The 115,343-nt window shown below is 58.3% G+C and carries 97 protein-coding genes and 4 tRNA genes (1 of these 101 only partly in view); 27 read left to right on the forward strand and 74 right to left on the reverse strand.

What is annotated here, in order from left to right; translation table 11 throughout:
* From flgH to flgB, 8 genes are all read right to left on the reverse strand, one after another.
* Window positions 1–326, reverse strand: partial view of a flagellar basal body L-ring protein FlgH gene (gene flgH, locus SIAM614_RS11455; RefSeq protein WP_040439910.1) — the beginning only. It extends 379 nt beyond the left edge of the window; only the first 326 of its 705 coding nucleotides appear in the window; it begins with the start codon at window positions 324–326; its stop codon lies beyond the left edge, outside the window.
* Window positions 326–868, reverse strand: coding sequence for a MotE family protein (locus tag SIAM614_RS11460; RefSeq protein ID WP_050789368.1), 543 nt, complete (start codon window positions 866–868; stop codon window positions 326–328). The genes flgH and SIAM614_RS11460 overlap by 1 nt, the downstream gene beginning before the upstream one ends.
* A gap of 190 nt (window positions 869–1,058) precedes the next feature.
* Complete coding sequence (flgI, locus tag SIAM614_RS11465) at window positions 1,059–2,165, reverse strand: flagellar basal body P-ring protein FlgI (protein ID WP_006934650.1); 1,107 nt, start codon at window positions 2,163–2,165, stop codon at window positions 1,059–1,061.
* A gap of 4 nt (window positions 2,166–2,169) precedes the next feature.
* On the reverse strand, window positions 2,170–2,625 hold the full coding sequence (gene flgA / locus SIAM614_RS11470) for a flagellar basal body P-ring formation chaperone FlgA (RefSeq protein WP_006934652.1): 456 nt from the start codon (window positions 2,623–2,625) through the stop codon (window positions 2,170–2,172).
* A 14-nt stretch (window positions 2,626–2,639) separates the two neighbouring features.
* Window positions 2,640–3,428 carry a flagellar basal-body rod protein FlgG gene (gene flgG / locus SIAM614_RS11475; RefSeq protein WP_006934654.1) on the reverse strand — a complete coding sequence of 263 codons (789 nt, stop codon included), beginning with the start codon at window positions 3,426–3,428 and terminating at the stop codon, window positions 2,640–2,642.
* A 48-nt stretch (window positions 3,429–3,476) separates the two neighbouring features.
* Window positions 3,477–3,809: a flagellar hook-basal body complex protein FliE gene (locus SIAM614_RS11480; RefSeq protein WP_006934656.1), complete on the reverse strand. Its 333-nt coding sequence runs from the start codon at window positions 3,807–3,809 to the stop codon at window positions 3,477–3,479.
* A 2-nt stretch (window positions 3,810–3,811) separates the two neighbouring features.
* On the reverse strand, window positions 3,812–4,228 hold the full coding sequence (gene flgC, locus SIAM614_RS11485) for a flagellar basal body rod protein FlgC (RefSeq protein WP_006934658.1): 417 nt from the start codon (window positions 4,226–4,228) through the stop codon (window positions 3,812–3,814).
* A 12-nt stretch (window positions 4,229–4,240) separates the two neighbouring features.
* On the reverse strand, window positions 4,241–4,621 hold the full coding sequence (flgB, locus tag SIAM614_RS11490; RefSeq protein ID WP_006934660.1) for a flagellar basal body rod protein FlgB: 381 nt from the start codon (window positions 4,619–4,621) through the stop codon (window positions 4,241–4,243).
* A 334-nt stretch (window positions 4,622–4,955) separates the two neighbouring features.
* Between flgB and SIAM614_RS31975 the strand changes: the two genes are divergently transcribed.
* The 4 genes from SIAM614_RS31975 to SIAM614_RS11505 all read left to right on the forward strand — a co-directional run bounded on the left by SIAM614_RS31975 (window position 4,956) and on the right by SIAM614_RS11505 (window position 8,036).
* On the forward strand, window positions 4,956–5,372 hold the full coding sequence (locus SIAM614_RS31975; protein ID WP_157139803.1) for a hypothetical protein: 417 nt from the start codon (window positions 4,956–4,958) through the stop codon (window positions 5,370–5,372).
* A 9-nt stretch (window positions 5,373–5,381) separates the two neighbouring features.
* Window positions 5,382–5,750 carry a PilZ domain-containing protein gene (locus SIAM614_RS11495; protein ID WP_006934664.1) on the forward strand — a complete coding sequence of 123 codons (369 nt, stop codon included), beginning with the start codon at window positions 5,382–5,384 and terminating at the stop codon, window positions 5,748–5,750.
* Between the two features lie 242 nt (window positions 5,751–5,992).
* Window positions 5,993–6,751 carry a FadR/GntR family transcriptional regulator gene (locus SIAM614_RS11500; RefSeq protein ID WP_006934666.1) on the forward strand — a complete coding sequence of 253 codons (759 nt, stop codon included), beginning with the start codon at window positions 5,993–5,995 and terminating at the stop codon, window positions 6,749–6,751.
* A 133-nt stretch (window positions 6,752–6,884) separates the two neighbouring features.
* Window positions 6,885–8,036 carry a fumarylacetoacetate hydrolase family protein gene (locus SIAM614_RS11505; RefSeq protein WP_006934668.1) on the forward strand — a complete coding sequence of 384 codons (1,152 nt, stop codon included), beginning with the start codon at window positions 6,885–6,887 and terminating at the stop codon, window positions 8,034–8,036.
* Between the two features lie 59 nt (window positions 8,037–8,095).
* On the opposite strand, the gene fumC is transcribed toward SIAM614_RS11505, so the two are convergent.
* Window positions 8,096–9,481, reverse strand: a complete 1,386-nt coding sequence (gene fumC, locus SIAM614_RS11510) for a class II fumarate hydratase (protein WP_006934669.1) — start codon at window positions 9,479–9,481, stop codon at window positions 8,096–8,098.
* A 22-nt stretch (window positions 9,482–9,503) separates the two neighbouring features.
* Window positions 9,504–10,313: an alpha/beta hydrolase gene (locus tag SIAM614_RS11515; RefSeq protein ID WP_006934670.1), complete on the reverse strand. Its 810-nt coding sequence runs from the start codon at window positions 10,311–10,313 to the stop codon at window positions 9,504–9,506.
* A gap of 153 nt (window positions 10,314–10,466) precedes the next feature.
* Between SIAM614_RS11515 and SIAM614_RS11520 the strand changes: the two genes are divergently transcribed.
* The 3 genes from SIAM614_RS11520 (at window position 10,467) to lexA (ending at window position 13,775) form a co-directional block, all read left to right on the forward strand.
* On the forward strand, window positions 10,467–12,047 hold the full coding sequence (locus tag SIAM614_RS11520) for an acyl-CoA synthetase (RefSeq protein ID WP_006934671.1): 1,581 nt from the start codon (window positions 10,467–10,469) through the stop codon (window positions 12,045–12,047).
* A gap of 131 nt (window positions 12,048–12,178) precedes the next feature.
* Window positions 12,179–12,943 carry a hypothetical protein gene (locus SIAM614_RS11525; protein ID WP_229597964.1) on the forward strand — a complete coding sequence of 255 codons (765 nt, stop codon included), beginning with the start codon at window positions 12,179–12,181 and terminating at the stop codon, window positions 12,941–12,943.
* A gap of 121 nt (window positions 12,944–13,064) precedes the next feature.
* The gene (lexA, locus tag SIAM614_RS11530; RefSeq protein ID WP_006934673.1) at window positions 13,065–13,775 is read left to right on the forward strand and encodes a transcriptional repressor LexA; all 711 of its coding nucleotides are present in this window, start codon (window positions 13,065–13,067) and stop codon (window positions 13,773–13,775) included.
* A gap of 4 nt (window positions 13,776–13,779) precedes the next feature.
* On the opposite strand, the gene SIAM614_RS11535 is transcribed toward lexA, so the two are convergent.
* Window positions 13,780–16,116, reverse strand: a complete 2,337-nt coding sequence (locus SIAM614_RS11535; RefSeq protein WP_198137305.1) for a ComEC/Rec2 family competence protein — start codon at window positions 16,114–16,116, stop codon at window positions 13,780–13,782.
* A gap of 208 nt (window positions 16,117–16,324) precedes the next feature.
* Between SIAM614_RS11535 and gltX the strand changes: the two genes are divergently transcribed.
* From gltX to SIAM614_RS11550, 3 genes are all read left to right on the forward strand, one after another.
* On the forward strand, window positions 16,325–17,749 hold the full coding sequence (gene gltX, locus SIAM614_RS11540) for a glutamate--tRNA ligase (protein ID WP_006934675.1): 1,425 nt from the start codon (window positions 16,325–16,327) through the stop codon (window positions 17,747–17,749).
* A 236-nt stretch (window positions 17,750–17,985) separates the two neighbouring features.
* Window positions 17,986–19,278: a citrate synthase gene (gltA, locus tag SIAM614_RS11545; protein WP_006934676.1), complete on the forward strand. Its 1,293-nt coding sequence runs from the start codon at window positions 17,986–17,988 to the stop codon at window positions 19,276–19,278.
* A gap of 427 nt (window positions 19,279–19,705) precedes the next feature.
* Window positions 19,706–22,132 (forward strand): methyl-accepting chemotaxis protein, encoded by a 2,427-nt coding sequence (locus SIAM614_RS11550; protein WP_006934677.1) that lies wholly within the window; start codon window positions 19,706–19,708, stop codon window positions 22,130–22,132.
* Window positions 22,133–22,281: 149 nt separating this feature from the next.
* Here the strand turns inward: SIAM614_RS11550 and lpxB are convergent, their stop codons facing one another.
* The 15 genes from lpxB to SIAM614_RS32435 all read right to left on the reverse strand — a co-directional run bounded on the left by lpxB (window position 22,282) and on the right by SIAM614_RS32435 (window position 37,245).
* Window positions 22,282–23,466, reverse strand: a complete 1,185-nt coding sequence (gene lpxB, locus SIAM614_RS11555; protein WP_006934678.1) for a lipid-A-disaccharide synthase — start codon at window positions 23,464–23,466, stop codon at window positions 22,282–22,284.
* Window positions 23,466–24,371, reverse strand: a complete 906-nt coding sequence (locus SIAM614_RS11560) for an LpxI family protein (protein WP_006934679.1) — start codon at window positions 24,369–24,371, stop codon at window positions 23,466–23,468. Before SIAM614_RS11560 ends, lpxB begins: the two co-directional genes overlap by 1 nt.
* A gap of 5 nt (window positions 24,372–24,376) precedes the next feature.
* Window positions 24,377–25,174, reverse strand: coding sequence for an acyl-ACP--UDP-N-acetylglucosamine O-acyltransferase (gene lpxA / locus SIAM614_RS11565; protein ID WP_006934680.1), 798 nt, complete (start codon window positions 25,172–25,174; stop codon window positions 24,377–24,379).
* 6 nt (window positions 25,175–25,180) lie between these two features.
* Window positions 25,181–25,645 carry a 3-hydroxyacyl-ACP dehydratase FabZ gene (fabZ, locus tag SIAM614_RS11570; protein WP_006934681.1) on the reverse strand — a complete coding sequence of 155 codons (465 nt, stop codon included), beginning with the start codon at window positions 25,643–25,645 and terminating at the stop codon, window positions 25,181–25,183.
* A gap of 49 nt (window positions 25,646–25,694) precedes the next feature.
* Window positions 25,695–26,732 carry a UDP-3-O-(3-hydroxymyristoyl)glucosamine N-acyltransferase gene (gene lpxD, locus SIAM614_RS11575; RefSeq protein WP_006934682.1) on the reverse strand — a complete coding sequence of 346 codons (1,038 nt, stop codon included), beginning with the start codon at window positions 26,730–26,732 and terminating at the stop codon, window positions 25,695–25,697.
* 79 nt (window positions 26,733–26,811) lie between these two features.
* The gene (bamA, locus tag SIAM614_RS11580) at window positions 26,812–29,055 is read right to left on the reverse strand and encodes an outer membrane protein assembly factor BamA (RefSeq protein ID WP_324293998.1); all 2,244 of its coding nucleotides are present in this window, start codon (window positions 29,053–29,055) and stop codon (window positions 26,812–26,814) included.
* Window positions 29,056–29,357: 302 nt separating this feature from the next.
* Window positions 29,358–30,500, reverse strand: a complete 1,143-nt coding sequence (gene rseP / locus SIAM614_RS11585; protein ID WP_006934684.1) for an RIP metalloprotease RseP — start codon at window positions 30,498–30,500, stop codon at window positions 29,358–29,360.
* Between the two features lie 100 nt (window positions 30,501–30,600).
* On the reverse strand, window positions 30,601–31,812 hold the full coding sequence (locus SIAM614_RS11590; RefSeq protein WP_006934685.1) for a 1-deoxy-D-xylulose-5-phosphate reductoisomerase: 1,212 nt from the start codon (window positions 31,810–31,812) through the stop codon (window positions 30,601–30,603).
* A 16-nt stretch (window positions 31,813–31,828) separates the two neighbouring features.
* Window positions 31,829–32,671 carry a phosphatidate cytidylyltransferase gene (locus SIAM614_RS11595; protein ID WP_006934686.1) on the reverse strand — a complete coding sequence of 281 codons (843 nt, stop codon included), beginning with the start codon at window positions 32,669–32,671 and terminating at the stop codon, window positions 31,829–31,831.
* Between the two features lie 15 nt (window positions 32,672–32,686).
* Entirely contained in the window at window positions 32,687–33,454 is a 768-nt protein-coding gene (locus SIAM614_RS11600) for an isoprenyl transferase (protein WP_006934687.1), read from the reverse strand.
* Between the two features lie 31 nt (window positions 33,455–33,485).
* A complete protein-coding gene (gene frr / locus SIAM614_RS11605; protein ID WP_006934688.1) occupies window positions 33,486–34,049 on the reverse strand; it encodes a ribosome recycling factor in 564 nt (187 codons plus the stop codon).
* A 111-nt stretch (window positions 34,050–34,160) separates the two neighbouring features.
* Window positions 34,161–34,880, reverse strand: a complete 720-nt coding sequence (gene pyrH / locus SIAM614_RS11610) for a UMP kinase (RefSeq protein ID WP_006934689.1) — start codon at window positions 34,878–34,880, stop codon at window positions 34,161–34,163.
* A 68-nt stretch (window positions 34,881–34,948) separates the two neighbouring features.
* Complete coding sequence (gene tsf / locus SIAM614_RS11615) at window positions 34,949–35,866, reverse strand: translation elongation factor Ts (protein WP_006934690.1); 918 nt, start codon at window positions 35,864–35,866, stop codon at window positions 34,949–34,951.
* Between the two features lie 144 nt (window positions 35,867–36,010).
* Window positions 36,011–36,811: a 30S ribosomal protein S2 gene (gene rpsB, locus SIAM614_RS11620; RefSeq protein ID WP_040439916.1), complete on the reverse strand. Its 801-nt coding sequence runs from the start codon at window positions 36,809–36,811 to the stop codon at window positions 36,011–36,013.
* 239 nt (window positions 36,812–37,050) lie between these two features.
* Complete coding sequence (locus SIAM614_RS32435) at window positions 37,051–37,245, reverse strand: hypothetical protein (protein WP_006934692.1); 195 nt, start codon at window positions 37,243–37,245, stop codon at window positions 37,051–37,053.
* 78 nt (window positions 37,246–37,323) lie between these two features.
* Here SIAM614_RS32435 and SIAM614_RS11630 point away from each other — a divergent pair, with 78 nt between their 5' ends.
* Both SIAM614_RS11630 and SIAM614_RS11635 read left to right on the forward strand, forming a co-directional pair.
* Entirely contained in the window at window positions 37,324–37,725 is a 402-nt protein-coding gene (locus SIAM614_RS11630; RefSeq protein ID WP_006934693.1) for a VOC family protein, read from the forward strand.
* Between the two features lie 149 nt (window positions 37,726–37,874).
* The gene (locus tag SIAM614_RS11635) at window positions 37,875–39,053 is read left to right on the forward strand and encodes an MFS transporter (protein ID WP_040439918.1); all 1,179 of its coding nucleotides are present in this window, start codon (window positions 37,875–37,877) and stop codon (window positions 39,051–39,053) included.
* A 73-nt stretch (window positions 39,054–39,126) separates the two neighbouring features.
* On the opposite strand, the gene dnaE is transcribed toward SIAM614_RS11635, so the two are convergent.
* The 27 genes from dnaE to SIAM614_RS11780 form a co-directional block, all read right to left on the reverse strand.
* Window positions 39,127–42,630 carry a DNA polymerase III subunit alpha gene (gene dnaE / locus SIAM614_RS11640; protein WP_081455234.1) on the reverse strand — a complete coding sequence of 1,168 codons (3,504 nt, stop codon included), beginning with the start codon at window positions 42,628–42,630 and terminating at the stop codon, window positions 39,127–39,129.
* 508 nt (window positions 42,631–43,138) lie between these two features.
* Entirely contained in the window at window positions 43,139–43,855 is a 717-nt protein-coding gene (locus SIAM614_RS11650) for an ABC transporter ATP-binding protein (protein WP_006934697.1), read from the reverse strand.
* A gap of 11 nt (window positions 43,856–43,866) precedes the next feature.
* Window positions 43,867–45,171, reverse strand: coding sequence for a lipoprotein-releasing ABC transporter permease subunit (locus tag SIAM614_RS11655; RefSeq protein ID WP_006934698.1), 1,305 nt, complete (start codon window positions 45,169–45,171; stop codon window positions 43,867–43,869).
* A gap of 124 nt (window positions 45,172–45,295) precedes the next feature.
* Window positions 45,296–46,624 carry a proline--tRNA ligase gene (gene proS, locus SIAM614_RS11660; RefSeq protein WP_006934699.1) on the reverse strand — a complete coding sequence of 443 codons (1,329 nt, stop codon included), beginning with the start codon at window positions 46,622–46,624 and terminating at the stop codon, window positions 45,296–45,298.
* Window positions 46,625–47,186: 562 nt separating this feature from the next.
* The gene (locus SIAM614_RS11665; protein ID WP_006934700.1) at window positions 47,187–47,477 is read right to left on the reverse strand and encodes a DUF1467 family protein; all 291 of its coding nucleotides are present in this window, start codon (window positions 47,475–47,477) and stop codon (window positions 47,187–47,189) included.
* A gap of 3 nt (window positions 47,478–47,480) precedes the next feature.
* Complete coding sequence (mce, locus tag SIAM614_RS11670) at window positions 47,481–47,885, reverse strand: methylmalonyl-CoA epimerase (protein ID WP_006934701.1); 405 nt, start codon at window positions 47,883–47,885, stop codon at window positions 47,481–47,483.
* A 45-nt stretch (window positions 47,886–47,930) separates the two neighbouring features.
* Window positions 47,931–49,616 carry a ribonuclease J gene (locus tag SIAM614_RS11675; RefSeq protein WP_006934702.1) on the reverse strand — a complete coding sequence of 562 codons (1,686 nt, stop codon included), beginning with the start codon at window positions 49,614–49,616 and terminating at the stop codon, window positions 47,931–47,933.
* Between the two features lie 42 nt (window positions 49,617–49,658).
* Entirely contained in the window at window positions 49,659–50,378 is a 720-nt protein-coding gene (locus tag SIAM614_RS11680; RefSeq protein WP_208983962.1) for a biotin--[acetyl-CoA-carboxylase] ligase, read from the reverse strand.
* A 62-nt stretch (window positions 50,379–50,440) separates the two neighbouring features.
* Complete coding sequence (nuoN, locus tag SIAM614_RS11685) at window positions 50,441–51,880, reverse strand: NADH-quinone oxidoreductase subunit NuoN (protein WP_040439924.1); 1,440 nt, start codon at window positions 51,878–51,880, stop codon at window positions 50,441–50,443.
* A gap of 22 nt (window positions 51,881–51,902) precedes the next feature.
* A complete protein-coding gene (locus SIAM614_RS11690) occupies window positions 51,903–53,429 on the reverse strand; it encodes an NADH-quinone oxidoreductase subunit M (RefSeq protein WP_006934705.1) in 1,527 nt (508 codons plus the stop codon).
* Entirely contained in the window at window positions 53,429–55,432 is a 2,004-nt protein-coding gene (gene nuoL / locus SIAM614_RS11695; RefSeq protein ID WP_006934706.1) for an NADH-quinone oxidoreductase subunit L, read from the reverse strand. Before nuoL ends, SIAM614_RS11690 begins: the two co-directional genes overlap by 1 nt.
* A gap of 6 nt (window positions 55,433–55,438) precedes the next feature.
* On the reverse strand, window positions 55,439–55,747 hold the full coding sequence (nuoK, locus tag SIAM614_RS11700) for an NADH-quinone oxidoreductase subunit NuoK (protein ID WP_006934707.1): 309 nt from the start codon (window positions 55,745–55,747) through the stop codon (window positions 55,439–55,441).
* 97 nt (window positions 55,748–55,844) lie between these two features.
* Complete coding sequence (locus SIAM614_RS11705) at window positions 55,845–56,459, reverse strand: NADH-quinone oxidoreductase subunit J (protein WP_040440003.1); 615 nt, start codon at window positions 56,457–56,459, stop codon at window positions 55,845–55,847.
* A gap of 89 nt (window positions 56,460–56,548) precedes the next feature.
* Window positions 56,549–57,037 (reverse strand): NADH-quinone oxidoreductase subunit NuoI, encoded by a 489-nt coding sequence (nuoI, locus tag SIAM614_RS11710; RefSeq protein ID WP_006934709.1) that lies wholly within the window; start codon window positions 57,035–57,037, stop codon window positions 56,549–56,551.
* A gap of 20 nt (window positions 57,038–57,057) precedes the next feature.
* Window positions 57,058–57,294, reverse strand: a complete 237-nt coding sequence (locus tag SIAM614_RS11715; protein WP_006934710.1) for a hypothetical protein — start codon at window positions 57,292–57,294, stop codon at window positions 57,058–57,060.
* A complete protein-coding gene (nuoH, locus tag SIAM614_RS11720) occupies window positions 57,291–58,349 on the reverse strand; it encodes an NADH-quinone oxidoreductase subunit NuoH (protein ID WP_040439927.1) in 1,059 nt (352 codons plus the stop codon). The genes SIAM614_RS11715 and nuoH overlap by 4 nt, the downstream gene beginning before the upstream one ends.
* Before the next feature lie 16 nt (window positions 58,350–58,365).
* Window positions 58,366–60,429, reverse strand: a complete 2,064-nt coding sequence (nuoG, locus tag SIAM614_RS11725; protein WP_006934712.1) for an NADH-quinone oxidoreductase subunit NuoG — start codon at window positions 60,427–60,429, stop codon at window positions 58,366–58,368.
* Window positions 60,430–60,455: 26 nt separating this feature from the next.
* Entirely contained in the window at window positions 60,456–61,757 is a 1,302-nt protein-coding gene (nuoF, locus tag SIAM614_RS11730) for an NADH-quinone oxidoreductase subunit NuoF (RefSeq protein WP_006934713.1), read from the reverse strand.
* Between the two features lie 9 nt (window positions 61,758–61,766).
* On the reverse strand, window positions 61,767–63,080 hold the full coding sequence (gene nuoE, locus SIAM614_RS11735) for an NADH-quinone oxidoreductase subunit NuoE (protein ID WP_006934714.1): 1,314 nt from the start codon (window positions 63,078–63,080) through the stop codon (window positions 61,767–61,769).
* 81 nt (window positions 63,081–63,161) lie between these two features.
* Complete coding sequence (locus tag SIAM614_RS11740; RefSeq protein ID WP_006934715.1) at window positions 63,162–64,346, reverse strand: NADH-quinone oxidoreductase subunit D; 1,185 nt, start codon at window positions 64,344–64,346, stop codon at window positions 63,162–63,164.
* Entirely contained in the window at window positions 64,339–64,788 is a 450-nt protein-coding gene (locus SIAM614_RS11745) for a GFA family protein (protein WP_006934716.1), read from the reverse strand. Before SIAM614_RS11745 ends, SIAM614_RS11740 begins: the two co-directional genes overlap by 8 nt.
* Window positions 64,789–64,981: 193 nt before the next feature.
* Window positions 64,982–65,587, reverse strand: a complete 606-nt coding sequence (locus SIAM614_RS11755) for an NADH-quinone oxidoreductase subunit C (RefSeq protein WP_006934717.1) — start codon at window positions 65,585–65,587, stop codon at window positions 64,982–64,984.
* A 180-nt stretch (window positions 65,588–65,767) separates the two neighbouring features.
* On the reverse strand, window positions 65,768–66,346 hold the full coding sequence (locus tag SIAM614_RS11760) for a NuoB/complex I 20 kDa subunit family protein (RefSeq protein WP_006934718.1): 579 nt from the start codon (window positions 66,344–66,346) through the stop codon (window positions 65,768–65,770).
* Window positions 66,337–66,702, reverse strand: coding sequence for an NADH-quinone oxidoreductase subunit A (locus SIAM614_RS11765; RefSeq protein WP_006934719.1), 366 nt, complete (start codon window positions 66,700–66,702; stop codon window positions 66,337–66,339). Before SIAM614_RS11765 ends, SIAM614_RS11760 begins: the two co-directional genes overlap by 10 nt.
* 508 nt (window positions 66,703–67,210) lie before the next feature.
* A tRNA-Asp gene (locus SIAM614_RS11770) sits at window positions 67,211–67,287 on the reverse strand.
* Between the two features lie 55 nt (window positions 67,288–67,342).
* A tRNA-Asp gene (locus SIAM614_RS11775) sits at window positions 67,343–67,419 on the reverse strand.
* Window positions 67,420–67,705: 286 nt separating this feature from the next.
* A complete protein-coding gene (locus tag SIAM614_RS11780; RefSeq protein ID WP_198137307.1) occupies window positions 67,706–69,325 on the reverse strand; it encodes a Na/Pi cotransporter family protein in 1,620 nt (539 codons plus the stop codon).
* Here SIAM614_RS11780 and SIAM614_RS32440 point away from each other — a divergent pair.
* On the forward strand, window positions 69,324–69,548 hold the full coding sequence (locus tag SIAM614_RS32440; protein ID WP_198137308.1) for a hypothetical protein: 225 nt from the start codon (window positions 69,324–69,326) through the stop codon (window positions 69,546–69,548). The genes SIAM614_RS11780 and SIAM614_RS32440 overlap by 2 nt on opposite strands.
* An 82-nt stretch (window positions 69,549–69,630) precedes the next feature.
* On the opposite strand, the gene SIAM614_RS11785 is transcribed toward SIAM614_RS32440, so the two are convergent.
* Window positions 69,631–69,706, reverse strand: a tRNA-Val gene (locus SIAM614_RS11785).
* A gap of 251 nt (window positions 69,707–69,957) precedes the next feature.
* On the opposite strand from SIAM614_RS11785, the gene SIAM614_RS11790 reads away from it, so the two are divergent.
* The gene (locus tag SIAM614_RS11790; RefSeq protein WP_157139805.1) at window positions 69,958–71,217 is read left to right on the forward strand and encodes a flavin monoamine oxidase family protein; all 1,260 of its coding nucleotides are present in this window, start codon (window positions 69,958–69,960) and stop codon (window positions 71,215–71,217) included.
* A 2-nt stretch (window positions 71,218–71,219) separates the two neighbouring features.
* On the opposite strand, the gene SIAM614_RS11795 is transcribed toward SIAM614_RS11790, so the two are convergent.
* The 10 genes from SIAM614_RS11795 to SIAM614_RS11840 all read right to left on the reverse strand — a co-directional run bounded on the left by SIAM614_RS11795 (window position 71,220) and on the right by SIAM614_RS11840 (window position 84,197).
* Window positions 71,220–71,876 carry a hypothetical protein gene (locus SIAM614_RS11795; RefSeq protein ID WP_006934726.1) on the reverse strand — a complete coding sequence of 219 codons (657 nt, stop codon included), beginning with the start codon at window positions 71,874–71,876 and terminating at the stop codon, window positions 71,220–71,222.
* A 163-nt stretch (window positions 71,877–72,039) separates the two neighbouring features.
* Window positions 72,040–72,315 carry an HU family DNA-binding protein gene (locus SIAM614_RS11800; RefSeq protein WP_006934728.1) on the reverse strand — a complete coding sequence of 92 codons (276 nt, stop codon included), beginning with the start codon at window positions 72,313–72,315 and terminating at the stop codon, window positions 72,040–72,042.
* A 187-nt stretch (window positions 72,316–72,502) separates the two neighbouring features.
* A complete protein-coding gene (gene lon, locus SIAM614_RS11805; protein WP_006934730.1) occupies window positions 72,503–74,932 on the reverse strand; it encodes an endopeptidase La in 2,430 nt (809 codons plus the stop codon).
* 334 nt (window positions 74,933–75,266) lie between these two features.
* Window positions 75,267–76,532 carry an ATP-dependent Clp protease ATP-binding subunit ClpX gene (gene clpX / locus SIAM614_RS11810; protein WP_006934735.1) on the reverse strand — a complete coding sequence of 422 codons (1,266 nt, stop codon included), beginning with the start codon at window positions 76,530–76,532 and terminating at the stop codon, window positions 75,267–75,269.
* Between the two features lie 236 nt (window positions 76,533–76,768).
* A complete protein-coding gene (locus SIAM614_RS11815; protein ID WP_006934737.1) occupies window positions 76,769–77,404 on the reverse strand; it encodes an ATP-dependent Clp protease proteolytic subunit in 636 nt (211 codons plus the stop codon).
* 252 nt (window positions 77,405–77,656) lie between these two features.
* On the reverse strand, window positions 77,657–79,006 hold the full coding sequence (gene tig, locus SIAM614_RS11820) for a trigger factor (protein WP_006934738.1): 1,350 nt from the start codon (window positions 79,004–79,006) through the stop codon (window positions 77,657–77,659).
* 502 nt (window positions 79,007–79,508) lie between these two features.
* Window positions 79,509–79,593: transfer RNA gene (locus SIAM614_RS11825), tRNA-Leu, on the reverse strand.
* A 92-nt stretch (window positions 79,594–79,685) separates the two neighbouring features.
* Window positions 79,686–81,221 carry a bifunctional ADP-dependent NAD(P)H-hydrate dehydratase/NAD(P)H-hydrate epimerase gene (locus SIAM614_RS11830; RefSeq protein ID WP_006934739.1) on the reverse strand — a complete coding sequence of 512 codons (1,536 nt, stop codon included), beginning with the start codon at window positions 81,219–81,221 and terminating at the stop codon, window positions 79,686–79,688.
* A 75-nt stretch (window positions 81,222–81,296) separates the two neighbouring features.
* Window positions 81,297–82,916 carry a CHASE domain-containing protein gene (locus tag SIAM614_RS11835; RefSeq protein WP_006934740.1) on the reverse strand — a complete coding sequence of 540 codons (1,620 nt, stop codon included), beginning with the start codon at window positions 82,914–82,916 and terminating at the stop codon, window positions 81,297–81,299.
* A gap of 234 nt (window positions 82,917–83,150) precedes the next feature.
* Complete coding sequence (locus SIAM614_RS11840; protein WP_006934741.1) at window positions 83,151–84,197, reverse strand: HWE histidine kinase domain-containing protein; 1,047 nt, start codon at window positions 84,195–84,197, stop codon at window positions 83,151–83,153.
* Between the two features lie 690 nt (window positions 84,198–84,887).
* On the opposite strand from SIAM614_RS11840, the gene SIAM614_RS11850 reads away from it, so the two are divergent.
* Together SIAM614_RS11850 and glnA are read left to right on the forward strand one after the other, a co-directional pair.
* On the forward strand, window positions 84,888–85,226 hold the full coding sequence (locus SIAM614_RS11850) for a P-II family nitrogen regulator (RefSeq protein WP_006934743.1): 339 nt from the start codon (window positions 84,888–84,890) through the stop codon (window positions 85,224–85,226).
* Window positions 85,227–85,353: 127 nt separating this feature from the next.
* The gene (gene glnA / locus SIAM614_RS11855; RefSeq protein WP_006934744.1) at window positions 85,354–86,763 is read left to right on the forward strand and encodes a type I glutamate--ammonia ligase; all 1,410 of its coding nucleotides are present in this window, start codon (window positions 85,354–85,356) and stop codon (window positions 86,761–86,763) included.
* A 161-nt stretch (window positions 86,764–86,924) separates the two neighbouring features.
* Here glnA and SIAM614_RS11860 read toward each other — a convergent pair whose 3' ends face one another.
* Entirely contained in the window at window positions 86,925–87,971 is a 1,047-nt protein-coding gene (locus SIAM614_RS11860; RefSeq protein ID WP_006934745.1) for a DmpA family aminopeptidase, read from the reverse strand.
* A 109-nt stretch (window positions 87,972–88,080) separates the two neighbouring features.
* The gene (locus tag SIAM614_RS11865; RefSeq protein ID WP_006934746.1) at window positions 88,081–88,350 is read right to left on the reverse strand and encodes a hypothetical protein; all 270 of its coding nucleotides are present in this window, start codon (window positions 88,348–88,350) and stop codon (window positions 88,081–88,083) included.
* Window positions 88,351–88,521: 171 nt separating this feature from the next.
* On the opposite strand from SIAM614_RS11865, the gene SIAM614_RS11870 reads away from it, so the two are divergent.
* Both SIAM614_RS11870 and tyrS read left to right on the forward strand, forming a co-directional pair.
* Window positions 88,522–88,740, forward strand: a complete 219-nt coding sequence (locus SIAM614_RS11870) for a hypothetical protein (protein ID WP_006934747.1) — start codon at window positions 88,522–88,524, stop codon at window positions 88,738–88,740.
* A gap of 123 nt (window positions 88,741–88,863) precedes the next feature.
* On the forward strand, window positions 88,864–90,117 hold the full coding sequence (gene tyrS / locus SIAM614_RS11875; RefSeq protein WP_006934748.1) for a tyrosine--tRNA ligase: 1,254 nt from the start codon (window positions 88,864–88,866) through the stop codon (window positions 90,115–90,117).
* A gap of 155 nt (window positions 90,118–90,272) precedes the next feature.
* Here tyrS and SIAM614_RS11880 read toward each other — a convergent pair whose 3' ends face one another.
* A complete protein-coding gene (locus SIAM614_RS11880; protein WP_157139806.1) occupies window positions 90,273–93,563 on the reverse strand; it encodes an AsmA-like C-terminal domain-containing protein in 3,291 nt (1,096 codons plus the stop codon).
* A gap of 200 nt (window positions 93,564–93,763) precedes the next feature.
* Between SIAM614_RS11880 and bcp the strand changes: the two genes are divergently transcribed.
* The 3 genes from bcp to SIAM614_RS33440 all read left to right on the forward strand — a co-directional run bounded on the left by bcp (window position 93,764) and on the right by SIAM614_RS33440 (window position 96,542).
* Window positions 93,764–94,231 (forward strand): thioredoxin-dependent thiol peroxidase, encoded by a 468-nt coding sequence (bcp, locus tag SIAM614_RS11885; RefSeq protein ID WP_040439933.1) that lies wholly within the window; start codon window positions 93,764–93,766, stop codon window positions 94,229–94,231.
* Window positions 94,232–94,277: 46 nt separating this feature from the next.
* Window positions 94,278–95,099, forward strand: a complete 822-nt coding sequence (locus tag SIAM614_RS11890; protein WP_006934751.1) for a ferritin-like domain-containing protein — start codon at window positions 94,278–94,280, stop codon at window positions 95,097–95,099.
* Between the two features lie 90 nt (window positions 95,100–95,189).
* On the forward strand, window positions 95,190–96,542 hold the full coding sequence (locus SIAM614_RS33440; RefSeq protein ID WP_006934752.1) for a M23 family metallopeptidase: 1,353 nt from the start codon (window positions 95,190–95,192) through the stop codon (window positions 96,540–96,542).
* A gap of 73 nt (window positions 96,543–96,615) precedes the next feature.
* On the opposite strand, the gene prfB is transcribed toward SIAM614_RS33440, so the two are convergent.
* The 3 genes from prfB to SIAM614_RS11910 form a co-directional block, all read right to left on the reverse strand.
* A protein-coding gene (gene prfB / locus SIAM614_RS11900; RefSeq protein WP_198137309.1) for a peptide chain release factor 2 occupies window positions 96,616–97,747 on the reverse strand; the annotation gives its coding sequence in 2 pieces (ribosomal slippage) (window positions 96,616–97,677 and window positions 97,679–97,747; 1,131 coding nt in all).
* A 159-nt stretch (window positions 97,748–97,906) separates the two neighbouring features.
* Window positions 97,907–100,378 carry a penicillin-binding protein 1A gene (locus tag SIAM614_RS11905; RefSeq protein ID WP_040440009.1) on the reverse strand — a complete coding sequence of 824 codons (2,472 nt, stop codon included), beginning with the start codon at window positions 100,376–100,378 and terminating at the stop codon, window positions 97,907–97,909.
* A gap of 188 nt (window positions 100,379–100,566) precedes the next feature.
* Window positions 100,567–101,796: an N-acetylmuramoyl-L-alanine amidase gene (locus SIAM614_RS11910; RefSeq protein ID WP_006934756.1), complete on the reverse strand. Its 1,230-nt coding sequence runs from the start codon at window positions 101,794–101,796 to the stop codon at window positions 100,567–100,569.
* Between the two features lie 737 nt (window positions 101,797–102,533).
* Between SIAM614_RS11910 and SIAM614_RS11915 the strand changes: the two genes are divergently transcribed.
* The gene (locus SIAM614_RS11915; protein ID WP_006934757.1) at window positions 102,534–105,323 is read left to right on the forward strand and encodes an Rne/Rng family ribonuclease; all 2,790 of its coding nucleotides are present in this window, start codon (window positions 102,534–102,536) and stop codon (window positions 105,321–105,323) included.
* A gap of 76 nt (window positions 105,324–105,399) precedes the next feature.
* Here the strand turns inward: SIAM614_RS11915 and SIAM614_RS11920 are convergent, their stop codons facing one another.
* Window positions 105,400–106,572, reverse strand: coding sequence for a pyridoxal phosphate-dependent aminotransferase (locus tag SIAM614_RS11920; RefSeq protein ID WP_006934758.1), 1,173 nt, complete (start codon window positions 106,570–106,572; stop codon window positions 105,400–105,402).
* Window positions 106,573–106,873: 301 nt separating this feature from the next.
* Between SIAM614_RS11920 and SIAM614_RS11925 the strand changes: the two genes are divergently transcribed.
* From SIAM614_RS11925 to aat, 5 genes are all read left to right on the forward strand, one after another.
* Complete coding sequence (locus SIAM614_RS11925) at window positions 106,874–108,250, forward strand: M48 family metalloprotease (protein ID WP_229597963.1); 1,377 nt, start codon at window positions 106,874–106,876, stop codon at window positions 108,248–108,250.
* Window positions 108,251–108,311: 61 nt separating this feature from the next.
* Window positions 108,312–109,115 (forward strand): DsbA family protein, encoded by an 804-nt coding sequence (locus SIAM614_RS11930; RefSeq protein WP_006934760.1) that lies wholly within the window; start codon window positions 108,312–108,314, stop codon window positions 109,113–109,115.
* Between the two features lie 323 nt (window positions 109,116–109,438).
* The gene (gene accB, locus SIAM614_RS11935) at window positions 109,439–109,909 is read left to right on the forward strand and encodes an acetyl-CoA carboxylase biotin carboxyl carrier protein (protein ID WP_040440012.1); all 471 of its coding nucleotides are present in this window, start codon (window positions 109,439–109,441) and stop codon (window positions 109,907–109,909) included.
* A 15-nt stretch (window positions 109,910–109,924) separates the two neighbouring features.
* Complete coding sequence (gene accC / locus SIAM614_RS11940) at window positions 109,925–111,271, forward strand: acetyl-CoA carboxylase biotin carboxylase subunit (RefSeq protein WP_006934762.1); 1,347 nt, start codon at window positions 109,925–109,927, stop codon at window positions 111,269–111,271.
* A gap of 146 nt (window positions 111,272–111,417) precedes the next feature.
* A complete protein-coding gene (gene aat, locus SIAM614_RS11945; protein ID WP_006934763.1) occupies window positions 111,418–112,098 on the forward strand; it encodes a leucyl/phenylalanyl-tRNA--protein transferase in 681 nt (226 codons plus the stop codon).
* 174 nt (window positions 112,099–112,272) lie between these two features.
* On the opposite strand, the gene SIAM614_RS11950 is transcribed toward aat, so the two are convergent.
* The 3 genes from SIAM614_RS11950 to SIAM614_RS11960 form a co-directional block, all read right to left on the reverse strand.
* Window positions 112,273–113,280, reverse strand: coding sequence for a hypothetical protein (locus SIAM614_RS11950; RefSeq protein WP_006934764.1), 1,008 nt, complete (start codon window positions 113,278–113,280; stop codon window positions 112,273–112,275).
* Between the two features lie 317 nt (window positions 113,281–113,597).
* Window positions 113,598–113,984 carry an NADH:ubiquinone oxidoreductase subunit NDUFA12 gene (locus SIAM614_RS11955; RefSeq protein ID WP_006934765.1) on the reverse strand — a complete coding sequence of 129 codons (387 nt, stop codon included), beginning with the start codon at window positions 113,982–113,984 and terminating at the stop codon, window positions 113,598–113,600.
* 205 nt (window positions 113,985–114,189) lie between these two features.
* Window positions 114,190–114,900 carry a response regulator gene (locus SIAM614_RS11960; protein WP_157139809.1) on the reverse strand — a complete coding sequence of 237 codons (711 nt, stop codon included), beginning with the start codon at window positions 114,898–114,900 and terminating at the stop codon, window positions 114,190–114,192.
* Between the last annotated feature and the right edge of the window lie 443 nt (window positions 114,901–115,343).

Consider the following 115,343-nt stretch of genomic DNA (forward strand, 5'->3'; position numbering starts at 1 on the left):
CCGCCCCAGCCGATATCGGAAGTGCGCCGGCGATCCGACTTGTTGTCCATGTTGGCGCGGTCGTTGATCTGGATGGTGACTGTCAGCACATCACCGACTTTCTTCGCCCGTGGATCTGCAAAGAAGTTGTCGCGGCCACTGGCCCACAAGGAGTTGTAGTCCTTGACGGTGCCCTGTCCGAAAGTGCTGAGCGGATAAGCGGCGGGCTGCTGAACGGCAAGACCATACCCGACCGGTGTCATCTCCGGTGCGCGACCAACATCTTCCAACTGTCCGGCACAACCGGTCAGCATCGCAGCTCCGAAGGAGAACATAATAGCGCGCATCAGAAACTCCGTTGTATTTCGGGATGGGTCAGCCCCATCATCGACTGGGTTAGCTGGGCAGCGCGGGAAGGCTCCATCTCATCGAGAATGCTGCTGGCAACGCGGGCTTTCAGTTTCAGAAGAACGCCAACAGCGGCTTCCTCATCGGTTGTCTGAAGCTGTGCCGCAGCGGCCTCCGGGCGCATGCGTCCAATGATGGACACAACCTGATCCTCGACTTCATTGAGCAGGTCTTCCCGCCGCTCGACCCATTTTTCGAATTCGCGTTCCTTGCGCTGCAGCTCCTCAATTCTGTCCCGCAGGCTCGCCTCGAGGCTGATCAGCTTCCAGGTCTGCCACTTGATGCGCGCATCCGAGGCCGCTTCGGCGATGTTCTTGCAATAGAGTTCGCTGTCCTGTGGCGGTACGGGCGCAAGTGCGCTTTCACGCGCTTGCGGCTTCTGGCGCGGCGCCTGGGCAACGGCCGGGCCACCGAGTGTGATCGAAACTGCCGCAACCACCAGAAGCGTGAATGTGCGGCCGCGGTCCAAATGTCGTGGCATAAGGCCTTCCCTTTGCAGAACCTCTTTGGACGCACAATCGGAGATCGAGCTTGCGTGAGGCTGTCGCAAGAAAAACGCCGCTTCGAAAAGCGGCGTTTTTGGAATTGCACTCCCGGAGGAGACGGATTGGGATCATCACGATTTCAGAAGACGGGAACGGCTCCCTTTTCCGGACAGAACCGGCCCTGAGTTATTGCACCACGAGTTCCGCCTGCAGCGCCCCGGCCGTCTTGATCGCCTGGAGGATCGCTATGATGCCGGTTGGACGCAGACCGATCCGGTTGAGACCGCGCACCAGCGTTGGCAGATCCGTTCCACCAACAACGGCAAGCTGGCCACCGCTTTCCTGCGCATCGACATAGGTTCTCGGGACGACGACAGTCTGACCGTTCTGCGAGAACGGAGACGGCTGCGAAACCTCGGGCGCTTCCGAAATTCGGACCGTCAGATTGCCATGTGTAATGGCCACGGTCGAAATCTGCACATCCTTGCCGATAACCACAGTTCCGGTCCGCTCATCGATAACGACTTTCGCTGTCTGATCGGGCGTCACCCGAATGGCTTCGATTTCGGCAATAAACCGTGTAACGCTGATGTTCTGCGGCGGCGTGAGCACGACCGTCCGGTAGTCCCGTTCCTTGGCCACCTTGATCCCGTATCGTTCCCTGGTGAACTGATTGATCGCGTCGGCAATGCGCACCGCCGTCCGGAAATCCGGGTTTGAAAGCTCGAGCACCAGATTGGGAATTTGCGAAAACTTAGCCGGCAAATCTCTTTCGATGAGACCACCATTTGGAACCCGTCCAACGGTCGGAATGCCCTGTGTCAGACTCTCCGCCTGGCCCAGTTCAGCAAAACCGGACACTGCGACCGGGCCCTGCGCAACCGCATAAATCTGCCCATCCGCTCCCAGCAAAGGGGTGGCGATAAGTGTCCCGCCAGCAAGCGACGTGGCATCGCCGAGCGAAGACACACTCACATCGATCGTCGATCCCTGGCCAATAAAGGATGGCATTTCGGCGGTTACGACCACGGCCGCAACGTTCCGCGTCCTCAGCCGCGCATCGCGCACGTTTACCCCCAGGCTGTCGAGCATCGATTGCAGCGACTGTTCCGTGAATGGGGAATTCCGCAACGTGTCGCCAGACCCCTTCAGACCGATGACGAGGCCGTAGCCGACGAGCTGGTTGTCGCGCACCCCTTGCAGACTGGCGATGTCCTTGATCCGGACCATGGACATTGCCGACACCGGCAAGGCCAACAGTGCAGCCAGAACAAAAACGAGTACCCGGATCATAAATTCAGTTCTCCACACGTATGGTGCCGTCTTCTTGAACCCGTCCGGAAACCACCAGACCGCTGTCGACATTGCGCACGCGCACGAAATTGCCGGCTCCGCCGTTTTGAAGCGCTTCCACCTGCATGATGATCATCAGGCCCTGTTCCCGGAAGACCAGCCGCGCCGGTTCACCACGACGAACAAGGACCGGCTTTTCGACAGAGCTGATCGGCACAGGCTGTCCCGGCAGCAACGTGCGCCGTGCAACCATTCCAACCAGTTGGCCCCTGTTGGTTGAAACAGCGAATTGCTGCGCTGTCCGGGTCGGAAACGATCGTTCGATCAGATCCTGATGTGAGATTTCAGTTCCAGCCTGAATTGTCTGGCGCGGCACCGGCAGATCTATGCCGCCGGCAGCACGAGCTGCCGCAGTGCTGAAAACCAGGACCAGCGCCAGGAACAAGGATCGGATCAACATCGCATCAACTCCTGTTAGCGAATACCGTTGGTGACAGTACCTGCCATCTCGTCAGCGGCCTTCATGACCTTGGAGTTCATTTCATACCCGCGCTGGGCGCTGATCAGGGCCGTGATTTCCTTCACGGGATCGACGTTCGAGCTTTCAAGGTAACCCTGACGGATAACGCCGAACCCCGGATCGCCGGCAACACCGGAAACGGGTGAGCCTGAGGCTTCCGTTTCGCGGAACAGGTTACCGCCAACAGGTTCCAGACCGACATCATTGGCGAAGTTGGAAAGCGTCAACTGGCCCAGTTCGCGCGGTGCCATTTCGCCGTCAACCTTGGCGAAAACCTGGCCGGATTCGTTGACAACCACCTCGATGGTTTCCTGCGGAACGATGATTGCAGGTTCAACCGGGTAACCATCGATAGTCACCAGTCTGCCGTCAGCGTTCTTGTTGAAAGAGCCCGCCCGGGTAAACAGCGTTTCGTCGTCCGGCCCGGTGATTTCGAACCAACCCCGGCCGTCAAGCGCGACATCGAACTGGTTACCGGTGTTGGTCAGCGAGCCTTGCGCATGAAGCTTGCGGATGCCGGCAGTACGAACGCCGAGACCAAGCTGCGCGCCCTCCGGCACGGGATCCTCACCGCCCCGGTTTGGCACCCCTTGCAGACGCTCGGCCTGATACAGAAGGTCGGAGAATTCCGCCTGGGATCGTTTGAAGGACGTCGTATTCATATTGGCGATGTTGTTGGCGACAACTTCGACATTCATCTGCTGCGCGCTCATGCCAGTCGCGGCGATAGCAAGGGCTTTCATGGATTTTCTCCTGGTAATTACAATCGCTTATCAAGACCTACGGCTCGATCAGATCGACATGCGGCTGATTTCCTGATAGGCGCTCACGACCTTGTCGCGGATGGCAATCGCGGTCTGGAGGGTGGATTCTGCAGCCATGACCGCCTCGACCACCTGCTGAACTGAAGCCTGGCCGTCGACACCTGCAATGGACGCCGCTTCACCCTGCTTGATCTTGTCGATCGCATCCGTCGAAACTTTCGCCATCGCGTCGGAGAAACTGATTTCTCCCACAGAGCCGGTGCCGCCCAGATCTGGCGTGCTCGCCGTGTACCTCGTGGTGGAGGCAGCCTTCAGGACGCCGTCGGTCGACGAGGTTAGTGCGGAGATTTCATTGATCATGATCAGTTCCTCAACAGGTCGATGTTGCGCATGACCATTTCGCGGGCCTGCGTCATGACTTTCAGATTGGCTTCGTAAGAACGGTTGGTTTCGCGCATGTCGGCCAGCTCAAGCAGCGTGTTGACGTTCGGCATCTTCACGTAGCCGTTCTCGTCCGCCGCCGGATGTCCGGGGTCATATTCCACCGCAAACTCGGCCTTGTCCTCGCCGATGCCCTTCACGGACACCAGGTTGGCCTGAACGGCACGGCTGAACTCGCTTTCGAAAGTGATGGTCTTGCGACGGTAAGGGTCGTCCCCGGCAGCTTCCCCGGTCGAGCGGGCGTTGGCGAGGTTTTCGGACACAACTCTCAAGCGTTCCGACTGCGCCCTCAGGCCGGCGCCAGAAATCTGCAAGGTTGCGGAAAGCGGATCGGACATGATTGTTTTCCTTTAGGATTTCACTGCGGACAGGTACATGCGATGGAAAGACTTCGCGATACTGGCGTTCAACGAATGATCGCGCGCGACCTCTCCTGCCTTCATGAGTTCCTGTTCCAGGCTGACGGAGTTTCCGGAATGGGTAACGGTCCAGCTGTCTGCCTTTTCGACATCGGACTTGCGCGCGGCTTCCATCGTCTGGCCCAGATGGCCGTCATGGGTTGCCGTCATGGCGAGCTGGGTTCTGCTGATCACCGTGGTGAACGGCTCCAGGTCCTTGGACCGGAAGCCCGGCGTATTGGCGTTGGCAATGTTCTCGGCAATGGTCGCCTGGCGGACGGAAAGCCAGTCATTGCTGTTCGAAACGAGTTTGGTCAGGAACACGGGTTCCATGGAAGACCTCCTATCGGCTCAGGTTGCCCCAAGGGATAGTCAGCCAAGCTTGCCCGAAACTGTTCGGCCGAACGTGTTCATCAGTCAGGCCGACAGAGAGCCCTCCAGAACCTTTGCGGCATAAGGTTCGCGCAATCTTCAGTGTGCATACATTGATTGCGCGGGCGCCCCTGCCCGTTCTGAACCCCCTATCTGGGAGAAGCGTATGAAACGGCTGTTGCCGCAGACCTGCGCACAGAAAGCAGACGGACATTCAACCCGCCCAATTGCGCGATGCGCGGCTCTTTCGTCTCGCGTCTTACATGTGCGAAACGGAGTTTTTCCGGCCGCGTTTATGCTCTCCGCTGTCTGCCATTCACCACCGGCATTGGCCCAGTTCACGGACTGCGACGCCTATGCAAAAGCGTATGCAGATGCACATATCAACCCCGATCAGTCAGACCTGCCGATCGTCGATGGAGCAATGGAAGGTGCCGTTGCTGGCGGTGCCTGGCGAGGCCCGGGCGGTGCCCGCAGAGGCGCTTTGACCGGTGGTGCTTTGGCGGTTCTGGACAACCTCGGCAGCACACCTGCCGGCTGGCGAGGCCTTTACGACCTTGCCTATCGCCTGTGCCGAAACGCTCAGTCTCCCGTCACGCACCGGCCCTCAACACTGGGAGATCCCAGCTACCGCCCTGCACTTCCCGGTTCCAGCAGACCAGAGCCTCTAAGGCCAATGGAACCGCTTGCCCCATCAAGACCCAACAACTGAGGTTGTGACATGTTTTCGTTTCTCACCGCAAAACGGGACTCCATTGCCGCTGCCATTCAGCGCCGCCTGCACCCGCGTCAACGCACAAGATTGCGTCCGGCGAAACTCGCGAGCCTGGATAATGAATTTATTTGCGATTGCACGATCCGGGACATCTCTGACGGTGGCATCCGCCTCGTTCTGAACGAGGTTACCGACTTGCCAGAGGAGTTCTATGTATTCGACGCGGTCCCGAAAACTGTCGCCGAAGTTCAGCTCCGCTGGCGAGACGGTCTGTCAGCAGGGGTCGTTTATCTGGTGCCACCGGCAAGTATACGCCACTTCCGCAACACTGGAGTGAGGAAACTTGCGCAAAGACTATACGCCCTCGATGGATAGATCCTCAGTAATTGTCCTACAAATTTGAAAATATCGGCTCCATTTCCTTGCCGATTGGTCAATTATTTAAACGACAGCGACACAGACCGACTACAGAATCGACAGATCAGCTTTTCAAAACGTAGTTCAAGGTTATTAATTCTAGTATTTTAAAAAATTGGCTTGTAAAACATGCTCAGGACGCAACGCCGGTCTCGCCGAACACGATCAGTGTGCGAGACCCGACTGCCCGAGTCTGTTGAATGGATAATAAGAAACGAAATTTCTTCGAACTACCGGACAAAGTCCTCACATCTCTGCCAACCGGGGCAGTCAAGGATACAGTCGAACATCTCGGTAAAAAGATCGCGCATGGTGATTATCCTACCGGCGCGGTTCTTCCGCGCGAGGATGAACTCGTTGACAGTCTCGGGGTTTCACGGACGGTTGTTCGGGAAGCGATCAAGGTTTTGTGCGGCAAGGGATTGATACGAACTGCCCGCAGGTACGGCTCCCGCGTCTGCCCGTTTGACGACTGGAATCTTCTAGATCCGGACGTCATTCGCTGGCATGACCCGAAAAGTCCGCAAACGGCAAGAATTTATGCCGAAGCAACAGATCTCAGATTGATATTCGAGCCGGAAGCGGCCGCACTCGCCGCCGTCAATGCAAGCCGTAGTCAACGCGACACCATTCTGGCAGCCGCGCGGGCCATTCACCCGCTGGACGGTCAATCCAGCATGATTGGCGCCGACTACATGTTCCATGCCACGATCCTTCAGGCCAGTGGCAATCAGATGCTATCCCAGCTCCAGAACTTGATTTACGCAGTCATGCTGTTTTCCTACGCGGCGTCACAGCGAACGCCTCCGGAAGAAAAAGTCGCCCGCCGCAATCATGTAGGCGTGGCTGAAGCCATCGATTCAGGCGATGCCGAACTGGCACGTGGGCGCATGAGAGACATGCTGGTGCTGAACAAGGCGATGGCAGACAAACTGGTTGCATCTACGCTTCAGGAATGATCCTGGCGCCGGAAGCACCGGTTTGAGAGTGCATAAACCCGCGTTTCCACATTTGTTGGACAAGTGAGAATTTTCCCAGCAGATTAGGGAAAACCAACAATGGGCCACACCCCAAGGCCAATCAGGAAACGCCATGAGCTTTTATTCAGAAACCGAAATGTCTTCCGGCACTTATCTGGGCCGTGTCTGGCGGCCCGGCGCCAACGGACCTGCCGTCGTTACACTGCGCGGCAATCGCGTCATCGACATCACCTCGAAGACCGCCCCCACAGTGAGGGACATCTGCGAATTGCAGGATCCGGCAAGTTACGTTGCCAAGGCAGAAGGTGAAGATCTCGGCTCACTCGACACGATTGCTGCAGCTTCCGCCAATAATCCTGCCAATCTGCATTTTCTTGCACCGTGCGATCTGCAGGCGGTGAAAGCCTGTGGCGTGACCTTCGCCAATTCGATGGTGGAACGCGTTATCGAGGAAAAAGCGGCGGGTGACCCTCAAAAGGCGGAAGCAATCCGAGCACGGGTGGGCGCCACCATCGGCGACAGCCTGCGTAATCTGCGCGCCGGATCTGAGGAAGCTGCCAGGGTAAAACAGGCGCTGATTTCCGAAGGGCTGTGGAGCCAGTATCTGGAAGTCGGCATCGGCCCGGATGCCGAAGTCTTTTCCAAAGCTCAGGTTCTTTCCTCGGTCGGGCCCGGTGCTGACGTCGGTCTGCATCCCGTGTCGAGCTGGAACAACCCGGAGCCGGAAGTGGTTCTGACAGTCTCTTCCAAAGGAGTGATTGTCGGCGCGACGCTTGGAAACGATGTCAACCTGCGCGACGTCGAAGGCCGCTCGGCGCTGCTTCTGTCCAAAGCCAAGGACAACAATGCATCCTGCGCCATCGGGCCCATGATTCGACTGTTCGACGACACGTTTTCGCTGGATGACGTACGCCAGGCAGAGCTGGATCTGACCGTCGAGGGAGCGGACGGATTCGTTCTCGAGGGACGGTCTTCGATGAAGGAGATAAGCCGGGATCCTCAGGATCTTGTTCGGCAGACCCTAGGCCGGCACCACCAGTACCCCGACGGGATCATGCTGTTTCTCGGCACGCTCTTTGCCCCTACCCAGGACAGGGATGTCGCCGGTGAGGGCTTTACGCACAAACTGGGTGACGTCGTCACGATCGAGAGCCCGGGCCTGGGCCGCTTGAGCAACACAGTCCGGCTTTCGACGGAATGTCCCGAATGGACTTTCGGCATAAGCTCCCTGATGCGCAATCTTGCAGAGCGCGGCCTTCTCTAGGCGGCGGCTGGTCAGCCCAGCGCTCGGCGCAGACCCACATCAGGAAGCATCCGAGCTCGTCAAAGCGACGGCTGGACCATTTTCGCGGGATCGACAACCCGGTCGAATTCCTCCGCGCTGACAAAGCCAAGGTCAAGGCATGCCTGTTTCAAGGTCAGATCATGCTCAAAAGCATGATGTGCGGCATGACTGGCCTTGTCGTATCCGATAAGCGGACTGAGCGCGGTGACCAGCATCAAGGACTGATCGAGGAACTCCTTGATGCGCTTTTCGTTCGGCTCCATGCCTTCGACCAGGAAACGCGAGAAATTCGTGCAGCCGTCGCCCATGATCTTTACCGATTGCAGAATCGCATTGATCATCAGCGGCTTGTAGACATTCATCTCGAGATAACCGCTGGCACCACCGATCCCGACCACGACGTCATTGCCCATGACCTGCGCCGCGATCATCGCAAGTGCCTCGCACTGTGTCGGATTGACCTTGCCCGGCATGATCGAGGACCCGGGTTCATTGGACGGTATTATCAGTTCGAAAAATCCGCAGCGGGGTCCGCATGATAAAAGACGAATGTCGTTTGAGATCTTGAACAAGGAGACAGCAAGCGTCTTCAAGGCCCCGCTCAGCATGACAAGCGCATCGTGCGCGCCCTGGACAGCGAATTTGTTAGGGGCGGTATAAAACGGCAAACCGGTCAGTTCGGCGATCTTTTTGGCTGACAACTCCGCAAAGCGGGGATGCGCGTTGATCCCCGTCCCCACCGCGGTTCCGCCCAGCGCCAGTCCATAGACGTCGTTGAGCACGAAACCGATACGCTCCATGTCCTGGCGCAGCATCTCGGCATAGCCGGAAAATTCCTGCCCAAGTGTCAGAGGCGTAGCGTCCTGCATGTGGGTTCTGCCGATCTTGATGATACTGTCCCAGGCATCGGCTTTCTCCTTAAGGCTTTTGTGGAGTGTCTGAACCCCAGGCAGCAGGCGGTGCGTCACCTGGAGCGCGGCCGCCATATGCATGGCAGCGGGAAAGCTGTCATTGGACGACTGAGACAGGTTCACGTGATCGTTGGGGTGAACCGGATCCTTTGAACCCAGTACGCCACCTGCAAGCGCGATGGCGCGATTGGAGATCACCTCATTCACGTTCATGTTGGTTTGGGTGCCGCTACCGGTCATCCAGACGTGCAGAGGAAAATGGTCGTCCAGTTTTCCTTCGCTCACTTCGTCCGCTGCCCGGACAATCAGGCTCGCAAGATCTTCAGGCAACAGGCCCAACTCTTCGTTTGAAAGGGCGGCTGCCTTTTTCAGGATGCCATAGGCGTGGACAAGCTCAATCGGCATCAAGTCACTGCCGATTGAAAAATACTTGAGGGAACGCTGTGTCTGCGCGCCCCAGTATTTGTCCTCCGGTACATCTATCTCACCGATGCTGTCGCTTTCAGTACGCATAAGCGTCTCCCTGTGGGTTGGTTCAAGAGGCCAGCAAGGTTTCGATCAACTCGCTATCCGGTTTTTTCAGCCCGTCGATGACGTCGAAATGATGCCGATCCGGATCTTCCCGATAGGTTGCCGTTGGCCAGGCATCGGCAAGGAGTTTCGACTGGCGGAGGAACTCCGGACGCTCCGCCCCTCCAACCCAGGCGACGACCGGGCAGTCAATTGCGGGCTTCATAAGTGCCGCACTCTCGGCAACGGCCTCTTCTTCGCTCAACTGGAGGGACTTGTTCATCACGGTATTTCTGAGCGGGCGAAGGTCGTGCAGACCGCTAATGGATGCGACCCGTTCGATCCGAGCCAGAACGTCTTCTGACAGGCGCGTGTCTTCACATATCATCCGCGTGACAAGATGGCCTCCGGCGGAATGTCCGGCGAGCCGGATCGGCCCGGCAACACGAGCCGCTGCCTTGGTGACCGCTACACTGATCTGCCGTGTGATGTCTGTGATCCTGGCATCTGGAGCCAGCTCATAGGATGGCAAGCACACTGTCCAGCCTTTTGCCAGACATCCGCTTGAGAAATGCGACCAGGAACTCTTGTCGAATCTCAGCCAGTAGCCCCCATGAACAAAGACAACGAGCCCTTTGGATTTTCGCTCCGGCCGGAAAACATCGAACCGTTGACGATCCCCTTCCCCGTAAACGACATCCAGATCCTTTTCGACCCAGCTTTTCCGGAAGGCTTCGGCGTCTTGCGCCCAGCGCACAATAAAATCGTCTGCGCCTGGAATATATGCTGCATTTGAATAGGCATCGTCCCAATCAGTAATCGTCATCTCGCTCATTCGAAATCCTCTAACAACCTTCGAAATCGATCGGCGGCATCCTTGCACGATTTGCCTTCAAAGCGGAACGGCCTGAATGCCAATCGCAACTTGTCAAATAGGTGGCGGTCAACCTAACGTCAGAAAAAACTAGGAACCGGGAGGCAAACTCAGATGGTGGAGCGCTGTTCCAATCGCGTGTCCAATCTTGCACATTTTCTGTCCAGAAACGCCGCACGATGGCCAACTCGGCCGGCAGTTGTCCAGGACGGCTGTACCTGGACATGGTCGCAAATCGATTCGCGTGTCTCGGCTCTTGCGACAGGCCTCAAGTCGGAGTTTGGCGTTTCCAAGGGTGACAGTCTTCTGGTTCAGGCAGAAAACTCGGTTCAGATGATCGAGATCATGCTGGCGGCTTTTCGTCTGGGGGCCGTCTGGGTCCCCTGCAATTTCCGTCAAGCGCCCGGCGAGACAGCCTATGCGGCGGAAAAAGCGAAGGCGAAGGTTTTCCTGTGTGACGCAAATTTCGGCGCTCAAGCCGAAGCTGTGCAGAACGCAAGAGCGCAGCTTAGTGGCTGCGTGACGATCGGTACGAGCGACTTTGGCACCAGCTACGAGGATCTCGTCTCCCGCCACACGGGACAAGCCTTTGCGAATGAGAGCGTAGATTACAACGACCCCTGCTGGTTGTTCTTCACGTCCGGCTCCACAGGACGCCCGAAGGCGGTCGTCCTCAGCCACGGGCAAATCGGCTTCGTCTGCGCCAACTACATGGCGGATCTATTGCCTGGAACCACGGAACAGGATGCGTCGCTGGTGATAGCCCCGCTGTCACACGGCGCAGGGCTTCAACTGGTCGCTCAGCTTGTCGCCGGATCAGCGCATGTGCTTCTGCCACGAGGCGGCTTCAATCCAGCCACCGCTTTCGAGCTGATCGAAAAACACAAGGTCAGCAATCTTTTCACCGTCCCCACAATCGTCAAACGCCTGGTGGAAGATCCCGCGGTCGACCGATTCGATCACTCCAGCCTTCGACACGTCATCTATGCGGGGGCTCCCATGTACCGTGAGGACCAGAAACTGGCGCTCCAGAAACTGGGACACGTTCTCGTTCAATACTACGGACTTGGCGAGGTCACCGGAAACATCACGGTGTTGCGGCCACAGGATCATTTTCTGGAGGACGGTCCGCAGACACGCAGTGGCACCTGCGGCACGGAACGTACCGGCATCGAAGTCTCGATCCAGGACGAAGACGGCAATCTCCTGCCGCCCAACGAAACAGGTGAAGTCTGCGTTATCGGTGCGGCCGTCTGCGCGGGATACCTGGATGACGATGACGCCAACAAAAAATCATTCAGAAATGGCTGGTTCCGGACCGGCGACATTGGCCACATGGATGAACAGCGCTACCTGTTCCTGACCGGCCGTGCCTCGGACATGTATATTTCGGGTGGCTCCAACGTCTATCCGAAGGAAGTCGAGGAAGTCCTTCTTACACATCCGGATATCTCCGAGGTCGCAATTCTCGGCATTCCCGACAGGCAGTGGGGCGAAGTCGGACTTGCCGTTTGCGTGGCGGCCCCGGGCAAGTCCCCCGACCCACAGGCTTTGACGGACTATCTCAACGGCAAGATCGCACGTTACAAGTTGCCGGCACGCTACCTCTTTATTCCGGCGATGCCGACCAGCGCCTATGGCAAGATCACGAAAAAACTGGTGCGTGAGCATCTGACCGAGCAGGGCTTGCTGTGAGACGGCCGCCGCCAAGGACACTTGTCGACATACGGCATCCAGGCCCTCCCGCCGTCAATCGGTTGCCCTATGCCAGATGCCGGGCGGAACCTCTGGAGATAGACTTCACGGTTGAAGCCCCCCTTTTGGACGTGCTGGGTCGCTTTGCAGAGCGGCATGAGTTGACTTCGGCCGTGCTGGATCTTTCCGGTCTGACACTTGGGGCGTTCGACTTCGTAATGCCGGCCTGCGCGATCGATGACCGCCACGCGGCCTGGTACAGCGACACGCATTCCTCCAGGGGTGCCACTCTTGAAACAGCGGTCGCTATTCTTGGCAGGAAGGACGGTGACTGGTTCGCGCATATACACGCCTATTGGCACGAGGGCGGCAGAGAGCATCTCGGTCACCTGCTGCCTCATACGCTTCGGATAGCGCAGGCAGGCGCCATCAGGGGGTACGGTCTGCAAGGCGCCGCGTTTGTGGCTTCGCTGGACCCTGAGACTGAATTCACGCTGTTTCGTGTACATCAGACCGAACCCCACTCCAGGCCCATCAAAAATAACGCACTCATCACGACGCTGGCTCCGTTTGCCGACCTGACAAACAGCATCCGCGAACTTGCTCTTCTCTTGGATGCTTCGACCTACGAAGTCCACGGTCTTGGCAGCCTTGCCGGTGCGGCGTTTCGCGATGCCGACGCAATGACAGGTCTGATTTCCGAAATACTGCTTTCTCCGAACGCCGGTGCAACAGCAAATCAGGAGCTCTGCGTGCCCATACGGGCGATCGACCTGGATTGCGAATTGCATGAAGGCATTCTCACGGCAGGCGGCGCCCCCACACTTGTCACCTGCGAATTGCTGATAAGGGCCCGCTCAACACACGAAGATGAACCCAGACCAGTGACCGATTGATCGCGGGGGTCTGCAAGACGCCAAGAACAGTAAGAGAACATTTACCCTTGCAGAACACAATGAGAACAGGTACCATGTTCTTGATTTGTACCAGATGTTTTCTCGGTCAGGGGACGCCTTCATGCTGACGCGCAAGCAGTACGAACTGCTCATGTTCATTCACGAAAGACTGAAAGAAACCGGTGTGCCGCCGTCTTTCGACGAAATGAAGGATGCGCTCGATCTGCGCTCCAAGTCCGGTATTCACCGCCTGATCACCGCCCTCGAAGAACGCGGCTTCATCCGGCGCTTGCCGAACCGGGCTCGAGCCATGGAGGTTGTTCGCCTTCCGGATTCCATCGCACCGGGCCTGGGTACTCCTCGGCCAAGGGGCAGCTTCTCGCCCGAAGTCATCGAAGGATCACTCGGCAAACCGGAACCGGCGAAAGCAGCGCCAGAACCTGTTATCGGTGTCACGGAAGTTCCTGTCATGGGCCGAATTGCCGCCGGCGTTCCGATCGAGGCCATTCAGACACACAGCCACTCCATCACCGTGCCGCAGGACTTGATTGGTCGCGGAGAACATTACGCACTGGAAGTGCGCGGCGATTCCATGATCGAAGCTGGCATCCTGGATGGTGACACCGTTCTTATCCGCCGGACCGACAGCGCCGACAGCGGCGATATCGTCGTCGCTCTTGTCGATGACGAGGAAGCCACCTTGAAGCGCCTGCGCAAGAAAGGTGCCTCAATCGCGCTTGAGGCAGCCAACCCGGCCTATGAGACCCGGATCTTCGGACCGGGCCGTGTCCGTGTTCAGGGCCGCCTCGTAGCTCTGTTTCGACAGTACTGATCCCTCAGTCGTCAACGGACCCTTTTGCGCCTGAAGCGCGGTCTGCTTGACGCAACCCGTCCCTTGTCACCGTTCCTGGCAGATGCCAGGGACGCGGCGGGTCTGGGATGGCAAACACCAGCTTGTCGATTTTCAGCTTTCCATCAGGCGGATGTCCCTGTGCGCCGGCAAGTCCGTTGGCATCAGCAGCCTTCTGACTGGAGGCGCTTGCCGACAACCAGATCGAAACTGCGCCACGTGCGGAGCGCGTTTCCTGGTCAAGAACAAGCCTTGAGCTGCAGATTTCCGAAGCGATTAGATCGGTCACGATCAAATCGGCGTATCTGCAGTCCATCTGAAATGCTTCGAACGTTTTGGGCTGGGCTATTGCCAAATACGGCAACGACTGCTGCTGCGAGTCTGATCCTTCTCCTATTCTGTATGCTCTGACGACACATCCATCATCATCACACTTTCTCTGAGGCGATTTCATCTTGCGCGATAAAATCGCATCGTCAGGCACACCTTCCGACTGGAGCCAAAGGTCTGTAGCAAAGGACCTGCCTCGAGCAGCCCACCGCAAGGATCCAGTTTCGTCCCGAGCGGCGATGCGAGAGCCGCTCGCGGCGATCTGGATATCCGGAGGTCGGTCGGTGAAGACAATCAGGAGCCCGGCAAGCAGCGGAAATCCGGCAAGCAGACGCTTTCTACCGGGCAACAACAGGCCTGCAAAGAGTGCAGACAGCAGCAGACTTGCAGCCGCTCCGTCGAGCCTGCCCGATGCGCCGCCGCCGGCATCCAGCGCAGCAGTGAAAGAAGCCACCTTCAAAAGCAGCGAAACGCCGAAAGACATTACCGCCAGAGGGAGCGCAGCCAGTCCAAAGGGCATCAGAACGAAAGCCAACACCCCCATTGGCATGACAAGCAGCGAGAACACGGGCATGCCCAGAAGGTTGCCAACAACGCCATAAGGCGCAATCCGGCTGAAATGATGTGCTCCGATGATGCCGGTTGCCAATCCGGCGACCAGCGCCGTAACAAGCAATCCTGCTACCCATTTGCCGAGGAAAACGCACGTCGCCATGCCCCATCCGGATACCCTGTCACCGGGAGACCCAAAGCGATCCCGTTGCCGCCACAAATCATAGACGGCAACCAGACAGATCACGGCTGCGAATGACATCTGAAAGCCCGGGAAAAACAGGCGTTCGGGCGCTATCACGAGAAGCACGAGGCCTGCCAGTGCCACACTGCGCAAAGTCAGACCGCGCCGACCGACCAGAATTCCGATAAAGACGATGGCAATCATCAGAAAAGAACGCTGTGTGGCAACCGCACCGCCGGACAGAAGCAGATAGACGACTGCGGCGCCAAGAGCTGAAAGAGCTGCCCACTTGTGCACGGGCCATCTCAACGTCAAAACCGGCACGAGTGACAAAATCAGCAATACAGCGCCGTAGGCGCCGCCCGCGAAAAGCGCCATATGCAATCCTGAAATTGCCAGGATGTGAGCCAGCCCGGCCGAACGCAAAACCTCTTCCTGCTGTTCAGCAATGCCGCTTCTGTCACCAACCAGCAAAGCGACGATCAATGCGGTTTCGGGCCCATCGGCAAGACTGGCTTTGATCCGCTCTGCGATATTGCTTCGGAGTTTGGCAACGGCGACTGCAGGGCGGAACCCAAGCTCGCTATCTGGAACCTTGATGACTGTAGGCGAACCGAAACTGAAGCCTGTCGCACCTATCTGCTGATAAAAGGCCCGGAAGGAATAGTCATACCCTCCCGGAAAAACGGGACCTGCCGGAGGAAACAGGCGCGCACTGGCCTGAACGGTTTCCCCCACCTCCACCCCGCTGTCAGCAGGAACCCGCAAGCGCACCTTTGCCGGAAACGCCAGCGCCTCGACCGGGTGCCCATTAACGGCTGTTACAGCAAGCACGAGCCGAACACCGGCCGCCCCGGTCTCCATCTCTTCAACAACACCGGTTACATCAGCGTTGATCGGCTCGGCGAGGCGCGGCGTCGATACATAAGCTGTACGAAGGCTGGAGGTCGCCAGTCCGGCAAAAAAAGCCAGGCAGAGAATGGCGGGAACCGCTACTTTGCCGCCTTGCCCGACGCGCCAGACTGCGAGGGCTGCAAGCACCGCCAGACCCGTCATCAGAATCCAGGACGGCTCTTCAGGCAACCAGACGTAAACGCCAATTCCCGCAGCAAACGAGAAGGCGAACCACAAGAGCCCTTGCGCATCCCAAAGACGATCTGCCGCCGAACTGGTCATCGAACCGGCATAGGGATTGCCACCTGATAATCCGAACCGCCGCTTCCAACGTTCATCGAACCCAGACGCAGCAGTGGACAAACTTTGCCCCCGATCATCATCAGGTGCCGTTTGCGACCGGCTGTCAGTCATATCCTGCGGATCGGTCAGTGACGTCACCCCAGCTCCCCGTTTGGTCCAAGAAAGGGCAGAGGCCCCTATTTAGCCTCGCCAAAGCCTGTGGTAAGACCGCGCCACCAATTCGGCGCGCTCCGCGCCGTCATACTGACAGAGACTTTTATAAAGCACCATGGCACAGAACATCGTCACGCGCTTCGCCCCGTCTCCGACCGGGTTCCTGCATATCGGCGGCGCCCGCACCGCGCTCTTCAACTGGCTTTTCGCCCACCATCATGGCGGCAAGATGCTGCTGCGGATCGAAGATACGGATCGGGCCCGCTCCACACAGGAAGCAGTGGACGCGCTGATCGACGGCCTGTCCTGGCTGGGGCTGGACTGGGACGGAGAGCCGATCTCCCAGTTTTCCCGCGTAGAGCGCCACAAGGAAGTGGTCGAACAGATGCTGGCCAACGGCACTGCCTATCGCTGCTATTGTACGCCGGAAGAACTCGACACCATGCGCGAGAAAGCTCGCGCCGAAGGTAAACCGCCTCGCTATGACGGAACATGGCGCGAACGCGACGCCTCCGAAGCCCCTGCCGGCGTCGATCCCGTCATCCGTATCAAGGCCCCGCAGGACGGCGAGACCGTTGTCGACGATCTCGTTCAGGGCCGCGTCGTGATCCCGAACAAGGATCTCGACGACTTCGTTCTGATGCGGTCCGACGGCACTCCGACCTACATGCACGCCGTTGTGGTGGATGATCACGACATGGGCATCACCCACATCATCCGCGGTGTCGATCACCTGACGAACGCCGCCCGCCAGACGCTTATCTTCCAGGCACTTGGCTGGGACGTACCGGCAATGGCGCATATTCCGCTCATTCACGGACCGGACGGTGCAAAGCTGTCGAAGCGGCATGGCGCAACCGGTGCGGAAGCCTATCGCGAGATGGGCTATCTGCCGCAGGCCATGAGAAACTATCTGGCCCGGCTCGGCTGGAGCCATGGCGACGAGGAAATCATCTCTCTCGAAGACATGATCAAGTGGTTTGATTTCGATGCAGTCGGCCAGTCGGCTGCCCGCTTCGATTTCAAGAAACTGGAAAACCTTAACGGGCATTACATGCGTGCCACCGAGGACGCCGAATTGCTGCGCCATTGGAAGGTCTATCTCGCACATGCCGAAGGCGGCGATAAGGTTCTTTCCTGGCTTGCCGACAGCGACAACGAAGCAATTGCTCTCTCTGCTCTTCCCGGTCTGAAGGAACGGGCGAAGACCCTGGTCGAACTGACGGAAAGCGCCTCTTATCTGTGGCGCCAACGCCCGCTCGACACGGACGAAAAGGCCCAGAAGATACTGGACGACGATGCCAGAGCTATCCTGAGAGATCTGCACGGTGTCGTGGCAGGCGTCTCTGACTGGACTGCAGAACCGCTGGAAACAGCGGTCAAAGCATACGCAGAGAGCAAGGAATTGAAACTTGGCAAGGTGGCCCAGCCGTTAAGGGCCGCGCTGACGGGCCGCGGCACGTCGCCCGGCATCTATGACGTTCTGATTGCTCTCGGCCGGGAAGAATCCCTGGCCAGAATTCAGGATCAGGCTGTCTGAGATAAAGCATCGCCGGATGCAATTCTTCGCAAAAACCAAGCTTCCGGCGGCTGCGCTCGCGGGCGAAATACGTCTTTGACCAAAGCGTTATATCGGCCAGCTTGCGGCAGTGCAGTAAATGGGCTACGCAAGACGCGAAAAATTCTCTAGTGCTGGTCCGGCAACCGGAAACGGGACCCATCGCCAGAAGGGTCAAACCAGGACGGCACATCCGTTTAACGTAAAGGGGTTTCTGAATGGCCGACAACAACGCCAAGCTCAGTGTCGGTGGTAACGACCACGCATTCGACGTTCTTGACGGATCCATCGGACCGTCGGTTGTGAACATCTCGTCCTTGTACAAGGACACGGGCATGTTCACCTACGACCCGGGCTTCACCTCCACCGCCTCCTGCGAATCCAAGATCACCTATATCGATGGTGACGAAGGCACCCTGCTCTATCGCGGTTATCCGATCGAGCAGCTTGCCGACCATGGTGACTTCCTGGAGTCCTGCTATCTTCTGCTTTACGGCGAACTGCCGACCAAGTCCCAGAAGGACGACTTCGTCAATCGTGTGACCTACCACACGATGATCCACGAACAGATGAATCGGTTCTTCTCCGGCTTCCGCCGCGACGCCCACCCGATGGCCGTCATGGTCGGCACGGTCGGGGCGCTATCCGCCTTCTATCACGACTCGACTGACATCACCGACCCGCATCAGCGCATGGTCGCGTCGCTGCGCATGATCGCCAAGATGCCGACCATTGCTGCAATGGCCTACAAGTACCATGTCGGTCAGCCGTTCGTTTATCCGCGCAACGACCTGAGCTACGCGGCAAACTTCCTGCACATGTGCTTTGCCGTGCCTTGCGAGGAATACAAGGTGAACCCGGTTCTGGCCCGCGCCATGGACCGCATCTTCATTCTTCATGCCGACCATGAGCAGAACGCTTCGACCTCTACGGTGCGCCTGGCAGGCTCCTCCGGTGCAAATCCGTTTGCCTGCATCGCGGCCGGCATTGCCTGCCTCTGGGGCCCGGCACACGGCGGCGCCAACGAAGCTGCCCTCAACATGCTGTCCGAAATCGGCTCCGTCGACCGCATCCCGGAATATGTCGCTCGCGCCAAGGACAAGAACGATCCGTTCCGCCTGATGGGCTTCGGCCACCGCGTTTACAAGAACTACGACCCGCGTGCCCGCATCATGCAGAAGACCACGCACGAAGTTCTCGGCGAACTCGGCATCAAGGACGATCCGCTTCTGGACGTTGCCATGGAGCTGGAAAAGATCGCGCTGAACGACGAGTATTTCGTCGAGAAGAAACTCTACCCGAATATCGACTTCTATTCCGGTATCACGCTGCGCGCGCTCGGCTTCCCGACCACTATGTTCACCGTTCTGTTCGCTCTGGCCCGTACCGTCGGCTGGATCGCTCAGTGGAAAGAAATGGTGGAAGATCCGTCCCAGCGCATCGGTCGCCCGCGTCAGCTCTACACGGGTGAGAAGCTGCGCGATTACACGCCGATCGACCAGCGCCGCTAAGGCGCACGCAGGCAATCGCCTGCAATAGTCCGCGGTTTCGTCTGCGTGCATTTCAAACAAGAAGACGCCCTGCTTAACTGCCGGGCGTCTTTTTTATTCCCCAGCGGAACCAAAGCAAAGATAAGAAATAATTTTCCTAATAATACGACCGAAACAAAAAAGGCTTTCGCGCAGGATACTTCCATTACTCGTTCGAAAGAGAACTGCTAACACAAAACAAAAGAAGTCAATAAAACAGGTAAAAAGTTAAAAATATTCGAAATAAGTTTTTTCAGTAGAAAATATTAGGCGTCAAATAAAGTAATAACTTCACAAAAATCTTCAAATCCCACGTAAGATTGGAAAATTTACTAATAATAAGGAAACATTGCTTACCTTTCACACCAAAGAGTGCGCATGGAACATGCTGGGGTTTCGAGGGGTTAAGATGGATTTCCTGAAGTTCGCTTCTGACTTGAAGTTTGGGGTAAAAGTGGGCGGCAGCTTTGCCGCTGTGGTTGCCCTTACCGGGATCGTGGGGGCTGTTGGCGCCTACAGCGTCATGACCTTGTCGGAACGCATGGAGATTGCAAAGCAATCGACTTCCGCAATGGCCCAGTTGCAAAGCCTGGCCAGCAAGAAGGAAAGCTTCCTGTCTTCACAGAACCCTCAAGAAGCAGTGGCCACTCTCTCGGATATCGGTGAATTGACCGCCGAGTTGGAGAAACTCCAGAACGAACTTAACGCCGATCCTCAAGCCCAGATACCCGTCGCCGAAGCGGCCGCTGCCGTGAAGGATTTCCGTGCAGCCTTCGAAAAGGTCGTTGGTCTGACGAAGCTACAAGCCCAAAAACAACAGCAGCTCGACAGCGCTGTGCAAGAACTTGAAAAGATATCTTCGGATATTCTTGGCAAGGCGCTGATGGCGCGAGACGGCGTCAGTCAGGACGAGACCAACGCACGCAAAACGCTTGTGCTCGCCAATAAGGTTGGTCAGGCCGCCGCGGGTTTCCAGGAGGAGGCCCTCACCCTTCAGAACCTGTTCAACGCCGCCGCCAACAACGCCAAACAGCTTGCAGATATAAGGGACCGCGTGACCCTGCTTGCGCCATCCGCCAAGCAGATGGCAGCAAACAGTTTTGACGGTGTTGATCCGGGCAAGTTCCAGAAGCTCGCGGCTGAAACGGCTGAACTCGAGCAGACACTTGGCAAGCTCATCGAAACCAAGGACTATATCGCTATTTTCGACCTCACTGATGCCGCAAAGGCCGGGTTCGAACAACTTGTTTCCGACGTCAAGGATATCCGGTCGCAGGCAAATGTCGCCATCGACAATGTCTATGCGCAGGCAGACCAGATCAACCAGCGCTTCTATGTGGTCGACAGCGTCGCGGATACGGTCATGCAGGTCGAAGCTGACGCCAACGCGGTAAAGGCTGCCGCCTTCCACTTCATGCTGTCTCCCAGCGAAGCTTCTCAGCAAGCCGTTACAGGCGGAATTGACGGTCTGAACAAACTGGCTTCCCGGCTTGAATCAAGCGCAAAGGACTTCCCCGCTATCTCGGGCCTCGTTCCGGAGGTTAAAAGCTCCATTGGCAGTTTCGCAGACAGTTTCTCTGAGCTCGCGACAAATCAGTTCCAGCTCGCCGGACAGATCGGTACCATGACGGATTTGTCGCAGACAGTTCAGACTCAGATTTCCACCATCTCCTCCACGCAAAGCGAAGCTGCACAGGCCTCTTCCTCCAGCGCGCTTGGTGTGATCAGCCTCGCGCTTCTGACTGCCGTCCTGGCAGGCGTCGGCATGGCGATTGCGCTCAATTTTGCGGTGACACGCCCCCTGCGCCGGACCACCGAAACCATGTCCCGCCTTGCAGAAGGCGATACAGATGTCCAGATCGATGGCACTGGACGTGGTGACGAAATTGGTGACATGAGCCGCACCATGCAGGTCTTCCGCGATAACGCAGTTGAAAGGTTACGCCTGCAGAGCGAGACGGAACACGATCAGCAGATGCGCGCAGAACGGCAAGCCCGTATTGAAGCGCTGATCGCCGGTTTCCGCGAGAAAGCAACCGAAGTGCTCGGATCGGTTGCAGAAACAGCGCAAACACTCGATGGCACCGCCCAGGACCTCAGCGCGATCGCCAGCCAGAACTCCAGCCTGGCAGACAGCACTTATGGCGTCACCGACGAAGCCACCCAAAACGTTCAGACGGTCGCGAGCGCTGCCGAGGAGCTTGCCGCCTCAATCCAGGAAATTTCACGTCAGGTGAGCCAGACAACGCAGGTCGTTGACCGCGCAACCCAGGGGACGCAGGTCACAAACGAGAAGGTTCAAAGCCTGTCGACAGCGGCCACAAAAATCGGTGAAGTCGTCAGCCTCATTCAGGCAATTGCCGAGCAGACCAACCTCCTGGCCCTTAACGCGACCATCGAAGCCGCTCGCGCCGGTGAAGCCGGCAAGGGCTTCGCGGTCGTGGCTGCAGAAGTGAAGGAACTGGCGACCCAGACCTCCAAGGCCACCGAGGAAATCAGCTCGCAGATTTCCGAAATTCAAAACGCAACCAAGGACGCCGTTGTCGCCATCGAAGCGATCACGCGCACCATGGAAGAGGTCAACGAATACACCTCTACCATTGCAACCGCGGTTGAACAGCAGGGCGCCGCCACCAGCGAAATCTCAGTCAACGTTCAGCGCGCAGCAGAAGGCACCGGCTCGGTCAAAACCAACATGTCCGATCTGTCGCAGGCCGTTGCCCAGACCAGCCAGAACGCCAATCAGGTTCTCGGCGCCTCCAGTGAATTGTCCCAGAAGACCGATATCCTGAAGAATGAAGTCGGGCACTTCCTGGACAACGTGGCCAACGCCTGATCCAAAGGCTTTGCTTGCCTAGTCTTAGTGAGAAACCGGGTGCGGAACGCACCCGGTTTTTTCGCGTCTGTAAGGCAAAGGTAAGGAACGCAGCGCCGGAGAAACGTGTCGTCATTCCACCCGGTTTTCAAACGTGCCTGGAAAACCTGTCAGGCTCCAGCCTTCATTGCGTCAAGCACCACATCTGCTGCAGCGCCTCGTTGGCTATGGCCATCCGGCAACCGCATGACGTCGTCAAGTCTCTGCAGATGCTCGATCTGCTTCTGACGCTCGGGACTGTTCTTCAGCAACTCGACAAGATGGCTGGCCAACACGTCCGGTTGCACTTCCTCGTCGAGGAACTCCGGAATCGCTTTTGTTCCGAGGATGATGTTCGGCAGCACGAAGGAATCGACGCTGGAAAATTTGAAGATCCGGTTGAGGTCCTTGATCCGCCTGAAGAACCAGTCGACCTTATAGGCAACGACCATCGGAACACCGGAAAGGGCAAGTTCAAGCGAGACAGTACCCGACGCAGCCAGTGCTGCATGCGCTTTCCTGAATGCTGCCCGCTTTGCCTCCAGTCCCGTGACGATCTCGACCGGAACAGACCAGCCGGCTGTTTCCCGGCGGATTTTGTCTTCCAGATGCGCAACAGCGGGCAAGACCACCTTGAGGCCAGGCAGCTTCTTTTCAACGAGAGCAACTGTCGCCCCGAAGTCGCCTAAGAGCCTGTCGATCTCGCTTCGCCGGCTGCCCGGAAGCACGAGCAAGACTTTCTCTTCTGCATCCACCGAGGATCTTTCACCCGCCGCCGGGCGCAGCTCGGTTGCATTTTCGCTTAAGGGGTGGCCAACGTAATGCGTGCGCGGTCCACCCAGCTTGCGATGCACATCAGGTTCAAACGGCAACAAAGCCAGGAGCTCGTCTACATAGACGCTCATTTTGCGGGCGCGGCCAGGCCGCCAGGCCCAGACAGACGGCGAAACGTACCCGATGATGGGAATATGCGGTGCCCGTTTGCGCACGCGCTTTGCGACATTGTGGGTGAAATCCGGACTGTCGACGATCACCAGCACATCCGGATTGGCCGCAACAACCGCATCCACGGTCTGGTAAACGCGCTTGATGATCAACGGCAGTCTGGCGAGCACTGCAGTCAGTCCCATGACAGAAACATCCGACATGTCGAAGAAGCTCTTGAGGCCCAGAGACGTCATCCGTTCGCCGCCAACGCCGCAATACCGAACACCAATCCCCAACCGTTCGTTGAGCGCTTTCATCAACTCCGAGCCGAGCTGATCTCCGGATTCCTCACCCGCGACCAGACAGACCGTGGGCATCTTCCCGCTCATCACGAACGCTCGTCCGGTTGCTCGGATAACACGGCATCGATGCTCGAACCGTGTTCTATACCGATAACAAACAGCCCCGCATCATCTGCCTTTTTGAGCGTGACATCCTTTTCGGCGATCAGTGCACCGCTTGCCTCAACAGCGATCCCCGCAAGCCCCGCGGCAACCGCAAGGTCGATGGTTTTCGGGCCGACGGTTGGCAGGTCAACGCGCAAATCCTGATTTGGTTTGGCCGTCTTGACCAGAACACCGGTGTGGCTCTTGGCCCGTATCCGGCCATTGCGCTTCAGGTCGGCACAGCGCTGGAGCATGGCGTCAGTTCCTTCCGCCCCTTCCAGCGCAACAACCCGTCCGCCAACAGCAACGGCAGCCTGACCGATATCGAGCTCGCCGAGCTTTTCACACGCCCTCAAGGCGAGTTCCGCATCCCGCCAATCCGTCTGGCTTGGCTGCACTTTGCCAAGCACTCCGCTTGAAGCCAGCAGTTGCGGCGCCACGTCCTTGATCCCCACGACCCGATACCCCTCTACTTCAAACAGGCGGATCACCTTGGTCAGCAGACTGTCGTCACCACCGGCCAAGGCCCGGATAATCGTCGGCAATCGCTTCAAGGTACCGATATCACCGAGGATCGACGTGAAATCGGGACGTTTGGAAACGCCTCCGATCAGAAGCACGTCCCTGCAGCCCGTTTTCTTCAGGAATTTGTAGAGCCGGCCGATTTCACCCCAGCCAAGCTCCGTGTCGGCCTGAGCGCGCGTCCGTTCATCCGCTTCACCCTTGATGGCGATAATCTTGAACTCACGCCCGGCGTTGCTGAGAGCATCCGCGATCTGGCAGGGCAAACTGCCATTTCCCGCAATCAGGGCAAGGCGTGGTTCCGTTGCCATATCTGCGCGGACCATCTTTGTCAGTCTTCGCTGCGCGGCGTGCAGAACCGGCGGTCTTCCTTTTCAAGGATGAAGTCGGTAACCGTCTTGACAAGGGGTTGATCGGCACTCTCTGCAGCGACGGCTTCAGCCCGACTGCGCAAGGTTCCCTCACCGCTCTCAAACAGCGCACGATAGGCAGCCCGGAGGGCGTGAATCTGTTCCCGAGGAAAGCCCTTGCGCTTGAGGCCAACGAGATTAAGCCCGGCAAGACGGGCACGGTCACCAATCACGGAGCCGAAAGGAATGACGTCGAATTCGACACCCGTCATACCGCCAACGATTGCGCCTGTTCCCACACGCGACCATTGCCGGACAGCACTCAAGCCACCCAGAATGACAAAATCATCGAGCTCGACGTGCCCAGCAAGTGTGGCGTTGTTGGCCAGAATCGCGTGATTGCCAACCTGACAATCGTGGCCGACATGCGAACTCATCATGAATAGACAATTGTCGCCAACTCTCGTATAGCCACCGCCGCCTTCCGTTCCCGGGTTCATGGTCACATGTTCACGGATCTGGTTGTTGGCGCCGATTTCCAGAAAGCTTACTTCACCGGAAAACTTGAGATCTTGCGGTTTGTGGCCAATGCTCGCGAAGGGAAAAATGTGCGTATTGGCTCCCACGCTTGTGTGGCCTGAAACGACGACATGCGATTCCAGGATAACTCCGTCGGCGAGTTTCACATTCGGACCAACGATCGAATAGGCCCCGATACGAACGTCCTCGCCGATCACGGCCCCGTCTTCGACTATGGCCGTTGGATGGATGTCAGTCATATGTCCTCACGCGTCTACCAGCATCGCGCTGACTTCTGCTTCTGCAACCTTGTTGCCGTCGACTTTGGCGACGGCGTCGAATTTCCAGATGTTGGAGCGTTGCTTGATCTTCTTGACGTGGAAATGAACCTGGTCACCAGGCTCCACCGGCCGGCGGAATTTCGCCTTGTCGATGGTCATGAAGTAGACCAATTGCGGTGGCGCGTCGTCACCGCGGGCATGAACGCAAAGCGCTCCGGCCGTCTGAGCCATGGCCTCGATCAGAAGAACGCCCGGGAAAACCGGTCTCTCCGGAAAGTGGCCGGTAAAATGCGGTTCGTTGATGGTGACGTTCTTGATGCCGATACAGCTATCGTCACCGTCCATCTCAATGATCTTGTCGATCAGAAGAAAAGGATACCTGTGCGGCAGAAGCTTCATGATCCTCATGATGTCTGCGCTGCCAAGTGTTTTATTTTCTGCGTCTTCCATATACTACCCCTTGGCGAATGACCGCCGCAAAGTCCTGCTTTTAACCCGTTTACGATCCGTCGCCACGCTCTGCAAGCTTTCTGACGGCCGCGACCTCACGGAACCACTGTTTGACCGGTTTCGCTGGCGTGCCCCCATAGCGCCCACCGGCAGGCAGATCGTCGTTAACGACGCTAACGGCAGCTACCTGCGCCCCCATGCCGATTGTGACGTGACCGCGCACACCGGTTTGCCCGCCAATGGCGACAAAATCCTCTAGAGTGCAGCTTCCGGACAGACCGACCTGAGAAACGATAACGCAGTGTCGTCCGACCACCACATTGTGACCGATCTGAACCTGATTATCGATCTTCGTGCCCTCGCCGATGATCGTATCCCGGTTTGCGCCACGGTCGATTGTCGTATTGGCTCCGATTTCCACGTCATCCTGGATGATAACGCGGCCGACCTGGGGAACCTTGAGATGCCCCATGGGTCCCATGGCATATCCAAAGCCATCCTGGCCGCAGCAAACGCCAGGATGCATGTAGACCCTGTTTCCGATCACAGTGTGCTGAACCGTTGAATTCGGCCCTATGACACAGTCACGGCCGATCTTGACGCCCTGCCCAATGACAGCGTTGGCCCGAATGACCGTGCCTGCCCCGATTTCGGCACCGGCCCCGATCACAACGCCCGCTTCCACCGTGACATTGTCTTCAAGCGAAGCAGCCGGATCGATTACCGCCCGTTCTGAAATCACCGCAGGGCCAGCTTCCACCGGCACCATGGCCGCTGGATAGAGCTTGGCAAGCACCTTCGCCCAGGACCGATAGGCATCAGCACAGACAAGAACGGCAACGCCCGCAGGCACCTTGTCCTTGTGCTTCCTGTTGACCAGGCAAGCTGCTGCCGTGGTGCCATCGAGTTTCTTCAGATAAGCGGTGTTGTCGAAGAAGACCAGAGCGCCGGGCGTGGCATCTTCCAGCGGCGCGACACCCGTTATCATCAGCTCAGGTTCGCCGCGAGCGATCTCCGCATCCGCCCAGGTCGCGATATCTGTCAGAGAGACCGGAGCCGGAGATTCAAAAAAATTTGGCTCGGACATGATGTTATCCTTCTTGCCAGCCAACAAAAACGGCCGCCGAACGGATCGGCGGCCGTTTTCTATCCTATGTGACCGCAGTTTAGAAGCGTGTACCGCCACTCAACCGGAAAATCTGCGTCTTGTCGGAGTCGTCCTTGACGATTGGGTAAGCAAAGTCTGCCCGCAGAGGTCCGAACGGAGAGTTCCAGCGAATACCGGCACCAATCGAAGCACGGACGTTGAAGTCGTTGGAGTCAATCTGACCGCCGTTGTCTTCCACGAGGCTCACCAAGCTGCTGTCTGCATCCCACAAGGAACCAGCATCGGCAAACACCGCACCGCTCAGGCCGAATTCCTTGGGAATGACCGGGAACGGGAACCGGGTTTCTGCAGTCGCGGCAAAGTAGAACCGGCCACCGATCGCATCTTCAGTCGCAGCGTCACGAGGACCGATACCCTGATTTTCGAAACCGCGAACCAGCGTACCACCCAGCATGAACTGCTCGGACACACGCAGGCGCTCGTCTCCAAGGGCCATGATGTTACCACCACGAACCGACAGGCTGCCGACCAGACCGTAGTCAGCCAGGATTTCCTTGTAGGCACGGGCCTGAGCTTCCGTCTTGATGTAGAAGCTGTCACCACCCAGACCCGCAAATTCCTGACCGAAGGAGGCATAGATGCCGTCGGTGGGATCCATGACCCGGTCCAGCGTGTTGTAACGCAGCTCGTAACCGACCAGAGAGGTCAGATATGTACCGAGCGAGTCACAGACCGCCAGGGAAAGGCTTGCAGTGTCGCAGTTGTTGATGTTGGTCGAGTTGTTGTCGGGATCGGAGTTCTGCTCCTGGAAGATGTTATAGAACAGACGGACAGTCAGTTCATCTTCCCGCAGCGGCAACGTGAAGCCAAAGCCACCACCGGTCTTTTCCTGATCGAAGGAGCGGTAGTCGTTGGCATCATCCACCTTACGGTAGAGATCAAGATCCAGAGCAACGCGGCGCCCCATGAAGAACGGTTCGACAAAGCGGAATTCGTAGGACTGCGTGTCCGTGCCGCCGCCAACAGCAAGCTTCACGAACTGGCCACGACCCAGGAAGTTCTTCTCGGTGAGTGAAATGTCACCAATGACACCGTCGACGGTCGAGTAACCAACACCGAAGGAGATTTCACCGGTCGGCTTTTCCTCGACGCGAACGTTCACGACCACGCGGTCGGGCGCGCTGCCCTGCTGTGTTGTGATCGAGACCTTTTCGAAGAAACCGAGGTTGCGCAGACGACGCTCGGCCTTGTCGACGAGCGCACGGTTGAACGCATCACCTTCGGCGATGTCGAATTCACGACGAATAACATACTCACGAGTGCGGTCGTTGCCGATCACGTTGATCCGCTCGATATAGGCGCGAGGACCTTCTTCGATATAGTAGATCAGGGAAATCGTGTTGTTGTCGTAATCGCGCGCACCCCGCGGACGGACACGGGCAAAGGCATAGCCTTCTTCCGAGACACGCAACGTGATGTCTTCGACCGACTGCTCGACGCGCAGCGAATTGAAGGTCTGACCGCTCTTGGTGCGGATCAGGCGGCGAAGATCTTCAGGATCAACGTCGGGGATAGTTGAAACGATCTCAACATCGCCGATCTCGTATTTCTCGCCCTCTTCCACAGTGAAGGTCACGTAGAAGATGTTCTGCTCGCGATCGAGATCCGCGCTGGTGGAAACGATACGGAAATCCGCATAGCCCTTCTTGTTGTAATACTGACGCAGCAATTCCTCATCCGCGGCCAGACGGTCCGGATCATAGGTATCGGTGCTGCGAAGCCAGCTCAGAAGGCCGCTTTCGCGGGTACGAATGACATCGCGCAGACGGCCGTCGCTGAATGCGGAGTTGCCGATGAAGCTGATCCGCTCGACGCCGGTCTTGGCACCTTCGTTGATCTCGAACACCAGATCGACGCGGTTCTGACCACGATCGATGATCTGCGGCTCGACGGACGCGCCATAGCGACCGGAGCGGCGGTAAGCTTCAAGAATGTTCTGAACGTCGGCCTGAACCTTCGCACGGGACAGCATCGAACGCGGCTGCGAGCGAACGGCGGTTTCCAGCGCACTGTCCTTGATCTTCCGGTTACCTTCGAAGGACACCCGGTTAATGATCGGGTTTTCGGTCACCGTCACAACGACAACGCTGCCACGCGGGGTGATATCGACCGTTGCAAAAAGGCCGGTTGCGTAGAGCGCCTTCAGAGACTCATCGACATCGAACGCGCTGTAGGAGCGTCCGGGAACAATGGTCATGTAACTGACAACGGTTTCGTCCTCGACACGGGTATTGCCACGCACGTCAATGCTTCTGGCAACCGCGGCCTGAGCCTGTGAAACCAGGGACACCGGCCCGAAAGCTTTCGGCAGAACCGTCCCGATCGAAAATACGGCCACCGCCAACAGTACGGCCCGTGTAAATCTCTGCAATCGCTGCATTATTGCGCTATGCCTTTATTTTTAATACCCCTCCCGAGAATCCGCACTCACCCCAGCAGATTCTCGGAACCGACGAGTGTTTTATAGGTTTTTACCGATAACGCAACCGCCCTTCCGGGCCGAAAGCGATTTAGTCTGAAGACGTTGCGTCAATGTCACGGGTGTCATGAATTGGTCCCCACAAGCCTCATGATATCTTTCCAGGTGACGAACACCATCAGCATCAGAACGAGCCCCAGGCCGATCCTGAAACCGACGTCCTGCACTCTTTCGCTGAGCGGTTTGCCACGCAGGGCTTCTGCAGCGAAGTAGACCAGGTGTCCGCCATCGAGAATCGGCACCGGTGCCAGATTGATCAGACCGATGCTGACGGAAAGGACCGCCGCCAGGGAAATGAGCGGCATGAAGCCGAGGTCTGCGACCTGACCGGAGATCTGGGCAACGCGGATTGGGCCGCCGAGCTGATCGGCCGATTGCCGCTGAGAGATGATGCCCCAGATATAGCTGACCGTGCTTTCAATGATGCGCCAGGTTTCCGCCGTGCCTTCCAGGGCGGCTTCGCCAAGACCGTACTTGATGTGAACGAGGTGGGACGGATCGGAGACACCACGAAGACTGATATCGCCGGCCACCTGCTTCTCGCCGAAAAAGACTTCTTTCTCTTTGGCGTCAGGCGTAACCGTCAAGGTGACGTCCTTCCCGGCACGCTCGACCTCGAAGACAAGAGGCGTATTGGCGCTCATCAGGACGATCTGCCGCATTTCGCCGAAGGTCTGTATCGGCCTGCCGTCAATTTCTTTCACGACATCGCCGGCCAGCAGTCCGTCGCGTTCAGCAGCCCCACCAGCAAAGACCTGTTCGACAACAGGTTCGTAGCCCTGTTTGCCGGAAGTGACGAAGAGTGCCGTGAAGATCACGATTGCGAGAAGGAAATTGGCGATCGGCCCTGCCGCCACCACGGCCATGCGTTGCCAGACCGGCTTCGCGATAAAGGCCGTTTTCCGCTCCTCCTCACTCATCTGCGCTATGGCTTCCCGGCTTGGAACGCTTGCCGCATTATCGTCACCGGCAAATTTGACGTAGCCGCCAAGCGGAATCCAGCACAGTTTCCAGCGGGTTCCTTTCCGGTCGTTATAACCGAAAAGCTCGCGCCCGAAGCCAACCGAAAAAGCATCTACCTTCACGTTGCACCAGCGAGCCACTGCAAAATGGCCGAGTTCGTGGAAGAAGACGACGATTGTCAGCACGAAAAGAAAGGGAATGATTGTGCCGACTATCAGGGAATAGGCGGAGGCGAGAAGATCCATGAAATGTGTCCGATCCTGCGCAGCTAGGATTGTTTTGAAGCATTGTACTAAAAAGAAAATTACGGCGTGTTAATGGTCGAAGACCAAAATTTCAGAGCCTTCAACACGCCAAACGTCGCGCCTCGATCCATTCTGCGGTTTTCTGCCGCGCTTCGGCGTCGAGTGCAAGAACGTCCTCCACATCGGTGGCCTCCCGCAAGCGTCCTCCTGCCCCCATGGCTTCAAGCACTGTCTCGATGGCACCCGGAATGTCCATGAAACCGATCCGACCCGTCAGGAAAGCTTCAACGGCAATTTCGTCCGCGGCGTTGAGCGCAGCCGGTGCCATCCCCCCTGCCCGCATGGCTTCCAGCGCCAGATGCAACGCCGGGAACCGGTCGAGATCCGCGGCTTCAAAGGTAAGTGTGCCGAGTTCGGCAAGGTCCAGGCGTTTCACCGGAACGTTCATTCGGCGGGGAAAGGCAAGACAATGGGCAATCGGCGTGCGCATATCCGGACTGCCGAGTTGAGCCAGCAGCGAACCGTCCTTGTATTGCACAAGGCCGTGAACAGTCGATTGCGGATGGACGAGCACACCGAGCTGGTCATGAGAAACCGGGAAAAGGTGAGAAGCTTCAATCACCTCGAATCCCTTGTTCATCATGGTCGCGCTATCGATAGTAATGCGCGCGCCCATGTCCCAGTTCGGATGCTTGAGCGCCTGCTGCGGTGTTACCCTTTTCATGTCGGCCTTCGAAAGCGTCCGGAAAGGCCCTCCCGAGGCCGTCAGGATGACCTTCTCGACCATGTCGGCCTTGTCGGTTTCAAATACCTGAAAGACAGCGTTATGTTCGCTGTCGACGGGCAAAAGCTCCGCTCCGGTTGCCCGGATTTTTTCCATGAACAGGTCGCCTGCGCAAACCAGGCATTCCTTGTTGGCAAGTGCGATGCGGCGTCCGGACCGAATAGCGGCCATGGTCGGCTTTAAGCCCGCCGCACCCACGATGGCACCGACGACGATGTCCGTATCCTGGTCGACCGCCTCCAGAACGGCCGCCTCCCCGGCTCCGGTCTTAATCCCGGTGCCGGAAAGCCGGTCCTTGAGCTCCGGATAACAAGCTTCATCGGCAAGGATCGCCGAACCCGCTTTCAGCGTTTTCGCCATATCGGCGAGACCTGCGGCATTCCGGTTCGACACCAGAGCCACTACTTCGTAGAGCTCCGGATTTCTTTCAATAAGGTCCGCCAGGCTCTGGCCGATGGACCCTGTGGCACCAAGGACAGTGATCCGGGTTTTCGCGCCAGGGTCGCGTGCTGCTGAGGCAGCTGCCATGCCTGTTACTCCAATTTTAGATCAGACCGAGACCGGCAAGCGGATCGGCAAGGCTGCCGCCTGCCAGAAGGCCAATCAGCACGGCGAAGATTGCGGCGGCCACCAATCCGTCGATCCGGTCCATGATGCCGCCGTGTCCGGGAATGAGCCGGCTGGAATCCTTGACGTCGAACCGTCGCTTGATGGCCGATTCCAGAAGATCCCCCGCCTGTGAGACAACCGAGAGACCGGCAGCCAGCAATGCCCAAAGCACCAGGTGCTGGGCATTCGCGACAAGGGCGACACCCGTGCCGAATAGCGTGGCAAGAACCAGCCCGCCAATGGCGCCGGACCAGGTTTTTTTGGGCGATACACGTGGCCAGAGCTTGGGTCCGCCCAATGCACGGCCGGTAAAATAGGCAAAGATATCCGTTGCCCAGACCACGAACACCAGGAAAAACGCCACCAGCAGTCCTTCGCTGCCTTCGCGAAGCGCAAGCAGAGAAAACAGGGCAAGCCCGCTATAGGCGATCCCTTCGATTGCCCACCGGCCGGTCTTCGAAAAGCCCCCCACAGCGTAGGCAATGAAAGCGCCCAATACCATTGCCGCTAGACCAAGGCCCGGATGCCCGGTTACGCAAAGGGTTGCGATTGCCAAAAGCGTGACGAAACCGGTCAGGGCACCTGCCGTTTTTGCCGGGGTTCCTGTGATCGAAAACCACTCCCAGAGAAACAGACCGGTTGCAGCCAGCGTCAGCGCGGCAAAGGGAAGACCGCCAAGATATGTTATCAGCAGAACAAGCGGGCCCAGAACGAGAGCCGAAAGAAACCTGAGGCGAAGGTCGGACAGTTTTTTAGGGTGCTGGTCGGGTTCTGCCATTGCTCGAGCCGGAGGTCAGTTTGCCTTGGCGTCAAGGCCGCCATACCGGCGCTCGCGGCTGCAGAAGCAGCTCAAAGCCTTGTCGAAGGCCGCTTCATCAAAGTCCGGCCAATAAAGATCACAAAAATAGAATTCGGAATAGGCTGCCTGCCAAAGAAGGAAATTTGACAGGCGCATTTCGCCACTCGTGCGAATTATGAGATCCGGGTCCGGCAGCCCGGATGTGTCCAGCGCCGCCGTAATCGCGTCTTCGGTGATGTCGGCCGGCTGCATTTTCCCAGCCTGAACCTTTTCTGCCAGCTCCTGTGCCGCCCGAACGATTTCCGAACGTGCACCATAGTTGAAAGCAACCACCAGATTGAGGCCCGTGTTGTGACGGGTCAGGTCTTCAGCCTCGTTGAGAAGCGCCAGGATCCCCGGCTCCAGGTCGCTGCGCCCGCCAATGATACGGATACGCACATTGGCTTCGTGAAGCTCGCTGAGATCGCGCTGCACGAAACGGCGCAGCAGCCCCATCAGGAAGGACACTTCCGCCTGGGGGCGATTCCAGTTTTCAGAGGAGAAGCTGTAGATCGTGATGGTTTCGATACCGACACGGCCAGCATGACGGATGACCTTGCGCAGCGCGGCAAGTCCCTGCCGGTGACCTTCGGTTCGCGGCAAACCGCGCGCGGTTGCCCATCGCCCGTTGCCATCCATGATGAAGGCAACATGGCGGGGCATTTTCGCACCGGTTTCATCCGCAGCAGGTGCATGCAGGTTGCGGTCCGGGCTGACGCTCATTTGCTCCCCCAACTCACACTCCCCAGGTCGATCAGACCTGGGAAATTTCCTGCTCTTTTTTCTCCAGCATGCTGTCGACTTCCGCAATCATCTGATCGGTCAGCTTCTGCACTTCGTCGGAGGCAACCCGGCTGTCGTCCTGGGAAATGTCACCGTCTTTTTCCGCCTTTTTGGCGGCGTCCATGCCATCACGGCGGACATGACGGATAGATACCTTCGCCTGTTCAGCGTATTTGTGAGCCACCTTGATAAGTTCCTGGCGGCGTTCCTGGTTGAGCTCGGGAATCGGCAAACGCAGCAGCATGCCGTCTACAACCGGGTTCAGGCCGAGGTTGGATTCACGTATCGCCTTTTCGACGGCCGATACCATGCTCTTGTCCCAGACCTGAACTGCCAGCATACGAGGTTCGGGCACGGAGACGGTGGCTACCTGGTTGATCGGCATGGACTGGCCATAGGCTTCAACGGTAATCGGATCCATCATGGACGAAGACGCGCGGCCGGTGCGCAGACCGGCAAATTCCGTTTTCAGAACCGACAAGGCTCCCTGCATACGGCGCTTCAGATCATCAAGGTCCACACCTTCTACCGACATTTTATCCTCACTGTTGTTTTGTGCTTGGCTGAATAGAGTCTCGGCGCGCGCCAACATGGCATAAACGCACCGAAACACAAGAGCTTGAACCGGGATTGGTTCTTAAAACTTTCAGTCACCCACGACAGTGTAGGTGCCGGTTTCCTGAAGCACGCTGACGAGGGCGCCGGGCGTATGAATGGAAAACACGATGACAGGAATGGAATTGTCGCGTGCCAGGGCAATGGCCGTGGTGTCCATGACTTTCAGGTTCCGGGTTATGATTTCGTCATAACCGAGCGTCTCGTAGCGCTCTGCGTCCGGGTTTACCTTCGGGTCTTCCGAATAGACGCCATCCACCTGCGTCCCCTTCAGGAAAGCGTCGCATTTCATCTCGGCAGCCCGCAGTGCCGCGCCACTGTCCGTGGTGAAGAATGGGTTGCCGGTACCACCCGCAAAGATGATCACATCGCCGTCTTCCATGTAGCGGTCGGCGACACGCTGAGAGAAGGTCTCGCAGATCGAGGGCACCGAGACAGCGGACAGAACACGGGCGTTGACTTTCAGGCGACGCAGAGCGTCCGCCAGCGTCAGGCTGTTCATGATGGTTGCCAGCATGCCCATGTGGTCGCCGGTCACGCGGTTGCCACCCTTGGCGGCAACGGCGACACCGCGGAAGATGTTGCCACCACCGACGACAACGCCGACCTGGGCTCCAAGAGCCACTGCGTCGGCGATTTCCTTGGCGATCCTTTGCACAATGGCCGGGTCAATTCCAAAAGCCTGCGATCCCATCAGGGCCTCGCCGGAGAGTTTCAGAAGGATCCGTTTCCAGCGCAAGGAATTCGTCATGGGTGCACCCTTTTTAAAATGTCTTTCTAAAAAAAAAGCGCCGGACTTGCCGGCGCTTTTCCTTGAGCTTACTGCCCGGTGGCTGCTGCCACCTCTGCGGCGAAGTCTTGCTCTTCCTTCTCGATCCCCTCGCCGATGGCGAAGCGGACAAAGCCGGTAAGTTTGACTTCGGCGCCGATTTCTTTCGCGAGCGCCTCTACGGCCTGCTCAACCGTCTGATCCGGGTTGATCACGAAGGCCTGCTTCACGAGGGTAACTTCCTCGTAGAATTTGCGCAAACGGCCTTCCACCATTTTTTCAATGATGTTTTCCGGCTTGCCGGATTCGCGTGCCTGTTCGGAGAAGACAGACTTCTCACGCTCGACAACAGTCGGATCCAACTCATCGGTGTTCAGAGCCAGCGGGCTGGTTGCAGCAACGTGCATGGCAATCTGACGGCCGAGACCATTCAGCTTGTCCTTGTCACCAGCAGATTCCAGAGCCACCAGAACGCCGATCTTGCCCAGACCGTCGGAAACGGCACTGTGAACATAGGTCGCAACAACGCCTTCGTTCACGGCCAAAACCGCGGTACGGCGCAGGGTCATGTTTTCGCCGATCGTGGCGATAGCGTCGGTGATCGCCTCTGCAACCGGCTTGCCGTCGAGATTTGCAGCGGAAACGGCTTCAACGGAACCATCGGTGCCGACGGCGACCTTGGCAACGTTGGAAACCAGCTCCTGGAACCCTTCGTTGCGAGCAACGAAGTCGGTTTCGGAGTTCAGTTCGATCACGGCAGCCTTGTTGCCGTCAGCGGCAACACCGACCAGACCTTCAGCAGCCACACGGCCAGCCTTCTTGGCAGCCTTGGCCAGACCTTTGGTACGCAGCCAGTCAACGGCTGCTTCCATATCGCCGCCCGCTTCAGTCAGGGCGGTCTTGCAGTCCATCATGCCAGCGCCGGATTTCTCGCGGAGCTCTTTTACCATCGCAGCGGTAATGCTCATCGATTGCCTCGTGCATGGGGGTTTCAGATGAGACACGGTTTAGCCGATGGCTTTCCGCGCCTTTATGACGGGGCTGCAACAAAGTGCAGCCCGCCTTGCGAATTTCAACAGTATTCTGCCGCGTCCAGCCGCGGCAGGAGAGGCTTAAGCCTCGGCAGCTGCTGCTTCAGCCGGAGCTTCTTCAGAAGCTGCGGCAAGAACTTCTTCAACCGGTGCTTCTTCCGATTCGCCGATGTCCATGCCGGAAGCACCCTGTGCACGGGAGATACCGTCGATGGCAGCACGTGCAATCAGGTCGCAGTAGAGCGACAGGGCGCGGCCAGCATCGTCGTTACCCGGCACCGGATAGGTGATGCCTTCCGGATTGGAGTTGGAATCGAGGATTGCAGCAACCGGGATACCCAGACGACGGGCTTCCTGGATGGCAATGGCTTCACGGTTGGTGTCGATCACGAAGATCAGGTCCGGGATACCGCCCATGTCCTTGATACCGCCAAGGTTCCGCTCGAGCTTTTCACGCTCGCGGTCCATGAACAGACGCTCTTTCTTGGTCAGAGCGTTGGCAGCGTCGGAAGACAGGGTTTCTTCCAGCTTGCGCAGGCGCTGAATGGACTGGGAGATGGTCTTCCAGTTCGTCAGCATGCCGCCGAGCCAACGTGCGTTGACATAGTATTGAGCGGAGTTACGCGCTGCAGAAGCAACGGCTTCCTGTGCCTGGCGCTTGGTACCGACGATCAGAACGCGGCCACCGCCGGAAACCGTGTCGGACACGGCCTTGAGTGCCTGGTGCAGCAGCGGAACGGTCTGGGACAGGTCCATGATGTGAACATCGTTGCGTACACCAAAGATGTACTGACCCATGCGCGGGTTCCAACGGTGCTTCTGGTGACCAAAGTGAACGCCAGCTTCCAGCAGCTGACGCATGGTGAAATCGGGCAATGCCATGGCCCTTATCTCCTGAGTTTTCCGGTTTAACCTCCGCAAGAGGATGTGGACCGGAGAGGATTTCCCTGCGGCCACCGGAAGGATCCCGATAAGCTCGGTTTCCGCCCCTTGCGTGTGGAATGCGCGCCTTATAGTGGGCTAGCAATTTTATTTCAAGGCCTAAGGGCTCGTTTTCTTGCCGGTTTCGCACCTTTGCAGACCTTTGCCCGCATCGCCGGCATACTTGGTGCGGTTCCGCCCTATTTTCCGTCTTCGATCTTTTCAGTAACAGTCCGCGACCACTTTTGCGACCATGCACCGAATGGGGACAGCAGTCCGAACAGCTCCTGCCCTAGATCGGTCAGCAGGTACCCCCTTCCGTCATGATCGACGAGTGCGCATTCTTTCAACTCTTTCAGTCGTTTGTTCAGAACCGTCGGCTGAACACCTGTCATCGCTCTTCCCACACGGGACGACGGAATCACTTCGTCCGTGTATGGATAAACTCCCGCCACTTTTCACGGAGCCTCGTCTTGACCACCAAAGGCATCAACCACCTCGGCCTCAATGTCCGGGATCTGGACCAGACCACCGCCTTCTTCACCGAGTTGCTCGGTTGGAAACTGCAGGCGCGCGACGATGCCTATCCGCGCACCACCGTTTCGGACGGCACGGCCCGTTTTACCCTCTGGCAAGCCGACCGCACGCGGCCCATGACGGAGTTCGACCGTAAGACCAATATCGGCCTGCACCACGTGGCGCTGGAAGTTGAAAGCGAGGAAGAGCTTCTCGATCTTGCGGCCAGGATCCGCACCTGGCCAGGCACTACGATCGAATTCGAGCCGGAACTTCTCGGCGGCGGCCCACGCAAACACATGATGTTCACAGAGCCCGGCGGCATCCGGCTGGAAATCATCTGGCCAGCCGGGGCTTAGATGTAAATCCGCCTAGGCCACCTGAACGTCGGTGACGCCCGGCACCACTGATACAGTCTACGATCGCCATCCGACGGTCCGGTTCCGAACACAGGCAAGTAATTTAAAGCGGAAATCAAAGTGTCAAGAAAAGGCGGTAGTGATGACAGATGAACCGTCACTTGCTCGCCTTTTCTCTTCTCGCTGTAACACAAGTTTTTGGCTGGGGCGCCGTCAGCAGCTTGCCAGTTATCGCCACTCAGGTTTCGAGAGATCTTGGAGTAGATCTGGCGACGGTTTTTCTCGGTACCTCTGTCATGTTCGTCGCGATGGGAATCACTTCTCCCTGGGCGGGTCGTCTCATCGGCCGTTCCGGTCCAAGAAGAACAATGGCTGCCGGCGCGACCTTGATCGGGGCCAGCCTTTGCCTCGTAGCGCGCAGCACCTCGGCAGAGCTTTTTCTGCTCGGTTGGGGAATTGTTGGGGTTGCAGGGGCCATGTTTCTGACCACTGCTGCCTATGCCTACCTTGCAGAACATGGCGATCAAGCTGCCCGAGGCATGATTGGCAGCCTCATGCTTGTTACCGGACTTGCGGGCAGTGTTTTCTGGCCCGTGACGGCTTTTCTGTTTGAAGTTGCAGGCTGGCGAATGACGATCCTGATTTATGCAGGCGGCATGACCTTGCTCGTAGCTCCTGCCCTCTATCTGGGGCTGCCTGACACCGCTAGGGCAATCGCAACGACTGAAACGGGAGACAAGATCAGATACGCTCGCAAACCGATTTTTATACTTGTTGTTGTTGCCATCGCTCTCAACAGTTTCGTCACCTTCGGTATTGATGCCATCGGTATTGAACTGTTTCGTGCGCTCGGCAGCGACCTTGCCTCCGCCGTCGCGGTCGCTTCCCTTCTGGGCATCTTCAAGGTTGGCGGACGTCTGATTGACGTGCTCGGTGGCAGGAACTGGGACGGGCTATCAACCGCGCTCGTCTCCGGCATTGTCCTTCCGCTCGGTTTGTTGGCCATTGCCCTGGGCGGAAAAAACCTGATGACGATCACAGTTTATCTTTGTCTTTTCGGCCTTGGCAGCGGTGCCTTTGCGGTCGCCCGCGCAACCATGCCTCTGGTCTTTTTCAGCAAGGCAGACTATGCGGCCGCGATGTCTGCGATCGCCCTCCCAATGCACCTCATCAACGCGCTTGCCCCGCCCGCTCTCGCCGCGGTGCTGGTCCATACCGGCCCGACGTCTGTCTTGAGCCTTTTGGCGGCCATAAGTGCCGTTGCGCTCCTGACCCTGTGTTACCTGAAAAGGATGCAAGGTCAGAAAACTGCCGGGCAAACCTATTGACTGAAAAACTCATAGGGCTCCACCACTGCAAGCATACCTCACTCTAACTTTAGAAAAGGTGCTTTCAGCCGCTTCAGGCCACCTGAACGTCGGTGACGCCCGGCACCGCCTTCAGTGCCCCGGCAATTTCCGGAGATAGACGGAAACGCCCCGGAAGCTTGACTTCCACTTCCCGTGCACCGTTTTCCAGAAGAACGATCACCGTCACATCGCCTTCCCCCCTCACCTGCAACTGCTTGGCAAGGCTCGGGATTGGGCGCTCGTCGCGAACAAAGACGCGCATGCTTTTCTGCAGGCGGGCTGCCATCTGGTCGATCGGATCGACCTGCTCGATCCTGAGGGACGGCTCATCGTCACGCATGTCGGCACCAACAAGCACCACCACGGACCGCCCCGCCTGCAGGGCATCACGGAACTGTTCGAGTTTCTCCCGGAAGAGCAGCGCTTCATATTGGCCCGTCGCGTCGGAAAGTCGGACGATCCCCATGCGATTTCCGGTCTTGGTCTTGCGTTCCTGCATGGAGACTACAGTCCCTGCAAGGCGGCCATGGGAAGCCCCCTTCTTGACCGCTTCGGAAAACTGGCTCCACGGCTGAACCCGCATCTTCTCCAGGACGGCGGCGTATTCGTCAATCGGGTGGGCAGACAGATAAAAGCCGATGGCGGAATGCTCCCGCTGAAGCTTTTCCTCGTTGGTCCAGCCGTGAACCTCGTCAAGCTGCAAGGGCTCTTCGCTGTCGCAGCCGCCAAAAAGCTCATCCTGGCCGAGCGTCTTGTTTTCTTCCGTGCGCTGCGCCAGACCCATGATCCGGTCCAGGCCTTCAAAGACCCGCGCCCGGTTCGGCTCCAGCTCATCGAAGGCACCGGCCGCCACCAGGTTTTCAAGCGTGCGCTTGTTAAGTGCTTTGGGCGAGATACGCCGGGCAAAATCGCCAAGGCTCTTGAATGGCTTGTCGCCGCGAACCTCGACGATATGTTCGACTGCCTGCTCGCCAACCCCCTTGATGGCGCCCATGGCGTAAAGGATCTTGCCGTCGGCGACATCGAAATAGACCTGCCCCCGGTTGATTGAAGGCGGTTCGATCTCGATCTTCATGCGCCGGGCTTCCTGCCGGTAGTCGCCGAGCTTTTCGGTATTCCCGAGATCCAGCGTCATGGAAGCTGCCATGAACTCGACCGGGTGGTTCGCCTTCAGCCAGGCGGTATGATAAGAAACCAGCGCATAAGCTGCGGCGTGCGACTTGTTGAAGCCGTAGTTGGCGAACTTCGCCACAAGGTCGAAGATCGTTCCGGCATGGCTCTTGTTGATGCCGCGCTCCACTGCACCGTCGACAAAGCGTGCCCGCTGGACTTCCATTTCCGCGGCAATCTTCTTGCCCATGGCGCGGCGCAGAAGGTCAGCTTCTCCGAGAGAGTAGCCGGACAGAACCTGCGCGATCTGCATCACCTGCTCCTGGTAGACGATGATGCCGTTCGTCTCCATCAGGATCGGTTCGAGCAGCGGATGCAGGCAGTCCGGATCCTGTTCGCCGTGCTTCACCGCGTTGTAGACCGGAATGTTCTCCATCGGTCCGGGGCGATACAGCGCCACCAGCGCAATGATGTCTTCAAAGCGGTCCGGTTTCATGCCGGCAATGGCCCGGCGCATGCCCTGACTTTCCAGCTGGAACACGCCGAACGTTTCGCCGCGTGCCAGGAGCTGGTAGGTTTTTTCGTCGTCGATCGGCAAGGCCGCCACGTCGACGTCGATACCGCGCCGCTCGATCAGCTTCACCGCCGTGTCGATAACCGTCAGCGTCTTCAGGCCGAGGAAGTCGAACTTAACAAGCCCGGCTTCTTCCACCATCTTCATGTTGAACTGGGCGACCGGCATGTCCGAACGCGGGTCTCGGTAGAGCGGCACGAGCTGTTCCAGCGGCCTGTCGCCAATGACGACGCCCGCCGCGTGCGTGGACGCGTGCCGATAAAGGCCCTCGAGCTTCTGGGCCATGCCCAGCAGGCGCTCGACGATTTCCTCTTCCTTCGCCGCCTCGCGCAGACGCGGTTCTTCCTCGATCGCCTGACCGAGCGTTACCGGGTTCGCGGGGTTGGCAGGCACGAGCTTGCAGAGCCGGTCGACCTGGCCGTAGGGCATCTGCAGAACGCGCCCGACGTCGCGCAACACCGCGCGGGCCTGAAGCGAACCGAACGTGATGATCTGCGCCACCTGCTGACGGCCGTATTTCTCCTGCACATAGCGAATGACTTCTTCACGCCGGGTCTGGCAGAAGTCGATGTCGAAGTCAGGCATCGACACGCGTTCGGGATTGAGGAAGCGTTCGAAAAGCAGCGAGAACCGCATGGGATCAAGATCGGTAATCGTCAGGGACCAGGCAACAAGGGACCCTGCCCCCGAACCACGACCCGGCCCGACCGGAATGTCCTGCGCCTTGGCCCATTTGATGAAGTCCGCAACGATCAGGAAGTAACCGGGGAACTTCATGCGCTCGATGATACCGGTCTCGTAGTCGAGACGGTCCCAGTAGTCCTTCTCCTCAAGGCCCGGCGCCAATCCATGCACATCTAGACGTGCGCGCAACCCCTCGCGGGCCTGGCGGATCAGCTCTTCCGCCTCTGCCTTTTCAGCCTCTTCCGGATCCGCGTCAGCGCCCGCAAAGCGCGGCAGAATCGGAGCTCGTTTCAGTGGACGGAAGCTGCAGCGACGGGCGATCTCAACCGTTGATTCAAGCGCTTCCGGCAAATCCGCGAAAAGCGCGCACATTTCGGCACGGCTCTTGAAGTAGTGTTCCGGCGTCAGGCGTCTGCGGTCATCCTCGATCAGCACCCTGCCTTCGGAAATGCAGATCAGGGCGTCGTGCGCCTCATAGTCTTCGCGTCTGGGAAAGAAAGCTTCGTTGGTGGCAACCAGCGGCAGCCCGTGTTCATAGGCCAGATCCAGAAAGGCGTCTTCCGTCTTGCGCTCCGCTTCCATGCCGTGGCGCTGGATTTCCACGTAGCAGCGGCCTTGAAAACGATCCGCCAGCGTCTGAAGCCGGCTTTTTGCAAGATCCTTGCGTCCGGCAAGGAGCGCAGCCCCAATCGGCCCGCCGACGCCACCGGTGAGGACGATAACGCCTTCGGATTTGGAAAGAAGATAGCCGGAGGAAACATGCGGCCTCAGGCCGGTTTCCGTATCGAGAAAGGCGCGAGAGCTCAACTCCATCAGATTGCCGTAACCGGCTTCTGTCATGGCAAGCAGCACGACATCCGATAGCGCGGGCTCGCCTCGCCGCCCGCTCTCCAGACCATCGTCGAAAAACACGGAAAGCTGGCAGGCGGCAATTGGCTGAATACCAGCCCCCCAAGCCTTGGTCGCAAATTCCTGCGCCCCGAACAGATTGTTGGTGTCGGCAATGGCCAGCGCCGGCTGATCATCGGCCTTGGCGAGGTCCAGAAGCTTCTTGATCGGCAAGGCGCCTTCCAGAAGCGACAAGGCGGAATGGACCCGAAGATGGACGTAGCCCGGACCACCTGAACCGTCGCCGGCATCTCCTGCCAAACCGGAAGATCGAGAAATATTGGGATCTGTACCAGACATGGCGGCTCTCTTAGCATCTTCCAGAATCAGCGCTCAAGTGAAGCGCGTTCGGAATTGCCTGTCGAGACGCCAAGAGAGTTGTTCCCGCTGTTCTTTGCCCCTCACCTCGCCACCCTTAGGCGGCCCAAGGCCCGGCTCACAAAGAACGCGCACCGGCACTAGCAGCAGGCACGGCACTCATGAAGGAAGAAAGGGTCACCCGACGGAGAGCAGCACATCACCCCAGACGGCGAGCGTCGTACAAAAACAAACCATTGCACCGAAAGCGGCAAAATCACGAGCGATATGGATCATCACACCCTCCAACCTTGGCTCATTGCGTAATTGGATGATGTTCCATCTTTGTTCCTTTTGCAAGCCCTTTTTGTTCCTCTTGCCATCAGACAAATCAAATTTGCTGAAAACTTCGGGTTTTCGCTTTGTTCTCCATCGTGGCTGCAACTGCAGACGACCGTTCAGACAGAGTTGCAGAGGAAATTTTTGACGTCAGTGATCAGATGGGGAAAAGCTAGAGATCCTTGACGAGACCATCGGAGAGCGTGATTGCCCTGTCCATTCGACCTGCCAGTTCAAGATTGTGGGTCGCAAAGAGCGTTGCAACGCCGGACGCCCGCACCAAAGCCTGCAAGGCGTCGAATACATACCCTGCAGTATTGGGATCCAGGTTTCCCGTAGGCTCGTCAAGCAGCAGTATCCGCGGGGCGTTGGCCACCGCGCGGGCAACGGCCACCCGCTGCTGCTCCCCGCCTGAAAGCTCCGACGGGCGATGGCTGCCACGTTCGCCGAGGCGCATGTATTTCAGAAGCTCGTCCGCGCGTTCTGCCGCCACCTTTCGCGAAAGACCACGGATCATCTGCGGCATCATCACGTTTTCCTGCGCAGTAAACTCCGGCAGCAGGTGATGAAACTGATAAACAAACCCGATGTCATTGCGCCGGATGGCAGTCCGCTCCTCATCCGACAGATCTGAACAGTTGACCGGTCCCAGAAACACATCGCCGTCGTCAGGCCGTTCCAGCAGACCGGCGATATGCAAGAGGGTCGATTTGCCGGTTCCGGAGGGGGCGACCAGGGCCACCATCTCACCTGCCTCGATGCGCAAGTTGGCACCGTTCAGAATATGAAGTTCGCGATCCCCCTCATCGAAACTGCGGGTGATGCCCGAAAGATGCAGGGCAGCGGGTGCCAGTCCAGGGGTCTGGTTGGGGTCAACGGCCATGTTCATCTCCCGTCTCCCTATTCATATCTGAGGGCTTCGACAGGATCGAGCCGCGCTGCCCGCCAGGCCGGATAAACCGTCGCCAGAAGCGACAGCACAAGAGCCATGATGAGCACGGTTATTGTCTCGCCTGAGTCTATTTCAGCCGGCAACTGAGACAGAAAGTAAAGCGTCGGATCGAAAAGTTCGGTCCTCGTCATCCAGGATACGAACTGACGGATAGACTCGATATTGAGGCAAACCAGAAGCCCCAGAAAGAAACCGGCGAACGTTCCGACAAAACCGATGCTGGCACCGGTAATCAGGAAAACGCGCATGATCGAGCCGCGCGTCGCCCCCATGGTTCTCAAAATGGCAATGTCCTTGCCCTTGTCCTTCACCAGCATGATCATGCCGGAAATGATGTTGAGCGCGGCCACCAGAACGATCAGCGTCAGGATGATGAACATCACATTGCGCTCGACTTCCAGAGCTGAAAAGAACGTCACATTGCGCTGGCGCCAGTCGGTCACGAACGTCGGGCGGTCCGCAGCTTCCTCGATCATGCTCTTCATGGCACCGACCCTGTCCGGGTCCGCCACATAGACCTCGATACCGGTCGCCTTGCCGTCCATATTGAAATAGGCCTGCGATTCTTCCATCGGCATGAACAGGAAGGTCGCGTCGTATTCGCTCATGCCGATTTCAAAGATGGCGGTAACCGGATAAGCCTTCAACCGCGGGGTCACTCCCATGGGAGTCACGCTGCCACGCGGCGAAATGATCGTAACATTGTCGCCAAGTGAAATGCCCAGCTGCTGCGCCATGCGCGATCCGATGGCAACGCCTTCGCCGGCATCGAAGCCATCCAGTGAGCCCGAGCGGACATTGTTCGCAATCAGCGGCACCCGGCGCAGATCACTTTCGTGAAGACCACGCACGAGAGCCCCGAAATTTCCCGCAGGCCCGGAGACCAGTGCCTGTCCTTCGACGAAAGGAATCGCACTGACAACCTCCGGCACGCCCTGGAGCCGGGCGGAAACCGCATCATAGTCCGTCAGCGGCTGATCGATCGGTTGAACCAACATATGCCCATTGATACCGAGGATCTTGCCGAGAAGCTCGGTCCGGAAGCCGTTCATCACAGCCATCACGATGATCAGCGTCGCCACGCCCAGCATGATGCCGGCGAACGAAAAACCTGCAATGACGGAGATGAACGTCTCACGCCGCCTGGACCGCAGATAGCGGCCTGCGATCATCCATTCAAATGCGGAAAAAGCACGCGTTGGGGCTGCCGGTTTGCGACCGTCGTCAATGTCCGCCGTATCTACCGCTGTCATTGTCCATCCAGTTCAGCACAGCCCCAAATTCAGCGCAGCCTGCGAGCGAAGTTGCCCCGGCAGACCGGCTGGCCGCAGCGGAACGCCACGGCCGAATCCCCACACAGAGGATCACCGGACTTGGTTAGTCCGTCAATGCCGCCGTCAGCTTGTTCAAGGTGGCTTCCGGAGAAAGCATTTCCTTTTCCCCAGTTGCCCGGTCCTTGACCTCCAGCAATCCGTCCTTCAGGCCGCGCGGCCCGGCAACGACCTGGAACGGCAAGCCGATCAGATCCATCGTCGCGAACTTCGCACCGGCCCGCGTGTCCGTATCGTCGTAAAGAACCTCGATGCCCGCGGCTTCGAACTTGGCATAGAGATCTTCACACACCGGATCCGTCAGCTCGTCCCCCGGTTTCAGGTTCACCAGCCCCACATGGAACGGTGCGACGGATTTCGGCCAGACGATTCCGTTCTCGTCATGATTGGCTTCGATCAAGGCGCCAAGAAGGCGCGATACGCCCACACCGTAAGAGCCCATGTGGACCGGCACTTCCGTACCTTCTGCGGTCGCAACCTTGGCACCCATCGCATCGGAATACTTGGTTCCGAAGTAGAAGATGTGCCCCACTTCGATACCCCGTGCCGAAACGCGGGTATCTTCAGGCAGCGCTCCGAATGCGGCTTCGTCGTGCATTTCGTCTGTCGCCGCATAGGGCGTCGTCCACTCGGTCACGATCGGCGTCAGATCGGAGAAGAAATCCGTGTCTTCTGCAGGCGTCGGCAGCTCCAGCAGCGACTTGTCGCAGAACACTTCGCTTTCGCCGGTTTCGGCCAGAATGATGAACTCATGGCTCATGTCGCCGCCGATCGGCCCGGTGTCGGCCTTCATCGGGATCGCCTTCAGCCCCATCCGGGCAAAGGTGCGCAGGTAGGCAACAAACATCCGGTTATAGGCGTGACGGGCCGATTCCTTGTCCAGATCGAAGGAATAGGCATCCTTCATCAGGAATTCCCGGCCACGCATGACACCGAAGCGCGGGCGCACCTCGTCGCGGAACTTCCACTGAATGTGATAGAGGTTCAGCGGCAGGTCCTTGTAGGAACGCACGTACCCACGGAAGATGTCGGTGATCATCTCCTCGTTGGTCGGCCCGAACAGCATATCCCGCTCATGACGGTCGGTGATGCGCAGCATCTCCTTGCCATAGGCATCATAGCGGCCGCTTTCCCGCCACAGGTCCGCAGACTGAATTGTCGGCATCAGCAGTTGAATGGCCCCTGCCCTGGCCTGTTCTTCTTCCACGATCCGTTCAATCTTGCGCAGGACCTTCAACCCCAGCGGCAACCAGGAATAGATTCCGGCGGACTGCTGACGAATCATGCCGGCACGCAGCATCAGCCGGTGGGACACGATTTCCGCTTCCTTGGGTGTTTCTTTCAAGATGGGCAGGAAATAACGGGAAAGACGCATGAATGTTCTCTCAATCTAGGGCATCGCCTGTTTTGTGCGCAGTCAAAGCGCAAGCTGCCACCAAATACAAGTCCTTTGCGCAGACAGGGCTGCCTTATACAGAAATGAGGGCAAAATAGCGCATGAACGCAGGCAATGGCCGCGGTTTGCCGTCTAAATTTTAGCCGGTTTCGGATCCAGGGCCTCGGTACGAATTACCGCTAAGGAAATAGGCAAGCATAAAAAATAGCCTGTGCACGACAAATAGGTGACAAGACTGAATCTATCCGCTAGTTTCCATCTTCATAACAAAAAGATGCCTTGGCAGAAATGCCAAGAGGCTCAAGGACATCGCGGTCTGAGTCTTGGGAGGAAGGACCCTCAGGCGCACCTTTTGGTTAGCAGCCGCCCAGCCATACGGGAATACCGGATGGTAAGGGTACAGGGTCGAATTTAGACGCGGAACTTTTCAAAGGCAGAGCTTGGCTCTGCCTTTTTTCTTTGCAGTCTTGCCACCCTTTTCCTATCGGAAAACTTGAATAGTCAAAGAGCCAGACGCAAAACGGTCCGGCCAGTGCACCCGTCAGTTCGACGGGTGGCTATAGCTGCCTGTGGGCGGGTTCAGGAACGGTATGTCATCGAGCCCATATCCTGAGCTGCGCAAACCGAGATAGGCGGCAAAGACCACCGTTGTCACGACTGTGGTGAGGAAAATGACCCGGCTGAAATGCGGCCGGTCCGGAGCGCTCGGCTCGGAGCCAGGTACAACCTCGCCCGCTTCCTCCTGCGTCCGGCGCAAGCCGAACGGCAGAATGGCGAACAGAATAATCCACCAGAGCATGAAGTAGATGGCCATGCCAAACGCGATGGACATGAGTTAAGCCTCTTCCAGTTCGGTCAACGTGCCAAGAAAGTCCTTGGGATGGAGAAACAGCACAGGCTTGCCGTGCGCCCCGATCTTCGGTTCACCATCGCCAAGTACCCTGGCGCCGTCTGCCAGCAGCTTGTCACGCGCGGCAATGATGTCGTCAACCTCGTAGCAGACGTGGTGAATGCCACCGGACGGATTCTTTTCCAGGAACTTTGCAATGGGAGAATTTTCGCCAAGCGGTTCGAGCAGCTCGATCTTGGTATTCGGCAGGTTGATAAACACCGTGCTGACACCGTGATCCGGCTGCTCTTCCCTGGCTGAAACCTCTGCCCCGAGAGTGTCCCGGTAAACTGCCGTTGCCGCTTCGATATCCGAAACCGCAATGGCGACATGATTGAGCCGTCCGATCATTTGACAAACCTCCGCTGCCGGCGGCCCCCCGGGCCGCCGTGAGGACTATAGTTGGGTCACCATCACCTTGCAGAGCGTCTTTTTGCCCCAGACGTTCTGGATCTCGGATCTAGCCGCACGGCGCGCAGCCTCGGCAACCAGATCCTTGTCCTTGCGCCGGCTCTTCGGGATGCTGGTCACAGCGCCCCTTACGGCCTTGATGACGATATCCTCCATCGGATCGCCTTCATCGTCCGTGTCCGGCAAGCCCAGCAGCGCGACATTGGGGTCGTCGAGCAGTTCCCCTGCCCGGTTGACCACCAGCGCGATCACGGCAGCACCTGCGAAGGACAGCTTGCGCCGTTCCTTGACACCGGTGACTTCCGGATCGTCCAGAATGTCGCCGTCTTTCACCAGAATGCCCGACGGAGCCTCGTCGATGATACCGGCACGGCCTGCACTCAGCCGGATGATGTCCCCGTTCTTGCCGCGCACCACTTCAGGCACTCCAAGGCCCTTCGCAAACGCAGCTTGAGCGGCAAGATGCAACGGTTCACCGTGAACGGGAAGTACGACTTTCGGCTGGAGCAGCTTGTAAAGCTGTTCCAGTTCGCCGCGGCGCGGGTGACCGGAGACATGCACAAGTGCATCCCGGTCGGTGACGATGTCGACATCCTTGTCGGCAAGGTTGTTCAGCACTTCTCCGACGGCTTTTTCATTTCCCGGGATGGTGCGGGATGAGAAGATCACCATATCGCCCTTCGACAGCGCGATATTGCGATGGTCACCGGCCGCGATCCTGGCAAGTGCAGCCCTTGCTTCCCCTTGGGACCCGGTACAAAGCAGCACCGTCTTTTCACGCGGCAGATAGCCATAAGCTTCTTCATCGTGGAAAGGCTTCAATCCGTCCAGATAGCCCAGTTCTCCGGCAACCTCGATCACCCGGTGCATCGAGCGGCCGACAATCACCATGTCGCGATCATTGGCAGCGGCAGCTTCCGCGATGGCCCGGATACGGGCAACGTTGGAAGCAAAGGTGGTGACCGCGATGCGCTTGCTCGCCTTGGCCATCACCTTTCTGAGTTCGACAGCAACATCCGCCTCGCTTGGGCTGACCCCATCGCGGATTGCGTTCGTGCTGTCGCAGACTAGCGCCATCACCCCTTCGCGGCCGAGTTCCGCAAGCCGGTCAAGGTCGATCGGAAGCCCGACGCCCGGTGTCCTGTCGATCTTCCAGTCACCTGTGTGCAGCACCATTCCGGCCGGAGTACGGATCGCCAGAGCGCAAGGCTCGGGAATGGAGTGCGCCATCGCGACAAATTCGACATCGAATGGACCGATCTTGTGGCGCTCGCCCTGCTTGACCACCGTCACGGGAACCTCTTCAGCCCCCGGCTCGCTTTCCGTCTTCGCAGCGAGCAGACCGGCCGTGAAGGCCGTCGCGTAGACAGGAACCTTCAGGAAGGGCCATAGGTGCAGGATGCCACCGTAGTGGTCCTCATGGGCATGGGTGATGACCATGCCGGCGATATTGTCGACTTCATCTTCCAGAAACTTGATATCCGGGACGACTACATCGATGCCCGGAAGTTCCGGACCGGCGAAACTTACACCGCAGTCGACGATGAGCCATGTCCGGTCGTCTTCCGGCCCGTAGCCGTAAAGTCCGAGGTTCATGCCGATTTCGCCAACCCCGCCCAACGGCAGAAATACGATATCGTTGTTGTTGTTCTTGTTCTTGGCCGAAGCCATGAATTGCTCCTTTAAACGTCAGATCGAGCGACGGCCCGGCGCTCAGGCACCAGGCAAAAACACATCGCCCGCATAAATCGTGCGCGCACCGCCACCGTCCTGCTTCAAGACCAGGTGTCCGCGCGCATCCAGATCGGCAAAAGTGCCGGTAATTTCTTCCTGGGCGGTTCGAACCGTTATGGTCTTGCCCAGATGTGCCGCCCGTTTCAGCCAGGCACGGCGAATTCCATCAAACCCATCTGGTTGCTGCCAGCGGGACAGATTGTCCGCAAGCGCCTCCGCCAGACATTCGAACAACCGCTGAGCCGTAACCTGATAGCCCAGGCTCCTCAGATCTGTCGCCTGGTACAGGGACAACGGCGGGTGGGAAACACAATTCACACCGAAACCGAGGACGACTGCCTGGCGTCCATCCGCCAGTGTTTCAGCCTCAAGCAGAATGCCGGACAGTTTCGAACCGTCAACAAGCAGGTCGTTCGGCCACTTAAGGCTTACCAGTTGCAGTGTGCCGGCAGCTTTGTCAACGGCTTCAGCAAGGGCGACGGCCGCAGCAAGCGGCAATTCGCCGATCCGTTCGGCCGGTTTGGGGTCGACCAAGAGCAGGCTTGCGAACAGGTTGCCTTTCGGCGAGGACCAGTCGCGCCCGCGCCGACCACGCCCGGAGGTCTGCTCATCAGCCCGGATCCACAATCGCCCGGCATCGCCTTGCCGCGCCCGGTCGAAACATAGCGAATTTGTGGAGCTGGCAGTTTCAAGCTCCACAAAGCGAAAATCCGGCGCACCGGGCGCCGGACGTTCATATCCATAACTCCTCATACGGTCGGTCAGAAGAGCGACTGTGCAGCAGTGCTTGCCGCGCCGACGATCTGCCCGGGAGCCAGCCAGAAGAAGATCACGAACAGGCTCGACAGACCGAGCACAACCCGCAGCTCCATCGGCATGGCCTCGAAGCCTTCGACCGGCTCGTCAAAGAACATCACCTTGACGATACGCAGGTAATAATAGGCCCCCACAACAGACGCGACCACGCCGATCACGGCCAGCGGGAACAGACCGGCTTCGACAGCTGCGCTGAAGACGTACCACTTGCCGAAGAAACCGACCAGCGGCGGGATACCGGCGAGCGAGAACATCAAGAGGCCCAGCAGGATTGCCATCGGCAGGTTGGTCTGAGACAGGCCGGCAAGATCGCTGACCTCCTCGACCATGCCATCCTTGCGGCGCATGGACAGGATGCAGGCGAAGACGCCAAGCGTCATGCCCATATAGGCGATCATGTAGAAGATGACGCCTTCAACACCCGTCTGGGTGCCAGCAGCCAGACCGACCAGCGCATAACCCATGTGACCGATGGACGAATAGGCCATCAGTCGTTTCAGGTTGTGCTGCCCGATGGCTGCAAAGGCACCGAGCACCATGGACGCAATCGACACGAACACGATGATCTGCTGCCAGTCGTTGGTGACTGGCTGGAACGCTTCGATCACGATCCGGACGAGCATGCCCATCGCAGCGACTTTCGGTGCGGCTGCCAGGAAAGCGGTGACCGGCGTCGGTGCCCCCTCATAGACATCCGGTGTCCACATGTGGAACGGCACCGCAGAGATCTTGAAGGCGAGGCCGGCAAGAATGAAGGTCAGGCCGATCACAAGACCGATGGACGCTCCGTCGTGCGACAGCGCCTCTGCAATACCGTCGAAAGCGATCTGGCCGGAAAAGCCGTAGACCAGCGACATGCCGTAGAGCAGCATGCCCGACGACAGGGCACCCAGCACGAAATACTTCAGGCCGGCCTCTGTCGAGCGCACGCTGTCCCTGTTGATGGCGGCAACAACGTAGAGCGCGAGGCTCTGCAGTTCCAGACCGAGATAAAGCGCGATCATGTCGTTGGCCGACAGCATCAGCATCATGCCGAGCGTCGCCAGAACGATCAGGATCGGATACTCGAAATGGTCGAACGACTGGCTCTTGGCATAGGCCCAGGACATGGCGATGGCGAAGAACGAACCCGCCAGCACCAGCAATTTGAGCAGATAGGCGAAATCATCCAGAATGAAGGAACCGCCGAAGGTTTCGCCAAAGGCCGGCACGAACAGAAGCACCAGGAAGGTACCGCCGAGCAGGCCCATTGCTCCGCCGAAGACGGCATAGCTGACACGCTTGCCGCCGAAGGCGCCGATCATCAGCAGCACCATGGCTCCGAGGGCCAGGATGATCTCCGGCAGAACCGGCTTGAGATCTGGCAATAGGGTCAATTCAGACATAGCTCTGTCTCGTCCTCGAAACCTAGTGGGCCACGGCGGCGGACGCTGCGTGCTGGACAATGCCAGCCGCGTCGAGCGCCGCGGTGTATTGATTGATGAGATTGTCGACTGCCCCCTGGGTCACATCCAGGATCGCCATCGGATAGAAGCCGAAGAAGATGGTCAGGATGATCATGGGGACCAGGATGACCTTTTCCCTGAGGTTCAGGTCGAGGATCGACTTGAGGCTTTCCTTTTCCAGCGCACCGAAAACGACACGGCGGTAGAGGTAAAGCGCATAGGCGGCAGACAGGATAACACCGGTGGTCGCAAAGAAAGCTACCCAGGAGTTGACCTGGAACGCACCCATCAGCGTCAGGATTTCACCGACGAACCCGGACGTACCCGGCAGGCCGACGTTGGCCATGGTGAAGATCAGGAAGGCGACCGCATACTTCGGCATCCGGTTGACCAGGCCGCCATAGGCGGTGATGTCACGCGTATGCATCCGGTCGTAGATGACGCCGACGCAAAGGAAGAGCGCGCCGGAGACAATGCCGTGGGAAAGCATCTGGAAGATACCGCCCTGCACGCCCTGTTCGGTCATCGTGAAGATACCCATGGTAACATAGCCCATGTGCGCAACCGATGAATAGGCGATCAGCTTCTTGATGTCCTCCTGGGCGAGCGCCACCAGAGACGTGTAGATGATCGCCACTACCGACAGCGTGAACACGAAAGGTGCAAACATGTCGGAGGCAAGCGGGAACATCGGCAGCGAGAAGCGCAGGAAGCCGTAACCGCCGAGCTTCAGGAGCACGCCCGCCAGAATGACGGAACCGGCGGTCGGTGCTTCCACGTGTGCGTCCGGCAACCAGGTATGCACCGGCCACATCGGCATCTTCACGGCAAAGCTCGCAAAGAAAGCCAGCCAGAGCCAGGTTTGCATTCCGGCCGGGAACTGATGCACCAGCAACTCTTCGATGTTGGTGGTGCCGGCGTTCCAGTACATCGCCATGATCGCGATCAGCATCAGAACGGAGCCGAGCAGCGTGTAGAGGAAGAACTTGTAGGATGCATAGACCCTGCGCGCGCCGCCCCACACGCCGATGATCAGGAACATCGGAATGAGGCCCGCTTCGAAGAAGACGTAGAACACGACCAGATCCAGCGCACAGAAGACGCCGATCATCAGCGTTTCCAGAACGAGGAAGGCAATCATGTATTCCTTCACCCGCTTCTGTACGCTGTCCCAGGAGGCCAGAATGCAGAACGGCATCAGGAAGGTGGTCAGGATCACGAAGAGGACGGAAATACCGTCGACACCCATGCGGTAGCTGATGTTGCTGCCCAGCCATTCGCGGTGTTCCACGAACTGGAAACCGGAATTGGCGTAGTCGAAATTGCCCCAGATAAACAGCGACAGAAGGAAGGTCACCGAGGTGGTCACCAGAGCGACCATCCGGATGTTCTTCTTGCTGCCCTCGTCATTGCCCGGAACCAGGAGAATGAAGAGCACGCCCAGCAGCGGCAAGAACGTCGTGAGTGACAGAATTGGCCAGTCAATCATTAGTGTGCACCCCCGCCGGTGCCCGCACCGGTGAACATCGACCAGGTGATAAGCGCAGCCACACCGATCAGCATCGCAAATGCATAGTGATAGAGATATCCGGTCTGCAGGCGGACGACCCAAGCGGTCACGTTCTGGACACGGGCGGCAACGCCGTTCGGGCCATAACCGTCAATCACGGTGCCATCGCCCTTCTTCCAGAGGACCCGGCCGAGCCACATGGCAGGACGGATAAAGATGAAGTTATAGAGCTCGTCGAAGTACCACTTGTTGAGCAGGAACTGATAGAGGCCGGAATGGCGCTCTGCGAGCTGCTTCGGCATTTCCGGCGAGCGGATGTAGAACTGGTAGGCCACCAGGAAACCCAGAACCATCATCACGAACGGCGATACCTTCACCCAGCCAGGAACTTCGTGCATGGCATGCAGGATGTGGTTGGTTTCACTGTTGAACAGCGCCCCCTTCCAGAACTCCGCATAGCCTTCGCCGTAGAACGAACCGTAGAAGACCATGCCCGCAAGAACGGCACCGATGGACAGGACGAACAGCGGCACGGTCATCACCAGCGGCGATTCATGCACGTGCTTCATGACATCGACAGGTGCACGCGGCTTGCCGTGGAAGGTCATGAATGTCAGACGCCAGGAGTAGAACGACGTCAGCGCAGCGGCGATCACGGTCATCCAGAAGCCATAAAGGGCCATCGGATTGGCGTGTTCGCCCGTGGAGCCGGCAAAGGCAGCCTCGATGATCGCGTCCTTGGAAATGAAGCCGGCGAAACCGATATGGGTGAACGGAATGCCGACACCCGTCAGGGCCAGCGTGCCGATCATCATCGTCCAGTAGGTAATCGGAATATGCTTCCGAAGGCCCCCCATCTTGCGCATGTCCTGCTCGTCGGAAACGGCGTGGATCACCGAACCGGCGCAAAGGAACAGGAGCGCCTTGAAGAAGGCGTGCGTGAACAGGTGGAAGATACCGATGGAGTATGCCCCGACACCAAGTGCGACGAACATGTAGCCGAGCTGCGAACAGGTCGAATAGGCAATCACGCGCTTGATGTCGTTCTGCACCAGACCGACGGTCGCGGCGAAGAAGGCCGTCGTCGCTCCGAAGAAGACGATGACTGTCAGCGCAGTGTGCGAGAGTTCCATCAGCGGCGACAGGCGCGCCACCATGAAGACACCCGCCGTCACCATGGTCGCCGCGTGGATAAGCGCGGACACCGGTGTCGGGCCTTCCATCGCGTCCGGCAGCCAGGTGTGCAGCAGGAACTGAGCCGACTTGCCCATGGCCCCCATGAAGAGCAGCAGGCAGACGACCGTCATCGCACCATGCGGATCAAGATGATAACCGAGGAAGGTCATCACTTCGCCGTGCTCCTGAATGAAGGACGGCGCATCGTTGAAGATGGTCGTGAATTCGATGCTCTGGAACAGATAGAAGACGCCGAAAATTCCGAGCGCAAAACCGAAGTCACCAACGCGGTTGACGACGAATGCCTTGATCGCGGCGGCGTTTGCGGACGGTTTCTGGTACCAGAAGCCGATCAGAAGGTAAGAGGCAAGGCCCACGCCTTCCCAGCCGAAGAACATCTGCAACAGGTTGTCGGCCGTTACCAGCGACAGCATCGCGAAGGTGAACAGCGACAGATAGGCAAAAAAGCGTGGCCGGTGCGGGTCGTGATGCATGTAGCCGATGGAATAGACATGCACGAGCGCGGAGACCGTGGTGACCACGATCAGCATCACGGCGGTCAGCGTGTCGACCCGGATGGACCAGGAAACCTTCAGGTCACCGGCATCGATCCAGCGGAACAGATCGACAATCTGCATTTCGGAGCCGCCAAGCCAGAACCCGAAGAAGGTGATCCAGGACAGCAGCGCCGCAATGATCAGCAGACCACTGGTAATATATTCACTGGCTTTGGCACCGATGGCGCGGCCGAAAAGACCGGCGATCAGGAAGCCGATCAGCGGCAGGAACAGGATTGCGGAATACATCAGCTCCTACCCTTTCATCACGTTGACGTCTTCCACGGCGATGGAGCCGCGGTTCCGGTGGAAGACCACCAGGATCGCAAGGCCGATGGCGGCCTCAGCGGCAGCCACGGTGAGAACCAGCATGGTGAAGATCTGGCCCATCATGTCGCCGAGGAACGACGAAAAGGCGACAAAGTTGATGTTCACCGACAGCAGCAGCAGTTCGATAGACATCAAGATAACAATCACGTTTTTCCTGTTCAGGAAGATCCCGAAGATCCCGATCGTGAACAGGATCGCCGCGACCGACAGATAGTGCGACAGACCGATTTCCATGGGCGCCTCGCCGTGCTCCCCTCGTTTACCCCAACCGGAAACAGCACGGAGGAGCGTGCCGGTTCCCGGACTTTCTCGAAAACGCAACCTGGTTGCGTCAGATACCCTTGCCCGTTTCCACCTTGCGGACCTCGATGGAGGTTTCGCGATTGCGCGCAACCTGGTCCGGAATGCTTTGACGTTTGACATTTGGCTTGTGGCGCAGGGTCAGGACAATCGCCCCGATCATGGCCACCAGAAGAACCAGGCCAGCAACCTGGAAGAAGTAGATGTATTTGGTGTAGAGCACCGATCCGATCGCCTGGATGTTGCTCACGTCGCTGAGTGCCGGCATTGGCTCGGCTCCGTGCCCGAGAACACCCGGTGCGATGACCCAGGCACCGAGCCCCATCAGCAGCTCGACCAGCAGGATCACACCGACCAGCGCGCCGACGGGCAGATACTGCAGGAAGCCCTGTCGCAATTCGACAAAGTCCACGTCCAGCATCATGACGACGAACAGGAACAGCACCGCCACCGCGCCGACATAGACGACCACCAGCAGCAATGCCAGGTATTCAGCGCCCAGCAGAATGAAAAGACCTGCGGAATTCACAAACGCCAGGATCAGGAACAGAACCGACGTCACCGGATTGCGCGACGCGATCACCATGAATGCTGACGCCAGTGTGACGCCGGCAAACAGGTAGAAAAAGAGGGCTTTCAGGATCATTTCGAAGACCTGCCTGTCGTGTGGCCTTGCGGCCGGAAGTGCGGTGCCCGGCCGGATTGCCGGGCGAGAATCCATTGGTGGGTATGCTCCTAACGGTAAGGAGCATCCATTTCAATGTTGCGGGCAATTTCGCGTTCCCAGCGGTCACCATTCGCAAGCAGCTTTTCCTTGTCGTAGTAAAGCTCTTCGCGGGTTTCCGTGGCGAATTCGAAATTGGGGCCCTCGACGATCGCATCCACCGGGCAGGCTTCCTGACAGAAGCCGCAATAGATGCATTTGACCATGTCGATGTCGTAGCGCGTGGTACGGCGCGTGCCGTCGTTGCGGCGCGGGCCGGCCTCGATGGTGATTGCCTGTGCCGGGCAGATGGCTTCGCACAGCTTGCAGGCAATGCAGCGTTCTTCACCGTTCGGATAACGGCGCAGGGCATGTTCACCCCGGAAACGCGGGCTCACCGGACCCTTCTCAAACGGATAATTGACCGTTGGTTTCGGCTTGAAGAAGTAACGCATCGCCAGAACGAAGGCCGACACGAACTCCTGCAGAAACAGCGATTTGACGGCTTGACTAAGTCCCATCGCTTTTAGCCTCTCTTTCCTCAACCAGCCAGTTGACTGGCGGCCCAATAGCCGATGATCGGGAAACCGAACACCGGAACTCCAAAAACCAGTGCGCCCAAGAGCGCCTTGTGCCTGGCCGCGACACCACCGTCGCCGCCAGCTTGTCTGTTCTTCGTCTCAGCCGCCTGAAGCATGCCCTTCAGGATCTTCCAATCGAGCCAGCCGACATAAAGACCGACGGCGGCACCGATTGCACCGGCGAGCGAGATGGTCACGCCGAACCCGGCGCCCAGCCCATGACCATCAGGACTGCGGCAACAACCACGACCATGGCCAGCGACAGCGGCAGGAAGACTTTCCAGCCCAGGCGCATCAGTTGGTCATAGCGGTAACGCGGAACCATTGCCTTCACCATGGCGAACATGAAGAAGCCTAGGAAACACTTCAGAAGGAACCAGACGATGCCCGGGACCCAGGTGAAGGGTGCGAAGTCGAACGGCGGTAGCCATCCGCCCATGAAGAAGATGCTCATCAAGGCGCACATCAGGCAGATGGCGACATATTCACCGAGCATGAACATCATGTACGGAGTTGAGCCGTATTCCACCATGAAGCCGGCAACCAGTTCCGATTCCGCTTCCGCAAGATCGAACGGCGGACGGTTGGTTTCAGCCAGTGCCGAGATGAAGAACACCACGAACATCGGGAACAGCGGCAACCAGTACCAGTTCAGGAACGACAGCCACGGCACGCCGAGCATATTGGCTAGACCGGTTTGCTGTGCGTGTACGATGCCGGACAGGTTCAACGTTCCGGCACACAGCAGCACGGTTACGATGACGAACCCGATGGAAACTTCATACGAAACCATCTGAGCGGCCGAACGCAGCGCCGACAGGAACGGGTATTTGGAGTTGGACGCCCAACCACCAATAATCACGCCGTAGACTTCCAGCGAAGACACCGCGAAGACGAAGAGAACGCCGAGGTTGATGTTGGCAATCACCCAGCCATCCGCAACCGGGATCACGGCCCAGGCAGCAAGCGCCAGAAGCACGGACACCAGCGGAGCCAGAAGGAACAGAACCTTGTTCGACCCGGACGGGATCACCGGCTCTTTCAGAACGAACTTCAGAAGGTCGGCGAAACTCTGCAGCAAGCCCCATGGGCCAACCACGTTCGGGCCGCGGCGGATCTGAACGGCAGCCCAGATCTTGCGGTCTGCATACAGCACGTAGGCGACAATCACCAGAAGCACGACCATCAGCAGAATGCTCTGGAACGCCATCCAGAGGAACGGCCAACCGTAGGTCGTCATGAACTCAGTCATATCGGTCCCCTACCCCTTATTCTGCTGCTTCTGCCGCTCGCGTCTTGGCGAGCGCCGAACACTCGGCCATCGTCTTCGACGCGCGAGCGATCGGGTTGGTCAGGTAAAAGTCGCGGATCACGTTGGCGAAGCCCGCGCTGTCCATCTTAGCCTTGGCGCTGCCGAGCTTTACGATATCGCCCGCATCGCCAGCCTCGATCGCATCGATGCCCGTCATGTGCGGAACAGCCTCGAACAGCTTGGCGCGCAGTTCTGCAAGAGAGTTGAACTCCAGCGTCTGGCCAAGAACCGCGGACAGCGCCCGCAGGATCGCCCAGTCTTCGCGGGCATCGCCCGGAGGGAACGCGGCCCGGTCAGCCATCTGGACGCGGCCTTCGGTGTTGACGTAGATCGCGGATTTTTCCGTGTAGGCGGCACCCGGCAGGATAACGTCGGCGCGGTGTGCACCGCGGTCGCCATGGGTTCCCTGGTAAACGACGAAAGCTCCTTCCGGAACTTCGACTTCGTCAACGCCGAGCAGGAACAGCACATCAAGCGCGCCCGGCTCCAGCATTGCGCCCGTGTCCTTGCCCCCCTCGCCCGGTACGAACCCGAGATCGAGCGCACCAACCTGCGAAGCTTCGGTGTGCAGGATGTTGAAACCGTTCCAGCCGTCCTTGACGACGCCGAGAGCCTTGGCGGCCTCGGCAAGCGTTGCCAGGATTTCCGCCCCGTCCGGACGGTTCAACGCGCCCTGGCCGATGATGAACATCGGACGTTCGGCCTTGGCCGGAGCGTGCTTCACGAATTCCTTCAGGCTATCCGGACCGGCTCCGAGATAAGTCACCGGATAGGTCAGGTCGGCGTTTTCGCCGATCAGGCCGATGGTCACATCGCCGCGGACCCAGCGCTTGCGGATACGGGCGTTCAGAACCGGTGCTTCCTGGCGCGGATTGGTGCCGATCAGCATGATGGCGTCAGTGTCTTCAATGCCCTGGATGGTGCTGTTGAAGAGATAACTTGCGCGGCCGTTCTTCGGATGCAGCGGAGATCCCGGGAAGCGGCTGTCGATGTTGGCAACACCGAGCTTGTCCATCAGGCTCTTCAGCGCGAACATGTCCTCAACGCCTGCCATCTGGCCGGCCAGCGCACCAATCTTGTCGGCGCTCGTGCCTTTCACCTTGTCGGCGATGATCTGGAACGCTTCACCCCAGGAAACGGGCTGCAGCTTGCCGTCCTTCTTGGCATAAGGCCGGTCGAGGCGCTGGGTCTTCAGACCGTCCCAGATGTAGCGGGACTTGTCGGAGATCCACTCCTCATTCACCTCTTCATTGAGCCGCGGCATCACCCGCATGACTTCCTTGCCGCGCGTATCGACACGGATCGCGGAGCCGACCGCGTCCATCACGTCGATGCTTTCGGTCTTTGTCAGCTCCCACGGACGGGCGTGGAATTCGTACGGCTTGTGCGTCAAGGCGCCGACCGGGCAAAGGTCTGCGACGTTGCCCTGCATTTCGGACGACAGGGCCGCCTCGAGATAGGTGGTAATCTCCGCGTCTTCGCCGCGGCCGATCAGGCCCATATCAGTGACCCCGCACACTTCCGTCGTGAAACGGACACAGCGCGTGCAGTGAATGCAGCGGGTCATGATCGTCTTGATCAGCGGACCGATTTCCTTGTTTTCAACGGCGCGCTTGTTCTCGTGGAACCGGGATCCGTCGACGCCGTAGGCCATCGCCTGATCCTGCAGGTCGCACTCGCCGCCCTGGTCGCAGATCGGGCAGTCCAGCGGATGGTTGATGAGCAGGAACTCCATCACCCCTTCGCGGGCCTTCTTGACCATTTCTGACTTGGTCTCGACCACCGGCGGTTCACCGTTCGGGCCCGGACGCAGGTCCTTCACGCCCATGGCGCAGGAGGCGGTCGGCTTGGGCGGTCCGCCCTTCACTTCCACCAGGCACATGCGGCAGTTGCCGGCAATCGACAGCCGGTCATGGTAACAAAAGCGCGGAACCTCGGCGCCCGCCTCTTCACAGGCCTGAAGCAGCGTGTAGTCCGCCGGGACATCCACTTCCTTGCCATCGATGATGAGCTTCGTCATCCGTTGCTCTCCAAATCCCGTTCCGCTTACTCAGCCGCCACCATGGTCGAAGAAGACTTCGACTTGGCGACATAGTCATCGATGCGTTGCTCGATAACAGGCCGGAAATTCTTGATCAAACCCTGGATCGGCCAGGCGGCCGCGTCCCCGAGTGCACAAATGGTGTGGCCTTCAACCTGCTTGGTCACCTTGAACAGCATGTCGATTTCCTCGTACGAGGATTCGCCCCTGACCATGCGTTCCATCACGCGCCACATCCAGCCCGTACCTTCACGGCACGGCGTGCACTGGCCGCAGCTTTCGTGCTTGTAGAAATAGGACAGGCGGGCAATGGCCTTGATGATGTCCGTCGACTTGTCCATCACGATCACGGCTGCAGTCCCCAGGCCGGAGCCGAGGCCGCGCAGCGTGTCGAAGTCCATCGGTGCGTCCTTGATCTGCTCTGCCGTCAGGCACGGAACAGACGATCCACCCGGAATAACGGCGAGGAGATTATCCCAACCGCCCCGGATGCCGCCGCAATGCTTGTCGATCATCTCGGCAAACGAAATGCCCAGCTCTTCCTCGAAGGTCGACGGCTTGTTGACGTGACCGGAAACGCAGAAAAGCTTGGTGCCGGTGTTGTTCGGACGGCCGAGGGCCGAGAACCAGGCAGCGCCGCGGCGCAGGATGGTCGGCGCAACCGCAATCGATTCCACGTTGTTCACCGTGGTCGGGCAACCATAGAGGCCGACGTTGGCCGGGAACGGCGGCTTCAGGCGCGGTTGGCCCTTCTTGCCTTCCAGGCTCTCCAGCAGCGCGGTTTCCTCACCGCAGATGTAGGCGCCGGCACCGTGGTGGACATAGATGTCGAAGTCGTAGCCGTTCTTGTTGTTCTTGCCGATCAGACCGGCATCATAAGCCTGGTCGATCGCAGCCTGCAGGCGCTCACGCTCGCGAATGAACTCGCCGCGAACGTAGATATAGGCTGCAATGGCGCCCATGGCATAACCGGCGACAAGACACCCCTCGACCAGCGTATGCGGGTCGTGACGCAGAATTTCACGGTCCTTACAGGTGCCCGGTTCGGACTCGTCGGCGTTGACGACGAGATAAGCCGGACGGCCATCGGATTCCTTAGGCATGAACGACCATTTCAGGCCGGTCGGGAAACCCGCACCGCCACGGCCGCGCAGACCCGAATCCTTCATTTCCTGAATGATCCAGTCGCGCCCCTTGTCGATGAGGCCCTTGGTGTTGTCCCACTGGCCGCGCTTCTTGGCACCTTCCAGGCCCCAGTCGTGGAGACCGTAGATATTGGTGAAGATCCGATCCTGATCCTTCAGCATCTCTTCCCCCTAGTCTTCGCTCTTGGAGGAGGCCACTTCACCGGCTTCCACGCGCTTCGAAAATTCCGTTTCCTCGCCGGAAGCGAGGATCTTTGCCTGTTCGATCCAGCCATCGCGCTCGATCCGGCCCTTGAACTTCAGTCGGCTGTCGACCCAGGCAATTTCCTGCGGTCCCCAGCTTGCGACCTGGTCGAAGTGGAAGAACCCGAGCTCGTTGAGCGTCGCTTCCAGCTTCGGTCCGACACCCTTGAGTTTCTTGAGGTCGTCCGCTCTGCCGCCGCGTGCTTCCTTCAGCAGTTCAGGCTCTTTCTCGCCCTCACCGCCCTTGTCAGCAGCGGGTGCATCGTCGCCGCTGGTATCGGCGGTGCGAGCCACCTCAACTTCGGTCCGGTCGTTGGAGTCGGGACGGCCCTTGTTCTCGCTGCGCGCCTTGGGCGTCGCAGGAGATGTCTTGGCATCGTCTCCGCCGGCCTGCGCCTTTTTAGAAGCTGCAGGCTTTGCCTTTTCCGGCGCGGCCACTTTGCCAACAGGTTCTTCGGTCTTTTGCTCGGACTTGGCTGCGTGGGCAGCTTTCACACGAGCAACCGCGTCTTCAGCCGGTGTCGGCACGCCGTCAAAATCGTTTCCGCCTGCGTTGATCGACGCACCGGCAAAGGCATGAGAGGCCTTCTCGGAGCCATCGACCAGATGCGGCACAGGCAACACGCCCTTGGTATCGTCATCGAGCTCGGTGAGGCTTGTCTGACCGCCTTCGGCCATCGCGAACCGGCGGCCATTCTGCGGACCCGGTGTCACTTCCTTGCCGGCGGCAATGTCATCGATAAGCTGGTTGAAGCTGTCCGGCGTCAGGTCTTCATAGGTATCCTTGAAGATCTGTACCATCGGCGCATTCACACAGGCGCCAAGGCATTCGACTTCTTCCCAGGAGAACATGCCGTCCTCGGAAATCTCGTGCATGTGCTTGGCAATACGGCTCTTGCAGATCTTGATCAGGTCTTCCGAGCCGCGCAACTGGCAGGGCGTCGTGCCGCAAACCTGAATATGCGCCTTCTTGCCGACCGGCTGTAGCTGGAACATGGTGTAGAACGTCGCCACTTCCAGAACGCGGATCTTCGGCATGTCCAGCAGTTCCGCGATATAGCGGATCGCCGGCTCACTCACCCAGCCCTCGTTCTGTTCCTGCGCACGCCACAAAAGCGGAATGACCGCGGAGGCCTGACGGCCTGCCGGATAACGGTCGATCAGCTTCTTCGCCCAATCGAGGTTCTTCTCGGTGAACGCGAAGCTTTCTGGTTGTTCCGCGGCAAGTCGGCGAACTGCCATGGTGTTATCCCCGTTCTGTCATAATGACCGGAGCCGGACGGGCGGCTGCCAGGGTCGAAAATTGGTTGTGAACCGCCCGCATCAGCGGTCGACCTCACCGAACACGATGTCCAGAGACCCCAGCACTGCCGAAACGTCGGCAAGCATGTGCCCGCGGCACAGGAAGTCCATGGCCTGAAGGTGGCTGTAGCCCGGAGCCTTGATCTTGCAACGGTACGGCTTGTTGGTACCGTCCGCGACCAGATAGACGCCGAATTCACCCTTCGGCGCTTCGACGGCCGCGTAAACCTCGCCCTCAGGGACGTGATACCCTTCGGTGTAGAGCTTGAAGTGGTGAATGAGCGCTTCCATCGAACGCTTCATTTCACCGCGCTTCGGCGGCACGATCTTGCCGTCGATAGACGAAACCGGACCGGTTTCGACAGTCAGCTTTTCAAGGCACTGCTTCATGATGCGGACTGACTGGCGCATTTCTTCCATGCGGATCAGGTAGCGGTCGTAGCAGTCGCCGTTCTTGCCGATCGGAATATCGAAATCAAGCTCGGAATAACATTCGTAAGGTTGCGACTTGCGCAGATCCCAGGGCGCACCGGAGCCGCGGACCATCACGCCCGAGAAACCCCAGGCCCAGGCATCGTCCAGATCGACGACACCGATGTCGACGTTACGCTGCTTGAAAATGCGGTTATCGGTCAGAAGACCCTCAATATCGTCCAGCGTCTGCAGGAACGGATCGCAGAAGTCCCAGATATCATCGAGCAGTTCGCGCGACAGATCCTGGTGAACGCCACCCGGACGGACGTAAGCGGCGTGCATGCGCGCACCGCAGGCCCGCTCATAAAACACCATCAGCTCTTCGCGAGGTTCGAAGCCCCAGAGCGGCGGTGTCAAGGCGCCAACGTCCATGGCCTGGGTGGTAACGTTCAGAAGATGCGACAGCAGACGGCCGATTTCGGAATAAAGGACTCGGATCAACTGACCGCGCTTGGGCACTTCCACACCGAGCATACGCTCGATGGCAAGGGCAAACGCATGTTCCTGGTTCATCGGCGCCACGTAGTCGAGGCGATCGAAATAAGGAACGGCCTGCAGATAGGTTTTCTGCTCGATCAGCTTTTCGGTCCCGCGGTGCAGGAGGCCGATATGCGGATCCACACGGGTGACCACTTCGCCGTCCAGCTCAAGCACGAGGCGCAACACGCCGTGCGCTGCCGGGTGCTGCGGACCGAAGTTGATATTGAAGTTACGAACCTGAGCCTCAGCCATTTTGAGGTTCCTGCATTTTTTGCGTGAAATAGGCGATGACTTCGGGACCGGTCATTCTGCGGGTTTCATTAGCGAAAGCGTAGTTTGCCGGCTGTTCGTCAACGAAAATCTCGGACGTGAACTTGAAGGCGGCCGGGTTGTCAAAGGCTTGTGCGGAGACACTGACGTGAGATCCGTCAGCCATGCGCCACATCAGCGAAGAGCCGCATTTGCTGCAGAAAACCCGCTCGCCGTAGTCGGATGACTTGTAGACGCCGAGGGCTTCCTTGCCTTGAACGTCAAGACTGTCCATCGATCCGCAGCTGACAGCCATATAGGTACCACCGGTCCAGCGGCGGCACATGGCGCAGTGGCAGACCCCCATTTCGCCGTCTACCGGCGTTGCGGCAAACCGCACCTCGCCGCAAAGACACCCACCTGAAAGCCGTTCAACCATTTTCATACGTCTCCCGGCCAACGTTTAAAGGCCAAGACCCAAAGCAACACTAGATTCAACAGCGGCACTAACATCAGCAAGCTAAGAGCTGCTGGCCATCCCGCACGAGGAAAGATGCGCCAAAAGGGAACGACAAACACTATCACCCAGATCAGCATAATAAGTATTTGCCAGATGCTAATACCCATTGCCCCGCCCCTCAGTTCGTCGTTGCCTTCTCGTCACCGGGCAGCACGTAGTCCGTGCCTTCCCAGGGCGAGAGGAAGTCGAAGGAGCGCATTTCCTGGTTCAGGCGGACAGGTTCATAGACAACACGTTTTTTCTCGTCGTCGTAGCGCACTTCCACAAACCCGGTGACCGGAAAGTCCTTGCGCAGCGGATGGCCGTCGAAACCATAGTCGGTCAGGATACGGCGAAGGTCCGGATGGCCGGAAAACAGGATGCCATACATGTCGTAGGCTTCACGCTCGAACCACTCAGCGCCCGGAAACAGCGGTGTCAGCGAAGCCACCGGCGTGTTCTCGTCGGTGGCGACCTTCACGCGGATGCGCTGGTTCTGAACGGGAGACAGGAAGTGATAGACCACGTCGAAGCGCTTTTCGCGCGACGGATAGTCCACACCGCAAATGTCCGTCAGATTGACAAACTTGCACGAACTGTTGTCGCGCAGAAAGCGGATCGCATCGAGAATGTCGGTCGCGTCTACGGTCAGCGTCAGCTCACCATATTCGACCTTCCAGGACACAAGGGACTCACCCAGACCGAGCTCGATATGCTCAGCGAGTTCCTTCAACGTCTCGTCCATCGTGTTCGACCTCACTCGTAGATCAACAGGCGGTCAACCGGTTCCGATTGAATGCCGACTGCAGATCGATCCAGTTTGCCGGGTTTTTCAGCGCCTGCAGGGCGCGACCCGTATAGTCAGTTTGGCAGGCGCCATGCGCCCGCTTCCTTAAAAATCCGCCGCCTCTCCGGCGGCAGATCCTTATCTTTCGATCGTACCCGTGCGGCGGATCTTCTTTTGAAGCATCAACACGCCGTAGAGCAGAGCCTCGGCTGTCGGAGGACAGCCCGGCACGTAGATATCGACCGGTACGACCCGGTCGCAACCGCGCACCACCGAATAGGAATAGTGGTAGTAGCCGCCGCCATTGGCGCAGGAGCCCATGGAGATCACGTAGCGCGGCTCAGGCATCTGGTCGTAGACCTTGCGAAGAGCCGGCGCCATCTTGTTGGTCAGCGTTCCGGCAACGATCATGACGTCGGACTGGCGCGGAGAAGCACGCGGCGCAAAGCCGAAGCGCTCGGCGTCGTAGCGCGGCATGGACATCTGCATCATTTCCACGGCGCAGCAGGCCAGACCGAAGGTCATCCACATCAAAGAGCCGGTACGAGCCCACTGGATGAGGTTGTCGGTGGAGGTAACAAGAAAGCCCTTGTCGGCCAGCTCATTGTTGACTTCCAGGAAGAATGCGTCATCCGCGCCAACAGGCTTGCCCGTATTCGGGTCGATAATACCCTGCGGCTGCGGTGCGACGAGCGGCTCGGTCGTGGTCAATCCCATTCCAGCGCTCCCTTTTTCCATTCGTAGATGAAGCCGACGGTCAGGACACCGAGGAAGACCATCATGGACCAGAAACCGTACCAGCCAAGGTCACCGAACACGGTTGCCCAGGGGAACAGGAACGCGACTTCCAGATCAAAGATGATGAAAAGGATCGAGACCAGATAAAAGCGCACGTCGAATTTCATGCGCGCATCGTCGAACGCGTTGAAACCGCACTCATAAGCCGACAGCTTTTCCGGATCGGGATTCTTGTAGGCCAGAATGAACGGTGAAATCAGCAACGCAAGGCCGATCACCAGCGCAATGCCGATGAACACGACGATCGGGACATATTCCCGCAAGAGTTCTTCCATGTCTTTCGCGTCCTTGCATATGGAGGCGGATCGGGAGGCGATCCGGTGCCGGGGCTGCGCGCCTCGTTGCCTCATTTTACCGGCAGGTCACGCAGTGCCCGTCGGCATAATGAAACCAACATGCGAGCGCACGCTTAGCTTACGACTTGGTGCAACGCAAGACCCGCATGCGGTCAAACTCTTGCCATGTTTGCACCTGCTTGGCACCTACCCCCGACAAATCCTTAATTTCAGCCAGTTTGCAGGAAGGCAAAAACTTTGCACAACCCTCAAGGAAATATGCCGCACCTGCGTTCGTTTTCCACCCCTCCCGCAGAATCGCGAACTGCGCCAGTCAAACACCAATAGAGCTGAAATTTGAATTGACTGCGCCGCACCTGCCGTACGCGCATGATAGTCATATTGACGTCAATGCCAAGGGGGACAAAAGCGGCACGACAAGACGACCGCTTCAAGCGCGATCTCAAGGTTTTGGCAGAAGTATCTGGAGAAAAACAGGAACCGTGAGTGGCGCGAGTGACGGGGCTCGAACCCGCGACCTCCGGCGTGACAGGCCGGCACTCTAACCAACTGAGCTACACCCGCACATTCACGGTATTTGCGCCATTTCCCTTCTGTACCAGAGTACATCGATGGGAAGTGGCGCGAGTGACGGGGCTCGAACCCGCGACCTCCGGCGTGACAGGCCGGCACTCTAACCAACTGAGCTACACCCGCTTCGTCAGGCAACATGTTGTCGCCCTGAAGTGGCGCTGATGTACGGCGGCTGGTTTTGGAAGTCAAGCACCCTATTCCATCCGAATTGCCGTTTTTTGACAAAGCACCACCCAATCGCAGGTTTTCCCCAAGGCCGCTTTGCCATTCAGTGTGGATAACTTCCTGTTTCGTAACGGAATTATCTACCCCATGTACCGCACTTTTCGATGGGCTTCCCCCTGAAGCCTTTCGCCAACTCACAAGGAGACTCAGGCCCAGGCAGTTCCAGCAGGCTTCCCAGGCCTTTTTATTCCGCTGGCACCAGCCGCGTATCGCGCAGCAGGCCTTCCCTGGCAAGAATGGGCACGGCCGCAGCAGCGAACAGCGAATTGATTTCCTTGAGGCTGCGCATCACCTCCAGATGGGCGTTGCTCGATTCCATGCTCTCAACCGTCTTGGACTTCAATCGTTCAAGATGCCGATTATGGCTTTCCCGCTCCAGCGTGCGCATCTTGTCCTTTTCCGCAATCAGCTCTCGCGCAGAAGCGACATCGGCGGAGACCAGCACATTGAGAGCCAATTCCATGTTCGCCAGAACGCGGTCGTGCATCCAGGTCAGCTCCCTCAGCCCTTCAGGCGAAAAGCTGATCTTGTTTTTCTGCAGTTCAAGCGCAAGTTCCAGCAGGTTCTTTGCCACCAGGTCGCCTGCCCGCTCCAGATTGACCGCGAAACCCACCAGCTCCATGCTGCGTTCGGCCTGTTCTCCAGTCAGCTCACCGCGGTTCACCTCCGCGATATAGAGTTTCACCGAGGAGTGGATCGCGTTGACCTGAGTGTCCAACTGCTGCAGGCGCCTGATCTCCTGCTCACTTCCCTTCTCCAGCATCATGAGAACCGGTCTGGCCATCACCTCGACCAATTCTCCCATGCGCAGAAGTTCGCGCGTCGCACTGGCAAGGGCGAGCCTTGGATTGCCGACCAGTTGCTTGTCGAGGGCGCTTTGCGGCGTCAGCCGGTCCCTCTCCCCTGCTTCCTCACTGTCAGGCACCATGCGCTCAACCAGCCAGGCGACCGGCCGCGTCAGCGGCAGGCAGACGAGAACCAGCAGGAGATTGAAGAGCACATGAACGGCAACGATCTGCTGTGCCGGATCATTGCTGAGCGCAGCCAGAGGCAAATCGTGAATTTTGAGCGCCAGCATCACCAACACAGCGCCGGTGGACCTGAAGACAAAGTTTCCGAGCGGTAGAAGCTTGGCCTTGCGGTCCATTCCGCGTGTCAGCCAGAGCGCGACGAAGCCGGCGCCGACATTCGCCCCCAGAACAAGCGGAATGGCCGCCTCTTGCGGCAGGCCGGTCTTTTGCACGAGCGCTGCGATCATCAGCACGGCCGCCACGCTGGAATGCACCAGAAACGCCAGCAGTGCCCCAACAGCCGTCGCCGTCGGGGTATCCTGCGCCAGGTAGCCAGCAAACTGAGGCATGAACCGCGCTTCCTTCAAAGGCGTTGTCGCCTCGCCAATCATTTGCAGCGCAATCAGGATGAAGGCGATCCCAAGCAGAATGCGTCCGATCTGCTTAGCGGACCGTGCGTCGAGTTTCAGGAACAGCCACGCACCTCCCCCCAACAGCAAAGGCACCAGCCAACTGAGATCGAACACCAGGAACTGCACGACAAGCGCCGAACCGAGATCAGCCCCCAGAAGAACCGCCAGTCCGGCAGCGGTGGAAATGAAACCGGATGTCGCAAAACCGGCCGCCAGAATGGCGACCGCCGTCGCGCTTTGCAGCAATATGGCAACCGCTGTTCCGGACAAAGCACCGGCAACCGGCCCGGAAGACGCCTTGCCGATGGCACGCCTGAGCGACGGCCCGGCAGCTCTTTCGAACCCCGTTCGCACCATCCGTACCGCGTAGAGGAGCAGCATGACCGCCCCGAACATCTTGATGAAAACTAGAATTCCCATCGCGCCAAGTCGCTACCTTCAAATGAGTTTTTTAGTTAGCCGCAGAAGTTTATCGGACAAAAAAGAAAAAGAACACTCACCATTCGAAGGCAAAACGAAATCAAATCTGCGCGACAATCCAAACCGAGAGCAAAAACCCATGCGGCAGTGGGGACTGGAAATTCTCTGTCTGCCCGCCGCTTAGCTTAGTCTGATGGCGGCGAACAAGACAAAAACCCCAGATGCACAGGCACCGCGGTTACAAATGTCAGATTTTAAAAGGAGAATGGTGGGCGATGAGAGACTCGAACTCCCGACATCTTCGGTGTAAACGAAGCGCTCTACCAACTGAGCTAATCGCCCTCAACGAGGTGAGACGCCTTTTAGGGGCTCCCTTGCTACTTGGCAAGAGCAAAATCTCAGATTTCCGTTTCGGGGGCAAAGCCTGTGGATGACGGCTCCAGGGAAAGGCAAACTGGCTGTTCCAGAAGCGAGAGAAAGCCCAACCCATGCTGACGTCCCGCCGGTCGTTTCTGACAGGAGTTTTGTCGCCCCTTTTCAGCCTGCCTCTGTTGAAGGGAGCCAGCTCAGCGCCGTCTGCCGCTGGGCGGAAGGTGTTGGTCATCGGCGCCGGCATCGCCGGTCTGGCTGCCGCAAAAACACTCACAGACAACGGTTTTTCCGTAACCGTGCTTGAGGCTGGCAGCTGGATCGGCGGCCGTTTGCGCACCGACAGGTCACTGGGTGCGCCGCTGGACCTGGGAGCAAGCTGGATCCACGGCACCTGGTCCAACCCGATTACGAAGCTCGCACAGCGCTTCTCTCAGCCATTGTTCGAGTGGGACTATGAAAACGAAGAGGTCTTTGACCTGACCGGAAGTGACGGCCGCTCGGTTGAGCGTTTCGAAGTCTTCTCAGACGCCCTGGACAGTTTCATGGAAGAACATGAAACATCCCTCCTCCGGATGTCCGCTGCCGACGCCGTTGAGAAGATTCGCCAGCAGCGGGCCCTATCAGACCTTACAGATGCCGAAGTCGGATTTCTGGCGCATATCCTGCTGGAACAGGAGTTTGCCGTTTCAACAAGCGACCTGTCTCTGGCAGGCTTGGATGAAGGCACTGCATTTGGTGGGCCCGACGCTGTGCTTCCGGATGGCTACGACAAGATTGCTGAAGGGTTATCTGCAGGGCTCACCATCCTCACCAAAGCCGTGGTGGACCGCATCGAGCATTCCTCGAAAGGGGTCAGCGTCACTGTCTCAGGTGAGGTCCTTGATGCCGATTTTGCGATCTGCGCCGTACCACTCGGTGTCCTGAAGGCTGGTTCGATCGCCTTTTCGCCGCGCCTCCCTGATGCCAAGCGCCACGCCATCGATGCTCTCGGAATGGGCCTGCTCGACAAAATATATCTGTCGTTCCCAGAACCCTTCTGGGACGAAACTGTCCACAATTTTGGCCGGATTTCAGAAACACCCAACGCTTTTGCCTTTTGGCCAAATCTTTTGCCCGTTACCGGAAAACCGATTCTCTGCGCGCTGAATGCCGGAGCATTTGCGCTGGAACTTGAGGAACTCAGTGAAGAGGGGCGCAGACGCGCCGCCTTCGAGGCACTTCAGACCATGTTCGGCCGCGACATCCCGCCACCTGCCGCCAGCGTGAGTTCCACCTGGCAGCAGGACCAAAGAACGCTGGGATCCTACTCGTTCTTGCCGGTCGGAGTGGAGCCAAGAGCAAGACAGGCTCTGGCTGCCGACCTCAATGGCCGTGTCTTCTTTGCCGGAGAAGCAACCGCTTCGGACTATCCGGCAACCGTACACGGCGCCTGGCTTTCCGGCCAACGCGCCGCACACGACGTAATCGCACACGTCCGATAAACTTACTGGAACTTATAGGCAAACTGGAGCATGTCGGTGAGACCGCGTTGAGGGTTGTCCGCGGCAAGTCCATTCTGATTGAAGAACTGCACCAGGCGGGCAATCCCCTGCTGGTCGTTAGGCCCCCTCGGCGGCGGTTGATCCATCAGCTTTGCCGCAATGATCCAGGACATCGTCCGGCGCAGGCGGTTCTGATTGGCGCTGAATTCCGGATTGCTGGCAGCCCTTTCGAACAGGCCGCCCCAGGCCTGATTGACGGCATCGTTGATGGCCTCGATCCGAATGAAACCAGCCTTGTCCGGACTGCGCGCCTTGTTGAGAAGGTGGTCGATGTTATAGCCGGCAAGATCTGACGACGCTGCCTTGATGCCATAGACCTGCTCGACAAAGCGCAGCCAGGCTTTCTGATAGGACGAATAGCCCGCCCTCACCCAGACGCTGGCATTCTCGTCCGGGTTGCCGGGTTTCTGTACGATGGCGACATTCTTCAGGCTGCTTCTGCCGGCCTTGCCGGTTTGCACGTCGTCGTCGAAATCATCGAGGAACACCAGGCGACCGAGGGCTGCGGGGTGTTCCACCTGAACCTGCACCAGAGGGTTGCGGACCCAGGCATCGAATAGCGCGCGCTGGCGCCTGCGGATCAAGGCTTGCAGTGACATTCCAACTCCTGTTGAGCAATTGGCATCACCTCACGACAGACGCACTATACTGCAGACGGGGAAAGTCGCCAGCGCTCAACCCAAAACTCATCTTCCAAACAAAGAAAGCCCCGCATCCGTTTCCGGATACGGGGCTCAGCGAAGAAATCGCAAGTGAGCGCTATTAGGCGTTCACGGCGTCCTTCAGGCCTTTGCCGGCCTTGAACTTCGGCGTCTTAGAAGCCGGGATCTGAATCGTTTCGCCAGTCCGCGGGTTACGGCCTTCGGTTGCTGCACGTTCGGAAACAGTGAAGTTACCAAAACCGATGATGCGGACTTCGTCACCGCTTTTCAGCGTTTGCGTCACAGCATCAAAAGTTGCGTCAACTGCTTCGCCTGCCTGCGCCTTGGTGAGGCCGGTCTTTTCTGCAACAGCTGCGATCAGATCGTTCTTATTCATAGCAGATACCTTTCTAAGAAACGGCAGATTGCCGACGATTCCTGTCAGCGCCGTTGCGCGAAATTCGGTTGAATTGGACTGAAACGCAAGAGGTTTTTTCGCAGAAAACAGCCATTTTGACCGATTATTCAAAAGAAAAGCCCCGGTTTTGCCGGGGCTTTCCAATTTGTGCGCTGCAATGTCGCGATTAGTGGGCAAGAACACCGGAGGCGTCGTCGTCCGTTTCACGCGCTTTGGTTGCAGCCTCGTGGGCTGTTTCATCCCATTCGATAGGCTCTGGCAAACGGACAAGAGCGTTTTTCAGCACTTCTTCCATGCCCGAAACCGGGATGATCTCAAGCGAGTTTTTGACCGAGTCCGGAATGTCCGCCAGGTCCTTGGCGTTGTCTTCCGGGATCATGACCAGCTTGATGCCGCCACGCAGAGCTGCCAGCAGCTTCTCTTTCAGACCACCGATCGGCAGGATGCGACCGCGCAGGGTGATTTCCCCTGTCATGGCTACATCCCGGCGAACCGGAATTCCGGTCATGGTCGAGATCACGGCCGTTGCCATGGCGATACCTGCGGACGGGCCATCCTTGGGAGTGGCACCTTCCGGAACGTGGACGTGAATGTCCTTCTTCTCGAAGGTCGGCGGTTCGATGCCGTAATCGATCGCACGCGAACGGACATAGGACGCCGCCGCGGAAATCGATTCCTTCATCACGTCTTTCAGGTTGCCGGTGACGGTCATCTTGCCCTTGCCGGGCATCATGACGCCTTCGATGGTGAGCAGCTCACCGCCGACTTCGGTCCAGGCAAGGCCTGTCACGACACCGACCTGATCTTCCAGTTCAGCTTCACCGTAGCGATAGCGCGGCACGCCAAGATATTTCTCGACGACTTCACTCGTGACCGTGACGCTTTCCTTGTCGCTCATCAGGATGTCCTTGACCGCCTTACGGGCAAGGGTCGCCATTTCGCGCTCAAGGTTACGCACACCGGCTTCGCGGGTGTAACGGCGCACGATGAAGTGAAGCGCTTCGTCCTCGATGGTGAACTCGCCTTCACGCAGGCCGTGATCCTTCTCGGCTTTCGGGATGAGGTGACGGCGGCAGATTTCCACCTTTTCCTCTTCCGTGTAACCGGCAATGCGGATCACTTCCATACGGTCCATCAGCGGGCCCGGAATGTTCAGCGTATTCGCCGTGGTCACGAACATCACATCCGACAGGTCGTATTCGACCTCCAGATAGTGGTCCATGAAGGACGAGTTCTGTTCCGGATCCAGCACTTCCAGAAGAGCCGAGGACGGATCGCCGCGGAAATCCATGCCCATCTTGTCGATTTCGTCGAGCAGGAAGAGCGGGTTGGACTTCTTTGCCTTCTTCATCGACTGGATGACCTTGCCGGGCATCGAGCCGATGTAAGTCCGGCGGTGACCGCGGATTTCCGCTTCGTCACGCACACCGCCAAGCGACATGCGAACGAATTCACGGCCCGTAGCCTTCGCAATCGACTTGCCGAGCGAGGTCTTGCCGACGCCAGGAGGGCCAACGAGACACAGGATCGGACCACGCAGCTTGTTGGCCCGGCTCTGCACCGCAAGATATTCCACGATCCGTTCCTTGACCTTCTCCAGGCCATAATGATCGGTGTCGAGAACCTTCTCGGAGAAAGCCAGGTCGTGCTTGACCTTGGACTTCTTGTTCCACGGAATGCCGATCAGCCAGTCCAGATAGTTGCGCACGACGGTCGCTTCCGCGGACATCGGGCTCATCTGTTTCAGCTTCTTGATCTCGGCAGCGGCGCGTTCGCGCGCTTCCTTGGTCAGCTTGGTCTTCTTGATCTTGTCTTCGAGTTCGGCAATCTCGTCGCGGCCGTCCTCGCTGTCGCCGAGTTCCTTCTGAATGGCCTTCATCTGCTCATTCAGATAATACTCGCGCTGGGTCTTCTCCATCTGCCGCTTGACGCGGGAGCGGATGCGCTTTTCCACCTGCAGGACAGAGATTTCACTCTCCATCATGCCCAGAACGCGCTCAAGCCGCTCAGCGACGGAAACAACGCCGAGAATTTCCTGCTTTTCCGGAATCTTGATTGCCAGATGAGAGGCAACCGTATCGGCAAGCTTGGAATAATCGTCGATCTGATTGATCGCGCCCAGAACTTCCGGCGAAACCTTCTTGTTCAGCTTCACGTAGTTTTCGAACTCGGACACGACCGAGCGGGCAAGCGCTTCCACTTCGATGTTCTCGCCATCACGCTCCGGCAGAACCGTTGCGGAGGCTTCGAAGTAGTCGGTACGATCGGTGTAATCACCGATTTGCGCACGTGCTCCGCCTTCCACCAGAACCTTGACCGTGTTGTCGGGCAGCTTCAGAAGCTGCAGCACGGTCGCGAGCGTGCCGACATTGTAGATCTGGTCCGGGTTGGGGTCGTCGTCAGCAGCATTCATCTGTGTCGCCAGAAGAATGTGCTTGTCGGTGGTCATCACCTCTTCGAGCGCCTTGATTGACTTCTCGCGGCCGACGAAGAGCGGCACGATCATGTGCGGGAAGACAACAATGTCGCGCAGGGGCAAGACGGGGTAGACAGACGTGCTGTCCTGATCTGTGGCGCGAATTTCTGCGTCGCTCATTTTTTTTCCTTTCTCAGCGTGTCCCGGCCCCACTCGGTAAAAGGCAGCCAAAACACTGGAAAACGGCTTCGGACCGGAAGGTCCTGAAGGCCAGATCACGGCACCCCTGATGGGCGCGCCGACAATCCGCATAAGCCGTCCTTAGGTCTATTAGGTGGACACCAGACCTGCCGGTGTCAAGGCAATCGGTTGCTGCCCACAGGTCTTGTCTGTTGACGACTCGTCGCGCCGGTGGAAAACGCAGCGCCGCGCGGCTTTATCGCCCAAAAACAAAATGCCGCTCGGTTGGAGCGGCATTTCGTCAAAGTCTCTGGGAACAACAGCCTTCAGAGCCTCAGGCGCTGGTAGCCGACGTTTCTTCCCGGTCTTCGTAAATGTAGAGCGGACGAGCCTCGCCCTTCACGACTTCCGGAGAGATCACGACTTCCTTAACGCCCTTCAGGCCCGGCAGCTCGTACATGGTGTCGAGCAGGATGGCTTCGAGGATCGAGCGCAGGCCGCGTGCACCGGTCTTGCGTTCGATGGCCCGGCGAGCGATTGCCTTGAGGGCCTCCTCGTGGAAGGACAGTTCAACCTGTTCCATCTCGAAGAGGCGCTGATATTGCTTGACCAGAGCGTTCTTGGGCTCGGTCAGGATGGTAACCAGGGCTTCCTCGTCGAGGTCTTCCAGGGTCGCGATCACCGGCAGACGACCCACGAATTCCGGAATGAGACCGAATTTCAGCAGATCTTCCGGTTCCAGCTCGGCGAACAGTTCGCCAATGCGGCGATCTTCCGGAGCATGGACCTTTGCCTGGAAACCGATGGAGGTCTGTGTGCCGCGATCGGAGATGATCTTGTCGAGTCCGGCAAAAGCACCACCACAGATAAACAGGATGTTGGTCGTGTCCACCTGCAGGAATTCCTGCTGCGGATGCTTTCGGCCACCCTGAGGCGGCACGGAAGCAACGGTGCCTTCCATGATCTTCAGAAGTGCCTGCTGAACACCTTCGCCCGAAACGTCGCGGGTGATCGACGGATTGTCGGCCTTGCGGCTGATCTTGTCGACCTCATCGATGTACACGATGCCGCGCTGCGCGCGCTCGACGTTGTAGTCGGCGGACTGCAGCAGCTTCAGGATGATGTTCTCAACGTCCTCGCCCACGTAACCGGCTTCGGTCAGCGTGGTGGCGTCTGCCATGGTGAAAGGCACGTCCAGAATGCGGGCAAGGGTCTGCGCGAGCAGCGTCTTGCCGCAACCGGTCGGCCCGACCAGCAGGATGTTGGATTTCGCCAGCTCGACATCGTTGTTTTTCGATGCGTGATTGAGGCGCTTGTAATGGTTGTGAACGGCGACCGACAGAACCTTCTTCGCGCTGCCCTGCCCGATGACATAGTCATCCAGAACGTCGCGAATTTCCTGAGGGGTCGGGATCCCGTCCCGTGATTTCACCAGCGAGGATTTGTTTTCCTCACGAATGATATCCATGCACAGCTCGACACATTCATCGCAAATGAAAACAGTCGGGCCGGCGATCAGCTTGCGAACTTCATGCTGGCTCTTGCCGCAGAAGGAGCAGTAAAGCGTATTCTTGGAATCGCTGCCGCTGGCCTTGGTCATGTAGTCAACCTCGCGTTTACGGGGGAGTGTTTCCCCTTATCTTTCCGGTTGCGGCCAAATTATGACTGAACCGGTTCTGAAGCGGCAACAGTCGCCACTTCACAATGTGATGTCATCATGCTTCGCCAGTAAAAATCAATATAGGTTTAAGGCGAAGATGAAAACCCGGCATCACCTGGGGATTTTCCGGCTTTAAGCGTGGAAATTCAATCCATGCTTAAAGCCGGGTAACTCCCTCACTTCTCTTCGTCGCCGCCGAGCGTATTGCGATCGGTGATCACCTTGTCGACGATCCCGAATTCCTTAGCCTTTTCAGCGGTCATGAAGTTGTCACGTTCCAGCGCCTCCTCGACCTGGTCGAGAGTACGGCCGGTGTGCTTCACGTAGATGTCATTCAGCCGGCGCTTCATCGCCAGGATTTCCTGTGCATGAAGCATGATATCGGCCGCCTGACCGCGGAACCCGCCAGAAGGCTGGTGCACCATCACCCGCGCATTTGGCAGGATGTAGCGCATGCCCTTCTCGCCCGCGGCAAGCAGGAGTGAGCCCATGGAAGCGGCCTGGCCGATGCAGAGCGTCGACACGGCCGGACGAATGAACTGCATGGTATCGTAGATCGCGAGACCGGAGGTGACGAGACCACCCGGCGAGTTGATGTAGATCGCGATCTCTTTGCTCGGGTTTTCAGCTTCCAGATACAGAAGCTGAGCGCTTACCAGGGTTGCCATATGATCCTCGACCGGGCCGGTCAGGAAGATGATGCGCTCCTTCAGCAGGCGCGAATAGATATCGAAGGCCCGCTCTCCCCGGTTGGTCTGCTCGACAACCATCGGCACGAGAGTGTTCATGTAGATATCGACAGGATCCTTCATACCTCATCCATATGCTTGAGATGTTGCCTGGAGAACCTCCAGACAGGAAACAGGCCTTGAAGCGCATCGATTCAGGGCCTGACTCGAAAAAAGCGACACCCCGTATATATGGGATGTCGCCCTCAACGCAAAGTCATGACAGATGCGGCGTGAATGCAAGGTTAAATATGCAGCCACATCTGGGGATAGACGGGAAAACCGGTTGGCCAATCTGGCCGCTTTCGAGAGCAAGCTCCCGAAAGCGGGTCAACCTTAAGCCTCGTCTTCTTCCTCAGCGACCAGCTTCTCCAGCTCTTCCTTGGTCACCGTCTTGTCGGTCACCTTGGCGAGTTCCAGCATGAAGTCGACGACCTTTTCTTCGTAGATCGGCGCACGCAGGGAAGCCAGGGCCTGCTGGTTGTTCTTGTAGAATTCGAACACCTGCTGTTCCTGACCCGGGAACTGGCGGACGCGGTCGTAAAGAGCGCGCTGCAGTTCCTCGTCGGTCACCTGGATGTTGTTCTGCTCACCGATTTCGGACAGAACCAGGCCGAGACGGACGCGGCGTTCAGCGATCTTGCGGTATTCCGCCTTCGCTTCTTCTTCCGTCGTGTCTTCGTCTTCGAAAGTCTTCTCGTTGCGCTTCATGTCTTCTTCGACCTGGCGCCAGACAACATCGAACTCGGAGTTCAGCAGTTTTTCCGGCAGATCGAACGAATAATGTTCGTCCAGCTTGTCGAGAAGCTGACGTTTGACGCGCTGGCGGGTCATCTGACCGAACTGGCCTTCGATCTGGCCCCGGACGATTTCCTTAAGCTTGTCGAGAGACTCAAGGCCGAGGTTCTTTGCGAACTCATCATCGACCTTGGCTTCGCCAGGAGCTGCAACTTCCTTGACGACGATGTCAAAGGTTGCTGCCTTGCCGGCCAGATGTGCTGCCGGATAATCTTCCGGGAAGGACACTTCGATGACCTTCTCGTCGCCGGCTTTCACGCCAACGAGCTGCTCTTCGAAGCCCGGGATAAACTGACCGGAACCGAGAACCAGCATGCCGTTCTCGTCGGCACCGCCTTCGAAAGGCTCGCCGTCGATCTTGCCGAGGTAGGACATGGTCACGCGGTCGCCGTCTGCAGCCGCACCGTCTTTCGCGTCGAACGGCGTGTTGTTCTTGGCAATCTGCGAAACCTGATCGTCGACTTCGTCTTCGGCGATTTCAACGACCGGACGCTCGATTTCGATACCGGAAAAATCGACGATCTCGAAGCTCGGCAGAATGTCGTAGGTCATCTTGAAGGAAAGATCGGCGTCACCGGCCAGGATCTTCTCGGCATCTTCTTCCGGCAGATCGATTTCCGGGGTCAGAGCCGGGCGCTCGGAGCGCTCCTCAACAGCCTTCTGAGTGGTTTCCTGGATGGTGTTCGACAGGATCTCGGCCATGGCCTGGCGGCCATACATCTTTTTCAGATGGGCCAGCGGAACCTTGCCCGGGCGGAAGCCCTTGATGTTGGCCTTGGATTTCAGGTCGGCCATGTAATCGTCGAGCTTGGCGGCGAGATCACCAGCCGGAATGTCGATTTTCAGCTCACGCTTGAGGCCCTCGGAGAGGGTTTCGGTTACCTGCATGGGTTTTGTCGTCCTCGGTCCCGAGCGGCAATCCGCCCCGGAGGTTTCGTTTTTAAAATCCCGTGTGCCGCATTGCCTGCACTCCCCTTTTGCCGGGAGCGTTCAAACGGCAACGCATCGCCTTGAACGCAGTCCAAGACGCACGATGGGAGCGCGATACTGCGTAGGCCCGAAAGTGTCAAGGGGAGAGCGGGGTTTTGCTGGCCTAAATCGCCAGAAATCGGCTCTTTTGGCATGGCGTTTTGATCTTTTCCGACCACCTGGGTCGAAACGCCAGCCCTTGGGCCCACCGGCATTCGGGTAGCGTCCTTCGCAACCGGATACCGCCCCCGCCGCATCGGCCTCACCGCCGCTCCACAACCAAGCGCGCCCCTCTGCACGGATGAAGCGAAAGGGCCTTCAACGCACAACGCGAAGGTCAATCGCACAGGATCACTGCTGCAAACTGACGCTCATTCCGCCCGGATATCGCCAGGCTGGAACATCGTGATTTTGAAAAGAATGGTGCGGATGGAGGGACTTGAACCCCCACGCCTTGCGGCACCAGAACCTAAATCTGGCGTGTCTACCAATTTCACCACATCCGCATCGCTCATGAGTGACGGGGCACCCCGCGATTGAAGCGGGGCCTCTATAACATCGCTGATTTTCCCGTCAAAGGAAAAAGCAGCGCCCTGCCTCACGGGCAATCGGGTTTCTCCACAAGCGCGCGAAGCACAGGCTTGAGGGCGCTCTCCAGATCCTCGGAGGTCAGTCCCGGCCCTGCCTCCCGGCCCGCTTCACCATGGAGCCAGACCGCCATGGCAGCCGCTTCAAAGCCGGGAACACCCTGCGCCAGCAGACCGACAACAATGCCGGCAAGCACATCGCCGGATCCTGCCGTCGCAAGCCACGGCGGCGCATTGCTATTGATCGCCGCACGCCCATCCGGCGCGGCAATAACGCTGTCCGGCCCTTTCAGAATCAGGACAGCACCGGATCTTCGCGCCGCCTCGCGAGCGCGGAACAATTTGTCGCCGGAAAGATCGGGGAAAAGACGGGCAAACTCCCCTTCGTGCGGCGTCAGGACAACCGGCTCGGGATGCGATTTGAGACGGCTGAACAAGCGGCTTGGGTCATCAGCGAAACTCGTCAGAGCATCAGCATCGCAAACAACTGCACGATTGGCATCCAGGATCTCCGCAACTGCCAAGCAGGTCTTTTCGCCGACACCATAACCCGGGCCGATCAGGACCGCGTTCAGGCGCTGATCCGACAGAAGATCGCGAATACCGGTTTCGGGTGCAACCTTCTTCAGCATCACCGCTGTCAGATGGCTTGCGTTGACCAGGAGCGCATCCGGGGGCGAGGCCAGCGTGACAAGGCCTGCCCCTGCCCGCAACGCTGCACCTGCCGACAGCCGCGCCGCGCCAGTTGCTGTGACCGGACCGCCGAAGACAACCGCATGTCCTCGGGAATATTTGTGACCTGTTGGAAGAGCTTGCGGCCAACTGCCCAACCAGAGATCGGGACCGTTGACGAATGTGGCGGGCGCGATTTGATCGAGCACATCCGCCTCGATGCCGATCTGCGCAACGATTGTCCGCCCGCAGTGCTGCCGGCCTGGATAAAGCAGATGTCCCGGCTTCTGACGGAAGAAGGTGACCGTCTGCCGTGCGCTGACTGCCTCCCCTTCAACCGCCCCATTTGCCCCCTGAACTCCGGACGGAAGATCAACGGCCAACACTGGTACGCCGGACTGATTGACGGCTTTTACCAAGGCTTCGGCTGCCCCGCTTAAAGCCCGATCCAATCCGGCACCAAAGAGTGCATCCACAATCAGATCGGCATCTGTCAGAGCGGCGCTTAAATCGTTCGCGACATAATCGCCCTCAACGGCAAGGGAGCTAGTGAGTTCCATACGCTGAAAAGCTTCAAGCGCATCGCCCTTCAAATCATCCGGCGATTTGAGCAGCCTGACGTCAACAGCGTATCCTGCCGATGCCAGGCAACGCGCCGCAATAAAACCGTCGCCGCCATTGTTGCCGGGTCCGCACAGAACGACAATCCGGCCGAATACCGGCACCATATCCGCGGCGGCTCTCGCCACGGCCTGGCCTGCGTGTTCCATCAGATCAATTCCCGGAACCCCGCCCTCGATTGTGAGGTGGTCCGCTCGTCCCATTTCCTGCGGGGTCAGCAATACACATTGCAGGGTCGCATCGTGCCGGCTCATTTGTCAGCCACCTCTTCTGTTTGCAAGCCCCACCTCAGAAAGCACTGAACCGGCTCTTGAGCCCCGTGTCCGGGCTCAGACCAGAGGAACGGAAATGCGAATGGCGACACCTTTGGCGGTGAATTGCCGATCGATCTTGCCGTTCATCTCGCCGGCCACCAAGGCTTCCATAAGCCTGCTGCCGAAGCCGAAACTCTTCGGAGCTTCGACCACGTTGCCCGTCTCCTCAACCCAATCGAGTTCAAGCTGCATGCCTTTTTTCGCCGGCACGACTTTCCAGATAACCTCGAAGCGTCCGTCCTCGGCGAAGACGTCGGAATATTTCATCGCGTTCGTCGCCAGTTCGTGGAACACCAGCCCGAGCGCATGCGTGCCGGTCTCGTTGAGCTGAACCACCGGCCCCGCAAGCTTGATGCCCTTCGCCCCCTCGCCGAAAACCTGTTCAAGCTCTTGCAGAAGCAGCGCCTTCAGATCGGCCTTCGACCACCTGGACCGGGTCAGCAGATCCTGTGCGTTCGCCATCGCCTGCAAGCGCGAGCTGAACGAATCGTTGAATTCCTCAAGGCTTTCGGACGCGCCGGCCGTCTGCCGGGCAATCGCAAGAATGCGGGCAATCGAGTTCTTGATCCTGTGCTTCATTTCCTGAAGCATCAGATCCTTTTCCTGGATTGTCTTTTCAGACATTTCCTTCAGCCGCTGATTGGCTTCCCTCGCCCGCAACCGGGAGCGAATCGAAACCGCGAACGCGGCAGAGAAAAGCAGCGACACAGAGCCAAGCATGAACGTACGCCAATAAAGAAAGGCATAGTCCTTGGGCGCAGCTTCGATGACCGAGATCTCCCAGACCCGTCCGCCAACTTCAATCTGTCGCGTGACGAGATATTCCGCCTCTCCGGCTCGTTCTTCATAGCCTTCAGACGTGTAAAGGTGTTCGGCGGCCCCATCCGAAACATCAGTGGTGTTGACGAGAACAGGAACCGGAGTTGGTGAGGTCAGCGCGGCCTTATGAAGGTCTCCGGCGCGGAAGGGCGCATAAACAAAGCCTTCGATCCGCTCTTCCCCGTTCAGCGGCTCTCCACTGCCCTCCTCCTCAGCCAAAAGAGGCAGATACGCCAGGAAGCCGGTCTGCTTTTCGTTCGTGATTTCCTGAACAAGCATGACAGGGGCAGAGGCTCTCACGGCAAGATTATCCGCGGACGCCATCATCGCTTTTCGCCGTGTTTCATCTGCGAACATATCGAAACCCAGCGCAGCCTTGTTGCGCAGATCCAGCGGCTCAAGCAGAACGATTGGCGTGCGATACGCCTGATCTGTTGCCGGCCAGACCTCACGTTCCAGTTCGTAGTTCCGCTGCAGCAACTGACTGGCTTCCTCCTCGCGGCCGGTCTGCATCAACGCGGCGAAGCCGATTCCCTGCATTCCCGACAGATGACCCTTCAGGAAAAGCCCCAGCGCAAAGCTCTGGAACTTGGGCCGTGATATCGACCCGCGATCGGCTTCAAAAAAGGAATGCGTCGCCGCAATGAGGGAAAAATTCTGTTCGGTCCGCCCGCGAATACGGTCAACCGCCTCTTCGGCGCGTATTTCGAACTCGCGCCGCTCAACAGCCCGTTCCCGCTCCAAAATGATGTAGGTGAGCGACAGGCCAATCGCCGCACTTATCACGAACACAAGAAGGGGAATGTGTCTTTTCATCGCCGCTGGCCTGACCCTTGAAGAACGTTTGGAGGACACAGAATTAGAAAGTTTTCACGAGGGCAGCAACAAAAATCATTTACAGAACCAACAAGAAAACAACAAGAACCATCTTAACATTTGTTAATTTCAATATTCAGAAAAGTATCGGATAAATATCTTTCCAAATTAAATCCTGAATCATCACTTTAAAACAAGTGTTATTGCGCACTCGCAAGAAAATCAACGTAATCCTCAGGCCCAAACCATATCTTCACGCACTTCCCGGCGCACGTTGTAGTCGGTTTTGGGAAATATCAGGCTGTAGGCAATGCCGCCGAAAAAGACACTGAATGTCGCAGACCCGCTCAGGGATTGCGGCAGCACCGTTTCGAGCAACAATGCGGAAAAGGCACTCCTGTGCAGTTCATCATCGCTAGCTGTTGCTGGCTCATCCGCACCCTTGTCAGCGGCGCGACCTGCATTCCAGTTGATAGACAGACACGCCCGCCCGTGATGAATCACTGTCTTGCAAGTAAGTGATATGTCCCCAGCCCCCTCCAGCCCGGCATCGGCGAAGGTTGCAGCAATCAATTCATGAAGACCAAGCCCGACATATAGCGCAGCATTGGGTGTCAGCAGAGGGTTTTCACCGGTCGTAGAGATCGAAACTGCGCGCCTTGCGCCGAACAGCAACATCTGAGATCGCGCAAGGTCGAACAAGCGCACCCCGAACCAGTCAGCTTCCGTCACAAGGTCCTGGGAGTTGGACAACGAAAAGATGCGTCCCTGAAATTCGGCTATGAACTGATCCAGAGACCCTGAATAGCGAGCCGACTGCGTGGCAAGGCTCTGAATGACCGCCAGAAGGTTTTTGGACCTGTGGCTGACCTCAAGAAGAAGATCCTTGAGCGCCTGCTCCCTGCGGCTGCTTTCGGTGATATCGACGATGGTTGTCAGGATCTGTGAAGTGTCTTTGACACCGGCAATCGTTTCGATGTGGATTTCGAAAATCTGACCACCATCGGCCATGACTTCCAGTTTGACGGCCTGCCCGGTCTGCAACACCATTGTCTTGGCCTCGCCAAGCTGCCTGCCAATGCCAGCGCCAAAGATCGACTCGTCCGTCGGAGCGTTGCCGGCAGGCACTGACCAAATATGCGGCAGATTGGTGATGTAGAGGTAATTCAGCAAATCATCTTGCAGCATCACGCAGGCACGCGAACGCAACAGGGCGAGAATGAGGTATTCCCGAAGCTGCTCATCGGACTGGCTGGCATTGTGCCATGTAAGCCTTCGCAAAGATGCCCTCACTAAAATCACAAACCAGACGCTTCATCCGCCAGAAATCTGCGGGGCTGGTGTTTTCGCGTTCATCTTCGTAGCACGCCTGCGATCAGCGACAGTATAAAAACCGCTACAAACAACCCGGCCAGGATTTGGGCAACCGGCGCCGACGCACCCCCCATCCCCATAACACCGAACACACCCGCAACAAGTGCTATGGCCACGAGGGCCAAAGCATAAAAGAGCATAGCCGTCTCCATCCTTCCATTTGTCAGCAACGCGCAGCGGTGCGGATGGTTCCTCACCCGGGAAGTTGCCGCGCCCCCCGACCATTGCCCGCTTCGCCGCCACAAGAAGACCACTCGAGTGACCGGAGATTGTGCAATTTGCTGCAAGCGATGCGGAGCAGCCTTTCGACCAAACGACAACATTCAGCCTATTTTTTAGGCTCTTTGCTTATTTTGTCACCATATGACAAACATCAGATGTGATAGACAACCAACCTGTTGGTTAAATTTGCCGCTTTTAGTGGCGGATTTCCCTGCACGGGTAAAATTTCCGGGCTGTCATCCCCGGTTGGCACACATCGTGCTTTATTGCTGGCAACGGTCCCTTCCGGGCCCGGCCGGGTCGTTTTGACCTGAACCACCGGAAAAGGGCACGCCGAACTTATCCGGCCTTAAAAGTGGAGAGAGACACAAGGTGATGAAAAAGATCGAAGCGATCATCAAACCCTTCAAATTGGACGAGGTCAAAGAAGCTCTGCAAGAGGTCGGTCTCCAGGGCATCACCGTTACAGAAGCCAAGGGTTTTGGCCGCCAGAAGGGCCACACGGAACTTTATCGCGGCGCTGAATATGTCGTGGATTTCCTACCGAAGGTGAAGGTGGAAATCGTGCTTGGCGACGACATGGTTGAGAAAGCCGTTGACGCAATCAGATCCGCCGCGCAAACAGGCCGCATTGGCGACGGCAAGATCTTTGTTTCTAATATCGAAGAAGCAGTCCGTATCCGTACCGGCGAGTCCGGAATAGACGCTATCTGACCCACCCATTCCGGCAACCGCCGGTAATCCGAATTCCGGTCCCACGCAACGGAGCCAAATTTTAGACACTCTGCTGGACCGGAACAGCACCCAACCGTTCACATGAAAAACTAAAGGGATGGACACTATGACCACTGCCGCTGAAATCCTTAAGGAGATTCAGGAAAAAGACGTGAAATTCGTCGACCTGCGCTTTACCGATCCTAAGGGTAAAATGCAGCACGTCACCATGGACGTAGCACTCGTCGACGAAGACATGTTCGCTGAAGGCGTTGCCTTCGACGGCTCGTCCATTGCCGGCTGGAAAGCCATCAACGAGTCCGACATGATGCTGATCCTGGATCCGGAATCCGCACACATCGACCCGTTCTTCGCACAGTCCACAATGGCAATCTTCTGCGACATCGTCGACCCGGTCACCGGTGAAGGCTACAACCGCGACCCGCGCATGACCGCGAAGAAAGCAGAAGCCTACGTCAAGTCCGGCGGCTTCGGCGACACCGTGTTCGTCGGTCCGGAAGCAGAATTCTTCATGTTCGACGACGTCCGCTTCAACGCAGACCCGTACAACACCGGCTTCATTCTCGACAGCTCGGAACTGCCGTCCAACATGGGTTCCGAATACGAAACCGGCAACCTCGGCCACCGTCCGCGCACCAAGGGCGGCTACTTCCCGGTTCCGCCGGTCGACAGCGCACAGGACATCCGTTCCGAAATGCTGTCCGTCATGGCAGAAATGGGCGTTCCGACCGAAAAGCATCACCACGAAGTGGCTGCTGCACAGCACGAACTCGGCATGAAGTTCGATCACCTGACCCGTTGCGCCGACAACATGCAGAAGTACAAGTATGTCGTCCACCAGGTCGCACATGCCTACGGCAAGACGTCCACCTTCATGCCGAAGCCGGTTTTCGGTGACAACGGCACGGGCATGCACTGCCACCTGTCCATCTGGAACAACGGCGAGCCGACCTTTGCCGGCAACCAGTATGCCGACCTGTCGGAAAGCTGCCTGTACTTCATCGGTGGTATCCTGAAGCACGCCAAGGCTCTGAATGCCTTCACCAACCCGTCGACCAACTCCTACAAGCGTCTGGTCCCGGGCTACGAAGCTCCGGTTCTACTGGCATACTCCTCGCGTAACCGTTCGGCTTCTTGCCGTATTCCGTTCACCGCTTCTCCGAAGGCAAAGCGCGTTGAAGTCCGCTTCCCGGATCCGTCCGCGAACCCGTACCTCTGCTTCTCCGCTCTGCTGATGGCCGGCCTCGACGGGATCAAGAACAAGATCCACCCGGGCGATGCAATGGACAAGAACCTCTACGACCTTCCGGCCGAAGAGCTCGCAGAAATCCCGACCGTTTGCGGCTCCCTGCGTGAAGCACTGGAAGCAGCCGATGCGGACCGTGAGTTCCTGAAAGCCGGCGGCGTGTTCGACGACGACCAGATCGACGCTTACATTGAACTGAAGATGGAAGAAGTCGAGCGTTTCGAAATGACCCCGCACCCGGTCGAGTTCGACATGTACTACTCTGTCTGATCCCATCGGGTTCAGATCAACGGAAAGGCCGGGCATTTGCCCGGCCTTTTTGTTTGCTCAGTTTTGCGGTGTCCCTGCTTCCACCGAACGGGTGATCACCGCCTGCACCAGGCAGGAAGTTCAGCTTGAAAAGAATCCCGCTCGAATAAATCGTGAGCGATCTAAGCTTGCACGCGCAACCAATCGGCAAGCGACGCACGTTTGCTGCGGCCACGGCCGCGCATGGCGGGAGACGCGATCATGGCATTGAGAACGGATTCCTGCGTCGTTTCGGCGGTTGCCTGAAACAGGACATCGATCTTGTCCTCCCTGAGAACATCGCGCGCGATAAAGTCGCTTTCCTCGAAATGAGCAGTCCTGCCAGCAGTCGAAAAGGCAAGCGCGATATCGCCGCTTCCATTGCCATAGAAAGCGCCAAGCCGCGCCAGCCCTGCCCCGGCCCGCCGGGCAATCCTTTTCAGTTGCCGGCTCTCAAGCGGCACATCGGTCGCCAGAACCACGATGACCGAACCGCGTTCTTCGCTCTGGCGAGCCTCCTTGGGGTGCGGCCGCCGCCCATCCGGCAGCACCAGATCGCCGGGGCGGCCAAAATTGGCAAGCACCAGGGCGGCAAGCCTGTGCTGACGGCCACCAAGTTCAAAAACGCGGGAGGCGGTGCCTATGCCGCCCTTGAAGCCGAACGCGCTCATGCCCGTCCCGGCCCCTACGCTGCCCTGTTCGACCGTTGAACCGGCAGCATTCAGGGCGGCTTCCGCATCGGCTTCGCTCAAGGCCATTGCCTGAATATCGCTCAGGTAACCGTCGTTGCATTCCATCACCACGGGATTGATGGTGCCTGTTGAGCGGCCAATTTCCGGATTTTCGGCAATCGATCTGCGGATAAGCGCATTCACGCCGGTGCCAACGCCAAAGGTGTTGGTCAGCAGGATTGGTGTTTCCAGCGTTCCCAGTTCGTCGACCTGTATCAGGCCTGCGCTCTTTCCAAAGCCGTTGATGACCTCGACAGCGGCGGGAAGTTTCTCGCGAAAGAGGTTGCCGGGATGCGGCACGATGGCTGTGAAACCGGTTCTGAGATCACCCGTATTCAGCGTCCGATGGCCGACAGAAACACCGCCGATATCCGTGATGGTATTCCGGGGGCCAGGTTCCAGAGTGCCGCATATGAGGCCATGGGCACGGGAGGGAGACTGCGTAAGGTCGGAAGACATGGAACACCGGATGCAAATTTCACTGTTCCGAGTTGAAAAGCAGGCTCAACCAAATCTCAAGACGAAAAAGCCTCCCGAAGGAGGCCATTCGCTGATGCTGTGGATGAGATCAGTAGCAGACGCGCTGATATCCGACGACAATATAGCGTCCGTAATAAGGGCTCCAGCGGGTCACCGGACGGTTCTGACAGCGGACCGGCTGATAGTAGCGCGGCTGCGCCTGGGAAGCGATGATGGCACCGGCGGCAAGGCCGATAATGGCACCAGCGGCAATCGCGCCACCGCGGTTCTTGGCATGGGCTTCATTCGGGGTAATGGTAACTGCAGCGGTGGCCATGGTGGCGACTGCGACGGCGGCTATTGCAAACTTGCGAAACATGACGGCTCCTTTCAATTGTTGAACAGCGGCTTTCCGTGCGCTGCTGATGGTTTCAATTTAGGTGCCACCGGCACGTTTGGCTGTGACCACAATCACGCTGCGTCACTTTCGCCGGAATGAGTTTGAAAGCGCTGGCCCCTTGCGGTCCGCTAAGAAAAAAAGGAGTTTTCCATGTGGGTGATCATGGCCGTATCCATTCAGCTTTTGACTGGCCCGAATGTCTGGGCAGTCGCCGATGAAGGCACCTTTCAGGATGAGGCGGAATGCCAGGCCGCACTGAGCGAAGCCGTTCCGCGGACGCTCTCGGAAGGTATGCGCCTTGCCTGGGAAGGCGGCGAGCTGAAGTTCGTCTGCGTGAAGGTGCGTGCCAACGGCCAGGCCGGCAACTAACCGCCACCTGAAAGCACCAGCGTCCCGATTTTCCGGCAGTCCCAATTTACAAGTCCTGCGGCACGCGCTAGAGCACGACCGCAGGAATGCCGGCAGGCACACAAGACGGACGGACAGGCGAACATGAGCGAGTTCAAATCGGACTTTCTAAACGTTCTTTCAGAACGCGGTTTCATTCATCAGATCTCCGACCCCAAGGGTCTGGATGCACTTTGTGCGAAGGAAACCGTGACAGCCTATATAGGTTTCGACTGCACTGCCCCGAGCCTTCATGCCGGTTCTCTCGTGCCGATCATGATGCTGCACTGGTTCCAGAAGACCGGTCACCGTCCGATTGCCCTGATGGGAGGCGGCACCACGCGTGTTGGAGATCCATCCGGCAAGGACGAATCCCGCAAGATTCTCACAGAAGATGTGATCGAGGAAAACAAGGCCGGCATTCGCAAGGTCTTCGAGAAGCTCCTCACGTTCGGTGAGGGTCCGACCGACGCCATCATGCTGGACAATGCCGATTGGCTGTTGAAACTGAACTATGTCGACTTCCTGCGCGACATCGGGCGGCACTTCTCGGTCAACCAGATGATCCAGCGAGACAGTGTGCGCCTGCGCCTGGAACGTGAGCAGCATCTGTCCTTCCTCGAATTCAATTACATGCTCCTTCAGGGCTACGATTATCTGGAGCTTTACCGGCGCACGGGCTGCCGCCTCCAGATGGGCGGCTCCGACCAGTGGGGCAACATCCTGTCCGGTACCGATCTCGTTCGCCGGTTGGCCGATGTCGAAGCGTTCGCCCTCACCTCTCCGCTTCTGACCACATCGTCGGGTGCAAAAATGGGCAAGACCGCGGCCGGTGCGGTGTGGCTCAACGAAGAGCAGCTTTCCGCCTATGACTATTGGCAGTACTGGCGCAACACGGAAGATGCCGACGTGGAGCGCTTCATGAAGCTCTTCACGGTTCTGCCGATGGACGAAATTGCGCGCCTTGCGGCACTCCGGGGCTCCGAGATCAACGAGGCCAAGAAGATCCTGGCCACGGAAGCAACCGCATTGATCCACGGACGGGAAAACGCCGAAGCGGCTGCAGAGACCGCTCGCAAGGCATTTGAAGAAGGCCAGTCGGCCGAAGGCTTGCCGACGGTGGAAATCGCAAAGGCGGATCTGGAAGCGGGTCTCGGGGTCCTCTCTGCATTCGTGACCGCCGGGCTTTGCGCCTCCAACGGAGACGTTCGCCGCAACATCAAGGGCGGTGCGGTCAAGATCAACGACAAGGGCGAACAGGATGACAAGCGCCAGATCACGCTTGCCGATGTCACCGCTGACGGCATCGTCAAACTGTCGCTGGGCAAGAAGAAGCACGTGCTTCTCAAGCCGGTCTAAGCAACGACGCCATCCTCTGACGGACAGAAGCCGGGCTCTGCCCGGCTTTTTTTGTTCTGCCTGTCTGTCTGGTGAGTTCAGAGTTAGTCTGGCAAAGGTCAGAAACAGGCCTGCAACGTCAGGCCACCCCGCCCCGCATGGAAGAGCTTGTTGGCTCAGTTTGCCTGAAACTCGAACATCTTGCGGAAGATGCCAGGGGCAATCGCCGAAATCGGGTTGACCGAAAGCACCGGATCGGAAACCGACCCCGACAGGCGATAGGTCACGCCGATCAGGCCTTCCCCGGAGTTTCCACCGAGCGCAAATCCCAGCAGCGGGATTTTGGCGAAGAAGTTGTTCAGCGCGTAGATCGGCACGAAAGTGCCGGTCAGGTTCAGCGTTTGTTGCGACAGATCCACCGAGCCGCTGACGGTTCCCCCAAGCGCATTGCCTTGAAGTGCGCCTCGGCTGATGGTCAGCAAATCGCCGTCCCGCGAGAAGTTGATGTCGAGCGTTTCGAAACTCGCGGTGTCCGCCGCTTCACTCACATTGACCGGCCGCCCGTCGGGTATTTGCTTGGCGCGGTTCTGCTCCCGAATGCGCTGGATGGCCGGATCTTCCGTGATCCTCAGAGAACGCACGTTGAAATCGCCAACCCAACTGTCCTCATCGGCCATTGCAACGTTGAGGACACCAGCACCGCCGCGCATCCGCTTGTAAAGATCGAGGAACCGCAGCGTCGCGCCGGTGTTCGCAAACCGGCCGATGGCCGCTTGCGAGCCTCCCTCGTCCGTCACCGTGAATTCGAAATTCGCGCGGCCGTTCACCAGCCCTTTCAGATCCGCCGAAATCAGTCCCTTGGCACCTGTATCGATCTTGCCCGCGAACTTCTCGATGGCCTGATTGTTGAAACCTGTCACCCGGTCGATATTGGCGGCAATTCTCGCGCCACCTGAAAAATCACCGGCGCCCTTGCTGCTGCCTGGGCTGCGCATGCTCTTGATCAGGCCCCGGCCGTCGAACGACGATCCGGCGAAGATGATATCGTAGCGTCCGTCCGCCGCCTTCTGGATGTCGACCTCGACATCGTCACCAGGCCGCAGCTTGAATGTCGTGAAGGCCGCACTGACGAGATCACCGGCCAGCGACAATTGCATGGACCCGGCAACGTCGACCCCTTCGGAGACAAGTTTGAAATCCTTCACCCGGCGCTGCTTGTCTGTCTCAACCAGCTTGAAGGAAGCTGTTGCAGGAACACCCTTGGCTTTCTGCCATCCGAGCGCCTGCAGCCGGACATCCGTCTGCTTCAGGTCGATGACGAATTCCTGTCCGTCGCTCACCTTGGCAACGCTCAACGTCATGTTGCCCTGAAGAAAGGCAGTCAGATCGACACCCTTGTCCTTCAGTTGCTGAGCGTTGAGTGCGACAACAACGTCCTGGCGCGCGGCAACGCCGGATTCGCCCAACGGCACGACCAGGTCGATATCGGCCTGAAGTCCGTCGAGGATGCCCTTTCCGGTGATCGCGACCTGATCCTTGTTGGCTTCCAGTGCAACATCCGACTTGCGGACCGTGTGCCCCATAATCGGATTGCTGTCCGAAAAATTCTTCAGCCGGCCGGTCGCCTGCCAGTCGATATCCACAAGATCGATTTCCTTGCCAAGCGGGAACGACGCGGTAATGTCGAGCTCACCTGATCCTTCAACGCCATCATTCTTGAGGTCAGCCCTGTCCAGCACACGGAAGGGCGCGCTGTTGACCATGGCGCCAAGATCGGCCGCCGAACCTTCCATGCTCGCATAAACGCTTGCCATCTTGCCATCCCGCTGAGGCAGGTTCAGGATCTGGAAGACACCATCGGGCAACACAACCTGACCGCCGCTCGAAGACGTCGCCGTTCCGTTTTTCGCCGTAACGGTCAACGTTTCGTCCTTGATGGTGAGCGTACCTTCGAGGCCATCGATCTGGGGAACATCACCAACCGGTGTCACCGCGGCGTCGGAAAATGTCATGTCGAGGCGCATATCGTTGCCCGCCCAACCCGGATCAGGGTCACGCGGGTCGAAAGCCGGCGGGCGGAGCGCGCCCGTATAGGAGACCGTCTCTATCAGGCCGCCATTCAGGCGCTCGATGATCCACTGGCGTGCCGGCGGCACAAGCGTGATTGGCCAGAGCTGCTTCGCAACGGCAACCGGTATCAGCTCGCCGTCCGCGGCCAGCGCCAGATATGGGCCTTCCGGGGTGATCTGCAGCGAGGCCACCCCATGGACAACCGCCTTGCCGGATCGGGCCGTGAAGCGGTCAACCGTCAGCAGTTTTTCAAGCGGGTCGAACCGGGCGCGGACCTGGACACCGTCCAGCATATGCGGCTCTTCAGGAACATCGGCTGAGCCAAACTGCGGATATTCCGAATTGAGATTGATCTGCCACTCGGGCGTTTCCCCTGCGGTCGGTCTGATGGACCCCGTGAAGAAGAAGCGCGAGTTGCCACGAATGACGTGCGAGCTGGTAATTTCAATCGCGTCCTGTCCCGCCTCGAACAGCAGAGACAGGGCCGCATCGTCGAAGGCCACCAGCGTTTTGCCAAGTTGAAACCAGCCATTTCGAATGCGGGCCACCGCATTGGCGGAAACGAATTTTCCGTCTCCCGTCAGACGGCTTTCGATTTTCGCGGACGCCGGAAGTCCCAGCCCCTTGCCCTGCACCGATTTGGCACTTGGGCCAAGCAATTCGGCAAGTGTGATGCCGTTGACCACTACACCGATGCTTTTGGCATTTGCACCTAAGGGCGCATTGCGGGCCAGTTCCAGGCGCCAGGTCGAGACATTGCCGGCGACACGGGCGAAGGCGCGTATCGAACGGTTTTCGTCGCGCAGAATGTCCGCATCTATGCCCGAGTAGCGCCTGGGGAATGATCCGGCCAATTCGAAAGACGCGTTCCGGATCTTGACGAAGCTGAGGCCCCGGCGGGCAAACTGGTCGTCGACGACCTCGCTCACTCTGTCGACCGCCTCCATGAGCGGTCCCATTTCAGGGAGCTTTGCCGGCCCGCCGTCCAGGACGATCCGCACATGAGGTTTCGTAAGGTTGAGAGAGGAAAAATGAACCTTGCCGGAAAGCAGCGCATCGCGGTTCAGCGGCGCGGTCAGTTCAGGAAAACTGATGCTGACGGGCGATCCGCCGGCTATGTCCACGTTCGCATCGGAAACCAGGATGTTGATGCCGTCCGGAGCGGTAAAATCGACACTCGCACTGCCGATGGAAAGCTGCACCTGTCCGCGCGTACCCTGATAGGCAAGCAGGCTGCCGAGAAGCGGAATGCGCACCGGCCCGGTTGCAAACAGAATGACAAGACCGCCCACGAGACCAATCAGAACGGCGGCGGCAATGTAGCGAAAGCGCTTGCGTTTTGGCCGCTCCACCTTGGCCGATTTCTGAGGTTCGCCGGTTTTTGGCAAATACGTCAATCCAATCTTTCGCCTGCATGCGTAAGACAGGCGCTTCGGTTCGAGTTCGGAGCAAAGCGCCGTGTTATTCCACCGCAGTTCCGGACGAGTCGCTTGGCGATTGATGATACTGCGAAAGCTTTGCTAAAAGCGACCGCAGCCATTGCAGAAGCAGCCGGAAACCGGCATTAACGCACAAACTTTGACAGAAGGAAGGCATGATGAGCGAATTGGCCGTCGGAGATGTCGCACCGGATTTCGAACTGGAAGGGGATGGCGGCAACAAGGTGTCGCTGAGCGCCCTCAAGGGAAAGCCTGTCGTGGTGTATTTTTATCCCAAGGATGACACCCCGGGCTGCACCAAGGAGGCAATCGCATTCACCGAACAGGCCGACGCTTTTGCCAAACTCGGTGTCACCATCATCGGGCTGTCGCCTGATACCGCCGCAAAGCACGACAAGTTCATCGCCAAGCACAATCTGGCGATCAGGCTTGGGGCGGACACGGAGAAGGAAGCTGCCGAAGCTTATGGGGTCTGGGTCGAAAAATCGATGTATGGCAAGACCTACATGGGTGTCGAGCGCTCCACGTTTCTCGTCGGTCCGGACGGCAAGATCGCGCAGATCTGGCGGAAGGTGAAAGTTCCCGGCCACGCGGATGCCGTGCTTGAGGCCGCGCGGGCCCTGTGAGGCCTTCACCGCGATAGCAACCGGCGACCTCGTGAAGCACACTGGAATGGAAACCATGCCCCACAGCCTCGTTGCCGGAGCAAAGGCGATTGTCTGCGCTTCGGACACGGCCGAAAAGGTGCGGCTTGCCTACGCTGTATCAAGGGCCTGGTTTCAACGGGACCTGGCCCTCGGCTCCCCTTCCCTGGACGGAGGGATGCCCGACCGGCCCGGGCGGCCGGACAAGCCGGTTCTGCTGGCCCCACGCGACATGCCCAAACGCAACCTGAAGGGCAAGGCAGGCCGCCTTGCCCTGATCCACTCGCTTGCACACATCGAACTGAACGCCGTGGATTTGACGTGGGACCTGATTGGCCGCTTTGCGCATGTCAGGCTGCCACGATCCTACTACGACGACTGGGTTCGAGTCGGACTGGAGGAAGCCAAGCATTTTGCCATGCTGCAGGAGCGCCTGGCGAAGCTGGATACCGCTTACGGGGATCTTCCCGCCCATGACGGTCTGTGGCAGGCAGCACAGGACACCGGGCACGATCTTGCGGCTCGTCTGGCCATCATCCCTCTGGTCCTGGAAGCAAGAGGCCTCGACATCACGCCACCGATGATCGAAAAAGCCCGCGAAATCGGTGACGAAGACACCGCAAAATGTCTCGACATCATCTATCGCGACGAGAAAAACCATGTCGCCTTCGGCGCAAAATGGTTCCGATTCTTGTGTGACCGGCAGGGAATCAGGCCCGAGCCGGCTTTCCAGGGCTATGTGCGCCGCCATTTCCGGGGAGCCCTGAAGCCGCCTTTCAACGATCGCGCGCGTTCCGAAGCAGGCCTAACCCCTGGTTTTTACAAGCCTCTTGCGCCTCTTGTCGGATAAATTTCACACACATGAAGACGAATTATTAACCTTACCAAATTCTAATCAGGCTCAGATCTCTTGCAGAATGCAGACAGTGACTGAGTGACAATGCAACAGCGCCAAGAAACGACGCGGACCTATCAAGCCCCCCGCACAGAGCCACATCATCCGGTTCTGGAAAAGGGCGCAAAGACGACCACGTACAGCGTGAGGCCGGTCCACCTGATTTGCGGGGCGATCGGCTGCGTGACGGCCACCTTGGCAGTCGCAGGCACGATCGGCTACTACGCCATGCGCAGCGACATGATGGCCGAAGCCAGTGCGGAACGGACAGAGCTGGTGCTGGAATACCAGGACCATATCGACCGCCTGCGCACCGAGATTGCCAATCTGACGAGCCGCCAGATGGTCGATCGGGAGACGGTCGAAATAAAGGTCATGGACGTACTGCGCCGGCAGCAGGATCTCAATCAGCGCCATGCCATCGTAGCCGACCTTGTGGCACGGGCAGAAAGCGTCGGGATCTACCTGAGCGGCGACAAGCCGATGCCGCCGGAAAAACCCTCCCTCGACGAGCGTAATCTCGCTTCCCTCGATGGTAGCGACAAGTCGGCAATCGGCGGTGAAAGTGAACTGATCGAAGAACCGGTCAAGGCTCTCGGCTTGCGAGACGGTTCGACAAGGTCCTTCGATCCGCTGACCATCCTCCAGCAACCGGCATCTGATGCCGCAGCATCCGACGCCGACGTAAAAAAAAACTCTGAGAAGCAGGCTGCGCTTGACGCAGTAAAGGCGGATATCTCCGTCATGGACGAGGAGAGTACGGCCGCCGTTGACGCGATCACCATCGCCACGGAGGGCCGTATCGAGGATATTCTTGGCATCACAAGATCCATAACGCCCGGGCTCAACGCGACCTTGCGTGAAAAGACTTCTCTTGGCGGCCCGTTTCAGCCGCTCAATGAAGAAAACTTCCCCGACCGTCTGGACCGCGCCAATACAGCTCTTGAAACTCTACGCCGCGTGAAGTTCACCGCGCTGCGTCTGCCGATCAAACGGCCGGTACGCAACGGCTCGGTGTCCAGCACCTACGGCCCGCGGGTCGACCCGTTTCTGGGCCGTCTGGCGATGCACACCGGCATCGATTTCAAGGCCCCCTATGGCGCACGTGTCTTGGCAACAGCACCGGGCACCGTGATCAGCGCGGGACGTCACGGCGGTTACGGCAAGATGGTGGAAATCCGTCATGCCAACGGTTTCATTACCCGCTACGCCCATATGAGCCGCATTCAGGTATCAGAAGGCGATCACGTCCTGGCAGGTGATCTTGTCGGCAATGTCGGCTCCACCGGACGGTCCACCGGCCCGCATCTTCATTATGAGATTCGCCGAAACGACAAGCCCAGCAACCCGGCCGCCTTCCTGGCCGCGGGTGACCGCTTTACTGCGCTGGCGCTCTGAGCGACCCTCCCTTCGAAAAACAAAAAACGGGGCCACAACGGCCCCGTTTTCATGTGCTCTGGACGATGTGTCCTTAGTCGATGTCCGCGACTTCGACCGGGTCTCCCCCGAAGACACGCTGAGCCAGCGCAGCTTCCATGAACTCGTCCAGGTCGCCATCGAGAACATCGCCGGGAGACGTGCTTTCAACGCCCGTGCGAAGGTCCTTGACCAACTGATACGGTTGCAGGACGTAGGAGCGGATCTGATGCCCCCAGCCGATATCTGTTTTCGAGGCTGCTTCGGCACTGGCCGCTTCTTCACGCTTTTTCAGTTCCGCCTCGTAAAGACGGGCCTTCAGCATGGACCAGGCGGTTGCCCGGTTCTTGTGCTGTGAGCGCTCGGATTGGCACTGCACCACGATACCGGTTGGCTGGTGCGTGATACGCACGGCGGAGTCGGTGGTGTTGACGTGCTGCCCGCCCGCACCCGAGGCGCGATAGGTATCGATGCGGCAATCGCTCTCGTTGATGTCGATATCAATGGAATCATCGATCACCGGATAGACCCAGGCGCTGGAGAAACTGGTATGACGGCGCGCATTGCTGTCATAGGGCGAAATCCGCACAAGCCGGTGCACGCCCGACTCGGTCTTCAGCCAGCCGTAGGCGTTTTCACCCTTGATCAGCAAGGTCGCGGATTTGATACCCGCTTCTTCACCGTCATGATATTCCAGCACTTCCACCTTGAAGCCGTGTTTTTCCGCCCACCGGCGGTACATCCGCAGCAGCATGGATGCCCAGTCCTGGCTCTCGGTGCCGCCGGCGCCCGAGTTGATTTCCAGGTAGGTATCATTCGCATCCGCCTCGCCGGACAAGAGCGAATTGAGCTGAAGCTGGTTGACCTTGCCTTTCAGACCGCGAAGAGCTTCCTCGGCATCGGCAACGACGGATTTATCGTCTTCCATCTCGCCAAGTTCGATCAGCTCGATATTGTCGGAAAGGTCCTGCTCCAGCGATTTGATGCCACTGATGCTGTCATCAAGCTGCTGACGCTCGCGCATCAGCTTCTGTGCCTTCGTGGGCTCATTCCACAGATTCGGATCTTCGGAAAGGGCGTTCAGCTCTTCCAGACGGACAACGGCCTGATCCCAGTCAAAGATGCCTCCTCAGCAGGCTTATGGCCTGCTTGATTTCATCGACGATCGCTTCCATTTCGGCGCGCATCGGATACCTCGCTTTTGATGTGAAGCGGCCCGGTCTCCACAAAGAAACACCGGGCCGAGAATTGGAGCGGGACATTACCCAAGCCGGGCTGCGCTGTAAACCGTCGAAACGGATCCCCAGCCGACCGGCCGGTCAGGCTGCACCTTGGCCAAGCTCAGATCAGTAAAGACCGCCTGTGCCGACCGTAACAGCCTGCTGCGCTTCCGGAGAGACAGCCGTCGGAACACCCATCGTGTCCTGAAAGCCGATCACGGAATAGCTGTCCGGCGGAGCCATGCCCGGTTTGAAGGCTTCCAGGATGGAGCCCGGGGCACCTGCTGCGGTTCTCAGACCGGTGCGGCGGTTGATCGGAATGAGCTGCAGCCCCTTGGGTACGCGGAACTCCACCGGCGGCTGGTCGGCCAGCGCCGCCTTCACGAAGTTTGTGAAGATAGGCGCCGCCACCTGACCTCCGGTTGCCCCGCGGCCCATCGGTTTCGGGTTGTCATAGCCAACGAACACGCCAACGGCCAGATCCGGGGTGAACCCCATGAACCAGGCGTCTTTTTCGTCGTTGGTGGTACCGGTCTTGCCGGCGACCGGACGTCCGACCGCACGAACGGATGTTGCCGTTCCGCGCTGGACCACGCCTTCCATCATGGACGTGATCTGATAGGCGGTCATCGGGTCGAGGACCTGCTCGCGGTCATCGATGAGGGTCGGCTCGTCCTGCCCTTCCCAGACATCCTGCGTGCAGCCGTCGCAAATGCGGCTGTCGTGCTTGTAGATGGTGCGGCCGTAACGGTCCTGGATACGGTCGATCAGGGTCGGGCGCACTTTCCTACCGCCATTGGCGATGGTCGCATAGGCCGTCGTCAGGCGCAGCACGGTGGTTTCCCCCGCACCGAGCGACATGGACAGGACCGGCAGCATGTTGTCGTAGATCCCGAAACGCTTTGCATATTCGGCAACCAGCGGCATGCCCATGTCCTGCGCGAGCCGGACGGTCATGACGTTCCGCGACAGCTCGATCCCCGTGCGCAAGGTCGACGGGCCGTAGAATTTGCCGCCGTAGTTCTGCGGGCGCCAGGTTCCGAGACCCGGACCCTGGCTGATTTCCAGAGGCGCATCCATGATCACCGACGATGGCGTGTAGCCGTTATCGAGCGCCGCTGCGTAGAGGAACGGTTTGAAGGAGGAACCTGGCTGACGGTAGGCTTGCGTTGCACGGTTGAACTCGCTCTGCGCGAAGCTGAAGCCGCCGACAAGGGCAAGCACACGACCGGTATAGGGGTCCATCGCAACCAGCGCGCCCGAAACCTTCGGGATCTGACGCAGTTCGTAGCTTCCCGGTGCAACCGGGCTCTCTTCCACATAAACCACGTCACCAGGCGTCAGTACGTCGGAGACGGCGCTCGGCGCCCTGCCTTTGATGCGAGCCCATTTCATGGTGCTAAGATACAAGGGACCGGTCTTGCGTTCGTCCGAGAGCTGGCCGCTGACCTTACGCTCCGGCTGGACGCCGATCGTGGCTTCCTCGCCGCCGGCCTCCAGAACCACCGCAAGCTTCCACTCGGGAAGATCGCTCAAGGCTTCCACCTTTGCCAGATCAATGCCCCAATCGGCACCAAGGGTGATTTTGTCGACCGGGCCATTCCAACTGCCGCGCTGGTGATCGAAGGCGATCAGACCATCCATCAGCGACTTGCGGGCGAGCTTCTGCATTTCCGGGTCAAGCGTCGAGCGCACCGAAAGCCCGCCTTCGTAAAGGCGTTTGTCGCCGAAAATGTCAGCCACTTCGCGGCGAACTTCTTCGGTGAAATACTCGGCGGCGAACAGACGGGACCCGGTTTCACGCGGTTTGACGACTATCGGCTTCTGTTTGGCTTCCTCGCCTTCCTCGGCGCTGACGTAACCGTCCGCGACCATACGGTCGATCACATAGTTGCGCCGCGCGATGGCAGCTTCGGTCTTCCTGTAGGGATGATAGTTGCTCGGGCCTTTCGGCAGCGCCGCCATATAGGCGATTTCTTCGAGCGACAACTCATGCACGGACTTGTCGAAATAGATAAGCGACGCAGCCGCGACGCCGTAGGCACCGAAACCGAAATAGATCTCGTTGAGATAAAGCTCGAGAATTTCGTCCTTGGTGTAGGCCTGCTCGATGCGCAGCGACAGGATGGCTTCCTTGACCTTGCGCTCATAGGCGGCAGAACGGCGTTCGCGCTCCTCGCTCACGAGATCCGACAACAGAAAGTTCTTTGCAACCTGCTGCGTAATGGTCGAAGCGCCTTCCGGACGGCGGCCAGAGCCGTAATTCTGGATGAAGCGCACCGCTGCACGGGCAATGCCTTCCGGGTCGACACCGATGTGGGTGTAGAAATTCTTGTCTTCGGCCGCGACAAAAGCCTGCTTGACCTGGTCCGGTATGGCCTGGATCGGCAGGAACATGCGCCGCTGGGTCGCATATTCGGCCATAAGGCTACCATCGGCCGCATGCACGCGGGTCATCACCGGCGGCTCATAGTTCTTCAGGGCCGTATAATCCGGCAGGTCCTTTGTCAGGTCCTGCAGGTACATCCAGACCCCGGCAGCAATCAGCAGCGCAAAGATCGCGCCGATTCCGAACAGGTAGCCAAAAAACTTCACCAAAAATTTCATACCGCGGGCTCGTCTTTCCCCGTTCTTAGCGCTTCCAGCTTTCTAACACGGAAACTTTTGCTCAGCATCACAGATGCAAACAGTCGCACAAACTTGTCTGCCTTCCTCGTGCACCAATATGGCGATGCTGAGGCAATCGCCAGTGCAAAGCTGCCAATTTTAAAGCAATGCAAGGATTTTTACTGGGACGGTGGAGCTTGCTGCCGGGCCAGTCGGGGCCGGAAGAATCCATGGACGGCCTCCGTCACGGCCTTGGACATGCGCTCGCGCCATTCGTCCGAAATCAGAAGCTTCTCGTCATGTTCGTTGGACAGGTAGCCGAGTTCGACCAGAACGGACGGAACATCGTGCGCTTTCAGCACCCGGAAGCCGGCAGAACGATGCGGGTTATTGATCAGCCGGACCGCGCTTTTCAGCTCATCCACCAGCGATCTGGCAAAATAAACCGAAAACGACCTCGTTTCGCGCCGCGCCAGATCGATCAGGATATCGGTGACCTCGGTCGGCTCTTCCGCAAGATCCACACCTGCGATGACATCCGACATGTTTTCCGACTGGGCCAGGTCCTCGGCCAATTGGTCGGATGCTCTGTCGGAAATCGTGTAAACGGTCGCCCCACGTGCAAATTTCTGACCGCGCCGAACAGAATCGGCATGAATGGAAATGAAAAGGTCGGCTTCGAGTTCATGACCGATCTCAACCCGGCGCCCCAGTGGAATGAATGTGTCGTCATCCCGGGTCAGTCGCACATTGTAGAGACCGCTTTCGTCCAGCTTCTCCTTGAGAAGCTTTGCAAAATCGAGCACGATCGCCTTTTCGAGGGTTCCGTGAACGCCAATCGCCCCGGTATCGATGCCGCCGTGGCCCGGATCGAGAACGATCAACGGCTTTTCCCTGTTCTTTGGCGCGGTCAACCGGTCACTCTTGGGCGCGGAATTGTCTCTGGCTATGACACGCTTCGGCCTGGAGGTTTCGACAAAGGTCCTGAAATCCTCGGTAGAGGCACTCACCAGATCGACCACAAGCCTGGCCGGCTGGTCGTCGACGGCTGGAAGGAAGAACGTCTTGTCGACCTTGACCGGCCCCGTCAGGTCCATCACCACGCGGGATCTGCCCACCGCGAACAGGCCAAAGCGCCAGTCGGCGACGAGCCCCCGGCCGCTTTCGCCGGAATCGGCCGGTATTGAAAACTCCACTTCCGGGAGATCGATAATCAGCCTGTCCGGATTGGCGAGGCCGGAAATGACCGGCGTCACTTGCCGATTCATATCCAGAACGAATCGCGTGCGCGTTTCATCACCCGCCACGCGTGCTCCGGTCACCTGGGCTTTCTCCGGCTCGGCAGATGCAGTCAAGCTCAACCCGGAGAGCGCGCCGGCACCGAGGCCCAGAACCACGGCAACAGACATCGCCAGTCTCAAAACTGCGCTCAGGGCATGGTTTACTTGCGGTTTCATTCCGTCCTTGAACTCAATTATTTCGGTCACGTTGTTCGAAAACGTCGCGTACAGAGCCCCCCACCAGCCCTGTCATACGCCATACGCTACGCAAGGAAAATGCCATATCCAATTCACATTGCTTGCAATGCGCTGCGTCGGACCGTAAAAGTACCTTACGGATTTCGGTTTGAAACCGATACCGTCCCGGGTAGCGGACATGGGTATCTATCCACAACGCTATCGCATTCCCAGGCCTTCTAACGACAGAACAGAGGCCGTTCTGCCGCTTCAAGACAAGCCCTGGAAGAAAGTGGATCTGGTATCGGCACCTCTTTGAAACCGCCCGCCTCGCAACGTGATGCCCTTACAAAACGGCAGTTTCCCCGGCGAGGTTTTTCGGCGGCCGTTGAGAGCGAACCCATTCCGGAACCGGATGCAGGTCCATTGGCGATGCCAGGCTGCATTCCGGCGCAAGGTACAATGACTTAACTAAAGGGCCTGCGTTGCCTGAAGGACCCGCGCGATGCACATGGTGATCAACATACAGCAAGGTACCGCTTCAGCGGCTGCCTGCGTTGATCATACGACCGCGCCGGGCGCAGACGCTCTTTCTCATCTTAGCAAAACAAATACGGCAGACATCCTCCTACTGGGCGATGCGCGTTTCGCACATGCGCCCATGAGTGCTGCCGTGGAGAAGTTCAATAATGGCAAACAAAATGCTGATCGACGCGGGCCACCCGGAAGAGACCCGGGTCGTCGTCGTGCGTGGCAATCGGGTTGAAGAATTCGACTTTGAAGCAGCTAACCGGAAGCAGCTTCGCGGCAATATCTATCTTGCAAAGGTAACGCGGGTTGAGCCTTCCTTGCAGGCGGCATTCGTCGAATATGGCGGCAACCGCCACGGGTTCCTCGCCTTCAGCGAAATTCACCCGGACTATTACCAGATCCCTGTAGCTGACCGCGAAGCCCTGCTGGCAGCGGAAGCGGCCGACAGGCAGCGCGACGATTCGGACGGCGAAGAAAAGCCGAAGCGCCGTCGCCGCTCCCGTGCAGCCCGAAATGAAGCCACCGATTCCGTTGCAAGCGACAAGGTTGAAGCGGATGCCTCCGACGAAGCCACAGAGGGCGACGAAGAGGCCGTAAAAGCTGCCGACGAAACGGATGGCGAAGCCGTGTCTGCACGTAGCGCAGACGAGGACGTCTCGGACGAAGAAGACGACGAAGCTTCCTCTTCCTCGGAAGAAACTGACGAAGATGAGGAAGAGGCTCCGGTTCGCTCGCGTGGCCGAGGCCGCGGGCGTCGCCGCCAGCGCCAGAACGACGATGACGATGATGCCGATAACGACATCGATGCCGTCGAATCCGTCGGTGCCGAAGATGCGATGGAAGAAGTTCCCGAGCGCATCATCCCGCTGCGCAAGCAATACAAGATCCAGGAAGTCATCAAGCGCCGCCAGATCATTCTGGTGCAGGTGGTCAAGGAAGAACGCGGCAACAAGGGCGCTGCGCTGACCACATATCTGTCGCTGGCAGGCCGCTATTCCGTACTTATGCCGAACACCGCCCGTGGCGGCGGCATTTCGCGCAAGATCACCCAGCCGACCGACCGCAAGCGTCTCAAGAAGATCGCTTCCGAACTGGATGTGCCGGAAGGCATGGGCGTCATCTTGCGCACGGCCGGTGCAAGCCGGACGAAAGCGGAGATCAAGCGCGACTTCGAATATCTGATGCGGCTTTGGGAAAATGTCCGCGAACTGACCTTGAAATCCAGTGCTCCAAGCCTCGTCTACGAGGAAGGCAGTCTGGTCAAGCGGTCGATCCGTGACCTATACAACAAGGACATCAACGAGGTCCTTGTGGCCGGCGAAGAAGGCTACCGCGAGGCCAAGGACTTCATGCGTATGCTCATGCCGAGCCATGCGAAGAACGTCCAGCCTTATCGCGACCCCTCGCCGTTGTTCATCCGCTACGGTGTCGAACCGCAGCTCGATGCCATGTTCTCGCCGCAGGTTACGCTGAAATCCGGCGGTTACATTGTCATCAACCAGACGGAAGCTCTGGTTTCGATCGACGTGAACTCCGGCAAATCGACCCGCGAGCACAATATCGAGGACACTGCGCTCCAGACCAACCTGGAAGCCGCGGAAGAAGTGACCCGCCAGTTGCGCTTGCGCGATCTTGCTGGCCTGATTGTCATCGACTTCATCGATATGGAAGAGTCGAAGAACAACCGGTCCGTCGAGCGCAAGCTGAAGGATTGCCTGAAGAACGACCGCGCCCGCATCCAGGTTGGCCGCATCTCGCACTTCGGTCTTCTGGAAATGTCGCGTCAGCGCATCCGCACCGGCGTTCTGGAAAGCTCGACCACGCCTTGCCCGCACTGCCAGGGCACCGGCATGATCCGGTCGGTGGAATCAGTCGCTCTGCACGTGCTGCGGTCGGTTGAGGACAACCTGCTGAAAGGCGCGTCCCACAATCTGATCATCCGCACCACCACGCAGGTGGCGCTCTACATCCTCAACCAGAAGCGTTCGAACCTGGTCGATCTGGAAACCCGCTTCGCCATCGATGTCGAAGTGCATGCGGACGACATGGTCAACGGTCAGCTTTATGTTCTGGAGCGCGGTGCACCGGTTGATCGCGACCGCGTACCGATGCCTGTTCCGGCGATTGTCCAGCCGGACACGATCGATATCATCGACGAAGACACCGAGCAGCCGGACATCGAGGAATTTGCACAGCAGGAAGACGACAACGACGGCCGCCGTCGCCGCCGTCGCCGCAAGCGCCGGAGAAACGGTTCCGACAACCAGCAGGATGATGGCGAATCGCGTCAGGCCAGCGCCGAGGCGGATGATGCCGATAGCGATGGCGATGACGACCAGCCACAGGAAGCCCGTTCAGGCGAAGAAGACGGCGACGACGAACCGCGCCGCAAGCGCCGTCGGGGACGCCGGGGCGGACGCCGCGGACGCCGCAACGGTGACGAGGCACAGGCTGAAGGTGGCGCCGAAAATGACGGCGAAACCAACGGTGACAATCGCGAGGCAGCCACCTCTGATGAGCAGCAGGACGATCAGGCCGGTTCAGACACCGCAGTCGCGGCTGAAAGCGGCAACGACACAGAGGCCGTTGAAGTTGCTCCGCAGGACGATGCACAGACCGATGAGCTGACAGCCGTCGACGGCGTGGCAGAGTCTGACGCAAGCGGCGATAGCCCGGCAGACGAAACTGCGCAGCAGGACGGCGTTGCCACTCCGGCTCAGGCAGATGCTGCAGAAGAAAGCCCGGCAGCTGCGGAAGCTGAAACCATCGTGGTCGACACGCCGACGTCCGAACAGCCGGTCGCCAGCGAAGCCGACGCTGAAGAAGAAGCTCCGGCACGCAAGGCTCCGGCCGAACCTGTCGTCACCAGCGAAACATCTGGTGACGATACCAAGGAAGACAAGCCGAAGCGTGGCGGCTGGTGGCAGCGCGGCCGTTCATTCTTCTGAACGGCCCTCAACCAGCTTTGAAATAGAAAAAGGCGGCCAATGTGCCGCCTTTTTGCTGCCTGTTGGACCGGCGTGCCTAACGCCCGGCGTCTAGAAAACCGGAAAGCCTTTCCAAAGCGTCCTTCATGTCTTCATGGGCTCCGGCAAAGGAAAATCGCAGAAATTCGTGACCATGCACGGGATCGAAATCAACACCAGGCGTTGCCGCAACGCCTGCCTCGTGCAACATCCGTTTTGCAAACTCGAGGCTGTTCGAGCTGAAGCGGCTTATGTCCGCATAGATGTAAAAGGCTCCGTCCACCGGCAAGAGCCGGTCGAGGCCGATCTTCGGCAGGCCGTCCAGCAACAGGGCGCGATTGGCCGCATAACCTGCCTTGACCGCTTCCAGCTCCTGAACCGAAGTCAGCGCCGCTCCAGCCGCGATCTGCGACAGCTCCGGCGGGGAAATATAAAGGCTCTGGGCGATCCGTTCCGTCGGCCGCACCAGTTGTTCCGGCAACACCAGCCAGCCAATCCGCCAACCGGTCATGCAGTAGTATTTCGAGAAGCTGTTGACGATGATGGCGTTCTGTGAGGTTTCCAGCGCAGTTCGCTCATCGCCATCGTAGGCAAGGCCGTGATAGATCTCGTCGGATATGAACCAGATCCCCGCATCGTCGCAATAGCGGATCAGGTTTTCCAGGGCCTCCGCCGTCATCATCGTGCCGGTCGGATTGGCAGGGCTGGCAACCAGAACACCTTTTACGGGTCCCTCTTTTTGAGCCTCTTCCAGATGGGCCGGCGTCAGGCTCCACCGGGTTTCCGCACCCACTTCGATCTCGACCGGCACAAGACCAAGAGCTTTCAAGATGTTGCGATAGGCCGGGTACCCTGGCGCTGTGAGGACTACGCGGTCACCGGGATCGAACGCGGCGAGAAAGGCGAGATTGAACCCGGCGGATGAGCCCGTGGTTGCCATGATCCGCTCAACGGGAACATCGACGCCATAGGCCTTTCGATAATGCGCTGCCAATGCCTCGCGCAAGGGGCGGATGCCGAGGGCTTCGGTATAGCCGAGACGGCCGTGGTCGAGCGCCTTCCTTGCCATGTCCAATGCCGCTTTCGGGGCGGGCGCCGACGGTTGCCCCACTTCCATATGGATGATCTTGCGGCCCTGTGCTTCCAGGCGCGCAGCTTCGGCAAGAACGTCCATAGCGATGAAGGGTGCAACGTCGCTGCGGCGAGACGGCTGAAAGGGAGACTGATTCATGTGACCTGAAAATCCGGCTGAGAAACTGGCACCACCCTATCGCGGATTTTTCCATTCGATGCAACGCATCGGGTCCTTACCAGTTTTTGCACCGTTCCAAGCCGATGCAAGCTGCGCACCTTACCTTTTTGTCATGCCGGTTTCCTTGACCCGCATCGAACACCTCCATACCTTCGCCACACATTCATGTCCCAGGATGAGATCTGTCTGCAAAGATGAGCCTGGAAAGCGTTCCGATCCGGATTGGAGTTTTGCACCTGTGCCTGGTTCCGCCATTTTGAACATTGGTTTTCCGCGCAACATGGCGCGCAAAGCGGTCGCACTTGCCTGTGCAACTGCCCTCGCCTTGCCCGTTTTTTCTTTTCCTGCAATGGCGCAGGGGCGCAGTCTGCCCCTGGTGCGCGATGCGGAAACGGAACATCTTCTGAAGGACTATGCGACGCCCATTTTCAAGGCTGCCGGTATTTCCAATTCAGAACCGGAAATCATTCTGGTCAACGACAAGAGCTTCAACGCGTTCGTTCCCGACAGTCGCCGCATGTTCATCAACATCGGCGTCATCATGGAATCGGAAACACCTGGCGAAGTGATCGGCGTGATTGCCCATGAAACCGGACACATCGCAGGCCGCCACCTTGTCCGTCTGCGGGCTGCAGCGGCCAACGCCCAGATTATCTCGGTCATCGGCATGATTCTGGGTGCCGGCGCTGCCGCGGCGGGGGCCGCCGCCGGTTCCGGTGAAGTCGCGTCCGGCGGTGGTGCGGTGATCATGGGGTCGGGTTCCGTCGGCCAGCGGTCCTTCCTGTCCTATCAGCGCGGCGAAGAAGCCGCGGCAGACCGGGCCGCTCTGAAATATCTGAGCGCCACAGGACAAAGCCCGCGCGGACTGCTGAAGACCTTCGAGCGCATGTCGGAACAGCAGATGTTCACCCGCAAATATGCCGACCCTTACGCGCAGAGCCACCCGATGGCCCAGGACCGCTACAACAGCCTGGCAACCGACGCGCAGAAATCGAAATACTTCAACCAGCCGGAAGACTATGTGCTGCAATACCGGCACGACATGGTCCGCGCCAAGCTGTTCGCCTTCACCAGCCACCCGTCCGCGACCTTGCGTGCCTATCCGCGCAGCGACAAAAGCCCGCCGGCGCAGTACGCCCGCGCCATTGCCGCGATGAAGAGCCGGGGCAAAGGCGCGATCAAGGAAATCGACGCCCTGATCCGCACCCAGCCGAACAACCCCTATTACTACGAACTCAAGGGGCAGGCTTTGATCGAGGGGGGCGATCCGAAAGGCGCGATTGCCCCGTTCCGCAAAGCCCTGTCGTTCAAGCCGACAGAGCCCCAGTTCCTGACCTGGCTCGGATACGCGCTGGTTGCCTCGAACGACAAATCCAATCTGCCGGAAGCCGAACGGGTCTTGAAAGAGGCAATCCAGCGAGACCAGAACTCGGGCGTAGCCTATAGCCAGCTGGCCATTGCCCATGGCCGCCAGGGCGAGCGCGCGGAGGCTGATCTGGCGACCGCAAAAGGCCTGATGGTGAGCGGAGATTTCCAGGCGGCGAAGCGCTATGCGGCCCGTGCTCAAAAAAGTTTGAAGAGGGGAACGCCAGCATGGCTTCAAGCGGACGACATTGTAGCGTACAACCCACCTAATCTGCCGAACAACGGCCGCTGACATCTGTGACACGTATGGGATGCCGTCCGAACGCAAGAGACGGTCGCCTGAGGAGCCTTGAATGACCCAGATTTTCCCGAAGCCCCTGTTCCTGAAGACCGGGTCGCTCTGCCCGCCGATGCTGCTGCGCATCCTGTCGGCTTGCGCGCTTGCGCTCGCCCTTCTGGCCGGCCCTGTTGCCGCACAGGACCTGAGCCGCACCGAGATCGAAAAGATCGTGCGGGAATACCTGCTGGAGCATCCTGAAGTGGTCGCCGAAGCCTTGACCGAACTTGATCGCCGCGAAAAGGAAGCCGCCGAAGCTGCGCGCGTTCAGGCGCTGACCGACAGCGCCGACATTCTTTTCAACTCGTCCCGCCAGGTCGTGCTCGGCAATCCGGAAGGCTCCGTGACGCTCGTGGAGTTTTTCGACTACAACTGCGGCTACTGCAAGCGTGCGCATGGCGACATGGTCAAGCTGATCGAGGAGAACCCGGACCTGAAAGTGGTCCTGAAGGAATTCCCGGTTCTTGGCCAGGGCTCAGTGGAAGCGGCACAGGTGGCGGTTGCCGTCAACTCCATCGCACCGGAGAAATACGGCGAATTTCATGAAAAACTTCTGCTGAGCCGCGGACAGGCCAACCGTGCCAGTGCCCTGGAAGCAGCGAAATCCGTCGGCATTTCCGAAGACGATCTTCAGGAAGCCATGAAGACCGACGAGGCCGGCCAGACCATTGAAGAGGTCTATTCCCTCGCCAACCGTCTCGGCCTGACGGGCACCCCGTCTTACGTCATCGGCAATGACGTCGTCATGGGCGCAGTCGGTTACCAGGAACTGAGCCAGAAGCTGGACGCGCTGCAGAACTGCGGCCAGACCACCTGCTGACCCGGCGGGCCGAAACATCGTTCCGGCATCCACTTGCCTGTTGGAAACCCCCATTCCTCATGTCAGTGAGAAATCGGGGGTTTTCCTGTTTCAATTGAATCCCTATAAGAAGCGTGGCTCGCCTCCAGGAAGAGACGGGCTAAAGATCTTTGTCCGCCCGAATAAACGGCGGAGCAAGAGCGTGGTTGCGGCCCCGGCCTGACGGCCCCTGATCGAGTTGCAGGGCAGGATAGTCCGGGTCTGACCCCATCCCTGTATGGAGCGGTCGCCCGGAAAGCCGGCCAGCCGCGTGTCTTGCGGACCGAGTATGAGAGCCAAACATGATGCGTAATGATAACAAGAAATTCGACACGGCCCTGATCCGGGACCTCGCCGTTCTCCTGGACGAGACAAATCTCTCGGAAATCGAACTGGAACAGGGCGACACGCGTATTCGCGTTGCCCGTCAGATGTCGATCAGCGCACCGGTGAACGTTGCCGCGCCGATGGCCGCCCCGATGGCGCCGGCAGCAGCACCGTCCCAGGCTGCGGCCGCTCCGGCAGCCGAACCGGCTCACGCCGGCACAACTGTAACCTCTCCCATGGTCGGCACGGCATATCTTGCGGCCGAGCCGGGTGCACCGGCCTTCATTCAGGTTGGTGACAAGGTCGTGGAAGGTCAGACGATCCTGATCATCGAAGCCATGAAAACCATGAACCACATTCCTGCCACCAAGGCGGGCACCGTCAAGCAGATCCTGGTGGAAGATGCGCAGCCGGTGGAATTCGGCGAACCGCTCATTATCGTCGAATAAGGAGCCGCTGTGGCTATGTTCTCCAAGATTCTCATTGCCAACCGCGGCGAGATTGCCCTGCGCATCCTGCGCGCCTGCAAAGAGCTCGGCATCTCCACCGTTGCGGTTCATTCCACAGCCGACGCGGATGCCATGCACGTTCGCCTTGCAGACGAAAGCGTCTGCATTGGCCCGCCTGCAGCGCGCGACAGCTACCTGAACATTCCGCAGCTTCTCGCGGCATGTGAAATCACCGGTGCCGATGCAGTCCACCCGGGCTATGGCTTCCTGTCGGAAAACGCACGATTTGCGGAAATCCTGGAAGCGCACGGCATCGAGTTCATCGGCCCGACCGCCGAACACATCCGCATCATGGGCGACAAGATCCAGGCCAAACAGACGGCCAAGGACCTCGGTATTCCTGTTGTTCCTGGTTCCGACGGCGCCGTGACGGCCGGAGACGACGCGCACGCGATCGCCCGCGAAATCGGCTACCCGGTGCTGGTCAAGGCAGCAGCCGGTGGCGGCGGCCGCGGCATGAAGGTCGCCCGCTCCGAAGCCGAACTCGACACGGCTCTGTCCACGGCGCGCTCCGAAGCCAAGGCAGCCTTTGGCGACGACGCGCTCTACATGGAAAAATATCTCGGCAAGCCCCGGCATATCGAGATCCAGGTTCTGGGCGATGGCAAGGGCAATGCGGTTCACCTCGGTGAACGCGATTGCTCGCTGCAGCGCCGTCACCAGAAAGTGCTCGAAGAAGCTCCCTCCCCGAGCCTCAATGCCAGCCAGCGCAAGGAAATCGGCGAAATCGTCGCCGCCGCCATGCGCAAGCTGAAGTATCGCGGCGTCGGCACGGTGGAATTCCTCTACGAAAACGGCGAGTTCTATTTCATCGAAATGAACACCCGCCTGCAGGTGGAGCACCCCGTTACGGAAATGATCACCGGCATCGACCTCGTCAACGAGCAGATCCGCATCGCGGCTGGCGGCTCGCTGGATATGACCCAGGACGACATCAAGTTCGAAGGCCACGCCATCGAATGCCGCATCAATGCGGAAGATCCGGTCAACTTCACCCCGTCACCGGGCACCATCACCTATTACCACCCGCCGGGCGGTCTGGGCGTTCGCGTCGACAGCGGTGTCTATCAGGGCTACAAGATTCCGCCCTACTACGACAGCCTAATCGGCAAGTTGATCGTGCACGGGCGCAACCGCGTGGAATGCATGATGCGTCTGCGCCGGTGCCTGGATGAATTTGTGGTTGACGAAATCAAGTCAACTATTCCGCTTTTCCGCGATCTGGTGGAAAATCAGGACATAGCGAACGGTCAGTATGACATCCACTGGCTGGAACAATATCTGGCGAAGAAGTCCAGCTGACCAATTTGCGGGAACGGATGCCTGGAGCATCGCGTGTTCGGGTGAACGCGCAACAGATGCTCCGGCACTCCGGTGGCGACCAGAATTGCGTTGTTCGAACTGAGCACCTGCCGGTCTGTCTTTTCCCATCTGGTGAGTGAGGCCTCATGGCTGGTTACAAAGACGACATCGTTCTGGAAATCACGCCGCAGGTGCTTTTGAAAGCCTATGCCTGCGGCCTGTTTCCGATGGCGGAATCCGCCGACGACCCGGGTCTCTTCTGGCTGGAACCGGAACGCCGCGGCATCCTTCCCCTCAACAATTTCCACTTGCCCCGCCGCCTGCGCCGTACGATTCGAAACGACGTCTTCGAGGTTCGGGTCAGCACGGATTTCCAGGGCGTGATAGACGGGTGTGCCCACCCGATGCCGGGTCGGCAGAAAACGTGGATCAACCGCGAAATCAGACGCCTCTACGGTGAGCTCTTCGACATGGGCTATTGCCACACCATAGAGGCCTGGCAAGACGGTGAACTGGTCGGGGGGCTCTACGGCGTCAGCCTGAACGGTGCTTTTTTCGGCGAAAGCATGTTCACCTTTCGCACCGACGCATCGAAGGTGTGCCTGGCGCATCTGGTCGCCCGGCTGATTGCAGGTGGCTATTCCCTGCTCGACACACAATTCGTGACCGATCACCTCAGCAAGTTCGGCACCGAGGAAGTGCCGCAGGCCGCCTATAACGAACGGCTCAGTGAAGCATTGAAACTGGAAACCGACTTCTACGCCCTGTCACCGCAAGCCAGCGGTCAGGAGGTGTTGGCGGTGATTGATAGCTGGCACGAGCGTTAGGTCCTCCCGCTTCCAACAGTAAATCGTCACCGGCAGAGCAGGACCTGGTACGCCAACAACAGACCCGAAACGGTCTGGCGATGCCTTGGCTTTCAGACGCCTGGTCGCCAAGCAGTCCTGGCCTTGAATGGGCGAAAGGAACCTTTTCAGGCTTCATAAACCAGCGTGACGCGCTCAGTTCTTTCCGCCTTTGCCAGTGCCGACCATATCGCGAATTGTCGACCAGGAGGGCGAAAGGAAAGCGCTCATTCTGTGCGTAAAATCTTGCGATTCAAACGTCCTCATGGCGTTCCGGAAAGCCAGTTCGGCTGCCGGTTCCTCCAGGGCGATATAGAACATGTCCGTCGGTGACTGATTTTTTGCCCAGAAATCCCGGGCTATCTTGAGCCAGAATTCATATTCGTAAGAGGGCGTGCCGCTACCCATGAAAACATCGGTGGATTTCGCGTTGTCACGCTTTTTCACCCCGCCCGAATAAGCCCGGTCGAACGCTCCCAGCTCCTTCAGCCTCTTCCACAAGTGGTGACGGTACTTCCCGTCGGACTTTCGAGCCGCACCGCTGGCACTGTGTCGGTCATCCTCCCCCATCGCGCGGGAAACCTGTTCCAGTTTGTGGCTGCTGCTGAGGTTGTTCAGCCATATCGCCCATAACCCGGCTTCGATGTTTTCTTCCAGTTTGTCGTGCTTGAACCATTTGTAGCCTCGCGGCACATGCGCGAATGGCGACCGCTCCAGCGAGCGCCGGAGCTGTTCGATATCAACCGAGCCGCCCGTGCGCGCTGCTTCCTGCATTTTCAGTATCTTCTGAGTGGAATTGATATAGACCAAGTTGTAGTGAAACTTGATGTACTGAAGATATTTCTGAGGATTGGTATCAAACTGCGGCGGCGACGGAAGCGGTTCTTTTTCGCCCTTGACGGCATCGATGATGTAAAAAGTCGCAATTCCTGCCGCCACGGGATTGGTGATTACGGCAGCCAGAGGACCTTTCATGGTGCCCTTTAACGCCGTCCAGGCCCAGCCAGGCTCTGTATCATGTCCTTTCGGCAATAGCTTTCGAACCGCTTCATCAGCGTTCACATAACTGCTGCCTGTCTTGATCAGGATATTTTCCCAGGCCGGTTTGCAGACATTGTTAAGACGATTGCTGAGCTCCTGGAGCTTCATCCATGCCTGGTCCATTTGTCTTCTCCATGACCAATATTAATTCCTTACTCCTTGTATCTTATTTTACCTTGCGTAATGTGTTTCAAATCACTAATAAATATTTCCATTACAAAAATAAATCATATTATATACTATGAATTGCAAAATAAATTTACGTATACCCCTTTTGAAATTCTCAAACTAAACGTGGATAATCTGAGGACACCTCTGCAGACGACACGCAATCGGCCCACGTCTGCAGCAGGGTCGGTTTCTTGAACCTCTGCTCGGCCCGAAACGAAAAAAGCCCCGCAGTTGCGGGGCTTTTCAGTCTTGGTGTCTACAGATTGTGATCAGCCGCCCGGTGTCCAGGCTTCGTAATCGCCGGTCACTTCCGGACGTTTTTCCGGGGTCAGGATTGAGCCATGCGGCCGGTATGCTGCAGGTGTGCCCGTCGGATTGGCCCGGTGGCCCTGCTGCCAGTGCTTGGCGTGATAGGTTTCATCGGATGGCGGCGTGTCGACGCGGTGGTGCATCCAGCCGTGCCAGCCCGGAGGAATGGCGGAAGCTTCTGCTAGACCGTTGTAGATCACCCAGCGCCTTTTGCCCGCGCGTTCCTTGTAATATTTGTTGCCGAACTCATCCTCACCGACAAACTCACCCTTGCGCCACGTAAAGAAGCGGGTGCCCATCGTCTGGCTGTTCCACCAGGTAAACAGTTCAAGCAGCAGAGTTTTCATGGCCCTTTGAAGGTCCCTTGATTGCAAGTCGGAGACATCCTTTGCCCCGCTTTTACAGCGGGACGAATTTCGGCGGACTATGGCGGCATCGGCTGCGTCTGTCCAGACTTGGCAACCAGAAAAGAACGGGTTTTTGCGCCTGCGGGCCGATTGCCGCAGCCGCGCTCGGAGCGCACCTCGCCCTGTTGGTCACAAACAGACCGCCTCAGTGAAGTTTCAAACCCTTGAACGGGGCAAAGCCGGCATTGCGGATATGCTTGGCCGCTGCCGAATGCTGTTTGGGCGGCGCTTCTTTCTTGACCCCGGCGAAGACCTTTGGCGGTTCTTCCTCCTTGGTGTCGAACGCAGCTTCCACAGCCCCTTCCACCTCGGCGCGCTTTTGCGTGGCAACGCGGTGGTGCAACCGGGCCCCGGCAAGCGACTGCATCTTTTCCGCCTGCTCATCCATGGCCTTCTGAATGCCATAGATGTTGTAGAAACCCGAGTTCTCCAGGATCATCGGCCGGTCGTCGGCCAGAAGCCATTTGAGGCGCTTGAAAAGCGTTGACGGCGAAACCGGCTTGACCAGCACATGGTGCGCCCCTGCCCGCAGAGCCTTGTCCACCAGCGGCCGTGTGCCATGCGCAGTGATGAACAGAATCGGCACATAGCAGAGCGGCTCCATATGGCGGTGCCGCACAAGGCGCAGAAACTGGTAACCGGATGTCGGCGCCATGCGCCAGTCGGTGAGAATCACGTTGGGTGGTTCGGCGAGACTCGCCTCGAGTGCCTCGTCGACCGAATCGAACACCCTCACACGCGCGACCTTGAAACTGAGCAGTATCGAACGGAGAATCGTCTGCATCGGTTTGCTGTCTTCCACGACGACAGCATCGATGTCCTCCATCGCTAGTCCGAATGCGGCGTGATGTTTCATGAAATGCGGACCTTTTTCCCTATCCCGTCCGCATGAAACCAGACCCGGCTTAAACCCGGTTGAAGTCGGTCACTGCCATTTTCTTCAAATTGTCATTAAATCCGGTCTATCGTCATCCACAGGGACTTGTGCCTGCCGCGCGGGCACTCCTTCGCCGGGAAAGCAAGCGCTAAATTCCTTGCTAAAACACTGTCCCCGCTCCGGTCCCCATTATCCACACAGCCACACAAGATTTTGCGTTTGCCCACAATCCAGGCACTAGCTGTTGTCACTCCGACCTTGACCTTAAGAATTCGTTTACATTAGTTTCTCATCATTGCGATGTGAGTAGTCGGGAGCCCAACCGGGCGCTCCGGTCATCCAAAACCACCAGTATCAAGCGTACCGCTCCAGGTCTTTGCCCCCAAAGCCGGGAGACGGGTTTTGTTGTGCCGAGTTCCGGG

Source organism: Roseibium aggregatum IAM 12614, assembly GCF_000168975.1.
Classification (GTDB): domain Bacteria; phylum Pseudomonadota; class Alphaproteobacteria; order Rhizobiales; family Stappiaceae; genus Roseibium; species Roseibium aggregatum.

Excerpts from the sequence above, each read along its gene's own strand:
- lpxA (WP_006934680.1), bottom strand. The coding sequence starts at position 25,174 with ATGACTGACATCCATCCAACGGCCATAGTCGAAGACGGGGCCGTGATC.
- SIAM614_RS11505 (WP_006934668.1), top strand. The coding sequence starts at position 6,885 with ATGAGCTTTTATTCAGAAACCGAAATGTCTTCCGGCACTTATCTGGGC.
- SIAM614_RS11600 (WP_006934687.1), bottom strand. The coding sequence starts at position 33,454 with ATGAGCGTCAGCCCGGACCGCAACCTGCATGCACCTGCTGCGGATGAA.
- flgB (WP_006934660.1), bottom strand. The coding sequence starts at position 4,621 with ATGGAACCCGTGTTCCTGACCAAACTCGTTTCGAACAGCAATGACTGG.
- lpxB (WP_006934678.1), bottom strand. The coding sequence starts at position 23,466 with ATGAGCGGGAAGATGCCCACGGTCTGTCTGGTCGCGGGTGAGGAATCC.
- SIAM614_RS11500 (WP_006934666.1), top strand. The coding sequence starts at position 5,993 with ATGGATAATAAGAAACGAAATTTCTTCGAACTACCGGACAAAGTCCTC.
- tyrS (WP_006934748.1), top strand. The coding sequence starts at position 88,864 with ATGAGCGAGTTCAAATCGGACTTTCTAAACGTTCTTTCAGAACGCGGT.
- SIAM614_RS32440 (WP_198137308.1), top strand. The coding sequence starts at position 69,324 with ATGACCGCCCCGAACATCTTGATGAAAACTAGAATTCCCATCGCGCCA.
- SIAM614_RS11760 (WP_006934718.1), bottom strand. The coding sequence starts at position 66,346 with ATGGGATTGACCACGACCGAGCCGCTCGTCGCACCGCAGCCGCAGGGT.
- SIAM614_RS11655 (WP_006934698.1), bottom strand. The coding sequence starts at position 45,171 with ATGACAGCGGTAGATACGGCGGACATTGACGACGGTCGCAAACCGGCA.
- lpxD (WP_006934682.1), bottom strand. The coding sequence starts at position 26,732 with ATGTCCGAGCCAAATTTTTTTGAATCTCCGGCTCCGGTCTCTCTGACA.
- SIAM614_RS11665 (WP_006934700.1), bottom strand. The coding sequence starts at position 47,477 with ATGTCCATCGCGTTTGGCATGGCCATCTACTTCATGCTCTGGTGGATT.
- bcp (WP_040439933.1), top strand. The coding sequence starts at position 93,764 with ATGAGCGAATTGGCCGTCGGAGATGTCGCACCGGATTTCGAACTGGAA.
- SIAM614_RS33440 (WP_006934752.1), top strand. The coding sequence starts at position 95,190 with ATGCAACAGCGCCAAGAAACGACGCGGACCTATCAAGCCCCCCGCACA.
- gltX (WP_006934675.1), top strand. The coding sequence starts at position 16,325 with ATGGCACAGAACATCGTCACGCGCTTCGCCCCGTCTCCGACCGGGTTC.
- SIAM614_RS11495 (WP_006934664.1), top strand. The coding sequence starts at position 5,382 with ATGTTTTCGTTTCTCACCGCAAAACGGGACTCCATTGCCGCTGCCATT.
- SIAM614_RS11675 (WP_006934702.1), bottom strand. The coding sequence starts at position 49,616 with ATGGCTTCGGCCAAGAACAAGAACAACAACAACGATATCGTATTTCTG.
- flgG (WP_006934654.1), bottom strand. The coding sequence starts at position 3,428 with ATGAAAGCCCTTGCTATCGCCGCGACTGGCATGAGCGCGCAGCAGATG.
- rpsB (WP_040439916.1), bottom strand. The coding sequence starts at position 36,811 with ATGGCATTGCCCGATTTCACCATGCGTCAGCTGCTGGAAGCTGGCGTT.
- SIAM614_RS11460 (WP_050789368.1), bottom strand. The coding sequence starts at position 868 with ATGCCACGACATTTGGACCGCGGCCGCACATTCACGCTTCTGGTGGTT.
- SIAM614_RS11635 (WP_040439918.1), top strand. The coding sequence starts at position 37,875 with ATGAACCGTCACTTGCTCGCCTTTTCTCTTCTCGCTGTAACACAAGTT.
- SIAM614_RS11850 (WP_006934743.1), top strand. The coding sequence starts at position 84,888 with ATGAAAAAGATCGAAGCGATCATCAAACCCTTCAAATTGGACGAGGTC.
- SIAM614_RS11650 (WP_006934697.1), bottom strand. The coding sequence starts at position 43,855 with ATGAACATGGCCGTTGACCCCAACCAGACCCCTGGACTGGCACCCGCT.
- SIAM614_RS11780 (WP_198137307.1), bottom strand. The coding sequence starts at position 69,325 with ATGCTGCTCCTCTACGCGGTACGGATGGTGCGAACGGGGTTCGAAAGA.
- frr (WP_006934688.1), bottom strand. The coding sequence starts at position 34,049 with ATGTCGGTAGAAGGTGTGGACCTTGATGATCTGAAGCGCCGTATGCAG.
- SIAM614_RS11755 (WP_006934717.1), bottom strand. The coding sequence starts at position 65,587 with ATGGACGAGACGTTGAAGGAACTCGCTGAGCATATCGAGCTCGGTCTG.
- SIAM614_RS11590 (WP_006934685.1), bottom strand. The coding sequence starts at position 31,812 with ATGGCAGCTGCCTCAGCAGCACGCGACCCTGGCGCGAAAACCCGGATC.
- aat (WP_006934763.1), top strand. The coding sequence starts at position 111,418 with ATGGCTGGTTACAAAGACGACATCGTTCTGGAAATCACGCCGCAGGTG.
- clpX (WP_006934735.1), bottom strand. The coding sequence starts at position 76,532 with ATGACCAAGGCCAGCGGCAGCGATTCCAAGAATACGCTTTACTGCTCC.
- rseP (WP_006934684.1), bottom strand. The coding sequence starts at position 30,500 with ATGGATCTTCTCGCCTCCGCCTATTCCCTGATAGTCGGCACAATCATT.
- nuoH (WP_040439927.1), bottom strand. The coding sequence starts at position 58,349 with ATGACTGAGTTCATGACGACCTACGGTTGGCCGTTCCTCTGGATGGCG.
- SIAM614_RS11595 (WP_006934686.1), bottom strand. The coding sequence starts at position 32,671 with ATGGCAGAACCCGACCAGCACCCTAAAAAACTGTCCGACCTTCGCCTC.
- SIAM614_RS11930 (WP_006934760.1), top strand. The coding sequence starts at position 108,312 with ATGACCCAGATTTTCCCGAAGCCCCTGTTCCTGAAGACCGGGTCGCTC.
- SIAM614_RS11705 (WP_040440003.1), bottom strand. The coding sequence starts at position 56,459 with ATGATCCTGAAAGCCCTCTTTTTCTACCTGTTTGCCGGCGTCACACTG.
- SIAM614_RS11830 (WP_006934739.1), bottom strand. The coding sequence starts at position 81,221 with ATGAGCCGGCACGATGCGACCCTGCAATGTGTATTGCTGACCCCGCAG.
- flgA (WP_006934652.1), bottom strand. The coding sequence starts at position 2,625 with ATGTTGATCCGATCCTTGTTCCTGGCGCTGGTCCTGGTTTTCAGCACT.
- SIAM614_RS11835 (WP_006934740.1), bottom strand. The coding sequence starts at position 82,916 with ATGAAAAGACACATTCCCCTTCTTGTGTTCGTGATAAGTGCGGCGATT.
- SIAM614_RS31975 (WP_157139803.1), top strand. The coding sequence starts at position 4,956 with ATGCTCTCCGCTGTCTGCCATTCACCACCGGCATTGGCCCAGTTCACG.
- lexA (WP_006934673.1), top strand. The coding sequence starts at position 13,065 with ATGCTGACGCGCAAGCAGTACGAACTGCTCATGTTCATTCACGAAAGA.
- SIAM614_RS11860 (WP_006934745.1), bottom strand. The coding sequence starts at position 87,971 with ATGTCTTCCGACCTTACGCAGTCTCCCTCCCGTGCCCATGGCCTCATA.
- SIAM614_RS11745 (WP_006934716.1), bottom strand. The coding sequence starts at position 64,788 with ATGAAAATGGTTGAACGGCTTTCAGGTGGGTGTCTTTGCGGCGAGGTG.
- SIAM614_RS11925 (WP_229597963.1), top strand. The coding sequence starts at position 106,874 with ATGGCGCGCAAAGCGGTCGCACTTGCCTGTGCAACTGCCCTCGCCTTG.
- lon (WP_006934730.1), bottom strand. The coding sequence starts at position 74,932 with ATGAGCGACGCAGAAATTCGCGCCACAGATCAGGACAGCACGTCTGTC.
- SIAM614_RS11690 (WP_006934705.1), bottom strand. The coding sequence starts at position 53,429 with ATGATTGACTGGCCAATTCTGTCACTCACGACGTTCTTGCCGCTGCTG.
- dnaE (WP_081455234.1), bottom strand. The coding sequence starts at position 42,630 with ATGTCTGGTACAGATCCCAATATTTCTCGATCTTCCGGTTTGGCAGGA.
- SIAM614_RS11800 (WP_006934728.1), bottom strand. The coding sequence starts at position 72,315 with ATGAATAAGAACGATCTGATCGCAGCTGTTGCAGAAAAGACCGGCCTC.
- SIAM614_RS11515 (WP_006934670.1), bottom strand. The coding sequence starts at position 10,313 with ATGAGCGAGATGACGATTACTGATTGGGACGATGCCTATTCAAATGCA.
- SIAM614_RS11560 (WP_006934679.1), bottom strand. The coding sequence starts at position 24,371 with ATGGTCCGCGCAGATATGGCAACGGAACCACGCCTTGCCCTGATTGCG.
- SIAM614_RS11815 (WP_006934737.1), bottom strand. The coding sequence starts at position 77,404 with ATGAAGGATCCTGTCGATATCTACATGAACACTCTCGTGCCGATGGTT.
- fumC (WP_006934669.1), bottom strand. The coding sequence starts at position 9,481 with ATGCGTACTGAAAGCGACAGCATCGGTGAGATAGATGTACCGGAGGAC.
- tsf (WP_006934690.1), bottom strand. The coding sequence starts at position 35,866 with ATGAGCATTACCGCTGCGATGGTAAAAGAGCTCCGCGAGAAATCCGGC.
- SIAM614_RS11950 (WP_006934764.1), bottom strand. The coding sequence starts at position 113,280 with ATGGACCAGGCATGGATGAAGCTCCAGGAGCTCAGCAATCGTCTTAAC.
- nuoF (WP_006934713.1), bottom strand. The coding sequence starts at position 61,757 with ATGCTGAAGGATCAGGATCGGATCTTCACCAATATCTACGGTCTCCAC.
- flgI (WP_006934650.1), bottom strand. The coding sequence starts at position 2,165 with ATGATCCGGGTACTCGTTTTTGTTCTGGCTGCACTGTTGGCCTTGCCG.
- accC (WP_006934762.1), top strand. The coding sequence starts at position 109,925 with ATGTTCTCCAAGATTCTCATTGCCAACCGCGGCGAGATTGCCCTGCGC.
- nuoL (WP_006934706.1), bottom strand. The coding sequence starts at position 55,432 with ATGTATTCCGCAATCCTGTTCCTGCCGCTGATCGGCTTCCTGATCGCC.
- glnA (WP_006934744.1), top strand. The coding sequence starts at position 85,354 with ATGACCACTGCCGCTGAAATCCTTAAGGAGATTCAGGAAAAAGACGTG.
- SIAM614_RS32435 (WP_006934692.1), bottom strand. The coding sequence starts at position 37,245 with ATGACAGGTGTTCAGCCGACGGTTCTGAACAAACGACTGAAAGAGTTG.
- SIAM614_RS11765 (WP_006934719.1), bottom strand. The coding sequence starts at position 66,702 with ATGGAAGAACTCTTGCGGGAATATGTCCCGATCGTCGTGTTCATCGGC.
- SIAM614_RS11740 (WP_006934715.1), bottom strand. The coding sequence starts at position 64,346 with ATGGCTGAGGCTCAGGTTCGTAACTTCAATATCAACTTCGGTCCGCAG.
- SIAM614_RS11865 (WP_006934746.1), bottom strand. The coding sequence starts at position 88,350 with ATGTTTCGCAAGTTTGCAATAGCCGCCGTCGCAGTCGCCACCATGGCC.
- nuoG (WP_006934712.1), bottom strand. The coding sequence starts at position 60,429 with ATGACGAAGCTCATCATCGATGGCAAGGAAGTGGATGTCCCGGCGGAC.
- SIAM614_RS11955 (WP_006934765.1), bottom strand. The coding sequence starts at position 113,984 with ATGAAAACTCTGCTGCTTGAACTGTTTACCTGGTGGAACAGCCAGACG.
- SIAM614_RS11890 (WP_006934751.1), top strand. The coding sequence starts at position 94,278 with ATGGAAACCATGCCCCACAGCCTCGTTGCCGGAGCAAAGGCGATTGTC.
- flgC (WP_006934658.1), bottom strand. The coding sequence starts at position 4,228 with ATGTCCGATCCGCTTTCCGCAACCTTGCAGATTTCTGGCGCCGGCCTG.
- gltA (WP_006934676.1), top strand. The coding sequence starts at position 17,986 with ATGGCCGACAACAACGCCAAGCTCAGTGTCGGTGGTAACGACCACGCA.
- pyrH (WP_006934689.1), bottom strand. The coding sequence starts at position 34,880 with ATGACGAATTCCTTGCGCTGGAAACGGATCCTTCTGAAACTCTCCGGC.
- SIAM614_RS11920 (WP_006934758.1), bottom strand. The coding sequence starts at position 106,572 with ATGAATCAGTCTCCCTTTCAGCCGTCTCGCCGCAGCGACGTTGCACCC.
- SIAM614_RS11480 (WP_006934656.1), bottom strand. The coding sequence starts at position 3,809 with ATGATCAATGAAATCTCCGCACTAACCTCGTCGACCGACGGCGTCCTG.
- SIAM614_RS11960 (WP_157139809.1), bottom strand. The coding sequence starts at position 114,900 with ATGAAACATCACGCCGCATTCGGACTAGCGATGGAGGACATCGATGCT.
- accB (WP_040440012.1), top strand. The coding sequence starts at position 109,439 with ATGCGTAATGATAACAAGAAATTCGACACGGCCCTGATCCGGGACCTC.
- tig (WP_006934738.1), bottom strand. The coding sequence starts at position 79,006 with ATGCAGGTAACCGAAACCCTCTCCGAGGGCCTCAAGCGTGAGCTGAAA.
- SIAM614_RS11910 (WP_006934756.1), bottom strand. The coding sequence starts at position 101,796 with ATGTCTGTTGCCGTGGTTCTGGGCCTCGGTGCCGGCGCGCTCTCCGGG.
- nuoK (WP_006934707.1), bottom strand. The coding sequence starts at position 55,747 with ATGGAAATCGGTCTGTCGCACTATCTGTCGGTCGCGGCGATCCTGTTC.
- SIAM614_RS11870 (WP_006934747.1), top strand. The coding sequence starts at position 88,522 with ATGTGGGTGATCATGGCCGTATCCATTCAGCTTTTGACTGGCCCGAAT.
- SIAM614_RS11550 (WP_006934677.1), top strand. The coding sequence starts at position 19,706 with ATGGATTTCCTGAAGTTCGCTTCTGACTTGAAGTTTGGGGTAAAAGTG.
- SIAM614_RS11915 (WP_006934757.1), top strand. The coding sequence starts at position 102,534 with ATGGCAAACAAAATGCTGATCGACGCGGGCCACCCGGAAGAGACCCGG.
- fabZ (WP_006934681.1), bottom strand. The coding sequence starts at position 25,645 with ATGGAAGACGCAGAAAATAAAACACTTGGCAGCGCAGACATCATGAGG.
- SIAM614_RS11520 (WP_006934671.1), top strand. The coding sequence starts at position 10,467 with ATGGTGGAGCGCTGTTCCAATCGCGTGTCCAATCTTGCACATTTTCTG.
- nuoE (WP_006934714.1), bottom strand. The coding sequence starts at position 63,080 with ATGGCAGTTCGCCGACTTGCCGCGGAACAACCAGAAAGCTTCGCGTTC.
- nuoI (WP_006934709.1), bottom strand. The coding sequence starts at position 57,037 with ATGGGACTTAGTCAAGCCGTCAAATCGCTGTTTCTGCAGGAGTTCGTG.
- mce (WP_006934701.1), bottom strand. The coding sequence starts at position 47,885 with ATGATCGGACGGCTCAATCATGTCGCCATTGCGGTTTCGGATATCGAA.
- SIAM614_RS11795 (WP_006934726.1), bottom strand. The coding sequence starts at position 71,876 with ATGTCACTGCAAGCCTTGATCCGCAGGCGCCAGCGCGCGCTATTCGAT.
- nuoN (WP_040439924.1), bottom strand. The coding sequence starts at position 51,880 with ATGTCTGAATTGACCCTATTGCCAGATCTCAAGCCGGTTCTGCCGGAG.
- proS (WP_006934699.1), bottom strand. The coding sequence starts at position 46,624 with ATGCGTCTTTCCCGTTATTTCCTGCCCATCTTGAAAGAAACACCCAAG.